The 114374-nt window shown below is 59.1% G+C and carries 107 protein-coding genes, 2 tRNA genes and 1 pseudogene (2 of these 110 cut by a window edge); 59 read left to right on the top strand and 51 right to left on the bottom strand.

Going from position 1 to position 114374, the window contains the following annotated elements; translation table 11 throughout:
* The 3 genes from emhB to ACYZT5_RS31490 all read left to right on the top strand — a co-directional run.
* Positions 1–2212, top strand: partial view of an efflux RND transporter permease subunit EmhB gene (emhB, locus tag ACYZT5_RS31500; RefSeq protein ID WP_462048779.1) — the 3' portion only. It extends 935 nt beyond the left edge of the window; 2212 of the gene's 3147 nt are visible here — the last part of the coding sequence; the start codon falls outside the window, past its left edge; it ends in the stop codon at positions 2210–2212.
* Positions 2212–3672: an efflux RND transporter outer membrane subunit EmhC gene (gene emhC, locus ACYZT5_RS31495; protein ID WP_462048778.1), complete on the top strand. Its 1461-nt coding sequence runs from the start codon at positions 2212–2214 to the stop codon at positions 3670–3672. Before emhB ends, emhC begins: the two co-directional genes overlap by 1 nt.
* Positions 3673–4108: 436 nt before the next feature.
* The gene (locus tag ACYZT5_RS31490) at positions 4109–5368 is read left to right on the top strand and encodes an OprD family porin (RefSeq protein ID WP_462048777.1); all 1260 of its coding nucleotides are present in this window, start codon (positions 4109–4111) and stop codon (positions 5366–5368) included.
* A gap of 148 nt (positions 5369–5516) precedes the next feature.
* On the opposite strand, the gene pcaC is transcribed toward ACYZT5_RS31490, so the two are convergent.
* The 11 genes from pcaC to pcaR all read right to left on the bottom strand — a co-directional run bounded on the left by pcaC (position 5517) and on the right by pcaR (position 16417).
* On the bottom strand, positions 5517–5909 hold the full coding sequence (gene pcaC, locus ACYZT5_RS31485; protein WP_008147336.1) for a 4-carboxymuconolactone decarboxylase: 393 nt from the start codon (positions 5907–5909) through the stop codon (positions 5517–5519).
* Positions 5910–5919: 10 nt separating this feature from the next.
* The gene (gene pcaD / locus ACYZT5_RS31480; protein ID WP_462048776.1) at positions 5920–6711 is read right to left on the bottom strand and encodes a 3-oxoadipate enol-lactonase; all 792 of its coding nucleotides are present in this window, start codon (positions 6709–6711) and stop codon (positions 5920–5922) included.
* A gap of 11 nt (positions 6712–6722) precedes the next feature.
* A complete protein-coding gene (locus ACYZT5_RS31475) occupies positions 6723–8087 on the bottom strand; it encodes a 3-carboxy-cis,cis-muconate cycloisomerase (RefSeq protein ID WP_462048775.1) in 1365 nt (454 codons plus the stop codon).
* Positions 8088–8132: 45 nt separating this feature from the next.
* Positions 8133–9437, bottom strand: a complete 1305-nt coding sequence (locus ACYZT5_RS31470; protein WP_462048774.1) for an MFS family transporter — start codon at positions 9435–9437, stop codon at positions 8133–8135.
* Between the two features lie 191 nt (positions 9438–9628).
* On the bottom strand, positions 9629–10195 hold the full coding sequence (pcaG, locus tag ACYZT5_RS31465) for a protocatechuate 3,4-dioxygenase subunit alpha (protein WP_462048773.1): 567 nt from the start codon (positions 10193–10195) through the stop codon (positions 9629–9631).
* A 1-nt stretch (position 10196) separates the two neighbouring features.
* A complete protein-coding gene (gene pcaH / locus ACYZT5_RS31460) occupies positions 10197–10901 on the bottom strand; it encodes a protocatechuate 3,4-dioxygenase subunit beta (RefSeq protein ID WP_462048772.1) in 705 nt (234 codons plus the stop codon).
* A gap of 54 nt (positions 10902–10955) precedes the next feature.
* Positions 10956–12161, bottom strand: coding sequence for a 3-oxoadipyl-CoA thiolase (pcaF, locus tag ACYZT5_RS31455; protein ID WP_185753200.1), 1206 nt, complete (start codon positions 12159–12161; stop codon positions 10956–10958).
* Positions 12158–12937, bottom strand: coding sequence for a CoA-transferase subunit beta (locus ACYZT5_RS31450; protein WP_462048771.1), 780 nt, complete (start codon positions 12935–12937; stop codon positions 12158–12160). Before ACYZT5_RS31450 ends, pcaF begins: the two co-directional genes overlap by 4 nt.
* Complete coding sequence (locus tag ACYZT5_RS31445; protein ID WP_007947285.1) at positions 12937–13794, bottom strand: CoA transferase subunit A; 858 nt, start codon at positions 13792–13794, stop codon at positions 12937–12939. The genes ACYZT5_RS31450 and ACYZT5_RS31445 overlap by 1 nt, the downstream gene beginning before the upstream one ends.
* A 293-nt stretch (positions 13795–14087) precedes the next feature.
* Entirely contained in the window at positions 14088–15434 is a 1347-nt protein-coding gene (locus tag ACYZT5_RS31440) for an aromatic acid/H+ symport family MFS transporter (RefSeq protein ID WP_462048770.1), read from the bottom strand.
* Between the two features lie 140 nt (positions 15435–15574).
* A complete protein-coding gene (gene pcaR, locus ACYZT5_RS31435; RefSeq protein ID WP_008147316.1) occupies positions 15575–16417 on the bottom strand; it encodes a pca regulon transcriptional regulator PcaR in 843 nt (280 codons plus the stop codon).
* Between the two features lie 691 nt (positions 16418–17108).
* On the opposite strand from pcaR, the gene ACYZT5_RS31430 reads away from it, so the two are divergent.
* Entirely contained in the window at positions 17109–17309 is a 201-nt protein-coding gene (locus ACYZT5_RS31430) for a hypothetical protein (protein WP_007935837.1), read from the top strand.
* A 376-nt stretch (positions 17310–17685) separates the two neighbouring features.
* The gene (locus tag ACYZT5_RS31425) at positions 17686–19161 is read left to right on the top strand and encodes an inorganic phosphate transporter (protein ID WP_462048769.1); all 1476 of its coding nucleotides are present in this window, start codon (positions 17686–17688) and stop codon (positions 19159–19161) included.
* 253 nt (positions 19162–19414) lie between these two features.
* Here the strand turns inward: ACYZT5_RS31425 and ccoM are convergent, their stop codons facing one another.
* From ccoM to ACYZT5_RS31410, 3 genes are all read right to left on the bottom strand, one after another.
* Positions 19415–19528, bottom strand: a complete 114-nt coding sequence (gene ccoM / locus ACYZT5_RS31420; protein WP_462048768.1) for a cytochrome c oxidase subunit CcoM — start codon at positions 19526–19528, stop codon at positions 19415–19417.
* A 144-nt stretch (positions 19529–19672) separates the two neighbouring features.
* Entirely contained in the window at positions 19673–19834 is a 162-nt protein-coding gene (locus tag ACYZT5_RS31415; RefSeq protein ID WP_007935839.1) for a hypothetical protein, read from the bottom strand.
* 100 nt (positions 19835–19934) lie between these two features.
* On the bottom strand, positions 19935–20276 hold the full coding sequence (locus ACYZT5_RS31410; RefSeq protein ID WP_462048767.1) for an aspartate-semialdehyde dehydrogenase: 342 nt from the start codon (positions 20274–20276) through the stop codon (positions 19935–19937).
* Between the two features lie 252 nt (positions 20277–20528).
* On the opposite strand from ACYZT5_RS31410, the gene rapA reads away from it, so the two are divergent.
* Positions 20529–23375: an RNA polymerase-associated protein RapA gene (rapA, locus tag ACYZT5_RS31405; protein ID WP_462048766.1), complete on the top strand. Its 2847-nt coding sequence runs from the start codon at positions 20529–20531 to the stop codon at positions 23373–23375.
* Between the two features lie 170 nt (positions 23376–23545).
* On the opposite strand, the gene ACYZT5_RS31400 is transcribed toward rapA, so the two are convergent.
* The gene (locus ACYZT5_RS31400) at positions 23546–24895 is read right to left on the bottom strand and encodes a spinster family MFS transporter (RefSeq protein WP_462048765.1); all 1350 of its coding nucleotides are present in this window, start codon (positions 24893–24895) and stop codon (positions 23546–23548) included.
* A 292-nt stretch (positions 24896–25187) separates the two neighbouring features.
* Here ACYZT5_RS31400 and ACYZT5_RS31395 point away from each other — a divergent pair, with 292 nt between their 5' ends.
* Complete coding sequence (locus ACYZT5_RS31395; RefSeq protein WP_462048764.1) at positions 25188–27470, top strand: putative bifunctional diguanylate cyclase/phosphodiesterase; 2283 nt, start codon at positions 25188–25190, stop codon at positions 27468–27470.
* Here the strand turns inward: ACYZT5_RS31395 and ACYZT5_RS31390 are convergent.
* A complete protein-coding gene (locus ACYZT5_RS31390; protein WP_462048763.1) occupies positions 27361–28257 on the bottom strand; it encodes an NAD(P)-dependent oxidoreductase in 897 nt (298 codons plus the stop codon). The genes ACYZT5_RS31395 and ACYZT5_RS31390 overlap by 110 nt on opposite strands.
* Positions 28258–28454: 197 nt before the next feature.
* Between ACYZT5_RS31390 and ACYZT5_RS31385 the strand changes: the two genes are divergently transcribed.
* Entirely contained in the window at positions 28455–30650 is a 2196-nt protein-coding gene (locus ACYZT5_RS31385; RefSeq protein WP_462048762.1) for a hypothetical protein, read from the top strand.
* A gap of 291 nt (positions 30651–30941) precedes the next feature.
* Here ACYZT5_RS31385 and ACYZT5_RS31380 read toward each other — a convergent pair whose 3' ends face one another.
* Positions 30942–31247 carry a DUF2288 domain-containing protein gene (locus ACYZT5_RS31380; RefSeq protein WP_033059033.1) on the bottom strand — a complete coding sequence of 102 codons (306 nt, stop codon included), beginning with the start codon at positions 31245–31247 and terminating at the stop codon, positions 30942–30944.
* Between the two features lie 341 nt (positions 31248–31588).
* Here ACYZT5_RS31380 and ACYZT5_RS31375 point away from each other — a divergent pair, with 341 nt between their 5' ends.
* The 9 genes from ACYZT5_RS31375 (at position 31589) to ACYZT5_RS31335 (ending at position 39316) form a co-directional block, all read left to right on the top strand.
* On the top strand, positions 31589–32716 hold the full coding sequence (locus ACYZT5_RS31375) for a branched-chain amino acid ABC transporter substrate-binding protein (protein ID WP_462048761.1): 1128 nt from the start codon (positions 31589–31591) through the stop codon (positions 32714–32716).
* A gap of 232 nt (positions 32717–32948) precedes the next feature.
* The gene (gene livH, locus ACYZT5_RS31370; protein WP_123366879.1) at positions 32949–33872 is read left to right on the top strand and encodes a high-affinity branched-chain amino acid ABC transporter permease LivH; all 924 of its coding nucleotides are present in this window, start codon (positions 32949–32951) and stop codon (positions 33870–33872) included.
* Positions 33869–35125: a high-affinity branched-chain amino acid ABC transporter permease LivM gene (locus tag ACYZT5_RS31365; RefSeq protein WP_462048760.1), complete on the top strand. Its 1257-nt coding sequence runs from the start codon at positions 33869–33871 to the stop codon at positions 35123–35125. The genes livH and ACYZT5_RS31365 overlap by 4 nt, the downstream gene beginning before the upstream one ends.
* Positions 35122–35889 carry a high-affinity branched-chain amino acid ABC transporter ATP-binding protein LivG gene (gene livG, locus ACYZT5_RS31360; protein ID WP_462048759.1) on the top strand — a complete coding sequence of 256 codons (768 nt, stop codon included), beginning with the start codon at positions 35122–35124 and terminating at the stop codon, positions 35887–35889. Before ACYZT5_RS31365 ends, livG begins: the two co-directional genes overlap by 4 nt.
* A complete protein-coding gene (locus tag ACYZT5_RS31355; protein ID WP_201114164.1) occupies positions 35890–36591 on the top strand; it encodes an ABC transporter ATP-binding protein in 702 nt (233 codons plus the stop codon).
* Between the two features lie 293 nt (positions 36592–36884).
* Entirely contained in the window at positions 36885–37190 is a 306-nt protein-coding gene (locus tag ACYZT5_RS31350) for a BufA1 family periplasmic bufferin-type metallophore (protein ID WP_462048758.1), read from the top strand.
* A 25-nt stretch (positions 37191–37215) separates the two neighbouring features.
* Positions 37216–38070 carry an MNIO family bufferin maturase gene (gene bufB / locus ACYZT5_RS31345; RefSeq protein WP_462048757.1) on the top strand — a complete coding sequence of 285 codons (855 nt, stop codon included), beginning with the start codon at positions 37216–37218 and terminating at the stop codon, positions 38068–38070.
* Positions 38067–38828: an HvfC/BufC N-terminal domain-containing protein gene (locus ACYZT5_RS31340; RefSeq protein ID WP_462048756.1), complete on the top strand. Its 762-nt coding sequence runs from the start codon at positions 38067–38069 to the stop codon at positions 38826–38828. Before bufB ends, ACYZT5_RS31340 begins: the two co-directional genes overlap by 4 nt.
* Positions 38825–39316, top strand: coding sequence for a DoxX family protein (locus tag ACYZT5_RS31335; RefSeq protein WP_462048755.1), 492 nt, complete (start codon positions 38825–38827; stop codon positions 39314–39316). The genes ACYZT5_RS31340 and ACYZT5_RS31335 overlap by 4 nt, the downstream gene beginning before the upstream one ends.
* Here the strand turns inward: ACYZT5_RS31335 and ACYZT5_RS31330 are convergent.
* On the bottom strand, positions 39307–40221 hold the full coding sequence (locus ACYZT5_RS31330) for a LysR family transcriptional regulator (protein ID WP_462048754.1): 915 nt from the start codon (positions 40219–40221) through the stop codon (positions 39307–39309). The genes ACYZT5_RS31335 and ACYZT5_RS31330 overlap by 10 nt on opposite strands.
* A gap of 105 nt (positions 40222–40326) precedes the next feature.
* On the opposite strand from ACYZT5_RS31330, the gene ACYZT5_RS31325 reads away from it, so the two are divergent.
* On the top strand, positions 40327–40926 hold the full coding sequence (locus ACYZT5_RS31325) for a short chain dehydrogenase (protein WP_462048753.1): 600 nt from the start codon (positions 40327–40329) through the stop codon (positions 40924–40926).
* A gap of 34 nt (positions 40927–40960) precedes the next feature.
* Here ACYZT5_RS31325 and ACYZT5_RS31320 read toward each other — a convergent pair whose 3' ends face one another.
* Positions 40961–41329, bottom strand: coding sequence for a hypothetical protein (locus ACYZT5_RS31320; protein ID WP_462048752.1), 369 nt, complete (start codon positions 41327–41329; stop codon positions 40961–40963).
* Positions 41330–41505: 176 nt separating this feature from the next.
* On the opposite strand from ACYZT5_RS31320, the gene ACYZT5_RS31315 reads away from it, so the two are divergent.
* Positions 41506–42171 (top strand): COG3650 family protein, encoded by a 666-nt coding sequence (locus ACYZT5_RS31315; RefSeq protein ID WP_462048751.1) that lies wholly within the window; start codon positions 41506–41508, stop codon positions 42169–42171.
* Positions 42172–42266: 95 nt separating this feature from the next.
* Positions 42267–43880 carry an NAD(P)/FAD-dependent oxidoreductase gene (locus ACYZT5_RS31310; protein ID WP_462048750.1) on the top strand — a complete coding sequence of 538 codons (1614 nt, stop codon included), beginning with the start codon at positions 42267–42269 and terminating at the stop codon, positions 43878–43880.
* Between the two features lie 122 nt (positions 43881–44002).
* On the opposite strand, the gene ACYZT5_RS31305 is transcribed toward ACYZT5_RS31310, so the two are convergent.
* Entirely contained in the window at positions 44003–45097 is a 1095-nt protein-coding gene (locus ACYZT5_RS31305; protein WP_462048749.1) for a PLP-dependent cysteine synthase family protein, read from the bottom strand.
* Positions 45098–45347: 250 nt separating this feature from the next.
* Here ACYZT5_RS31305 and nhaA point away from each other — a divergent pair, with 250 nt between their 5' ends.
* From nhaA to ACYZT5_RS31290, 3 genes are all read left to right on the top strand, one after another.
* Positions 45348–46535: a Na+/H+ antiporter NhaA gene (gene nhaA, locus ACYZT5_RS31300; protein WP_462048748.1), complete on the top strand. Its 1188-nt coding sequence runs from the start codon at positions 45348–45350 to the stop codon at positions 46533–46535.
* A 121-nt stretch (positions 46536–46656) separates the two neighbouring features.
* Positions 46657–47841: a colicin E3/pyocin S6 family cytotoxin gene (locus ACYZT5_RS31295; protein WP_462048747.1), complete on the top strand. Its 1185-nt coding sequence runs from the start codon at positions 46657–46659 to the stop codon at positions 47839–47841.
* Positions 47838–48068 (top strand): DUF7683 domain-containing protein, encoded by a 231-nt coding sequence (locus ACYZT5_RS31290; protein ID WP_462048746.1) that lies wholly within the window; start codon positions 47838–47840, stop codon positions 48066–48068. The genes ACYZT5_RS31295 and ACYZT5_RS31290 overlap by 4 nt, the downstream gene beginning before the upstream one ends.
* A gap of 84 nt (positions 48069–48152) precedes the next feature.
* Here ACYZT5_RS31290 and ACYZT5_RS31285 read toward each other — a convergent pair whose 3' ends face one another.
* Complete coding sequence (locus ACYZT5_RS31285; RefSeq protein WP_017336812.1) at positions 48153–48617, bottom strand: outer membrane lipoprotein; 465 nt, start codon at positions 48615–48617, stop codon at positions 48153–48155.
* A 169-nt stretch (positions 48618–48786) separates the two neighbouring features.
* On the opposite strand from ACYZT5_RS31285, the gene ACYZT5_RS31280 reads away from it, so the two are divergent.
* Positions 48787–49023 (top strand): hypothetical protein, encoded by a 237-nt coding sequence (locus tag ACYZT5_RS31280; RefSeq protein WP_462048745.1) that lies wholly within the window; start codon positions 48787–48789, stop codon positions 49021–49023.
* A gap of 5 nt (positions 49024–49028) precedes the next feature.
* Here the strand turns inward: ACYZT5_RS31280 and pdxH are convergent, their stop codons facing one another.
* From pdxH to dinG, 5 genes are all read right to left on the bottom strand, one after another.
* On the bottom strand, positions 49029–49676 hold the full coding sequence (gene pdxH, locus ACYZT5_RS31275) for a pyridoxamine 5'-phosphate oxidase (protein ID WP_462048744.1): 648 nt from the start codon (positions 49674–49676) through the stop codon (positions 49029–49031).
* A gap of 24 nt (positions 49677–49700) precedes the next feature.
* Positions 49701–50816: an OmpA family protein gene (locus ACYZT5_RS31270; protein WP_462048743.1), complete on the bottom strand. Its 1116-nt coding sequence runs from the start codon at positions 50814–50816 to the stop codon at positions 49701–49703.
* Between the two features lie 113 nt (positions 50817–50929).
* Positions 50930–52075 (bottom strand): serine hydrolase domain-containing protein, encoded by a 1146-nt coding sequence (locus ACYZT5_RS31265; protein ID WP_462048742.1) that lies wholly within the window; start codon positions 52073–52075, stop codon positions 50930–50932.
* Positions 52076–52300: 225 nt separating this feature from the next.
* Positions 52301–54823: a beta-galactosidase gene (locus tag ACYZT5_RS31260; protein ID WP_462048741.1), complete on the bottom strand. Its 2523-nt coding sequence runs from the start codon at positions 54821–54823 to the stop codon at positions 52301–52303.
* 96 nt (positions 54824–54919) lie between these two features.
* Entirely contained in the window at positions 54920–57064 is a 2145-nt protein-coding gene (gene dinG / locus ACYZT5_RS31255) for an ATP-dependent DNA helicase DinG (protein ID WP_462048740.1), read from the bottom strand.
* Positions 57065–57163: 99 nt separating this feature from the next.
* On the opposite strand from dinG, the gene ACYZT5_RS31250 reads away from it, so the two are divergent.
* A complete protein-coding gene (locus ACYZT5_RS31250) occupies positions 57164–57622 on the top strand; it encodes a CopD family protein (RefSeq protein ID WP_462048739.1) in 459 nt (152 codons plus the stop codon).
* 110 nt (positions 57623–57732) lie between these two features.
* Here the strand turns inward: ACYZT5_RS31250 and ACYZT5_RS31245 are convergent, their stop codons facing one another.
* The 4 genes and pseudogenes from ACYZT5_RS31245 to ACYZT5_RS31230 form a co-directional block, all read right to left on the bottom strand.
* Complete coding sequence (locus ACYZT5_RS31245) at positions 57733–58491, bottom strand: collagen-like protein (RefSeq protein WP_462048738.1); 759 nt, start codon at positions 58489–58491, stop codon at positions 57733–57735.
* Positions 58484–58762, bottom strand: a complete 279-nt coding sequence (locus tag ACYZT5_RS31240) for a DUF1145 domain-containing protein (protein ID WP_462048737.1) — start codon at positions 58760–58762, stop codon at positions 58484–58486. The genes ACYZT5_RS31245 and ACYZT5_RS31240 overlap by 8 nt, the downstream gene beginning before the upstream one ends.
* A gap of 176 nt (positions 58763–58938) precedes the next feature.
* Positions 58939–59313, bottom strand: a pseudogene (locus ACYZT5_RS31235) (OmpA family protein); the annotation flags it as partial.
* A gap of 90 nt (positions 59314–59403) precedes the next feature.
* A complete protein-coding gene (locus ACYZT5_RS31230; RefSeq protein WP_462048736.1) occupies positions 59404–60099 on the bottom strand; it encodes an OmpA family protein in 696 nt (231 codons plus the stop codon).
* Positions 60100–60290: 191 nt separating this feature from the next.
* Here ACYZT5_RS31230 and ACYZT5_RS31225 point away from each other — a divergent pair, with 191 nt between their 5' ends.
* The 4 genes from ACYZT5_RS31225 to ACYZT5_RS31210 are packed head-to-tail and all read left to right on the top strand — an operon-like array spanning position 60291 to position 62014.
* A complete protein-coding gene (locus ACYZT5_RS31225) occupies positions 60291–60788 on the top strand; it encodes a DUF6231 family protein (protein WP_462048735.1) in 498 nt (165 codons plus the stop codon).
* 4 nt (positions 60789–60792) lie between these two features.
* Positions 60793–61269 (top strand): YchJ family protein, encoded by a 477-nt coding sequence (locus ACYZT5_RS31220; RefSeq protein ID WP_462048734.1) that lies wholly within the window; start codon positions 60793–60795, stop codon positions 61267–61269.
* Between the two features lie 44 nt (positions 61270–61313).
* On the top strand, positions 61314–61808 hold the full coding sequence (locus ACYZT5_RS31215) for an LEA/WHy family protein (protein ID WP_462048733.1): 495 nt from the start codon (positions 61314–61316) through the stop codon (positions 61806–61808).
* On the top strand, positions 61805–62014 hold the full coding sequence (locus tag ACYZT5_RS31210) for an SEC-C metal-binding domain-containing protein (protein WP_007906737.1): 210 nt from the start codon (positions 61805–61807) through the stop codon (positions 62012–62014). The genes ACYZT5_RS31215 and ACYZT5_RS31210 overlap by 4 nt, the downstream gene beginning before the upstream one ends.
* A 103-nt stretch (positions 62015–62117) precedes the next feature.
* On the opposite strand, the gene ACYZT5_RS31205 is transcribed toward ACYZT5_RS31210, so the two are convergent.
* The gene (locus ACYZT5_RS31205; RefSeq protein WP_462052340.1) at positions 62118–62666 is read right to left on the bottom strand and encodes a cysteine hydrolase family protein; all 549 of its coding nucleotides are present in this window, start codon (positions 62664–62666) and stop codon (positions 62118–62120) included.
* Between the two features lie 146 nt (positions 62667–62812).
* On the opposite strand from ACYZT5_RS31205, the gene ACYZT5_RS31200 reads away from it, so the two are divergent.
* The 9 genes from ACYZT5_RS31200 to ACYZT5_RS31160 all read left to right on the top strand — a co-directional run bounded on the left by ACYZT5_RS31200 (position 62813) and on the right by ACYZT5_RS31160 (position 73465).
* The gene (locus ACYZT5_RS31200; RefSeq protein ID WP_462048732.1) at positions 62813–63457 is read left to right on the top strand and encodes a glutathione binding-like protein; all 645 of its coding nucleotides are present in this window, start codon (positions 62813–62815) and stop codon (positions 63455–63457) included.
* Between the two features lie 229 nt (positions 63458–63686).
* Complete coding sequence (locus tag ACYZT5_RS31195) at positions 63687–66137, top strand: penicillin acylase family protein (RefSeq protein ID WP_462048731.1); 2451 nt, start codon at positions 63687–63689, stop codon at positions 66135–66137.
* 202 nt (positions 66138–66339) lie between these two features.
* Complete coding sequence (locus ACYZT5_RS31190) at positions 66340–67374, top strand: ligase-associated DNA damage response exonuclease (RefSeq protein WP_462048730.1); 1035 nt, start codon at positions 66340–66342, stop codon at positions 67372–67374.
* Entirely contained in the window at positions 67371–69059 is a 1689-nt protein-coding gene (locus ACYZT5_RS31185; RefSeq protein ID WP_462048729.1) for an ATP-dependent DNA ligase, read from the top strand. Before ACYZT5_RS31190 ends, ACYZT5_RS31185 begins: the two co-directional genes overlap by 4 nt.
* A 205-nt stretch (positions 69060–69264) precedes the next feature.
* Positions 69265–70047 (top strand): transporter substrate-binding domain-containing protein, encoded by a 783-nt coding sequence (locus ACYZT5_RS31180; protein ID WP_462048728.1) that lies wholly within the window; start codon positions 69265–69267, stop codon positions 70045–70047.
* 56 nt (positions 70048–70103) lie between these two features.
* Positions 70104–70832: an ABC transporter permease gene (locus ACYZT5_RS31175; RefSeq protein ID WP_462048727.1), complete on the top strand. Its 729-nt coding sequence runs from the start codon at positions 70104–70106 to the stop codon at positions 70830–70832.
* Positions 70829–71539, top strand: coding sequence for an ABC transporter permease (locus ACYZT5_RS31170; RefSeq protein ID WP_462048726.1), 711 nt, complete (start codon positions 70829–70831; stop codon positions 71537–71539). Before ACYZT5_RS31175 ends, ACYZT5_RS31170 begins: the two co-directional genes overlap by 4 nt.
* A gap of 29 nt (positions 71540–71568) precedes the next feature.
* Entirely contained in the window at positions 71569–72687 is a 1119-nt protein-coding gene (locus tag ACYZT5_RS31165) for a succinylglutamate desuccinylase/aspartoacylase family protein (RefSeq protein ID WP_462048725.1), read from the top strand.
* Between the two features lie 13 nt (positions 72688–72700).
* The gene (locus ACYZT5_RS31160) at positions 72701–73465 is read left to right on the top strand and encodes an ABC transporter ATP-binding protein (protein ID WP_462048724.1); all 765 of its coding nucleotides are present in this window, start codon (positions 72701–72703) and stop codon (positions 73463–73465) included.
* 130 nt (positions 73466–73595) lie between these two features.
* Here the strand turns inward: ACYZT5_RS31160 and ACYZT5_RS31155 are convergent, their stop codons facing one another.
* Together ACYZT5_RS31155 and dcd are read right to left on the bottom strand one after the other, a co-directional pair.
* Positions 73596–73805, bottom strand: a complete 210-nt coding sequence (locus ACYZT5_RS31155) for a hypothetical protein (protein ID WP_008060697.1) — start codon at positions 73803–73805, stop codon at positions 73596–73598.
* 106 nt (positions 73806–73911) lie between these two features.
* Positions 73912–74478: a dCTP deaminase gene (gene dcd, locus ACYZT5_RS31150; protein ID WP_462024956.1), complete on the bottom strand. Its 567-nt coding sequence runs from the start codon at positions 74476–74478 to the stop codon at positions 73912–73914.
* A gap of 353 nt (positions 74479–74831) precedes the next feature.
* On the opposite strand from dcd, the gene ACYZT5_RS31145 reads away from it, so the two are divergent.
* Positions 74832–75041 carry a cold-shock protein gene (locus ACYZT5_RS31145; RefSeq protein ID WP_002554837.1) on the top strand — a complete coding sequence of 70 codons (210 nt, stop codon included), beginning with the start codon at positions 74832–74834 and terminating at the stop codon, positions 75039–75041.
* 110 nt (positions 75042–75151) lie between these two features.
* Here the strand turns inward: ACYZT5_RS31145 and ACYZT5_RS31140 are convergent, their stop codons facing one another.
* On the bottom strand, positions 75152–76159 hold the full coding sequence (locus ACYZT5_RS31140; protein WP_462048723.1) for a DUF481 domain-containing protein: 1008 nt from the start codon (positions 76157–76159) through the stop codon (positions 75152–75154).
* 163 nt (positions 76160–76322) lie between these two features.
* Here ACYZT5_RS31140 and ACYZT5_RS31135 point away from each other — a divergent pair, with 163 nt between their 5' ends.
* The 4 genes from ACYZT5_RS31135 (at position 76323) to ACYZT5_RS31120 (ending at position 81102) form a co-directional block, all read left to right on the top strand.
* Complete coding sequence (locus ACYZT5_RS31135) at positions 76323–76676, top strand: MGMT family protein (RefSeq protein WP_462048722.1); 354 nt, start codon at positions 76323–76325, stop codon at positions 76674–76676.
* 44 nt (positions 76677–76720) lie between these two features.
* The gene (locus tag ACYZT5_RS31130) at positions 76721–78286 is read left to right on the top strand and encodes an AmpG family muropeptide MFS transporter (protein WP_462048721.1); all 1566 of its coding nucleotides are present in this window, start codon (positions 76721–76723) and stop codon (positions 78284–78286) included.
* A 129-nt stretch (positions 78287–78415) separates the two neighbouring features.
* Complete coding sequence (locus ACYZT5_RS31125; RefSeq protein WP_462048720.1) at positions 78416–80131, top strand: proline--tRNA ligase; 1716 nt, start codon at positions 78416–78418, stop codon at positions 80129–80131.
* Positions 80132–80148: 17 nt separating this feature from the next.
* Complete coding sequence (locus tag ACYZT5_RS31120) at positions 80149–81102, top strand: hypothetical protein (protein WP_462048719.1); 954 nt, start codon at positions 80149–80151, stop codon at positions 81100–81102.
* A gap of 100 nt (positions 81103–81202) precedes the next feature.
* Here the strand turns inward: ACYZT5_RS31120 and dinB are convergent, their stop codons facing one another.
* Entirely contained in the window at positions 81203–82264 is a 1062-nt protein-coding gene (gene dinB, locus ACYZT5_RS31115; protein ID WP_462048718.1) for a DNA polymerase IV, read from the bottom strand.
* A gap of 301 nt (positions 82265–82565) precedes the next feature.
* On the opposite strand from dinB, the gene ACYZT5_RS31110 reads away from it, so the two are divergent.
* The 4 genes from ACYZT5_RS31110 (at position 82566) to ACYZT5_RS31095 (ending at position 87156) form a co-directional block, all read left to right on the top strand.
* A tRNA-Met gene (locus ACYZT5_RS31110) sits at positions 82566–82642 on the top strand.
* Positions 82643–82863: 221 nt separating this feature from the next.
* Positions 82864–82940 (top strand) — tRNA-Met (locus tag ACYZT5_RS31105).
* Between the two features lie 278 nt (positions 82941–83218).
* Positions 83219–85861, top strand: a complete 2643-nt coding sequence (gene mprF, locus ACYZT5_RS31100; protein ID WP_462048717.1) for a bifunctional lysylphosphatidylglycerol flippase/synthetase MprF — start codon at positions 83219–83221, stop codon at positions 85859–85861.
* A complete protein-coding gene (locus tag ACYZT5_RS31095) occupies positions 85861–87156 on the top strand; it encodes a virulence factor family protein (protein ID WP_462048716.1) in 1296 nt (431 codons plus the stop codon). The genes mprF and ACYZT5_RS31095 overlap by 1 nt, the downstream gene beginning before the upstream one ends.
* Before the next feature lie 789 nt (positions 87157–87945).
* Here the strand turns inward: ACYZT5_RS31095 and ACYZT5_RS31090 are convergent.
* Together ACYZT5_RS31090 and ACYZT5_RS31085 are read right to left on the bottom strand one after the other, a co-directional pair.
* Positions 87946–88644, bottom strand: a complete 699-nt coding sequence (locus ACYZT5_RS31090) for a hypothetical protein (RefSeq protein ID WP_462048715.1) — start codon at positions 88642–88644, stop codon at positions 87946–87948.
* A gap of 1 nt (position 88645) precedes the next feature.
* Positions 88646–89413 (bottom strand): MarR family transcriptional regulator, encoded by a 768-nt coding sequence (locus tag ACYZT5_RS31085; RefSeq protein ID WP_462048714.1) that lies wholly within the window; start codon positions 89411–89413, stop codon positions 88646–88648.
* Positions 89414–89989: 576 nt separating this feature from the next.
* Between ACYZT5_RS31085 and ACYZT5_RS31080 the strand changes: the two genes are divergently transcribed.
* A complete protein-coding gene (locus ACYZT5_RS31080) occupies positions 89990–90298 on the top strand; it encodes a DUF3077 domain-containing protein (RefSeq protein ID WP_462048712.1) in 309 nt (102 codons plus the stop codon).
* 92 nt (positions 90299–90390) lie between these two features.
* On the opposite strand, the gene ACYZT5_RS31075 is transcribed toward ACYZT5_RS31080, so the two are convergent.
* On the bottom strand, positions 90391–92292 hold the full coding sequence (locus tag ACYZT5_RS31075) for a potassium transporter Kup (RefSeq protein ID WP_462048711.1): 1902 nt from the start codon (positions 92290–92292) through the stop codon (positions 90391–90393).
* Between the two features lie 288 nt (positions 92293–92580).
* On the opposite strand from ACYZT5_RS31075, the gene rimO reads away from it, so the two are divergent.
* From rimO to tsaA, 6 genes are all read left to right on the top strand, one after another.
* Positions 92581–93918: a 30S ribosomal protein S12 methylthiotransferase RimO gene (rimO, locus tag ACYZT5_RS31070; protein WP_462048710.1), complete on the top strand. Its 1338-nt coding sequence runs from the start codon at positions 92581–92583 to the stop codon at positions 93916–93918.
* A 125-nt stretch (positions 93919–94043) separates the two neighbouring features.
* The gene (locus tag ACYZT5_RS31065) at positions 94044–94517 is read left to right on the top strand and encodes a GNAT family N-acetyltransferase (RefSeq protein WP_462048709.1); all 474 of its coding nucleotides are present in this window, start codon (positions 94044–94046) and stop codon (positions 94515–94517) included.
* A gap of 190 nt (positions 94518–94707) precedes the next feature.
* A complete protein-coding gene (locus ACYZT5_RS31060) occupies positions 94708–95418 on the top strand; it encodes an rRNA pseudouridine synthase (protein WP_462048708.1) in 711 nt (236 codons plus the stop codon).
* Positions 95419–95493: 75 nt separating this feature from the next.
* Positions 95494–95964: a YehS family protein gene (locus tag ACYZT5_RS31055; protein ID WP_282482044.1), complete on the top strand. Its 471-nt coding sequence runs from the start codon at positions 95494–95496 to the stop codon at positions 95962–95964.
* A 194-nt stretch (positions 95965–96158) separates the two neighbouring features.
* Positions 96159–96929, top strand: coding sequence for an SDR family oxidoreductase (locus tag ACYZT5_RS31050; protein WP_462048707.1), 771 nt, complete (start codon positions 96159–96161; stop codon positions 96927–96929).
* A gap of 167 nt (positions 96930–97096) precedes the next feature.
* Positions 97097–97807, top strand: coding sequence for a tRNA (N6-threonylcarbamoyladenosine(37)-N6)-methyltransferase TrmO (gene tsaA, locus ACYZT5_RS31045; RefSeq protein WP_462048706.1), 711 nt, complete (start codon positions 97097–97099; stop codon positions 97805–97807).
* A 98-nt stretch (positions 97808–97905) separates the two neighbouring features.
* On the opposite strand, the gene fpr is transcribed toward tsaA, so the two are convergent.
* Positions 97906–98685, bottom strand: a complete 780-nt coding sequence (fpr, locus tag ACYZT5_RS31040; RefSeq protein WP_003443014.1) for a ferredoxin-NADP reductase — start codon at positions 98683–98685, stop codon at positions 97906–97908.
* Between the two features lie 150 nt (positions 98686–98835).
* On the opposite strand from fpr, the gene ACYZT5_RS31035 reads away from it, so the two are divergent.
* Positions 98836–99762 (top strand): LysR family transcriptional regulator, encoded by a 927-nt coding sequence (locus ACYZT5_RS31035; RefSeq protein WP_008153977.1) that lies wholly within the window; start codon positions 98836–98838, stop codon positions 99760–99762.
* Here ACYZT5_RS31035 and ACYZT5_RS31030 read toward each other — a convergent pair.
* The 3 genes from ACYZT5_RS31030 to ACYZT5_RS31020 form a co-directional block, all read right to left on the bottom strand.
* On the bottom strand, positions 99759–100121 hold the full coding sequence (locus ACYZT5_RS31030; RefSeq protein ID WP_008153979.1) for a diacylglycerol kinase: 363 nt from the start codon (positions 100119–100121) through the stop codon (positions 99759–99761). The genes ACYZT5_RS31035 and ACYZT5_RS31030 overlap by 4 nt on opposite strands.
* Before the next feature lie 77 nt (positions 100122–100198).
* Complete coding sequence (erdR, locus tag ACYZT5_RS31025; protein ID WP_462048705.1) at positions 100199–100849, bottom strand: response regulator transcription factor ErdR; 651 nt, start codon at positions 100847–100849, stop codon at positions 100199–100201.
* Positions 100850–101059: 210 nt separating this feature from the next.
* Positions 101060–101818, bottom strand: a complete 759-nt coding sequence (locus ACYZT5_RS31020) for a tRNA-uridine aminocarboxypropyltransferase (RefSeq protein WP_462048704.1) — start codon at positions 101816–101818, stop codon at positions 101060–101062.
* A 189-nt stretch (positions 101819–102007) separates the two neighbouring features.
* Here ACYZT5_RS31020 and ACYZT5_RS31015 point away from each other — a divergent pair, with 189 nt between their 5' ends.
* A complete protein-coding gene (locus ACYZT5_RS31015; RefSeq protein WP_462038734.1) occupies positions 102008–102433 on the top strand; it encodes a PA3611 family quorum-sensing-regulated virulence factor in 426 nt (141 codons plus the stop codon).
* Here the strand turns inward: ACYZT5_RS31015 and ACYZT5_RS31010 are convergent, their stop codons facing one another.
* On the bottom strand, positions 102434–102628 hold the full coding sequence (locus tag ACYZT5_RS31010; protein WP_462033696.1) for a hypothetical protein: 195 nt from the start codon (positions 102626–102628) through the stop codon (positions 102434–102436).
* A 366-nt stretch (positions 102629–102994) separates the two neighbouring features.
* Between ACYZT5_RS31010 and ACYZT5_RS31005 the strand changes: the two genes are divergently transcribed.
* The gene (locus ACYZT5_RS31005) at positions 102995–104113 is read left to right on the top strand and encodes an LOG family protein (protein ID WP_462048703.1); all 1119 of its coding nucleotides are present in this window, start codon (positions 102995–102997) and stop codon (positions 104111–104113) included.
* A 44-nt stretch (positions 104114–104157) separates the two neighbouring features.
* Here ACYZT5_RS31005 and recX read toward each other — a convergent pair whose 3' ends face one another.
* From recX to ACYZT5_RS30975, 6 genes are all read right to left on the bottom strand, one after another.
* Positions 104158–104625, bottom strand: coding sequence for a recombination regulator RecX (recX, locus tag ACYZT5_RS31000; protein WP_462048702.1), 468 nt, complete (start codon positions 104623–104625; stop codon positions 104158–104160).
* 8 nt (positions 104626–104633) lie between these two features.
* Positions 104634–105686, bottom strand: a complete 1053-nt coding sequence (gene recA / locus ACYZT5_RS30995; RefSeq protein ID WP_007947175.1) for a recombinase RecA — start codon at positions 105684–105686, stop codon at positions 104634–104636.
* Between the two features lie 83 nt (positions 105687–105769).
* The gene (locus tag ACYZT5_RS30990; protein WP_462048701.1) at positions 105770–106270 is read right to left on the bottom strand and encodes a CinA family protein; all 501 of its coding nucleotides are present in this window, start codon (positions 106268–106270) and stop codon (positions 105770–105772) included.
* A 202-nt stretch (positions 106271–106472) separates the two neighbouring features.
* Complete coding sequence (locus ACYZT5_RS30985) at positions 106473–107036, bottom strand: glycoside hydrolase family 19 protein (protein WP_462048700.1); 564 nt, start codon at positions 107034–107036, stop codon at positions 106473–106475.
* Positions 107037–107297: 261 nt separating this feature from the next.
* Positions 107298–107645: a phage holin family protein gene (locus ACYZT5_RS30980; RefSeq protein WP_462048699.1), complete on the bottom strand. Its 348-nt coding sequence runs from the start codon at positions 107643–107645 to the stop codon at positions 107298–107300.
* 507 nt (positions 107646–108152) lie between these two features.
* Complete coding sequence (locus tag ACYZT5_RS30975; protein ID WP_282377059.1) at positions 108153–108887, bottom strand: LexA family transcriptional regulator; 735 nt, start codon at positions 108885–108887, stop codon at positions 108153–108155.
* A 211-nt stretch (positions 108888–109098) separates the two neighbouring features.
* On the opposite strand from ACYZT5_RS30975, the gene mutS reads away from it, so the two are divergent.
* Both mutS and fdxA read left to right on the top strand, forming a co-directional pair.
* A complete protein-coding gene (gene mutS, locus ACYZT5_RS30970; protein WP_462048698.1) occupies positions 109099–111678 on the top strand; it encodes a DNA mismatch repair protein MutS in 2580 nt (859 codons plus the stop codon).
* Between the two features lie 142 nt (positions 111679–111820).
* Positions 111821–112144, top strand: a complete 324-nt coding sequence (gene fdxA, locus ACYZT5_RS30965; protein ID WP_003222178.1) for a ferredoxin FdxA — start codon at positions 111821–111823, stop codon at positions 112142–112144.
* A gap of 482 nt (positions 112145–112626) precedes the next feature.
* Here the strand turns inward: fdxA and rpoS are convergent, their stop codons facing one another.
* Both rpoS and ACYZT5_RS30955 read right to left on the bottom strand, forming a co-directional pair.
* The gene (rpoS, locus tag ACYZT5_RS30960) at positions 112627–113634 is read right to left on the bottom strand and encodes an RNA polymerase sigma factor RpoS (protein WP_461951604.1); all 1008 of its coding nucleotides are present in this window, start codon (positions 113632–113634) and stop codon (positions 112627–112629) included.
* Between the two features lie 105 nt (positions 113635–113739).
* Positions 113740–114374, bottom strand: partial view of a peptidoglycan DD-metalloendopeptidase family protein gene (locus ACYZT5_RS30955; protein WP_462048697.1) — the 3' portion only. The gene runs 223 nt beyond the window's last position; only the last 635 of its 858 coding nucleotides appear in the window; the start codon falls outside the window, past its right edge; the stop codon is at positions 113740–113742.

Below are 114374 nucleotides of genomic sequence, written 5' to 3'. Positions count from 1 at the left end.
CCTCAAGCCGTTCTTCCCGGAAGGGATGGAAGTGGTATTCCCGTACGACACGACTCCGGTGGTGACCGAATCGATCAAGGGTGTGGTTGAAACCCTGGTCGAAGCGATCGTACTGGTGTTCCTGGTGATGTTCCTGTTCCTGCAAAACTTCCGTGCCACCGTCATCACCACGATGACTGTGCCAGTGGTATTGCTGGGTACCTTCGGGATCCTCGCGGCATTCGGTTTCAGCATCAACACCCTGACCATGTTCGGTATGGTGTTGGCCATCGGCTTGCTGGTGGACGATGCCATCGTCGTGGTGGAAAACGTCGAACGGGTGATGAGCGAAGAAGGCCTGTCACCCAAGGAAGCCACCAAGAAATCCATGGGGCAGATCCAGGGGGCACTGGTCGGTATCGCCCTGGTGCTCTCGGCGGTACTGCTGCCGATGGCGTTCTTCAGCGGTTCCACCGGTGTGATCTACAAGCAGTTCTCGATCACCATCGTCTCGGCCATGGCGCTTTCTGTGATGGTCGCCTTGATCTTCACCCCGGCGCTCTGCGCCACCATGCTCAAGGCGATTCCGAAAGGCGAGCACGGCACGCCGAAACGCGGCTTCTTTGGCTGGTTCAACCGCAGCTTCGACCGTGGCGTCAAAAGCTACGAGCGTGGCGTGGGCAATATGCTCACGAACAAGGCTCCGTACCTGCTGGCCTACGTCATCATCCTGGTCGGCATGATCTGGCTGTTCACCCGCATTCCAACGGCGTTCCTGCCGGAAGAAGACCAAGGCGTACTGTTTGCTCAGGTGCAGACCCCGGCCGGTTCCAGTGCTCAACGGACCCAGGTGGTGATCGACCAGATGCGTTCCTACCTGCTGGAGAAAGAATCCGGCGCCGTGGCCTCGGTCTTTACCGTGAACGGCTTCAACTTCGCCGGTCGCGGTCAAAGCTCGGGTCTGGCGTTCATCATGCTCAAGCCGTGGGATCAGCGGGATGCGGAAAACAGCGTGTTCAAACTCGCCGCCCGCGCCCAGCAGCACTTCTTCACCTTCCGCGACGCCATGGTGTTTGCCTTCGCACCACCGGCGGTCCTGGAATTGGGTAACGCCACCGGTTTCGACGTGTTCCTGCAGGACCGCGCCGGTATTGGTCACGCCAAGTTGATGGAGGCACGTAACCAGTTCCTCGGTATGGCCGCGCAGAGCAAAGTGCTCTATCAGGTACGTCCCAACGGTCTGAACGACGAACCGCAATACCAGCTGGAAATCGATGACGAGAAGGCCAGTGCCCTGGGCATCACCCTCACCGACATCAACAACACCCTGTCGATTGCCTTGGGCAGTAGCTACGTCAACGACTTCATCGACCGCGGTCGGGTGAAGAAGGTTTACGTGCAAGGCCAGCCGGGCGCGCGCATGAGTCCTGAAGACGTCAAGAAATGGTATGTGCGCAACAGCGCCGGCACCATGGTTCCGTTCTCGGCGTTCGCCAAGGGAGAGTGGATCTACGGCGCACCGAAGCTGTCGCGTTACAACGGCGTAGAAGCAATGGAAATCCTCGGTGCCCCGGCGCCCGGTTATTCCACCGGTGAAGCCATGGCCGAAGTCGAAGCCCTGGCCAAGAAACTGCCGGCCGGTGTCGGTATTTCCTGGACGGGTCTGTCATACGAGGAACGTCTGTCCGGTTCGCAAGCGCCAGCGCTGTACGCCCTGTCGCTGCTGATGGTATTCCTGTGTCTGGCGGCGCTGTATGAAAGCTGGTCGATCCCGATCGCGGTGATGTTGGTGGTGCCGCTGGGGATCATCGGTGCGCTGATGGCGACCAGCCTGCGCGGCCTGTCCAACGACGTGTACTTCCAGGTGGGCTTGTTGACGACCATCGGTCTGGCGGCGAAAAACGCCATTTTGATTGTCGAATTTGCCAAGGAACTGCATGAACAAGGGCGTAGCCTGCGCGATGCCGCGATCGAAGCCTGCCGGATGCGTTTGCGACCGATCATCATGACCTCGCTCGCCTTCGTCCTCGGTGTGGTACCACTGGCGATTTCCACGGGCGCCGGTTCAGGTAGCCAACATGCGATCGGTACCGGGGTAATTGGCGGTATGCTCACGGCCACGATCCTGGCGATCTTCTGGGTCCCACTGTTTTTCGTCACCGTGTCGGCCATAGGACAGCGCAAAACCGCTGACCAGGACGACGCTCTTGAACCTTCTAAAGAGGCTGGCTAATGAGCAAGTCGCTACTCTCCCTGGCTGTTGCCGCCTTCGTGCTCGGCGGCTGCTCGCTGATACCCGATTATCAGCAGCCTGAAGCACCGGTGGCGGGCCAGTATCCGCAAGGTCCGGCGTATTCGTCGGCCCAGGCGCCTGCCCAGGCTGCCGCCGAACAGGGCTGGAAGCAGTTTTTCCATGACCCGGCGCTGCAACAGCTGATCCAGGTCGCCCTGGAAAACAACCGTGATCTGCGTGTCGCGGCGCTGAACATCGACGCCTTCGCGGCTCAATACCGCATCCAGCGTGCCGATTTGTTCCCGGCGGTTTCGGCCAATGGCACCGGCAGCCGTCAGCGGGTCCCGGCACGCGCCTCGCAGACCGGCGAAGCGGGTATCACCAGTTCCTACTCGGCCACAGTGGGCATCAGCGCCTATGAACTCGACCTGTTCGGTCGGGTTCGCAGCCTGAGCGAAGAAGCGCTGCAGAAATACTTCGCCACTGAAGAAGCACGCCGCAGCACCCAGATCAGCCTGGTGGCCAGCGTGGCCAATGCCTACCTGACCTGGCAAGCCGACAAGGAGCTGCTGAAACTGACCCAGGACACCCTCGGTGCGTTCGAGGAGAGCTACAAGCTTACCGCCCGCAGCAACGAAGTGGGTGTTGCCTCGGCCCTGGACCTGGCCCAGTCGCGTACCTCGGTGGAAAACGCCCGCGCGCAACAGGCCAAGTACACCCGTCAAGTCGCCCAGGATGAAAACAGCCTGGTGCTGCTGCTTGGCACCGGTGTCCCGGCCAACCTGCAAGCGGCCAAGCCGCTGGCTGACGACCTGCTGAGCGACGTGCCAGCCGGTCTGCCATCGGACTTGCTGCAACGTCGTCCGGACATCCTCCAGGCCGAATACGACCTGAAAGCCGCCAACGCCAACATCGGCGCGGCACGGGCTGCGTTCTTCCCGAGCATCAGCCTGACGGCCAATGCCGGGACCTTGAGCCCGGACCTGTCCGGTCTGTTCAAAGGCGGTTCGGGCACCTGGTTGTTCCAGCCGCAGATCAACCTGCCGATCTTCAATGCCGGCAGCCTGCGCGCCAGCCTGGATTATTCAAAAATCCAGAAAGACATCGGCGTGGCGAACTACGAGAAGTCCATTCAAACGGCCTTCCAGGAAGTCGCCGACGGCCTGGCCGCGCGCCAGACCTACACCGATCAGTTGCAGGCCCAGCGTGATTTCGTCACCGCGAACCAGGATTACTACCGCCTGGCCGAGCGTCGCTACCGCATTGGTGTCGACAGCAACCTGACCTTCCTCGATGCCCAGCGTCAGCTGTTCAGTGCCCAACAAGTACTGATCACCGACCGTCTGGCGCAACTGGTCAGTGCCGTCAATCTGTACAAGGCACTGGGCGGTGGCTGGAACGAACAGACGGCGAAGAACGAGCCGTTGAAAGAAGAAGCGCCGAAGCTGAAGTTGTTCTGATAGCGCTGTAAAACAAGAAGCCCACCGATTGGTGGGCTTTTTGTTGTCTGCGGGAAAAGTAGGGTTGTCAGTTCTGGCCTCATCGCGGGCGAGCCCGCTCCCACAGTGTCCGTGTCGAACACAAACTTTGTGAACCCCGCTGAACCTGTGGGAGCGGGCTTGCCCGCGATGAGGCCGGCACAGACAACACAAAAACCGCCCCAATCTTACGTTCGATAATCGCCCAAAACCCGCTTTCCCCGATTGAACCATCTGGTACATTCCCCGCACCATTCGTGGCACAAGACCAATAACAACAGGTTCGACACCATGCCACCGCGCCCTGCCCTGTCCGGCTGATCCCGTTCGTTTTTGTCCTGATTTCAAATTTTTGTCTGCAACCCCAGGTTGCGGCAGCGCCCCGTTTCACGCCTAAAAATTAGAGAGACCCGAGCACATGACACCTTCCAGCACGCAGTACTTGTTCCCCAGCCTTATCGCCGTTGCACTGGCCAGTACGGCTCTGCCCGCCATGGCCGAGGAGGCAGGCTTTGTCGAAGGTGCCAAGGTCAACCTGAACCTGCGCAACTTCTACATCAACCGCAACTTCACCAACCCGACCAAAGCCCAGGGCAAGGCAGAAGAGTGGACGCAAAGCTTCATCCTCGACGCCAAGTCCGGGTTCACTCAGGGCACCGTCGGGTTCGGCATGGATGTGCTGGGGCTGTACTCGGTGAAGCTCGATGGCGGTAAAGGCACTGGCGGTACCCAATTGCTGCCGCTGGATCATGACGGTCGCCCGGCGGACAACTTCGGTCACACCAACGTGGCGTTCAAGGCCAAGCTGTCGCAGACCGAAGTAAAGGTGGGTGAATGGATGCCGGTGCTGCCGATCCTGCGTTCGGACGACGGTCGCTCCCTGCCGCAAACGTTCCGTGGTGGCCAGATCACCTCGAAGGAAATCAACGGCCTGACGCTCTACGGCGGCCAGTTCCGCGCCAACAGCCCGCGGGACGACAGCAGCATGAACGACATGTCGATGGTCGGCAAAACGGCGTTCACCTCGGACCGCTTCAACTTCCAGGGCGGTGAATACGTCTTCAACGACAAACATACCCAGATCGGCCTGTGGAACGCTGAGCTCAAGGACATCTATAGCCAGCAATACGTGAACCTGATTCACACACAGCCCATCGGGGACTGGACCCTCGGCGCCAACCTTGGATTCTTCTACGGCAAGGACGACGGCAGCGCCCGGGCCGGCGAGCTCGACAACAAAACCTGGTCGGGCCTGTTCTCGGCCAAATACGGCGGCAACACCTTCTATGTCGGCCTGCAAAAACTCACCGGCGACAACGCCTGGATGCGGGTCAACGGCACCAGCGGCGGCACCCTGGCCAACGACAGCTATAACTCAAGCTATGACAATGCCAAAGAAAAATCCTGGCAAGTGCGCCATGACTACAACTTCGCCGCCGTGGGCGTACCGGGCCTGACCCTGATGAACCGCTACATCAGTGGCGACAACGTCCACACCGGTACCATCACCGACGGCAAGGAATGGGGCCGCGAAAGTGAACTGGGCTACACCGTGCAAAGCGGAGCGCTCAAAGACCTGAACGTCAAATGGCGCAACTCGACCATTCGCCGCGACTTCAGCAACAACGAGTTCGATGAGAACCGGTTGATCGTCAGCTATCCGATCAGCTTGCTGTAAACATCTGTCGTCGCATTGATCGTTCCCACGCGCAGCAAAAGAATGCAGCCCGGGACGCTCCGCGTCCCATCAAGAGCCGAACGCGGAGCGTCCGGTGAGGCATTCCCACGCAGAGCGTGGGAACGATCAACACTGGAAATCCCGAAGATCACTCCCGCGATTCAACCCCCAACTCATCCCACACCGACTCCGCCAGGTGGAACGTCGCGTTCGCTGCCGGAATGCCGCAGTAGATCGCGCTCTGCATGATCACTTCCTTGATCTCGCCGCGGGTCACGCCGTTGTTGGCGGCGGCGCGCAAGTGCAGTTTGAGTTCTTCGTTGCGGTTCATGCCGATCAGCATGGCGATCGTGATCAGGCTGCGGGTATGGCGCGGCAGCCCCGGACGGGTCCAGATATCGCCCCAGGCATGGCGGGTGATCATTTCCTGAAACTCCGAGTTGAACTCGGTCAGCGCGTTCAGGCTGCGGTCGACATGGGCGTCGCCGAGCACCGCGCGACGGACTTTCAGGCCCTCGTCGTAACGTTGTTTCTCGTCCACAACAATCCCCTTAATGAGCTAACAGAAACGCCAGCACGCGGTCGCTGAAATCAGCACCGGCCTGAACGTTGGACAGGTGCGCGGCGTAGAACTCGGCGTACTCGGCGCCCTGCACGTGTTCCTGAATAAAGTGCCCACCGGACGGCGGCGTGACCGCGTCTTCGGTGCCGGCGATTACCAGCAGCGGCAGCTTGATCGAGGACAGTTGATCACGGAAGTCTGCATCGCGCACGGCGGCGCAATTAGCCGCATAACCTTCCGGCGAAGTGGCCGCGAGCATGTCGGTAATCTTCTTCGCGGCAGCAGGATTCGCTTCAGCAAAGTCAGGGGTGAACCAGCGTGCAATCGACGCATCACGCAACGCGACCATGGCCGCCGAACCGTCACGCAGCACGGTTTCGATACGCGGGTTCCATACCGACGGGTCGCCGATTTTCGCCGCGGTGTTGCACACCACCAGTTTGTTCAGCCGGTCGCCAGCGTTAATCCCCAGCCACTGGCCAATCAAACCGCCCATCGACAGACCGCAGAAATGCGCGCGCTCGATGTGCAATGCATCCAGCAGCGCCAGCACGTCGCGCCCCAGTTGCTCGATGCTGTACGGACTCGGCGTGACCAGCGATTTGCCGTGGCCACGGGTGTCGAAACGCAGCACCCTGAAATGCTCGGTGAACGCCGCAATCTGCGCGTCCCACATGTGCAGGTCGGTCCCCAGCGAGTTGGACAACACCAGCACCGGCGCATCCGCCGGGCCATCAAGTTGGTAATGCAGTTCGCCCTCGGCGAGTTGTACGAAAGCCACAGCAATCTCCTTCAGGCAGTCAACGCAGAATGTTCAGCCACCGCTCGCTCGACCCAGGTATGGGCCTGGCCGAGGTAATGGGCGGGGTCCAGCAGACGATCGAGTTCAGCATCCGACAGTTGGGCGGTCACTTGCGGCTCGTCGCCGAGTACCGCTCGCAGATGACGTTGTTCGGCCACTGCGCGCTTGCAGCATTGCTCCAGCAAATGGTGCGCCGTGTCGCGCCCCACTCGTTGAGCGAGGACGATGCTCACCGCTTCGGCGAGCACCAGGCCTTGGGTCAGATCGAGGTTGCGGGTCATGCGCTCCGCGTCCACTTCCAGTCCATCCGCCACCAGCAACGCTTGTTTCAGGCTGCCGGACACCAGGCAGCAAATCTCCGGCAGGGTTTCCCACTCGGCATGCCACAGGCCCAGGCTGCGCTCGTGTTCTTGAGGCATGGCGCTGAACAGGGTCGAGAGCAAACCCGGAACGCGCGTTGCAGCGCCGATCAGCACCGCCGCGCCTACCGGGTTGCGTTTGTGCGGCATGGTCGAAGATCCGCCCTTGCCCGGCGCCGAGGGTTCGAACACTTCAGCGGCTTCGGTCTGCATCAACAGGCTGATGTCGCGACCCAGTTTGCCGAGGCTGCCGGCGATCAATCCCAATACCGAGCCGAACTCCACCAAGCGATCTCGCTGGGTGTGCCAAGGCTGTTCCGGCAACGCCAGTTGCAACGCCTCGGCCAGTGCCTGGGCAATCGGCATCGCCTGCTCGCCAAGGGCCGCAAGGGTTCCGGAGGCGCCGCCGAATTGCAGCACCAGCAATCGCGGTTTGAGTTCTTGCAGACGTTGACGACTGCGAGTGACAGCGCCCAGCCAACCGGCGACTTTCATGCCGAGGGTGACTGGCGTCGCGTGTTGTAACCAGGTGCGCCCGGCCAGCGGTGTGGCGACGAAACGCAAGGCTTGGGTCGCGAGAATTTCGCCCAGTTGTGCCAGATCGCTTTCGATGAGTTCCAGCGCCCGGCGCAGTTGCAGCACCAAACCTGAATCCATCACGTCCTGGCTGGTCGCGCCCAGATGCACATAGCGCTCGGCTTCGGCATGGTTGGCCGCGATCTGTTTACCCAGCGCCTTGACCAACGGAATCGCCGAATTGCCGGCCGTGGCAATTGCCTCGCCGAGGGCGGCGAAGTCGTAATGCCCAGCCTGACAGGCCGCCTCAATAGGCGCGACAGCTGTTTGCGGAATCAGCCCGACCCGCGCCTCGGCCCGGGCCAGTGCCGCTTCGAAATCAAGCATCGCTTGAACCCGACCCTGATCGCAGAACACCTCACGCATATCGCGCGCAGTGAAATAGGCATCGAACAATTGATTGCCCGGTCGCTCGTTCATAAACAGTCCCTGGAAGCGTGGGCCGGTCAGGCCCACGGGTAAAGATCAAAGGTCGTGGTGCAAGTACTTCGCCTGTTTCGGCAAGCGCAGGCTGAACAGGAACGCCACCGCCATCATCACCGTCACGTACCAGTAGAAGGAATTTTCCATGCCCCCGGCTTTGAGGCTCAGGGCCACATATTCCGCCGAACCACCGAAGATTGCATTCGCCACCGCGTAAGCCAGGCCGACACCCAATGCACGCACCTCCGGCGGGAACATTTCAGCTTTTACCAGGCCACTGATGGAGGTATAAAAACTGACGATCGCCAGCGCCACGGTAATTAGCACGAAGGCCAGGAATGGACTGCTGACGCTTTTCAGGCTCAGCAGGATCGGCACGGTGAACAACGTCCCCAGAGCGCCGAACCAGAGCATCGAGTTACGTCGGCCGATCTTGTCGGCGAGCATGCCGAACAACGGCTGCATGCACATATAAAGGAACAGCGCACCGGTCATGATGTAGCTGGCGGTCTTGGCGGGCATGCCGGCGGTGTTCACCAGGTACTTCTGCATGTACGTGGTGAACGTATAGAAAATCAGCGAGCCACCGGCGGTGTAACCGAGCACGGTGATGAACGCAGTCTTGTGATCGCGGAACAGTGCGCGGATGCTGCCGGCGTCCTTGTTTTCGCGCATTTCCTTGCTGGTGGTTTCCTTGAGCGAACGGCGCAGGAACAGTGAAATCAGCGCCGCCAACGCACCGACGACAAACGGGATCCGCCAGCCATAGGCACGCAAATCATCCTCAGTGAGGAACTGTTGCAGGATCACCACCAACGACACCGCCAGCAGTTGCCCACCGATCAGCGTCACGTACTGGAACGAGGCGAAGAAACCGCGCTGGCCCTTGAGGGCGACTTCGCTCATGTAGGTCGCGGTGGTCCCGTACTCACCGCCCACCGACAGGCCCTGGATCAAGCGGGCGAACAACAGCATGATCGGCGCCCAGACACCGATGTCCTTGTAGGTCGGCAGGCAGGCGATGAGCAACGAACCGAAGCACATCATCAGAATCGAAATCATCATCGAATTCTTGCGCCCGTGCTTGTCCGCCACCCGGCCGAAGATCCAGCCCCCGATGGGCCGCATCAGGAACCCGGCGGCAAATACGCCAGCCGTGTTGACCAACTGCACCGTTGGGTTGTCGGACGGGAAAAAGGCTGGCGCGAAATAGATCGCGCAAAAGGCGTAGACGTAGAAGTCGAACCATTCGACGAGGTTGCCGGACGAAGCGCCAACAATCGCAAAGATGCGTTTGCTGCGCTCTTCACCGGTGTAGTGCGCGGGTGTAGCGGTTGAAGTTGTCATTGTTTTCACTCAATGGGGACTGTGAGAGTCTAGACACACTTTGCAACAGTCCCGTTCCGCAGATGCAGTCTTCACACCGATCGTTCCCACGGTCCCCGTGGGAATGCCGCCATGGACGCTCCGCGTCCACTGTGACGCAGAGCGTCACGGGATGCATTCCCACGCAGAGCGTGGGAACGATCAGGGTGGAGTCAATAATCGAAGAACACCGTCTCCGCATCGGTGCCCTGCAGAATCACATTCCACTGATAAACACCCGACGCATCAGCCTTGGCCAACAAGGTGCTGCGACGTTCAGCCGGCACACACTCAAGAAGCGGATCCGCCACGTTGGCCGGTTCGCCATCAAAGTAAATCCGCGTCAGCAAGTGCTTCACCAACCCGCGAGCAAACACCAGCACCACCAGATGTGGCGCCTGGGTCGTGCCTTTCAAGCCTTCGACCGTGCCCGGCTTGATGGTGGTGAAACGAAAGCGCCCTTGCGCATCCACCGGTACCCGGCCAAACCCTTCGAAGTTCGGGTCCAGGGGTTTGTCCTGATCGTCTTCGGGGTGGTCGTACTTGCCGGCGGCGTTGGCTTGCCAGACTTCCAGCATCGCGTCGTTGACGACGTCGCCGTTGCCATCGATGACTTGCCCGGTGATCGCCACGCGATCGCCCAGGGTTTGTTCGACGGTCAGGTCTTCGCGGTTCAGCCAGGTCAGGCCGATGTGGTAATACGGCCCGACGGTGTGGGACGTGGTCGCGTTCAGCGTCATCTTATTTCTCCATCGGCGTGGCTTCGCGGCCGCGCAAGACGATGTCCCAGCGATAACCGAGGGCATAGGAAGGGATGGTTTTTTCCAGATCGAAACTGGCGATCAAACGCTCTTTGGCGCTGGTATCCGATACGCAGTTGTAGATCGGGTCATAGGCCAGCAGCGGGTCACCCGGGAAATACATCTGAGTCACCAGGCGCGTCAGAATGCTCGGCCCGAACAGCGAAAAATGGATGTGCGCCGGGCGCCACGCGTTGTGGTGGTTGCCCCACGGGTAGGCGCCGGGCTTGATGGTCTGGAACTGGTACCAGCCATCGGCGTCGGTCACGGTGCGGCCGGTGCCGGTGAAATTCGGGTCCAGCGGCGCATCGTGCAGGTCGCGGTCATGGTTGTAGCGACCGGCAGCGTTGGCTTGCCAGATCTCCACGAGAATGCCCGGCACTGGCAATCCATCTTCATCCAGCACGCGGCCGTGAATGATGATGCGCTCACCCAGGGGCTCGCTCTTGTGCTGGGCGGTCAGGTCGTTGTCCTTCTCCTGCACACGCTCGGCGCCGATGGTCGGACCGGTAATTTCAGACAGCGAATGGGGCAAAAACACCAACGGCTTGGACGGCGAGCGACGGTTGGTGGATTGATAGGCCGGGTGCAGGTATTCCGGCTGGGTGCCCTCTTGCGGGCGGCGGTAACCAGGCTTGTCAGTCATGAAACATTCCTCAGTTCTTATTAGTCGACGCTTCTTTTTTCACAGCGAAGCGCGTCAGACCCGTTCGATCGCCAAGGCCAGACCCTGGCCCACGCCGACGCACATGGTCGCCAGACCTTTCTTGCCACCGGTCTTTTCCAGCTGATGCAGCGCGGTCAGTACCAGACGCGCACCGCTCATGCCCAACGGATGGCCCAAGGCAATGGCGCCACCGTTCGGGTTGACCTGGGCAGCGTCGTCCGCCAGTCCCAGTTCACGCAGCACCGCCAAACCCTGGCTGGCGAACGCTTCGTTGAGTTCGATCACGTCGAAATCGCTGACCGCCAGACCGAGACGTTCGGTCAATTTGCGCACTGCAGGCACCGGGCCGATGCCCATGACCCGTGGTGCGACACCGGCGCTGGACATGCCCAGCACTTTGGCGCGGGCGGTCAGACCGTGTTTCTTCACCGCGTCGCCGGAAGCCAGAATCAATGCCGCCGCACCGTCGTTCACACCGGAAGCATTGCCGGCGGTGACTGTTTTGTCGGGACCGTTGACCGGTTTGAGTTTGGCCAGTGTTTCCAGCGTGGTGTCGGCGCGAGGATGTTCATCCTGACTGACGACACTTTCACCCTTCTTGTGGGCAATGCGCACTTCAACGATTTCTTCCGCGAAAAATCCTGCAGCTTGCGCGGCTGCCGTCCGTTGCTGACTGCGCAGTGCGAAAGCGTCCTGATCGGCGCGGGAAACTTCGTAATCGTCGGCCACGTTATCGGCAGTCTGCGGCATCGCATCCACGCCGTATTGGGCTTTCATCAACGGGTTGATAAAACGCCAGCCGATGGTAGTGTCTTCCAGCTTCATGTTGCGCGAGAACGCCGCATCAGCCTTGCCCATCACGAACGGTGCGCGGGACATCGACTCGACGCCGCCAGCAATGGCCAGCTCCATCTCGCCACTGGCGATCGCCCGGAAAGCGGTGCCGATGGCATCCATACCCGAGGCGCAGAGGCGATTGAGGGTCACGCCCGGAATGGTTTCCGGCAGGCCCGCCAGCAGCAACGCCATGCGCGCTACGTTGCGGTTGTCTTCGCCGGCCTGGTTGGCGCAACCGAGGAACACCTCGTCCACCGCGTTCCAGTCGACCGACGGGTTGCGCTCCATCAGCGCCTTGATCGGCACGGCGGCCAGGTCGTCGGCGCGAACCGCCGACAGGCCACCGCCGAAACGGCCGATGGGGGTGCGAATCGCGTCGCAGATATAAACATCGCGCATCAGGCTTCTCCGGGTGCTTGGCCGTGGGCCGCGGCAGTGCGGGCTTCCAGATCCCTGAGCGCAGTCAGTTCGACCACCGTTGGCTCAGCGGTATTTTCAACCGTCTCGGCAAAACGAATCGCCCAACCGGTGGCGGCAGTCACCTGCTCCCGTGTCACGCCAGGGTGCAACGCGGTGACCACGAATTCATGGGTATCCGCTTCCGGCTCCATGATGCACAGGTCGGTAATAATGCCGACAGGTCCTGCGCCCGGCAGACCGAGACGCTTTCGCGAATCACCGCCCTCACCATGGCCAACCGAGGTAATGAAGTCGAGTTTATCGACAAAGGAACGCGCCGACTGCTTGAGGATGATCAACACGCTCTTGGCCGAACCAGCGATCTCCGGCGCGCCACCGGCACCCGGCAGGCGGACTTTCGGCTGATGGTAGTCGCCCACCACCGTGGTGTTGATGTTGCCGAAGCGGTCGACTTGCGCGGCGCCAAGGAAACCGACGTCGATGCGCCCGCCCTGCAACCAATAGCGAAAAATCTCACCGGTCGGGACGACGGTGTCGGCGGTTTCCGCCAACTCACCGTCACCGATAGACAGCGGCAGTACACTTGGCTTGGCACCAATCGGACCCGATTCGTAGATCAGGACGACGTCCGGCGAGGAAGTCAGACGCGCCAGGTTGGCGGCTTTCGACGGCAGGCCGATACCAACGAAGCACACCGAACCGTTTTTCAGACGGCGGGCAGCGGCGACGGTCATCATTTCATTGGTGGTGTAAGTCATTACTTCGCCTCCGAAGCAGCGGCCAGTTTGGCCTGGAACTCGCTGAAGTCAGCGCAGCCGTGGATGTACTCGTTGATCCACGCGGTGAAGGTTTCACGGTCGCGTGCAATCGGGTCCCAGGCCTGGTAGAAACGGTTATCACGCTCGTTGTAGCCGTGAGCGTAGGACGGATGCGCGCCGCCAGGGACGTGGCAGACCGCGCTCAACGCCCACGTTGGCAAAACACACGAGTTCATCGGTGCATTGAGGTCGTCGACGATTTCTTCGACGGTAACGATGCAGCGCTTGGCGGCCAACGCCGCTTCTTTCTGCACGCCGAGAATGCCCCAGAGCAGCACGTTGCCTTTGCGGTCGGCTTTCTGCGCGTGAATCACGGTGATGTCCGGGCGCACCGAAGGCACGGCCGCCAATACTTCGCCGGTGAATGGGCAGGTAACGGTTTTGATCAGCGGATTGACCTTCGGCAGGTCGGAACCGGCGTAGGCACGCAGCACCGCGAACGGTAGGCCAGATGCGCCAGCGACGTAGGCATTGGCCAGGTCGGCGTGGCTGTGTTCTTCGATTTCCAGCGCGTGTGGCCACTGCTTCTCGACTGCATCACGCAGGCGGTGCAGCGAACCGACGCCCGGGTTACCGCCCCAGGAGAAGATCAGCTTGCGAGCACAACCGGCGCCGATCAACTGGTCGTAGATCAGGTCAGGCGTCATCCGCACCAGAGTCAGGTCTTTCTTGCCCTGGCGAATGATTTCGTGACCCGCCGCCGTAGGGATCAGGTGAGTGAAGCCTTCGAGCGCGACGGTATCGCCGTCGTTAACGAATTGCTTCACCGCGTCGTGCAGCGAAAGGATTTCAGCCATGGGGCAGGCTCCCGTTTTGTTATGAACCGACAGTGGAAGAAAAAGGCGCGATGCGCAGCGCCGGAATGACTGAAGAGTAAGCCCCTGAAAAACGCCAAACAATCCGATAATCGACTGAGTGTTCGTTTATCGAACAGATTGTTGCCTTGCTACCGATCCGCTTTCTGCGCCAGATCGTTCCCACGCTCCGCGTGGGAATACCTCAAATGGACGCTCTGCGTCCGCTTTTGGGACGCAGAGCGTCCCGGGCTGCATTCCCACGCGGAGCGTGGGAACGATCACTTGAGGAACCGTCAGGTCGCATCCGCATGACTGACCATGCCCTTGATCACCACCGCCGTGGTCGCCAATGCCGCTGGAATCACCAGCGCTGTCAGCACCTGCTCGAAATTCCAGCCTAGGCCCAGCAGTGTCGCGCCCATCCAGGCACCGAGAATCGCGCCGAAGCGGCCAATCCCGAGCATCCACGACACCCCGGTCGCCCGCCCCTGGGTCGGATAAAACCGCGCCGCCAGTGAAGGCATCGCCGATTGCGCGCCGTTGACACACATCCCGGCCACCAGCACCAATGTCGCCAGCAGCGTGATGTTGCCCAGGCTTTGCCCTACCGCGTAGGCAAACACCCCGGCGAGTAGATAGAAAATGCCGATAACCTTGTGCGGATTGAACCGGTCCATCGCCCAGCCCACGCCCACCGCGCTCAATACCCCACCAAACTGGAACAACGCGCCAATAAACGCCGCTTGTTCCATACTCGCGCCACTGTCACGCATCAGCGTCGGCAGCCAACTGGTCAGCAGATAAACGATCACCAACCCCATGAAGTAGGTCAGCCACAGCAACAAGGTGCCGGTGCTGTAGGTGCCGGAGAAGATCACTGCGAAAACGTTGCGGGCCTTCACGGTTTTCTGTTCCGGCACGCTGAAGCTGGATGCCCGGGCGACGACGGTTGGATCGATGGGCGCCAGGGTCTTACGCACTTTGTCAGTGCCGCGATTGCGGACTACGAGGTAGCGCGCCGATTCCGGCAGCCAGAAAAACAAAACGACTGCGAGGATCAACGGCAGAATCCCGCCGATCAGCAGCAGGCTGTGCCAGCCAAAGGCCGGGATCAGCTTGGCGGAAATGAAACCGCCGCCAGCCATGCCGAGGTTGAAGCCGCAGAACATGCTGGTCACCAACAGGGATTTCTTACGCTCCGGGGTGTATTCGGACAGGAGCGTTGTGGCGTTCGGCATGCCGGCGCCAAGGCCCAGGCCGGTGAGGAAACGCAGCACCAGCAGCTGATCGACGTTGGTGCTGTAAGCCGAAGCCAGGCTGAAAGCGCCGAACAACAACACCGCGCCCACCAGTACGACTTTTCGCCCGAAGCGGTCAGCCAACGGGCCAGAACCCAATGCGCCGAAGACCATGCCGATCAGCGCAGCGCTCATCACCGGGCCAAGGCTGGCGCGGTCGATGCCCCAATCCTGAGACAGGGCGGGCGCGATGAAGCCCATGGCCGCCGTGTCGAGGCCATCGAGGAAAACAATCAGGAAACACAGGACTACCACTCGCCACTGGTAGCGCGAAATGGGTTGAGCATTGATGAAGGACTGCACGTCGAGGCAGTTTCCTACAGCAGACTGAGGCTGGTTCATTATTTTTATTCCACGCAAGAACGCAGTCGGACAGGAGCCAGCCAAGGCTGGCGCTGCCGCGACATTAGTGATCCAGGGGAAAGAGCGTCAATTCGATAAACTCGAGTCTGTGCGTTTATCGAACAGCTTAGGCGAATGGCTTACGCAAAGAGTTGTGCGCTGAGGTCGCGGCTCGCGCTAAGGAGGCCGGGCAGGAAACGTTGCTCCAGCTCATTACGACTGACTCGGCCGGCGTGGGTACTGACGTTCAGCGCCGCGACCACTTGACCGGAAGCGTCGTACACGGGAACGGCAATCGAGCGCAGGCCCTGTTCCAGTTCCTGATCGACGATGCACCAGCCTTGTTGCCGCACCTCTTGCAGGCATTCGAGCAACGCCTCGGGGGTGTGCAGGGTTCGGCTGGTCTTGGCTTGCAGCTCTGCATGATCGAGGTACTCGCGCAGTGACGTATCGTCCAGCGCCGCGAGAAGAATCCGACCCATTGAGGTGCAATAGGCGGGCAGACGTCCACCCACTGACAGGTCGACGGAAATCAATCGCTGGGTGGTGGCCGAACGAGCGATGTATAAGATGTCATCGCCTTCCAGAGTGGCCATGTTGCAGGCTTCGTGGAGTTGCTCGCTCATGCGGTCCAGGTAGGGCTGGGCGGAAACCGCCAGCGGAGTCGAAGACACATAGGCATGGCCGAGCGTCAGCACTTTGGGTAGCAGCGAATACGTGCGGCCGTCGGTGGTGGCGTAGCCGAGTTTGATCAGCGTGTGCAGGCAACGTCGCACAGCGGCGCGGGGAATTTCCGTGCGGTGGCTGATCTGGGCAATGGTGAGGTGACGTTTGCGTTCCTGGAACGCTTGCACCACGGCCAGGCCACGGGCGAGGGACGTCATGAAATCGGGGTCCCCAGTCAGTGCCTGGATCCGCTTGGCGGGCGAGGCAACGATCGGCGGCGCCACTGAAGCGAAGGAATTGCGCATTTGATCGTTCATATAAGGTCCTTTTTCCACACGGATCAGCGGCTATTACAAGCGGCAGCCGGCCTCTCACACAAGTCCGAGCCACCAAGACTGTTCGATTATCGAACCATCGACCGATAATCGCAATCGATTGTCACTTGGGCGGGCCAGCTGACTATTGAACGGGTTTGCACCACCTATTACCTATTTTTACACTGACTCGGACGCAGACTAAAAGCGCCGATGTAATTGCCCTAACTTGTTCGATTGAATGGCGTCAGAAAGACATCACTGTAAAGTCGGTGTCGCCGAACGACCTAGTTAGCCGTAAAAGTTGCGAGTACCAAAACAATCACACATCAAGACCCACTTTTAACTCTTTGGCGATAGTGTTCTTCGAATCGACCGCTATAATGCAATTCAGTGGCGACCGGTTTTTAATTGCCGATTCCACCACCCGGTAGCGCGATGTTCCATTGCCGCTGCCCGCAGCAAGCGCCCGACACTCATTTCATATGCTTCGCCAAAGCGTTCGCTGAAACAGGAAACTGATGCTACGTCAGCTGTTCATCTCTGGTGCCGTGGCCGCCTGCAACATGGAAGTATTGATTTCAATGCCGTAAAAACGATGCCTTCACCGGCCTTGTCCTTTCGGCGAGCGTGGTCAATACATTTGATGCAGCGCGTTTCACCAGAATTAATCTCAACTCAATCAGGTAGCACTGTGACGAAAGACGAACTGCGCGCGGAACTTGAGCGCCAGGAACAACGTTACAAGGAAGTTTACGGCGGGGAAGTCACCACCTACGCCGCTCAGCCCGAACCAGAGCGCAAACCCTGGCGTAAACGCGCCACCGTTCAGGATCAGGCGTTCACTCAGGAATTGCAGAAAATGGAAAAGGAACTCAAAGCCGAAGAGCCATAACCGCCTTGGCCTGAATTCTTTCAAGGGGCTGCGTCTACACCCGTTAAAAGCGGGATGTATCGATGATGCCTTTCGCGCCCGCTATGAGCGGGCAGCGGCCACCTCACCTACTGGATGAGGCAAATGGCTCATGCCTGGCCCTCTTTTCAGATATTTCACACAAGCGTCCAAACCTCTTGCCCTACGAGAGGAACCCTTGTGGCTGCGGCCTTTTCATAGAAATTCAATGACTTGCAAAACCCCGCAAAAACCTGGGGCTGAGGCTGTCGTCACAAACTAATTCGTTGAAGAATGTAACCGATGAGCACCTAGTGCATCGATTAGCAGTCTTTTCTGGCATAATCGCGCCCCCTTACGACCGGGTCAGAAAACCTTCATGATCGATTTATTCAGCGGACTGGATGCTTGGGTGCTTGTGAGCCTCTTGCTCGCCCTGGCCTTTGTCCTCGCCTTCGAGTTCATCAACGGCTTTCATGACACCGCTAACGCGGTGGCCACTGTTATCTACACCAAAGCCATGCCGCCTCATCTGGCGGTGTTCTTTTCCGGTGTGTTCAACTTTCTTGGCGTACTGCTGGGCGGTGTCGGCGTGGCGTATGCCATCGTCCACCTGCTGCCGGTAGAGCTGCTGATCAATGTGAACACCGGTCACGGGCTGGCCATGGTGTTCTCGCTGCTCGCCGCCGCCATCACCTGGAACCTGGGCACCTGGTACTTCGGTATCCCGGCTTCCAGCTCCCATACGCTGATCGGATCGATCCTCGGTGTCGGCCTTGCCAACGCCTTGATCAACGATATTCCGTTGGCTGATGGCGTGAACTGGCAAAAAGCGATCGATATCGGAGCGTCCCTGGTGTTCTCGCCAATGGCCGGTTTTATCGTTGCCGCTTTGGTCCTGATCGGACTGAAATGGTGGCGCCCACTGTCGAAGATGCACAAGACGCCGGACCAGCGCCGCAAGCTCGATGACAAGAAGCACCCACCGTTCTGGAACCGTCTGGTACTGGTGATCTCGGCCATGGCCGTGAGCTTCGTACACGGTTCCAACGATGGCCAGAAAGGTATCGGCCTGATCATGCTGGTGCTGATCGGTATTGTGCCGGCGCAGTTCGTACTCGACTTGAGCAGCACGACCTACCAGATCGAGCGGACCCGCGATGCGACCCTGCACCTGAGTCAGTTCTACAAGCGCAATGCCGAAACGCTGGGTGACTACCTGGCCCTGGGCAAAAGCGTGGAAGGCGATCTGCCGGAGAAATTCCGTTGCAACCCGCAACAGACCGAACCGACTATCGACGCTCTGCTCGGCACCCTTAAAGGTGTCGCCGACTACCACTCCCTGCCGTCGGAAAGCCGCATCGAAGTGCGCCGTTATCTGCTCTGCCTGGACGACACGGCGAAGAAAGTCGGCAAGCTGCCTAGCCTCAACGCCCGTGAAAAGGCTGACCTGGACAAGCTGCGCAAAGACCTGACCACCACCACCGAATACGCCCCGTTCTGGGTGATTCTGGCGGTCGCTCTGGCACTCGGCCTGGGCACCATGGTCGGTTGGAAACGCGTGGTTCTGACTATTGGCGAGAAGATCGGCAAGCAAGGCATGACCTACGCACAAGGCATGTCTGCACAAATCACCACCGCGTGCATGATCGGCCTGGCCAACGTCTTCAGCCTGCCGGTTTCCACCACCCACGTCCTGTCCTCGGGCGTGGCCGGCACCATGGTCGCCAATAAAAGCGGCCTGCAAGGTGGCACCGTCAAAACCATCCTGCTGGCCTGGGTCCTGACCCTGCCAGCCACAGTGGCCCTGTCGGCGGGCCTGTTCTGGCTGGCGTCGAAGGCACTGGGCAGCTGATAGACTGCTGCTAAAAAAGGCGCGTTCCGTGAGGTTCGCGCCTTTTTTATTGCTGCTGGAAAGTAGATCGTTCCCACGCTCTGCGTGGGAATGCCTCAAGGGACGCTCCGCGTTCCAGCTCTCGAAAGGGACGCCGAGCGTCCCGGGCTGCATTCCCACGCAGAGCGTGGGAACGATCAGGCAAATCGCAGGCAAAAAAAAGGCAACCGAAGTTGCCCAAAATGCCTTGCGTGCTCATTGCTTCCAGAAAGACCTACGGCTTGCGCTTATGCGAATCCTTCCAGATAAAAAATCCAAACCCTGCAAAAAACACAACCATGAGGCCGACTGTCAGCACTCCGGCGATCACCACGTTGTCGAAAAACATGACTGGCCTCCTGCAGTTGCCTTGTTGCGATAGGGCTAAGTTAACCAATCAGGCAGGAGAAAAAATTGACCGGGATCAATGTCGCCCGAGACTGGGCGTAAAGGAGGGGAAATAACTGACCTGCATCAACCGATGCAGGGTGTTTCAACGCTTTTTCGGTTTGTTCTTCGGCTTCTTCTTCGCTTTACCCAACGGCATGGCTTGCTCGAACGCCTGGCGTACTTCGTTCAGGCGCTTTTCATTAAGGTCATGAACCCGCTTGGCGCGTTCGGAGTTGAGGTCGATCAGCTTGTCATCTTGGCTCATGGTGCTCTGTGCATCGCTTGTAGTGAAATTCAGCTGCCGTATCGGCAGGCAAGGATGTACCAATAATGCGGTCTGATGGCAGCGCTGACCAGCCACCACCTCAAATCTGAATATCGACCCACAAACCCTGCCGAGGCTGATCTTCCATCAATGGCACCACCGGCACGGTATTGTCGGCGTTGAGCTCGTCACCGGGAATCGCCAAGTGCTCTTCGGGATCTTCATCAGCTTCACGGCGACGTCGGTCACGTTCCTGCTGCCGACGCTGCTCCTCGCGTAGCTGCAAGCCCGCCTCTTCAGGGTCGCGCTTTTGCAGGTCGATGGTGCTTTCGTTGGAGCTTTCCTGCACCGGCACCACAGGTGGAATATCCGGCCGCTGGCGAATTGGATCCTGCTGTGAGGTGATCGGCACGGCACTCAAGGGGAGCATCGGTGGCAGCATAATTATTAGTCTCCTGTCAGCAAGCTGTCGGCTGCGGGGATGGCGACTTGAGCCATCGGTCGCAAATTGTGACCCGGTTGGCACTGTAGGTGCTGCCACCAGCTGCGATCTTTCATCGGACAACACAGAACTCAAGCGTTCCCGAAGATCAAAAGATCGTCCGACGTCGCAGCGCCTACGCACGTAAACCTTTGGTCTGCAGGCCCGATTCCGTTAAGATAGCCCGCTTTTTCAAGGTGGGAGTCAGGCAGCATGGCGCAGCAGTATCAACCGGGGCAACGCTGGATCAGTGACAGCGAAGCCGAGCTGGGTTTAGGCACCGTTCTGGCACAGGACGGCCGCTTGTTGACCGTGCTCTACCCGGCCACTGGCGACACTCGCCAGTACGCGCTACGGAATGCGCCCCTCACCCGCGTGCGGTTTTCGCCGGGTGACTCGATCACTCACTTCGAAGGCTGGAAACTGACCGTACAAGAAGTCGACGACGTCGACGGCCTGCTGGTCTACCACGGCCTCAACGGGCAAAACGAAGTGGTGACCCTGCCGGAAACCCAACTGTCGAACTTCATTCAGTTCCGTCTGGCCAGCGATCGTTTGTTCGCCGGTCAAATTGACCCGTTGGCCTGGTTCTCCCTGCGTTACCACACCCTGGAACACACCAGCCGCCAATTGCAGTCCTCCCTTTGGGGTCTGGGTGGCGTGCGTGCGCAACCGATCGCGCACCAGTTGCACATCGCCCGTGAAGTCGCCGACCGCATCGCGCCGCGGGTTCTGCTGGCGGACGAAGTGGGCCTGGGTAAAACCATCGAAGCCGGTCTGATCATCCATCGCCAACTGCTCTCGGGCCGCGCCAACCGTGTGCTGATCCTGGTTCCGGAGAACCTTCAGCACCAGTGGCTGGTCGAGATGCGCCGCCGCTTCAACCTGCAAGTCGCGCTGTTTGACGAAGAACGTTTCATCGAAAGCGATGCCGCCAACCCGTTCGAAGACACCCAGCTCGCGCTGGTTGCACTCGAGTGGCTGGTGGAAGACGAAAAGGCCCAGGACGCGCTGTTCGCGGCAGGTTGGGACATGATGGTCGTCGACGAAGCCCACCACCTGGTGTGGCACGAAGACAAGGCCAGCCCCGAATACTCGCTGGTCGAGCAACTCGCCGAAGTCATTCCTGGCGTCCTGCTACTGACCGCGACCCCGGAACAACTGGGTCAGGACAGCCACTTCGCGCGTCTGCGCCTGCTTGACCCGAATCGTTTCCATGACCTGCACGCCTTCCGCGCCGAGAGCGAAAACTATCGCCCGGTGGCCGAAGCCGTCCAGGAGCTGCTGGACAAGGGGCGCCTGTCGCCCGAAGCGCACAAAACCATTCACGGTTTCCTCGGCAACGAAGGCGAAGCCCTGCTGACCGCCGTCAACGATGGCGACACCGAAGCCAGCGCCCGCCTGGTCCGCGAACTGCTCGACCGCCACGGCACCGGCCGCGTACTGTTTCGCAACACCCGCGCCGCCGTGCAGGGTTTCCCGGAGCGCAAACTGCACCCATACCCGCTGCCGTGCCCCGACGAATATCTCGAACTGCCATTGGGCGATCACGCCGAGCTGTACCCGGAAGTCAGCTTCCAGGCCCAGCCGGACGCCAACGAAGAAGAGCGCTGGTGGAAATTCGACCCGCGCGTCGAGTGGCTGATCGACACCCTGAAGATGCTCAAGCGCACCAAAGTGCTGGTGATCTGCGCCCACGCTGAAACCGCCATGGACCTGGAAGACGCCCTGCGTGTGCGTTCCGGCATCCCGGCCACGGTTTTCCACGAAGGCATGAACATCCTTGAGCGAGACCGCGCCGCCGCCTACTTCGCCGACGAAGAATTTGGCGCGCAGGTGCTGATCTGCTCGGAAATCGGCAGTGAAGGTCGCAACTTCCAGTTCTCGCACCACCTGGTGCTGTTCGATCTGCCATCGCACCCGGACCTGCTGGAACAGCGTATCGGTCGTCTGGACCGGATCGGTCAGAAGCACATCATCGAACTGCACGTGCCGTACCTGGAAACCAGCCCGCAAGAGCGGCTGTTCCAGTGGTACCACGAAGCATTGAACGCATTCCTCAATACCTGCCCGACCGGCAACGCCTTGCAGCATCAGTTCGGCCCGCGCCTGCTGCCGCTGCTGGAAAACGCCGACGACGGCGAGTGGCAAGCGCTGATCGACGAAGCCCGCGCCGAGCGCGAGCGTCTGGAAGCCGAGTTGCACACCGGCCGTGACCGCTTGCTGGAACTCAACTCCGGCGGCGCTGGCGAAGGTGATGCGCTGGTCGAGGACATCCTCGAGCAAGACGACCAGTTCGCCCTGCCGATCTACATGGAAACCCTGTTCGACGCGTTCGGCATCGACAGCGAAGATCACTCGGAAAACGCACTGATCCTCAAACCGAGCGAAAAAATGCTCGACGCCAGCTTCCCGCTGGGCGACGACGAAGGCGTGACCATCACTTACGACCGCAACCAGGCGCTGTCTCGCGAAGACATGCAGTTCATTACCTGGGAACACCCGATGGTTCAGGGCGGTATGGACCTGGTCTTGTCCGGTTCCATGGGCAACACCGCCGTGGCGCTGATCAAGAACAAGGCGCTGAAACCTGGCACCGTGTTGCTGGAACTGCTTTACGTCAGCGAAGTGGTTGCCCCGCGCTCGCTGCAACTGGGCCGTTACCTGCCGCCGGCCGCCCTGCGCTGCCTGCTCGATGCCAATGGCAACGACCTGTCGGCCCGGGTCTCGTTCGAAACCCTTAACGATCAGCTGGAAAGCGTACCGCGCGCCAGCGCCAACAAGTTCATCCAGGCCCAGCGCGATCAGCTGACGCCACGGATCAACGCCGGCGAAGAGAAGATCTTCCCGCGTCACGCCGAGCGCGTGGCTGAGGCGCAACGTCGTCTGGCCGCCGACACCGACGAAGAACTGGCGCGCCTGACCGCCTTGCAAGCGGTCAACCCGACCGTGCGCGACAGCGAACTGGTTGCCCTGCGCAAGCAACGCGAGCAAGGCCTGGCCATGCTCGATAAGGCTGCGCTGCGACTGGAAGCGATTCGGGTGTTGGTCGCGGGTTAACTTCCCTGCTCCACCCAGCTAAAACAAAAAGGCCCGCAGCGATGCGGGCCTTTTTTGTGTGCTGGAATGTTGTGGTGTTGCGGATGGCCTCATCGCGAGCAGGCTCGCTCCCACAGGGGGTTGTGAACGCCACAGAACCAGTGTGGGAGTGAGCCTGCTCGCGATGGCGGTTAAGCAGTCGCCACAGAAACCCTAGGCTCAACCACCGCCACCAACCCCTCCTTCATCCGCTTCGCATCCCGAACAAAACACCGCGAAGCCAGGAACAGAAACACCATGGTGAAAAACAGCGCCACCGGGATCAAATACATCGCGTCATGCAGTCCGACCGCCTTGAACGCCTCGGTCATCTGTTCAGCACCCGCCGAGAGCATCGCCGTGTGCGCAAAGTGGTCAGACAAGCCGCCCACCACCACCGGCCCCAAACCGCCACCCAGCAAATATAACCCGGCAAAGAACAGCGCCATGGCCGTGGCCCGCAAGCGTGGCTCGACTACATCCTGAATGGCGGTGTAAACGCAGGTGTAGAAGTTGTAGGCAAACAGCCAGCCCACACTGAACACCGCCACAAACACCCCGATCTCGATCCGCCCGGAATGCAGCGCCCAAGCGGTGCACAAGGTAGAGATGATCAAGCTGAATGCCGCAAACAGCAGACGACCATTGGCCACCCGCTGGTGAATCTTGTCAGCGACCCAACCGCCCAGGGTCAGGCCGAACAACCCGGTCACGCCGACGATCACCCCGGTCGCCACCGCCGCTTCCTGCAATGGCATCAGGAAATAACGCTGCAGCATCGGCACCAGAAACGAGTTGCACGCATACGTGGCAAAGTTGAAGCACAACCCTGCCATCACCAGCCACAGGAACGTCGGCACCGCCAGCACCCGACGGATCGGCCGGTCCACGCGTTCCTGCGAAACCTGCACGCTTTCCGCGGCGCCGCGTTTCGGTTCCTTGATGAAGAACATGAAGATCGCCAGGATCAGCCCCGGCACCGCCGCGATGAAGAACGGTGCGCGCCAGCTGTCGAAGGCCTTGACCATGGCGCCGATGGTGAAGAACGCCAGCAGCAACCCCAACGGCAAACCGAGCATGAAAATGCCCATCGCCCGCGCCCGGCGGTGGGCCGGGAACAGATCGCCGATCAGCGAGTTGGCGGCCGGTGCGTAACTGGCCTCACCGATACCGATGCCCATGCGCACGATCAGGAAACTCCAGAAACTCCCCACCAATCCGTTGACCGCTGTGAGCCCGCTCCATGCTGCCAGGCCCCAGCCCATCAATTTGCTGCGCGAACCGGTATCGGCCATCCGCCCCAAGGGCAGGCCGGCGATTGCATAGACGATCGTGAATGCGGTACCGATGATCCCCAGCTGAAAGTCGCTGAGGTGCCATTCCATGCGGATCGGCTCGATGATGATGGCCGGAATGGTGCGGTCGAAGAAGTTGAACAGGTTGGCGAGGAACAGCAGGAACAGAATGCGCCAGGCATTCGCCGCTTGGGTCGAGTTCTGCATGGGTCCGTCTCTTTTATTGTTATTGGGGCTTCACTGCCAGCGCATCCGAGCCCGGAACCTGCAATCTAGTCAGGCCCGCCAGAGCTGTCTGTCACTATTTGTAAAGCTGATAGCGCCCCATGTATTGAGGCACCTCCCATGCAACATTTTATTTCTAAACATTCAGCGACTCATTCCAAAATCATTCAAAGCAATGTGCCACTACCGCTTGCGGTCTGCGCATGACACCTATACTCCACTGCATTCGCCAAGTTCATGGCGTCGGCCAAAAAAGACAAATGCGGGGCGTACGATGGAGTGGCCTGCTTTATATTTCACGACCCAACTACCCGAGAGCGGGCAGCTCATACTCAATTGCGCCCATAACCCCTTTCTGGTGTTACTGGCCTATGTGGTCGCTTGTGCGGCCGGCTTCGCCACGCTGGACATAACCGAACGGGTTGGCCATGCAGAAAAATCCGCGTCCCAACGCCTCTGGTGCTGGGTCGGAGCCGGGTGTCTGGCGGGCGGTATCTGGGCCATGCACTTCATCAGCATGCTGGCGTTCCAGGCACCGATCGAAATCCATTACCAACTGCCCATCACCCTGATCTCGCTGTTGTTCGCGCTGACGGCCTCGTGGCTGGCGATGCACACCCTCAGTCATCCTCATCTGAATTTCTGGCAATACCTGCGGGCCGCGGTGTGGATCGGCCTGGGCATAGCGACCATGCACTACGTAGGCATGGCCGCCATGCGTTCGAATGCGACGGCCTATTACCAACCCTTCCTGTTCGCCCTCTCCATCGTGATCGCGATTAGCGCCAGCTTGGCCGCACTGTTGATTTCCAGTCACCTGCGCGAAGGCAGCGGTGTGCTTCATCAACTCCTCAAATACACCGCCAGCCTGGTGCTCGGGGCTGGCATCGTCAGCATGCACTTCACCGGCATGGCGGCACTCAGTCTGGTGCTGCCCGACAGTAGCCTCCAGCCGCTGCCCGGCGATAACAACCACCTGCAACTGGGGCTGACGGTGGCGGTGATAACGTTGCTGATCATCGGCAGCAGCATCAGCGCAGCACTCGCCGACAAGAAGCTGCAACACAAGGAGAGCGACTTGCAGCGGGTCAACACCCTGCTCAGTCAACTGGACCAGGCGCGAATGTCCTTGCAACTGGTTGCGCACTACGACGCGTTGACCAACTTGATCAACCGCCGCGGCTTCAACCAGATCTTCGCCGAAAAGCTGATCGACACAGCCAACGAAGGCGGCAAGCTGGCAGTGATGTTCCTCGACATCGATCACTTCAAGCGGATCAACGACAGCCTGGGTCATGACGCCGGCGACGAATTGCTCAAAGCCCTGGCCAGCCACATCAAGAGCTCGGTGCGCAGCCACGACGATGTGGTGGCGCGCTTCGGCGGGGACGAGTTCTGCATCCTCATCGACCTGCGAGACCCTGAAGAAGCGCGGCTCTTGGCTCAGCGCATCATGCTGAAAATGAAAGAGCCCATCGAGCTGGCCGGACGAAGCATGGTCATGACCACCAGCATCGGCATCAGCCTGTTCCCGCAAGACGGCAATACCTGCGAAGAGTTGTTGAAAAATGCCGACCTGGCGCTGTACCAGTCCAAGGACAGCGGTCGCAATGGCCTGAATTTTTTCAGTCCACACTTGAAAAGCCGTGCCACGCTGGAGCTGCAACTGGAAGAAGAACTGCGGCACGCCCTGCGCAAAGACGACGGGTTGATCCTGTATTACCAACCGATCTATGACCTGAAAGCTGGCCAAGTCACCAAACTCGAAGCGCTGATTCGCTGGCAGCACCCGGTTCACGGGTTGCTGGCACCCGATCGGTTCATTGCCATTGCCGAGGCCAACGGCCTGATCGCCGAACTGGATAACTGGGTGTTGCGCCAGGTATGCCAAGATCTTGGCGAGCTGTCCCGCCAGGGTTGCGAAGAACTCACGATCGCCATGAACTGCTCGCCCCTCAACCTTGCGCGCGAAGAGCTGGTCGAGGAAATCGAATACGCCCTGTGCGTCGCCGGGGTGGCGCCACAGCGACTGGAACTGGAAGTGACCGAAAACGCGCTGATGGGCAACCTCGCTAACACCCTGGTGTTGCTGCGGCAGATCTGTGCCCTCGGGGTCTCGCTGTCGATCGACGATTTCGGCACCGGTTATTCATCCCTGGCCTACCTCAAGCGCCTGCCGCTGAACACGCTGAAGATCGACCGTTCGTTCATCCAGGACATTCCCAAGGTCACCCAAGACATGGAAATCGTCCAGGCCATTATCGTCATGGCTCACACCCTGCATTTACAGGTTGTCACCGAAGGCGTGGAAACCTTCGAGCAATATGACTTTCTCGAACGCCAGGGCTGCGACTTTGTTCAGGGCCACCTGCTCAGCCGTCCGTTGCCACTGGCTGAGTTGCGTCCGGTGCTGAACGAAATCAACCAGCGTAAACACGCGCGCACCGTCAGCTCTCTAAGTCTGGCTCGCGGTACATCTGCACTAACGTTGACGGATCCTTTTCCAAAAAGCCCTGCCCCCCATGCAGGCGCATCAGTTGTGCGGCCAATCCGCTGATCGGTGTGGCCGAGCCTTGTTCGCGGGAAAATTTCACCGCAGCATCCAGATCCTTGAGCAGCGTGCGTACGTGCCACTTCACGGGCTCGAAACGGCTGTCGGCCATTTGTGGGGCGAGGATCTGCAAGGGTTTTGAATCGGCGAAACCGCCGGCCAGGGCCTCGGCGATCATGCCAGCATCGACCTGGGATCGTTCAGCCAAAGCCACCACTTCGGCGATCACCAGCGCATTGCAGGCGACAATCATCTGATTGCAAACCTTGGTCACCTGCCCTGCTCCGACCGCCCCCATGTGCGTCACGCGCTGGCCAACGGTCAACAACACCGGGCGCAAACGTTCAAGATCTGCCGTTCTGCCGCCAACCATGATCGCCAGGCTGCCAGCCTCAGCGCCAGCCACACCGCCAGACACCGGCGTATCCATCCAACTCATGCCGGTTGTATCGATAAGTTCTTTGGCCATTTCCCGAGTCGCCGTGGGTTCCAGACTGGAAAAGTCCACCAGCACTTGACCCTTTTTCGCCCCCTCGGCAATGCCAGTCGGACCAAAAACCACCTCACGAACCACCGACGTGTCCGCCAGGCACAACATCACCACGTCGGCGTGCTGACACAGTTGCGCAGGCGTGGCGACTTGCCGGGCGCCGGCCTCGACCAGCGGCGCGCACTTTGCCGGGTTGCGGTTCCACACGGTCAGCGGATAACCCGCGGCCAGCAGACGCCGACACATCGGCAAACCCATCAGGCCGATCCCGGCAAACCCGAGCGAAGGTAACGTTGCCATCATTTGGCCTCCTTTTGATTAAAGATCGTCGAATATTGGCCGATTCATCATGACTTAGGAAAGGATTCCCCCGAGCGATGCTTAGGCCAAGGCCCTGACGCTTGGGCCCAATACGCGCTGAAAAAAGACGCGAGATCCCATCCGTGATGGTTCGACGACAGCTTGTCGCCCAACCAACCAGCACAGGTACATGGCGCACAATGAATTCTAAAAACAATCCGGCCGCTGCGGTATCCGATCTGACGCTGAGCCCGGCGGCGAACAGCCCCGCACCGTCGAAGCCATTGACGCCATCGCGCCCGTTGGCGACTCAGCAATACCTGTACTTCACCGAAACCAATACCGACCGCATCCTCGATAATCTCGACGGCCTGCGCGACATGGTGTTCCCGCGCCCACCGCATCTGGAAGGCGACAGCGAACAGCACAGCGATCAGGAATTCCCGTCGGTGTGCCTGATCGGCTTGGGCCGCTGCGGTTCGAACATCGCGCTGGACGTCGCCGAGCTGGTGTACAACGCCCGCAAGTTCTACCTCAACGAATTCAATAACGAAGACCGCCTGTCGCCGGACAAGCGCTTCGCCGAAAAGGGCTACAGCCCGGCACAGTGGATTCGCAACAACCTGCGCCTGGGTCCGAACAAGGCCACCAAACCGGTGTTCCTGGTGGAACCGTTGGTCATGCTTGGCGACCTGGACAAAGACATCGCCGGTCGCATCCGTTTCTCGCGCAAGGGCGAAAAAAGCGGTTTCCTGCGCGACTACAGCAAAATGAAAATCATGGACTTGTCGGAAGTCCACGCCGGTGGCGCCGGTAACGCGCCGATCCTCGGTCAGTACTTGGCCAAGATCATCCTGAACAAGGACACCCAGCGTTTCTCCAGCCCTGACTGGAAGATGATTCACTCGTACCTGATCGACAGCTGCGGGATCAAGGCCAACCAGTCGCGCCTGTATTTCTCGATTTTCAGTGCCGGCGGCGGTACCGGTTCGGGCATGGCCTCGGAATTCGGCCTGGCCCAGCAGCACTCGTACATGAACAAGACGTTCGATACCAAACCGATGGACGAGCACGACGGCAAGAGTGGTCATTCCTTTGTCTTCGAGCCGATTTTCACCAGCGGTATCTGCGTGCTGCCGAACATTTCCGATCACCGCAGCGAAATGTCCGAGGCGCTGCACATCAACGCCGGTCGCCTGCTGTGCAAGTACCTGTCGGAAGAGTGGGACTTCTCCTACAACTTCGCCAATGAAGACAGCAGCGAAGCCAGTGTCATGGGCCGTATCCGTCCATGGAACGCCATGATGCTGATCTCCAACGACATCATGCGTTACGCCGAAGAAAGCGATGACGGCAACATTCAAAACATCGACGTCAACGCGATGGAAAAGCACGCTAACCAGTACATCTCACAGCAGATCTTCAACATTCTGACGGCTCAAGCGGTCACCACCGACTATGACCAGAACTATTTCCGTCGGGCCGGCATCGACATTGGCGAAACCATTCGCCTCGACGCCAACGACCTGTTCATGAGTCTGGCCGGCCCTGTAGCCATTGCCTACGCCGAGTCCGTGGTGCCGGAAACCCCGCCGCCGAGCAGCGACAAATTCAAGGTGTTCGAGAAAGAACCGCAGCGCCTGAACATCGACGACCTGTTCTTCCGCTCCATCGACTTGCCGCACTTCAACAAAGTGACCCAAGCGATCGAAGGCATCAGCCTGTTGCCGATCGAGTCCAAGCGCTATCGCGCCTCGCTGGAGCAATACAAGAATTCGGGCTACGACGCAGCCGCATTGCACGACCTGCACTTCTTCAAGAATTGCTCGTCGGTGGTCTCGATCGTTTCGTTGCCCAAAGACTACAAGTTGTCCTACATGGACCTGAACCGGTTGAAGACCCACCTCAACAGCCTGTTCCCCAACACCACGCTCAAGCGTTATGCGCTGGTCATCGGCGCCTCGGCCAACCTGTCGCTGACCACCCTGATCGCCAAGAGCCCGTGCCTGTCGGACGACTTCCTGACGCTGATCGTGGCCTTCATCAAGCGTTGCTTTGCGAAAAACCCGTACCGCTTCGATGACACCCTGGATAACTCGATCCTGGACTTCATCATTAACGAAGAGTTCGACGAAGGCCTGATCGACAACTTGCTCAACGAGTTCGAGAACCCGGCGAAGATCCTCGACACCAATTGGTACGCGATCAAACCCATGTACGAGAAGAAGTACCGCGAGCTGATCAACGACAAGGACAAGTTTGTCTCGATCAACGACATTCGTTTGTCGCGCGATTGCGTGAAAAAGGCGATCAAGTACTTGCGCGAGATCTACCGTCACCGGATTGGTAAGACCAAGGTTATTTCGCTGAATAACCATACCGGCAAGACCGCTTAACTCACCTACTGTCGATCGTTCCCACGCTCTGCGTGGGAATGCCTCAATGGACGCTCTGCGTCCGCTTTGGGACGCAGAGCGTCCCGGGCTGCATTCCCACGCAGAGCGTGGGAACGATCACATCCAGAAACAATTAAGCAGCCATCAGGCTGCTCACAAAACTGTTCCCGTTACGCGCACGTCACCCTCGCCAAGACCCTTCTGTGGCCTTTCTCTACGGCAACATGCCATCACGCTACTCGGCTACACACTTTTGCCCGACAAAGCCACGCACCAATCAAGTGCAAACCTTCAGCTCGTCGCCCTTTCCTGGATCAGAATCCACGGCGAAACGACCACTGCCCACAGCTCCGGATCGCGTTCGAAAAGATCCAGCGCCCGCGTTTCAGACAGCTTGGCGACTTTGTCGGCGGCCAGCCAGGCAGCCACTTTCTCGCCTTCATCGGTCGCCACCGCCTCCGCTGCGGCGATCAAATCCAGACCGGGGTCGACCCACAATAGGGCACCCTTGGCGAAGAACGGCTCCAGCTCCTTCCAGGTAATAGATGCGGTTTCACCAAGCAGCTTGGCATAGAGGGTGCTAGGTTCTTGAGTCATGGGTCCTGTCCGGAAAATAAATTGACGCAATCATAACGTCGGTGGTCTGGCAGAAAAACCCGGATGCAATTGAGTCACTGATTGAAAGGTGCAGGAAAGCCAAGGATTGCTGTTAATTCAGCCTGAACCCCCGCCGCAATTCTGTCTTTTTCTTTCAATAAAGCGACACCCTCAGGTTTTGCCCCCTGGCGCCAGCTTCCCAGGCTAACAATTGGCGCTCTACACTGTACCGGTACAGTTGCCGGGGGCATTTTCCGGAGGATATTCGAAGAGATATCTGACCCGGTTCTGCTGCTACGGCGCCAGGACTATAAAAACTACAACAGTAAGAGTGGAGCACTATGACTAAGGCTACTAAGCAGATTTCCAAACTGTTTGCCGCTATGGTTCTGGCCGGGGTTGCCAGCCATTCGTTCGCAGCTGACACCATCAAGATCGGCATCGCCGGCCCTAAAACCGGCCCTGTAGCCCAATACGGCGACATGCAATTCAGTGGCGCCAAAATGGCCATTGAACAGATCAACGCCAAAGGCGGCGTAGACGGCAAGAAACTCGAAGCCGTTGAATACGATGACGCCTGTGATCCAAAACAAGCGGTAGCGGTCGCGAACAAAGTCGTCAACGACGGCGTCAAGTTCGTGGTCGGTCACCTGTGCTCCAGCTCCACCCAACCGGCTTCGGACATTTACGAAGACGAAGGCGTGATCATGATCACCCCGGCTGCCACCAGCCCGGACATCACTTCCCGTGGTTACAAAATGGTGTTCCGCACCATCGGTCTGGACAGCGCCCAGGGCCCTGCCGCCGGTAACTACATTGCCGATCACGTAAAACCGAAAATCGTTGCGGTTCTGCACGACAAACAGCAATACGGTGAAGGCATCGCCACCGCCGTGAAGAAAACCCTGGAAGGCAAAGGCGTCAAGGTTGCAGTGTTCGAAGGCATCAACGCCGGCGACAAAGACTTCTCTTCGATGATCTCCAAGCTCAAGCAAGCCAACGTCGACTTCGTTTACTACGGCGGCTACCACCCAGAGCTGGGTCTGATCCTGCGCCAAGCCCAGGAAAAAGGCCTGAAAGCCAAGTTCATGGGTCCGGAAGGCGTGGGTAACGACTCCATTTCGCAGATCGCCAAAGACGCTTCCGAAGGCCTGCTGGTGACCCTGCCGAAATCCTTCGACCAGGATCCGGCCAACATCGCCCTGGCTGACGCGTTCAAAGCGAAGAAAGAAGACCCGAGCGGTCCGTTCGTGTTCCCGGCCTACTCGGCTGTGGAGGTGATCGCTGACGGCATCAAGGCTGCCAAGTCCGAAGACACCGCCAAAGTGGCTGCTGCCATCCACGCAGGTACCTTCAAGACGCCTACCGGCGACCTGAGCTTTGACGACAAGGGCGACCTGAAAGACTTCAAATTTGTGGTTTACGAGTGGCACTTCGGCAAACCAAAAACTGAAGCCAAACCTCAGTAAGGCGTTGCCTGACTGACTGCCAATAAAGCCCACGGCGTGCCGTGGGCTTTGTTTTACGAACGTATTGGGCCGCGCTGGCGTGATCCGCCAGTCTCCCCACCTGAAAATCTCAAAACCGTCATCAGCGGTTCGCTGGCAAACCTCGCGTTCGAAGTGGATGCAGATCCACGGGGCTCGAGCGGGAAAATGACTCCACCAGTGAAATGCGTATCAGGTTTTTAGGAGCGCTGTAATGCCTGACATCTATCACTTTTTCCAACAGCTGGTTAATGGTCTGACCATTGGCAGCACGTATGCCCTGATCGCCATCGGCTATACGATGGTTTACGGCATCATTGGAATGATCAACTTCGCCCACGGCGAGGTGTACATGATTGGTTCTTACGTGGCGTTCATCGCCATTGCGGGCCTGTCCATGATGGGACTCGACAGTGTTCCACTGTTGATGACCGCCGCTTTTCTCGCGACCATTGTCGTGACCAGTGCCTACGGTTACAGCATCGAACGGATCGCCTACCGCCCTCTGCGCGGCAGCAACCGTCTGATCCCGCTGATTTCCGCCATCGGCATGTCGATCTTCCTGCAGAACACGGTTCTGCTGGCGCAAGACTCCAAGGACAAATCCATCCCCAACCTGATCCCTGGTAACTTCTCCATCGGGCCAGGTGGCGCACAAGAAGTGCTGATTTCCTACATGCAAATCGTGGTGTTCGTGGTGACCCTGGTCGCCATGCTCGGCCTGACGCTGTTCATCTCACGCTCTCGCCTGGGTCGCGCCTGCCGTGCCTGTGCCGAAGACATCAAGATGGCCAACCTCTTGGGTATCAACACCAACAACATCATCGCCCTGACCTTCGTCATCGGTGCCGCACTGGCGGCTATCGCGGCCGTGCTGCTGAGCATGCAATACGGTGTGATCAACCCGAACGCCGGTTTCCTGGTCGGCCTCAAGGCCTTCACCGCAGCGGTACTGGGCGGTATCGGCAGCATCCCCGGAGCCATGCTCGGCGGGATCGTGCTTGGGGTGGCGGAAGCCTTTGGTGCCGATATCTTCGGCGACCAGTACAAGGACGTCGTGGCGTTCGGCTTATTGGTTCTGGTGTTGTTGTTCCGGCCAACCGGCCTGTTGGGCCGTCCGGAGGTTGAAAAAGTATGACTAGGAATCTTAAACAGGCGTTGTTCAGCGCCTTGCTGGTGTGGGCCGTCGCCTACCCGGTACTCGGTCTGAAACTGACCATTGTCGGCATCAACCTCGAAGTCCATGGCACCAGTACGACAACCTTGATCACCATCGCCGTGTGCTCGGTGCTGATGTTCCTGCGGGTGCTGTTCGACCAGCAGATCAGTGCAGCCTGGAAATCCTCGCCCAACCTGCCGGTGATGCCGGCCAAGGCCAGTACCTTCCTGACCCTGCCGACCACCCAGCGCTGGATCATCATCGCGTTGATCATCGGTGCCCTGGTCTGGCCGTTCTTCGGCTCTCGCGGCGCGGTGGATATCGCCACCCTGGTGCTGATCTACGTGATGCTTGGCCTGGGCCTGAACATCGTGGTCGGTCTGGCCGGTCTGCTCGACCTCGGTTACGTCGGCTTCTATGCCGTCGGCGCCTACAGCTATGCGCTGTTGTCGCATTACTACGGTTTGAGCTTCTGGATCTGCCTGCCGATCGCCGGCATGATGGCGGCCACCTTCGGCTTCCTGCTCGGCTTCCCGGTCCTGCGTCTGCGCGGTGACTACCTGGCAATCGTGACGTTGGGCTTCGGTGAAATCATCCGTCTGTTCCTGCGTAACCTGACCGGCCTCACGGGTGGCCCGAACGGCATCAGCAACATCGAGAAACCGACGTTCTTCGGCCTGACCTTCGAACGTAAAGCCGCTGAAGGCCTGCAGACCTTCCACGAGTACTTCGGCCTGGAATACAACTCGATCAACAAGGTGATCTTCCTTTACCTGGTTGCGCTGTTGCTGGCGCTGTTCGCGCTGTTCGTCATCAACCGCTTGCTGCGCATGCCCCTGGGCCGTGCCTGGGAAGCGCTGCGTGAAGACGAAATCGCCTGCCGTGCGCTGGGTTTGAACCCGACCATCATCAAACTCTCGGCCTTTACCCTCGGTGCCTGCTTCGCCGGTTTCGCGGGGAGCTTCTTCGCCGCGCGTCAGGGCCTGGTGACACCGGAGTCGTTCACCTTCATCGAGTCGGCGACCATTCTCGCCATCGTGGTGCTGGGTGGCATGGGCTCGCAACTGGGCGTCGTACTCGCCGCCACGGTGATGATCCTGTTGCCGGAAATGATGCGTGAGTTCAGTGAATACCGCATGTTGATGTTCGGCGCCTTGATGGTGCTGATGATGATCTGGCGTCCTCAAGGACTGCTGCCCATGCAACGTCCTCACATGGAGCTGCGCAAATGAGCCGCGAGATCCTTAAAGTCGAAAATCTGAGCATGCGCTTCGGCGGCTTGCTCGCGGTCAACGGCGTAGCCCTGAGCGTGAAAGAAAAACAGGTGGTGGCTCTGATCGGCCCCAACGGCGCCGGCAAGACCACCGTATTCAACTGCCTGACCGGTTTCTATAAACCGAGCGGCGGCAGCATCCTGCTGGACGGCGAGTCAATCGAAGGCCTGCCCGGCCACAAGATCGCCCTCAAAGGCGTGGTGCGCACCTTCCAGAACGTGCGGCTGTTCAAGGACATGACCGCGGTCGAGAACCTCTTGATCGCCCAACACCGTCATCTGAACACCAATTTCCTGGCCGGTCTGTTCAAGACCCCGGCGTTCCGCCGCAGCGAGCGCGAGGCCATGGAATTCGCCGAGTACTGGCTGGAAAAGGTCAATCTCAAGGCGTTCGCCAACCGGCCGGCCGGCACCCTGGCCTACGGTCAGCAACGTCGTCTGGAAATCGCTCGCTGCATGATGACCCGTCCGCGGATCCTCATGCTCGACGAACCGGCCGCCGGCCTGAACCCGAAGGAAACCGAAGACCTCAAAGCGCTGATCAGCATGCTGCGTGAAGAGCACAACGTCACCGTGCTGCTGATCGAACACGACATGAAACTGGTCATGAGCATTTCCGACCACATCGTCGTGATCAACCAGGGCACGCCTCTGGCCGACGGCACGCCGGAACAGATCCGCGACAATCCTGAAGTGATCAAAGCCTACCTGGGGGAAGCGTAAATGCTGCAATTCGAAAACGTTTCCACCTTCTACGGCAAGATCCAGGCCCTGCACAGCGTCAACGTGGAAATCCGTCAGGGCGAAATCGTCACCCTGATCGGCGCCAACGGCGCGGGCAAATCCACCCTGCTGATGACCCTCTGCGGCTCGCCTCAGGCCCACAGCGGCAGCATCCGCTACATGGGTGAAGAGCTCGTGGGGCAGACCTCGGCGCAGATCATGCGCAAGAGCATCGCCGTGGTTCCGGAAGGTCGTCGGGTGTTTGCCCGTCTGACCGTAGAAGAAAATCTCGCCATGGGCGGATTCTTCACCGACAAGGGCGATTATCAGGAGCAGATGGACAAAGTCCTCGGACTTTTCCCACGCCTGAAAGAACGCTTCGCCCAGCGCGGCGGCACCATGTCCGGCGGCGAACAGCAAATGCTCGCCATCGGCCGTGCGCTGATGAGCAAACCCAAGCTGCTGTTGCTCGACGAACCTTCGTTGGGCCTGGCACCGATCATCATCCAGCAGATCTTCGACATCATCGAGCAGCTGCGCAAGGATGGCGTGACGGTGTTCCTGGTGGAGCAAAACGCCAACCAGGCACTGAAAATTGCTGACCGCGCGTACGTTCTGGAGAACGGCCGGGTGGTGATGACAGGCACCGGTGAAGCGCTGCTGACTGATCCGAAAGTGCGTGAAGCGTACTTGGGTGGTTGAGTCTTTGCGGTAACAAAAAACGGCCTTCGGGCCGTTTTTTTTCGTTTTTACAATCAACGACGATGACCGATCGTTCCCACGCTCCGCGTGGTAATGCAGCCCGGGACGCTCCGCGTCCCAAACGGACGCAGAGCGTCCGGTGAGGCATTCCCACGCGGAGCGTGGGAACGATCAGTGTCGGTGTTTTTTTGAAGTTTTTTTGTTGGCGCTGTAACGCATCGCACTGACCTTTCTCTAGAGCCGTAAGCAAGCACAAACGCTTGCCAACCCAAGCTCATTTTCGGAGAAACATCATGACTGCTACCACCCGCACCCTGTCCGCCACCGCCCTGGTCCTGGCCCTCGGTTCTGCCCTGAGCATGGCCGCTGTCTCCACAGCCCAAGCCGCTGCCAGCGACATGGAAAAATGTTTCGGTGTTTCCCTCAAAGGCAAAAACGATTGCGCTGCGGGTGCTGGCACTACCTGCGCCGGCACTTCGAAATCCGACTTCCAGGCCAACGCCTGGAAACTGGTGCCTAACGGCACCTGCGCCACCACCGAAAGCAAGACCTCGCCGACCGGTTTCGGTCAGATGGAAGCCTTCAAAGCCAAAGCCTGATCTGAACCCCGCCTGAGTGTCGACCATGAACAATTCATCGTTCGGGCTCCCGCCCCGCGCCGGGCTGGGGCTCAAGACCGAGCACTTTCGTGAAGTGCTCGGTTCACAACCGGACATCGGCTTCTTCGAGGTCCACGCCGAAAACTACATGGTGGCCGGCGGCCCGTTTCATCATTATCTGGGGTTGATCCACGAGCAGTATCCGCTGTCGCTGCATGGCGTTGGCCTGTCGATCGGCGGCGAAGGCCCGCTGGACGTTCAGCACCTGCAACGGCTCGCCAACCTGATCGAGCGCTATCAACCCCACGCCTTTTCCGAACACCTGGCCTGGTCCAGCCATGGCCCGGTGTTTCTCAATGATCTGTTGCCTCTGGCCTATGACACGCCGACGCTGAACCGCGTCTGCGAACACATCGACCAGGTGCAGAACACCCTCAAACGCCCGATGTTGCTGGAGAACCCGGCGACCTATCTTGAGTTCCAGCGTTCGACCCTCGATGAAGCCGACTTCATCAGCGAAGTCATTCGCCGCACCGGCTGTGGATTACTGCTGGATGTGAACAACGTCTACGTGTCGAGCATCAATCATCGCCGCGACCCGTTGGCCTACATCGACGCCCTGCCCCTTCACGCTGTAGGCGAGATTCATCTGGCAGGGTTTGCCGAAGACACCGACACCCTCGGTGACCGTCTTCTGATAGACGATCACGGCGCCCCCATCGACAACGCGGTGTGGGCGCTGTACCTGCGAGTGCTGGAGCGGGTTGGCCCGATGGCGACACTGATCGAGCGCGACAATCAGTTGCCGGCCTTCACCGTGCTGCATGCCGAGGTGCGTCAGGCCGATGAGTTGTTGCTGTGCGCCGAGGTCCGGCCATGAGCACCCAAGCCGCTTTCGCTGCCGCCCTGCTCGATCCACAACGGGTCTGCCCCAAGAGGTTGTTCAGTGCAAACGGCGCAGACCCAACCAGCCGTTTCGCGGTGTATCGCAACAATGTGCAGAGCTCGCTTATCAACGCATTGGCAGACAGTTACCCGGTGGTTTTGCAATTGGTCGGCGATGACTTTTTCCGGGCGATGGCTGCGTTTTACGTGCAGAACCATCCGCCCCAAAGCCCGCTAATCAACGACTACGGCAACGCTATGGCGGCGTTCATCGAAGGCTTCGCACCCGCAGCAAGCGTGCCGTATCTGGCGGATGTCGCACGACTGGAACGCTTGCGGGTAATGGCCTATCACGCCGCCGATGCGCAGCCCTTGAGCCATGAACAGATCGCCGCCGCGTTGTCAGACCCGCAAGCCCTGAGCCAGCTGACCATCGAACTTCATCCCTCCCTGAACCTGCTGAATTCGGGCTTTGCCGTGGTCGCGATCTGGGCTGCCCATCAACGAGACGCAACGCTGGCAGGCATCGATCTGAACCAGGAGCAGCGCGCTTTGGTGTTGCGCCACGGACTGGAGGTTGAAGTCTTTGTCATTGATCACGGCGCCAGCGTCTTCATCCAGAACCTGCGAAACGGCCACACCCTGGCGCAGGCATTGGAGTCCACACCCACATTCGACCTCAACCAAACCCTGGCCGTGCTGATCAGCCACAACGCCATCATCCATTTACACCACAACAAGGTATCGCCATGAACACCCGGACTGAATCACTGAACCCCATCACCCGCGCCATCGCGCTGCTGAAAATGATTCCCCACAGCCTGATCGCCTTCATAGCGCGGTTCTCCATTGCTGCGGTGTTCTGGAAGTCCGGGCAAACCAAAGTTGAAGGCTTGGCCATTGACCTGTTCGACGGCACCTTCCAGTTCGGTGTGCCGCGTCTGGCGGACTCGACCATTCCGTTATTCCAGAGCGAATACCACGTGCCGTTGGTGTCTCCAGAAATTGCGGCACACATGGCGGCGTTCGCCGAGCATTTCTTCCCGATGCTGATCCTGATCGGCTTGGCCACGCGGTTTTCAGCACTGGCATTGCTGGGCATGACCTTGACCATTCAACTGTTCGTTTATCCGGATGCTTATCCAACCCACGGCACCTGGGCTGCTGTGCTGCTGTACTTGATGGCGACCGGGCCGGGCAAGTTGTCGATCGATCACCTGATCGCCAGCCGTTATCGTTGAAGCCGATCCAGCGCCTCGCCGCTGCGCTTGAACCAGCCGATCAGGTAATCCGCCAGCACTTGGGTGCGTTTCGGCAACCCTCCCTGATAGGGGTGAACCAGGTACATCGGCATGCGACGAGTCTGATATTCGCGCAGGAGCCAGCGCAAACGTCCGTCAGCCAATTCGGCTTGCAGTAGGTAGGACGGTAAACGCGCAATACCGGCGCCGGCCAACGCCGCTTTCTTCAACAAGCTGTAATGGTTGCTGGCGAACGGTCCCGAGACCCGCACCCGCAACAACTCGTGTTGCTGGTGATAGAGCCATTCTTCACGGCCGCTGTAATGGCTGTTGAGCAAGCAGCGATGTTCGGCCAGCGCCTGGGGCGTCAGCGGTTCGCCGTATTGTTCGAGATAGGCCGGACTGGCGCAGGTCATCTCGTGCCAGGCCAGCAGCGGGCGCGCGACCAGTCGTTGGTCATTGGCCACTTCGGATCGAATGGCCAGGTCAAACCCCTCCCGCGACAGATCGCGATAGTGGTTGCTGAGCTCCAGTTCGATCTGCACGTGCGGGTACTTGTGGGAAAAGTCCAGTAACAAGCCATCGAAGAAGGTTTCCCCCAGCGAGACTGGAACCGTCATACGCACCGGCCCGGCCATGTCGTCCTTCAAACGCGCCAAGGCCTGACGCGCCCTTTCCACTTGGACTACGAGCGCCTGGGCTTGTGGCAACAACGCCGCACCCGCCGCCGTCAGGCTCAAGCGGCGGGTGGTGCGTTGCAGCAGGACGACGGAAAACCGCGTTTCCAGTTGGCTGATGCGCTTGGACAACTGGCCCTTGCTGCACCCGAGTTGCTGCGCCGCCAGCGTGAAACTCCCCGCTTCAACCAATATCGCGAACGCCGCCAGATCATCCATTTCGCTCATGGATTGTTTCCATTTGAAAACCAAAGGTTGCCTATTAGTGCGCTTATCAATGGAAAAAACCACTCTAGACTGAGGCTTCGTTCAACTCACTTGAGGATCAGCAGCATGAAAATTCTTTTGATAGGCGCAGGCGGCACCATCGGTTCGGCGGTCGACAAGGAGCTGGCCGAGCGTCACGAGATCATCCGCATCGGCCGCAACAGCGGTGATTTCCATGTGGATATCAGCGACAGCGCCTCGATTCGCAAGCTGTTCGAACAGACCGGCAAGTTCGATGCTCTGGTCTGCGCCGCCGGCAACGTGACCTTCGCGCCCCTGGGCGAAATGACCGAAGAAAGCTTCGCGCTGGGCCTGAAAGACAAGCTGATGGGCCAGGTCAATCTGCTGCTGATCGGCCGCGAGTACGCCAACGACGGCGCCTCGTTCACCTTCACCACGGGCGTCCTCAGCCACGACCCGATTCGCAGCGGCGCATCGGCAGCGCTGGTCAATGGCGCCCTGGACAGCTTCGTCCGCGCCGCCGCCATCGAACTGCCTCGTGGTCTGCGCATCAATTCGGTGAGCCCGAACGTGCTGGTCGAAGCCATGGGCAAATACGCGCCGTACTTCCGCGGCTACAAGCCAGTTCCGGCAGCCGATGTGGCATTGGCCTACGCCAAAAGCGTGGAAGGCTTGCAAACAGGCCAGACATTCCACGTCGGCTGAGCAGACCAGTGTGCGGCGCTGTCTAAGCGTCGCATCAAGGTGTCGATCGCTCCAGTAAAGTAGGGATCAGATCGGCCGCTATCTCGCGCGGTACGGATATCAGCAGACCGGGGCCTTTGATCACTGATTGAATCGTCGCAGTCGACACCAGCATGCCGTTGACAGACAGCCGCAAACGCTGATGCATTTCCTGGCGTGTCACTTTCTCCAACCGGCGTTGCGCATCAGGGCTCAGCGTGACCTTGAGCCCTATGGATTGCGGATTCAGATCATCGGTCCGTTTAAGCTCCAGGTTCATTTCGGTAAAGTCCGACCCGGACGAAAAAGCGATGTCTGCTGCCAGACATTGCAACGTTTCCGTCATCCCTAACGCCGCAAAAAGCAGCTTCGCCGATCCTCTCATAACACCTCCTGCAACGAAAAAGCCGACAAGATTACGCCAAAATCCGTTTCACCCCGGTGCCTGAAGTAAAGCCGAATGTTACTTGCGCGACTTCAAGTTCCTGACAAGTCAAACGCATGGGTTGTGATGAACGGTCAGGCTGAGTAACGTGGCAGCACTTGTCTGGAGACTCAAAGATGCGTGTTGCCCGTTCCTTAGTTCTTGTTGCCCTGCTTCCGCTATTCGCCGCTTGCCAGTTGTTCGAAGGCCCGCGTGAAAGTGCCTCCCACGTGGGCGAGACCCGCATGCAGGGCCAGTTGACGGCGGCCGATGGCAAGCTGTTGTTCCAGCCGTGCAATGAGCAACGTAGTTACGTGGTCAACGACACCGGCGGCACCAGTGTCCTGCAAGAGGCCGCGACCCTGGCCGATGCCCAAGGCAAGCTGTTTGCCGACGTGCGTGGCCGGATTGTTGCCAGTGGTGCCGACAGCCGCCTCGATCTTGAGCAGCTGTACCGCGTCGAGCGCTCGGGCACCGCATGCAACGATCCGAATTTCAAACTGCTGATTCTGCGCGCCGCCGGCCATGGGCCGGAATGGAACGTGAAAGTCAGCGGCAAAGGCATGGTCATCGACCGCGCCGGTCAGCCACCGTTGGCCGTACCCTACGTTGAAGAACAACTGGGCGATGGCCGCTTCAATCTCAGCACTGAAGCCAATAACCAGCACATCGAATTGTGGGTCGCGCCGCAACGTTGCGTCGACAGCACCACCGGCAGCGTCCAGCACATGAGCGCCGAACTGCGCGTCGACGGCCAGGTTCAGCGTGGCTGCGGGTATTTCGGCGGATCGCGTAACGACTGATCGTTTTAGCCTCACGGGAATCATTCTTTGAGGCTTATAATCGCGGCCTTCAAACGCCTTGGCGCAGTTGTGCGCCCCGCGAACCGGATCCTGTCATGTTACGAATCACCGAACTCAAGCTGCCAATCGATCATCCCGATGAAGACCTGCGCCCTGCCATCGTGCAGCGTCTGGGCATCACCAGTGATGACCTGCTCGATTTCACCTTGTTCAAGCGCAGCTACGATGCGCGCAAAAAGTCCTCCGAGCTGTGCTTCATCTACACCATCGACCTTAACGTTCGCGATGAGGCGGCGGTGCTGCACACGTTCGCCGATGACCGTAACGTCAACGTCGCGCCGGATGTCAGCTACAAAGTGGTCGGCCAGGCGCCGGATGATCTAGAGCAACGTCCTGTCGTCGTGGGTTTCGGTCCGTGCGGGATTTTCGCCGGGCTGCTGCTGGCGCAAATGGGCTTCAAGCCGATCATCCTCGAGCGCGGCACCGAAGTGCGTCAGCGCACCAAGGACACTTGGGCGCTGTGGCGTAAAAGCGTGCTTAACCCGGAATCCAACGTGCAATTTGGCGAGGGCGGCGCGGGGACATTCTCCGACGGCAAGCTCTATAGCCAGATCAAAGACCCGAAATTCATCGGACGCAAAGTCCTGCATGAGTTCGTCAAGGCCGGTGCGCCGGAAGAAATCCTCTACGTCAGCAAACCGCACATCGGTACCTTCCGTCTGACCGGTGTTGTGGAGAACATGCGTGAGCAGATTCGCGCGTTGGGCGGCGAAGTGCGCTTCCAGCAGCGGGTGACAGACGTGTTGATCGAGGACGGCCAACTGGTCGGCGTCGAGCTCAATGGCGGCGAGCAGATCCATTCGAAACACGTGATTCTGGCCCTCGGTCACAGCGCCCGGGACACCTTCCGCATGCTGCATGGCCGTGGCGTGTTCATGGAAGCCAAGCCGTTTTCGGTGGGTTTCCGCATCGAACACCCGCAGTCGCTGATCGACCGCGCGCGTCTGGGCAAGTACGCCGGCCACCCGAAACTCGGGGCTGCCGACTACAAACTGGTGCACCACGCCAGCAACGGGCGTTCGGTCTACAGCTTTTGCATGTGCCCGGGCGGCACCGTAGTGGCGGCGACGTCCGAGCCGGGCCGTGTGGTCACCAACGGCATGAGCCAGTACTCGCGTAACGAGCGCAACGCCAACTCCGGGATCGTCGTCGGGATTACCCCGGAAGTCGATTACCCGGGCGGCCCGCTGGCGGGTATCGAGTTGCAGGAACGCCTGGAATCCCACGCCTTTGTACTGGGCGGCAGCAACTATGAAGCGCCGGCGCAACTGGTTGGCGACTTCATTGCCGGCAAGCCGTCCACCGAGTTGGGCAGCGTAGAACCGTCCTACAAACCGGGCGTTGCCTTGGGTGATTTGGCGTTGGCCTTGCCCCCGTTCGCCATCGAAGCCATTCGTGAAGCGTTGTCTGCGTTCGAGAAGCAGATTCGCGGTTACTCGCTGCACGACGCCGTGTTGACCGGGATCGAGACCCGGACGTCGTCGCCGCTGCGGATTACCCGTAACGAGTCGATGCAAAGCCTGAACGTGAAGGGCTTGTTCCCGGCGGGTGAAGGCGCGGGTTATGCGGGCGGGATTCTGTCGGCGGGTGTGGATGGGATTCGGATTGCCGAAGCCGTGGCCCGCGACATCCTTGGTCTCGAGGCCTGACACCGAGATGATCGTTCCCACGCTCCGCGTGGGAATGCCTCACCGGACGCTCTGCGTCCGCTTTTGGGACGCGGAGCGTCCCTGGCTGCATTCCCACGCGGAGCGTGGGAACGATCATCGGGTCAGATATTGGCGCGCAGCACGGTCGCTGGAAGCGGCTCGCCGCGCTCGACACTCGCCGCCACGGCACCCATCAAACCACTCAACTCATACCCCTGGGCCTTGAGCCAAGCCTGATCGTAATAGGTGGTGGCATAGCGTTCGCCGCCATCACACAGAATCGCCACGATCGACCCCGACTCCCCCGCCGCCGCCATCTGCTGGGCCGCCATCAAGGCGCCGATCAGGTTGGTCCCGCTCGACCCGCCAACATGACGACCTAAACGCTGCGCCAGGTAATGCATGGCCGCCAGTGACAGGGCGTCCGGCACTTTGATCATCGCATCGATCACCTTGGGCAGGAACGACGCTTCCACCCGCGGCCGGCCAATGCCTTCAATCCGCGACCCATGGTCCAGGCACAGGCTAGCGTCGCCGGTCTGGTAGTAATCGAAGAACACCGAACGCTCGGCGTCGGCACACAGCACGCGGGTGCAATGCTGGCGATAACGCACGTAACGGCCCAGCGTCGCGATGGTACCGCCGGTGCCGGGGCTGGAAATCAGCCAGCTCGGCTCGGGGTGCAGCTCGAAGCGCATTTGCTGGAAGATCGACTCGGCGATGTTGTTGTTCGCCCGCCAGTCGGTAGCGCGCTCGGCGTAGGTGAACTGGTCGATGAAATGCCCATCGTGTTCGCGAGCAAGACGTTCGGATTCGGCGTAAATCTGTGTCGGATCGTCGACCAGATGGCTTTTACCCCCGTAGAAGGCGATCTGCGCGATCTTCTCCTTGGAGGTACTCGCCGGCATCACCGCAATGAACGGCAAACCCAGCATACGGGCGAAGTACGCCTCGGAAATGGCCGTCGAACCACTGGACGCTTCAATCACCGGCGCACCGGGTTTAAGCCAGCCGTTACACAGCGCATACAAAAACAGCGAGCGCGCCAACCGATGCTTCAGGCTGCCGGTGGGATGGCTGGACTCATCCTTGAAATACAACTCGATGCCCGGAAAACCCGGCAGCGGCAAGGGGATCAGGTGGGTGTCGGCGCTGCGCTGGAAGTCGGCTTCGATGATCCGGATGGCTTCACGGGCCCACTGTCGGTTGTCGCTCATGGTGGTTTTCTCGTCGAATCGGGCAAGAGTCGGCCTTGTCGCAAGGCTCAGTCCTCAAGCTTAGGAAAAAACCTACATCACGCACAGATACAGCTGAGGTCCAATACGTTTGGCAACTGCTAGGCTCAGGTCCTTCCCGGCTGTTCGCGTTGTAACGGCATATAACAAAAAAGAATATAACTTTTGTTTTAACAACTAACGGTACGGGTTAGGGTGTGCCACCTTTTGAATTCATCGATGGAGAGCGGCCTTGCCTCTGCGTAGCACGTTCACGCGTTTCTTTCAGTTGGAAGCTGCCAGCGGTCTGTTATTGATCGCTGCCGCAGCCTTGGCGTTGATCATCAACAACTCCCCGCTGTCGTGGCTTTATAACGGCCTGCTGGACACCCCCGTGGTCGCTCAGATCGGCGCACTAAAAATCGCCAAGCCTTTGTTGCTGTGGATCAACGACGGCCTGATGGCCATGTTCTTCCTGCTGATCGGCCTGGAAGTGAAGCGCGAAGTCCTTGACGGTCAACTGTCGAAACCCTCGCAAATCGTCCTGCCCGGCGCGGCGGCGATTGGCGGCATGGTGATTCCGGCGCTGTTCTACTGGTTTTTGAACCGCGACAACCCGGCGGCCCTGGGTGGCTGGGCCATCCCGATGGCCACCGACATAGCCTTCGCCCTTGGCGTACTCGCCTTGCTCGGTAAACGCGTGCCGGTTTCGCTAAAACTGTTCCTGATGACCCTGGCGATCATCGACGACCTCGGCGCCATCATCGTCATTGCGATCTTCTATTCCGGGGCACTATCGACCCTGTCACTGGCGCTGGCCGCGGCGTGCATTGTGGCGCTAATCGCGATGAACCGGCTCGGCGTGGTAAAGCTCGGTCCGTACATGATCATCGGCCTGATCCTCTGGGTCTGCGTCCTCAAGAGCGGTGTCCACGCGACACTGGCCGGTGTGACCCTGGCCTTCTGTATTCCGTTGCGCACGAAAAACGCAGAACCTTCGCCACTGCTGACCCTCGAACACGCCCTGCACCCATGGGTCGCCTACGGCATCCTGCCGCTGTTCGCCTTCGCCAACGCCGGCCTGTCCCTGAGCGGCGTGACCATGGAAAGCTTCACCCACCACGTTCCCATGGGCATCGCGGTCGGCCTGCTGCTGGGCAAGACCCTCGGCGTCTTCGGCCTGACGTGGCTGGCGGTGAAAATCGGCATCGCCGCCCTGCCCCAAGGTGCCAATTGGGGCCAAGTGCTGGGTGTTGCGATCCTCTGTGGCATTGGTTTCACCATGAGCCTGTTTGTCGGCTCCCTGGCCTTTGTGCCCGGCGCCAGTGAATACGCCGGGATGGATCGGATGGGGATTTTGACCGGGTCGATATTGGCGGCGTTGATGGGTTATGCGGTGACGGCGGCGGCGAGTCGCAAGCGCACTGCGCTGCAATCCTGAGCGATAGAGAACACTCTTAGCGACATTCAGGATTCGTCCTACAGCCACGATTAGCCTCGTTCGTTAACGTCGCGCAGCCCCTTTTTTGAGGGCTGCCGACGTACGAACGCAAGGAAGATCAGTGGCTGGCAATAAGGACATTCCCCGGGTTCAGAACCCACCGTCAGGCGACGGGCATCACATCACTCACCGCTTCATGACGGCCACCGAACTGGCCGAGCGCAATGCCCGACAAAACGCTTACGACGCCATGCTTGCGAGGCAAGACGCTTTCGAACGGAGTCGTGAGGTCGTCGCCAAAAAGCACGAAGCCGTTCGCGCGGGGTGCGTCTTTGCCAAATCCTGCAAGCTGCCGGACGCCATCATCGACTACTCGAATCCTTCGGGAATGGTGCCCACCGACAGCCTCAAAGACTACGGGGAGGTCGCCTGGCTCGGTGCTCGCGAGGTAGACGATGCCGGACTGCTGAACCTGGAAACGATCAGTGGCAGCACCCTCTCGCTCGGCATCGGTCGAATTGCTCTTCGCGCCCCGACTCTCGCCGTTCCTGCCTCAGCACTTGGCGCTGCTGGAGCCGCCGCATTGGCCGGCGTGATCGCGCTGTTCTGGACGCCGAGCCTGGGCGACAGTGCGCTCTACACCGAAGACCAGTTGCGCGCCCTGAAACAGGCTCGAACCCGCGTTCGTCTAAGGGTCGAGCAACAGGCTGATGGCAGCTTCAAGGGATACGGTTTCTACACCGGCAAGAACCGCGATTGGGAAATGGTTGATGTCGTGCAGTTCAGTGTGCGCGGTAGCCAGCAGGTGGCGGATCTCGGGGATGGTATTGAGCTGATCTGGACGCCGGCTGTGGATGGGTCCGACATCCTCGGGATTCCCGCGCTGGAGGCTGCACCGCAAGCACCGCATATTTGGGTTTATCCGCCGACGAAAGCGGCTGACAGCATCATCGTGAATCCGGTTTACCCGCCTGAGTACAAGGATTTCATTCTGGTATTCCCTGCGGGTTCGGGGGTGTTGCCGGTTTATATTGTGGTTAGTGTTTCTAACCACAAATATTATCCGGCGCCAAATGGACTGACCGCTTTTCCCGATGCTACGAGAGCAACTCGTAAGACTCCGGTTAAAGGTGGCGGCGGCCTTAGAAAGCGCTGGAAAACCCCAAATGGGAAAATTTTTGAATGGGACTCACAGCATGGGGCTGTCGAGATGTACGACAAACGTGGCCGTCATCTCGGTGAATATGATCCGACTACTGGCGAGCAGACCAAACCAGCGGATAACACTAGGAAAGTAGAACCATGATTTACGTCATAGAGGCATTTGATAAAAAAACCGAACTCCTCGCATTCGAAGAAGAGCTGCCGAACGGCTACGATAAAGAACTGAAAGCAATTATGGGATGGACAGCGGATCAACAAGGCTGGGAGGGATACAACCTCACGACCGAGCAGCTTGATGCCTTGGAAGAAATACTCGGAAAGAAAATTTATAATTCAGCATTTCTTTTTCAACTCACCTGCAACGTCTAGAAACAGCTCCGTTTAATTCTCACTTCAAACAAAAAACCCCGACCAGCCACCTGATCGGGGTTTTGTTTTATTACCCGTTCCCGCTTAATGCGAAACGCGGCTAGTCCCATCAACAGTAGCAATCCGCACCCGCTCGCCAACACGGAATACTTCATTCTCCTGAACCTGTTGCACGTAGGCGCGCATGCTGCCGTCGTCTTCGCGAACAGTGATTTCCACGCCCTGGGCACGGGTCAGGCCTTCTTCGGTGGCCGAGCCGATCAGGCCGCCAGCGACGGCACCGATAACGGCAGCAACGATGCTGCCGCGACCGCCACCGATAGCGCTGCCGCCAACACCGCCAACCGCCGCACCGGCAAGGCCGCCGATCGGGGTTTTGGTGCCTTCGATTTTCACCGGTCGCAGCGATTCGATGGTGCCCATGCGAACCGTCTGCACCCGACGCGCTTCGTCACGGGAGTAGGAGTCACCGGTCAGGCTCGATTGGCAGCCAGTGAGCAACATCGCCATCGTGGAAAAGGAAGCAACCAGCAGAACAGACTTACGCATAGCATCAACTCCAAAGGACAGGTATTCATTAAACTCCGCAGCTTGACGCCTGTCACGGCCCGCCCGGATAAAATTTGGTTTGATTCAGGCCCGGTACAGGGCGCTACCACGAACTTGACACACAGTAGCGGCAAATTCCGGAATCTGCGCCAATAAACCAAGGATTTTCATGGATTACTTCATCATTGTCGTCGCCACCGTCGCCGGTCTGTACTTCCACTGGTGGTTATACGTGCGGATCAAATGCTGGATGGACCGCGATCTGGCGTTGGCTCTGGCGGGTAAAGACGAGCAGAAAAAGGCTTTCATGCTCCAGCAACTGGCGAACGCTCAAGCGCAGAAGATCAAGCGCCGAGACCTGCCCCAGTGGCTTGAAGCCGCTGCGGCAGGCTATCCCGATCGGTAGACTGTTCAGGGTGCCAGACGTTCAAGAATCCAGTTGGCGCCCTGCATACTGTAGTTGAGGCGATCGTGCAGACGGCTCGAACGGCCTTGCCAGAACTCGATGCGCTCCGGTAACAAGCGATAACCGCCCCAATGCTCAGGGCAATGAGGTTGCGTGTCGCTGAAACGTTGCTCGGTGTTCTTGAGCAACGCTTCCAGCTCAGCGCGATCGGCGATCACCCGGCTCTGAGGCGAAGCCCAGGCACCGAGACGGCTGCCCAGTGGACGGACCTGAAAATAGGCGTCGGACTCTTCCGGCGTGACTTTCACCACTCGCCCTTCGATGCGCACCTGGCGCTCAAGGGCCGGCCAGAAAAAGGTCATGGCCGCGAACGGGTTCGCGGCCAGATGCTGGCCCTTGGCGCTGTCGTAGTTGGTGAAGAAGGTGAAACCCTGCTCGTCCAGCCCCTTGAGCAGCAGTATGCGGCAATGCGGCCGACCGTCCTGATCGACGGTGGCCAGGGTCATGGCATTGGCCTCCACCGGTGGTTGCTCGGTTTTCACCGCGTCGGCAAACCACTGATGGAACAGCCCGAATGGCTCGGCCGGGGCTTGCGCCTCGGTCAGGCCATCACGGGTGTAGTCGCGACGCATATCAGCCAAGCCCTTGGTCATGGCACATTCCTTTTGGTTAACGAATTACTTCTTTGTAGCATCGGCGTCGGCGACTTTCTTGTCAGCCGCTGCGGCTTTGGCCGGAGTAGTCTTTTTCGCCGGAGTCGCGGTTTTAGCTGGCGCCTTCTTGGCGGCGGCTTTCTTGGCCGGGGCTTTTTTCGCGGCAGGTACATCAGCTTTCTTCGCGGCTGGCGCAGGGGTGACTGGTTTGACCACTGGCTTGACGTCCTGAGCAGCAAGCATCTTCACTGGCGCCGGGGCCGGCATGTTGTACTTGCTCAGCAATGCAACCATGGTGTTTTGCGGGGTCACCAACAGTTCCACTCGACGGTTCAAGGCACGGCCTTCAGTGCTGTCGTTGGCAGCACGAGGGGCTTCGCCACCCATACCGCGCAGCATCAGACGATCACGCTGCAGACCGCTGAGGCGGAAAATCGCCGCCACGGCCTGCGCACGCTCCTGGCTCAGTTTCACGTTGGCCGGTGCGGCGCCCGACGTATCACTGTGGCCGAGCACCAGCACGGCGGTCTTTGGATCAACTTCAAGGATTTTCGCGACGCGAGTGAACGGGCCAAGGGTCACCGGCAGCAGCATGGCCGGACGGTCAGGGTTGAACGAGCCCTCTACCGGTGCGGTAACCACCAAGACGTTGTCACGGCGCTCGAGTTGCAAATTGCTGTCCTTGATCGCTTCGCGCAGGCGCGGTTCGTAGTCGTCGAGCCAGGCCTGGGTGACTTTCGGATCGGGCATCGGCACGGCTTTGGCGGTGCTTTGCTCTTTGCCGCCGAACGGCCACCACCATTTGCCACCTGCATCGGCTTCAGCCTTGGCCACAGCGGCAGGTTTGGCTTCAGGTTTTACCTCTGGTTTTACTTCTGGCTTGGCCGGGGTCTTGTCGGCGGCATCATCGGAGCCGAACGGCCAATACCAGTGGCTGGAGCTTTCAGTCTTGGCTACCGGAGCCGTCGCGGCAGGCTTCAGGGGGGCCGGGGCCGAAGCCGGAGCAGGGCCTTTAGCGGCGACTTTGTCGGAGGAACCGAACGGCCACCAGCTGCTGCCATCCGAGTCATTTTGTGGAGTTTGTGCGCAACCGGTAATAGCGAAGCACAGGGCCAAAGCGAGGGTTTTATTGGAAGACATTGGATATCCACAAAATGAAATATTGAAGTATCAGGCCGGATTGACCCGGATAAACAGACGCTTGGAAACCATAAAGGCCTTTGGGTTCCGGCCCTGGAACCCCTGAGCGCGATTTACAGACAAGTGGCCAGTGCCCGCACAAGCTTTTGCGCGCGCGGATCCATCAAGACGTACGGCCCTAAGGTATTTGTCACAAAGCCGAAAGCCACATCGTGTTCCGGGTCAGCAAAGCCGGTGGAACCGCCGGCACCCGGATGACCGAACGCACGAGGGCCGAGGCCGTAGGTGGCGTTGGGAACGTCCGGTTGATCGAGCATGCAACCCAGGCCGAAACGGGTCCGGGTCAGTAAAGTCTTGTCCTCGCCGAGGCTGTGTTCGCGCGTCAGTTCGTCGAGCATTTCGCTTTCCAGCAAGCTGCCATCGAGCAGACCGGCATAGAACCCGGCCAGGCTGCGGGCATTGCCGTGGCCATTGGCGGCCGGCTGCTGCATGCGTCGCCACTCGGGTTTGTTGGTGCTGGTCATGATCGACGGCGGGTTAGTGAACGCCCTCGTGGTCATGGCCGTCGGCTCGCGCATAGTCACTTGCAGCAAGCGCTGGGCGGCGGCATCGCCGACATTGCCCTTGCCACGGGCGATGTGCGCCACGCGGTGAAACTCTTCGTCTGCCAGGCCGACGTGGAAATCCAGCCCCAAAGGCTTCGCGACCCGCGCCACGATGGACTCACCCGGCCCACGACCGTCGGCACGACGCAGCAACTCGCCGACCAGCCAGCCGTAGGTGATCGCGGCGTAACCGTGACCGACCCCCGGCGTCCACCACGGTTCTTCGGCGGCCAAGGCGTCAACCATGGTTTGCCAGTCGTAAAGGGCCTCCGGGGCCAGCAGCTCACGCAGCGCCGGAAGACCGGCCTGATGACAGAGCAATTGACGCAAGGTTACCGACTCTTTGCCTGCGGCGGCGAACTCCGGCCAGTAGCGAGCCACCGGGGCATCCAGTTGCAGTTTGCCTTCGGCCACCAGTTGCAGGGCGGTCACCGCGGTAAAGGTCTTGGTGCAGGAAAACAGGTTGGCGATGGTGTCGCTGTGCCAGGCTTCAGCGCCATCCTTATCGGCACTACCGGCCCAAAGATCGACCACGGTTTCACCGCCGAGCTGGATGCACAGCGCTGCGCCACGTTCCTGAGGATCGTCGAACAGCGCAGCGAAAGCTTCACGCACCGCTTCGAACTTCAGATCGTAATAACCCTGAATCTGCACCCGCAACTCCCCTGGATAATGTCTACAAAGTGGCCCGCATTGTTCCAGCCCTAGAAGGTTTTGGGAACTGTGGCGGGCCGGGCGGTCGGTCGCCCATAGAAGTGATCAGAAATTAATGGCGCCCTTGCGGACGCCTTCGCGGGCAAGCCTCGCTCCTACAGAATCTCCACACTCCCAGTAGGAGCGAGGCTTGCCCGCGAAGAACGATGACACGGTTTCAGCTATTTAATGCCCATTGCCGGAATGCCCACCTGCATGGCCAGCGCCCTGCCCTGCGCCTTTGCCAGCATCGCCTTTTTTGCCGCCCTCTGCTTCGTGACCGGCTTTATCCGCTTCAGCCTTGGCCTTCTCGGCTTCTTTACCGAGCTGATCGACGGTCTGCAAATTGCTCTTGCGTACGCTGTCGACGAACCCCTGGAACGGCAGATCGGTAATGCCCACCAGACCAAAGTGCCCGTTCTCGCCATCCAGCAGGCGACCGGTAACCGGTTGATCGAGGTATTGGAACCAGTGCACCCCGACGATCGACGGTTCGCTCATCGCCTGTTTGAGGAAATTGGCGTAAGCCGGCCCACGGTCCTCTTCCTTCGCCAATTGCGTCACGCCGCCCCAGAACGGGCCGCGATCCGCGGAGCCGAAGTTGAACTCGGTGATCAGCACCGGTTTGTCCAGGCTGCGCAGCTTGGCGAAGTCGTAACCGTCCTGCGGTTGCAGGGTGTACATGTTGAAGCTCAGCACGTCGCAATACTGGGCACAGGACTCAACCGCTTCCGGGGTGCTGATGGCAAACCGGCCGCCCAGCAACAGCTGATTCGGCGCGTGCCACTTGAGCGAGTCGGAGAGGGTCTTGAAGTACGTGTCGGCGAAGACCTTCTGGAAGTATTTGAAGTCGGCTTCGATTTCCGGGTGTTCGGCGCTTGGCAGCGGCGGCACGAAGCCCGGGTCTTCCATCAACTCCCAGGCCGGCAAATCAATGCCCCAGGCTTTGGAAAGGCCCGCCTGATTGCGATATTTATCCCGCAGTTGCTTGAGGAACGCACGTTTGGCCGGGACGTCGGTGGTCATCTTCAACGTGCCGTACGCCAAGGCGTAGCGGGCTTTCGGGTCATCGCCGGGACCGGCCCAGGCCAGCTCGTTATCGGCAAAGTAACCGATCAGCCACGGATCGTCGCGATGGTCGCGGGCGGCAATGGCCACGGCACGTTCGGTGGCCATGGCGAAACGCGGGTCAAACGGGTCGGGCATGCCGCCCCACCAGTCGGTGCCGGTGCTGATGCTGGCGTAATCGCCGACGATCGACAGCGGCAATGTGTACGGCACACGGTCAGCGTTGGCCAGCGCCGGGGCGCTCCAGTTGCCAATAGTGTTGAAGCCCCAGGCTTGCAGGCGATCAAGCGTGTGGCTGGCCCATTGTTTTTCATCGACAACCGCTTTGCAGGGTTCGGCGGGAGTTTTCTCAGCCGCTTTCGCGGCTGTCGCTTCAACTGCGCCGGTCTTGGCGGCTTCGGCGACACCGGATTCAGCGGTCGAAGGAGCAGCGGGTTGCTCAGCGGCCTTATCGGCCGTTGCCTCAACGGCGTCAGCCTTGGCGGCTTCGGCGACACCGGCCTTGGTGTCGCTGCCCAGTGCGCAAGGTTCGCCATACAAGCGCTGCAGGTTGGCACCATAGAAGTCGTACCAGCGACCGGCGTTATATCCACGGCCCTGATCGACACCGTTGCCACCGCGGTTGTCGCCTTCGCCATAGTGGCTGGCCAGCGGCTCGTCGGGTTTTGGCAGGGATTCGAACATCCATTCGCGACCGGCGATGTACGTCTGGTTGACGTCCGGGGTGACGGTGTTGACCCCGAGCGAATAAAACGGATGCCCTTCGGGGGTCACCAGGTACCAGCGACCGTCGCGCTTCTCAGTGCGGAAAAAGCCGCTGGCTTTGAATGCCGGGCCTTTGTTCCAGCCACCGAACGTGTCCAGGGCCGACTTCTCGCGCTCGGCCAGCCAGGTTTTCAGTTGCTGCTGTTCTTTGGCGGCTGCGCTTTTCAGTTGCTCGTCGCTGCTGACTTTCTCTGGCCATTTGGCCCGGGTTGACTGGCCGTAAGCGTCTACAAGGCCGCCAAAAGCCGCTTGGGTGACCGCATCGCCGTCCTGCACACCAAAGCGCTCAAGCAGAATACTTTGGGCAACTTTCGGCTGATCCATCGACAAGGTCACCGATACCACTTGGCTGCGCTCCAGCTCACCGACGCTACTGGCCAGCAATACGCGTTGCCCCTCAAACGTCATCGGCATCGGCGGGCCGGCTTTTAGCCCAAGGCTCAATGGCGAAAATGGCTGCAGCGGCACCAATAAAGTTTGCGCAGGGCCGGCCGGCAAGTCGACGCGGCTGACCAGTGTCTTGCCGTCGTTGCTCTGGATTTTCACGTACAGGGTCACGGCCCAGTTCATTGCGCTCTGAATCCGCAAACTCATGAAACCCGACTGCGACCAGTCCCAGGCGCCGGTCTGCGGGGACAGACGCAAGGTCGGTTGTGCCACCGGGTTGAACGTCACCCGACGCAACACTTCGCCCTCAGCTGTTTGCTCGGCGTTGGATTGCGGCAGGCTGGCGTCCTGAGTCGCCACCAGGACCACGTCGGCGGGGCGCACAAAGTTGAACAGCGTCTGTTGACCGGCAGGGGCTGCCAGCAAAGGGGCTGCGAACATCAGAGCGAAAACGGCAGGTAAAGAACGGCGCAGCGAACGGCGAATCATGAGAACGAAATTCTCCCTAACGACCCTCAATGGGCCAGTGGAAAAGCGATGGTTGAGAGATAGACAACGCGGTGGGCACATTTGCCCACCGGTGTATCAGGAAATTTCACGACGGAAGGGAGGCAACGCATTGAGGATTGCCTTGCCGTAACGCTGGGTGACCAGACGTCGATCGAGCAAGGTAATGGTGCCGCGGTCTTCTTCGGTGCGCAGCAAGCGACCGCAGGCCTGGACCAGCTTCAGCGAAGCATCCGGCACGGAGATTTCCATGAACGGATTGCCGCCCCGAGCCTCAATCCACTCAGCCAGGGCCGCTTCGACCGGATCGTCGGGCACCGAGAACGGAATCTTCGCGATGACCACGTGCTCGCAATACGCACCGGGCAAGTCGACCCCTTCGGCAAAACTCGCCAGGCCGAACAACACGCTGGAATCACCGCCATCGACCCGTGCCTTGTGCTTGTTCAGGGTTTCCTGTTTCGACAGGTTGCCTTGAATGAACACTTGCTTGCGCCAGTCGCGATCGAGACCGTCGAACACGTCCTGCATCTGTTTGCGCGAGGAGAACAGCACCAGGGTGCCGCGCGAACCTTCCACCAAGGCGGGCAAGTCGCGAATGATCGCTGCGGTGTGAGCCGGCGCATCACGCGGATCGGCCTTCAGGTCCGGCACTCGCAGCACGCCAGCGTCGGCATGATGAAACGGGCTCGGGACTACCGCGGTCACGGCTTTTTTCGGCAGACCGGCACGCATGCGGAAGCGGTCGAAGGTGCCGAGTGCCGTCAGGGTCGCCGACGTCACCAGCGCGCCGTAGGCCACGTTCCACAGGTTTCGACGAAGCATTTCCGCCGCGAGAATCGGGCTGGCGTTGACCTCGATGTCGAACAGCGAACCGCTTTCAGCCAGGGTCAGCCAGCGAGCCATGGGCGGGTTGTCTTCCGGGTCTTCAGCGGTGAACGCGCCCCACAATTCCCAGTTGCCCGAAGAACGGGACAACAGGCTGCCGAACAGCGGATACCACTCTTCGGCCTGATTGCTGGCGATGCCGATGTTGACCTCGCCGTCCATGCCTTCCTTGAGCAGTTCGGTCAGTCGGGTAAAGACATCGGTCAGACGGGCAAAGCCCTTCTTCAGCTCGATGCCCATTTCGCGCATGTGCTCGGGAATGACCCCGCCGACGAAGCGATGACGCGGCCGCTCGCGACCTTCGACGTCTTCGCCGGGCTTGAAATCGGCGACCTGCTCGCAGGCGGTGAACATGAATTGCTGCTGTGTCTTGATCTCGCGAGCGAGTTCCGGCACCTGTTCGATCAACTTGCCCAAGTCGCCCGGCAGCGGATGCTGGGCCAGCAACTTGGTGAGGTTCTTGGCGGTGGTTTCCAGCCAGTCTGCGGTGGAACGCAGGCGTGTGTAATGGGCGAAATGGCCGATGGCCTTGTCCGGCAGGTGGTGGCCTTCGTCGAACACGTAGATGGTGTCGCGCGGGTCCGGCAGCACGGCGCCGCCGCCTAGCGCCAGATCGGCCAGGACCATGTCGTGGTTGGTGACGATCACGTCGACCTTGCCCATGCCTTCGCGGGCCTTGTAGAAGGCGCACTGGCCGAAGTTCGGGCAATGACGGTTGGTGCACTGGCTGTGATCGGTGGTCAGACGCGCCCAATCGGCGTCTTCCAGGGCGGTGGACCAACTGTCGCGATCGCCGTCCCACTTATTGCCGGCGAGTTTCTCGATCATGCTGGTGAACAGCTTCTGACTCGCCTCATCGACCTCGATCTTGAAGCCTTCTTCTTCGAACAGCGAAGCGGTGGCGGTTTGCGCGTGACCTTCCTGAAGCAACATATCGAGCTTGGACAGGCACATGTAGCGCCCGCGCCCCTTGGCCAGGGCAAAGCTGAAATTCAGCCCGCTGTTGCGCATCAGGTCAGGCAAATCCTTGTAGACGATCTGCTCTTGCAGGGCCACGGTGGCCGTGGCAATCACCAGGCGCTTGCCGGCGGCCTTCGCAGTGGGGATTGCGGCCAGGCTGTAGGCCACGGTTTTACCGGTACCGGTGCCGGCTTCCACCGCGACAATCGCGGGGTCGCCACTGCGCCGGCCTTCGTCGTCGGTGTTGATGTCACCGAGGACCTTGGCAATTTCGGCGATCATCAGGCGTTGGCCGTAGCGCGGTTTGAGGCTCTTGGCTTCGAGAAAACGCGAGTAGGCGCCCTGGATCGTGGTTTTGAGTTCGGTGCTGATCATGGATTGTCGGGCGCAAAAAACGCTGGATAAATTTTCAGTGGTTCGGATCGGCCGCTATCATACCCCGCTAATTAATCCCGCGCAGAACGGAGTACCTCAATGACCGCCTTTAGCCTCGTTTATACCCTGCATGTACTGTCAGCCCTGGTGTGGGTTGGCGGCATGTTTTTCGCCTGGATGGTCCTGCGCCCGGCGGCGATGAAGGCTTTGGAAGGCCCTGCCCGTTTGAAGCTGTGGGTAGAAGTGTTTCAAGGTTTTTTCCACTGGGTCTGGGTCGCGGTGGTGCTTTTGCCGATTAGCGGTGTGGGCATGATTCAACTGCAGTACGCCGGTTTTGAAATGGCGCCGCGTTATGTACAGGTCATGATGGGCTTGTACGTGGTGATGACGGCGCTGTTTATCCGGATTCAGGCGTTGTTGTTGCCGGAGTTGCGCACGGCGGTGGCGGCGCAGGATTGGCCGACGGGGGCTGCGGTGCTGGGGAGGATTCGCAAGTGGGTGGGGATTAATCTGATTGTCGGGTTGGTGCTGGTGGCGATTGCTGCGGCGCGGCCGTGATCGTTCCCACGCTCTGCGTGGGAATGCCTCAAGGGACGCTCCGCGTCCAGTGACGCGGTGCGTCACGGGCTGTATTCCCACGCAGAGCGTGGGAACAATCAGTTAAAGGGTTACAACCGCTGCACGGTCACCGAACCCGCCGCACCGGCAGACCCCGGCTGACCGTCAGCGCCAGGACGCCCGCTCTTGCCGCCATCGGCCTTGTAGACGAAACAGCCCTTGGCCTTGCCACCCGCTCCCGGCTTGCCGCCAGGCCCGGCCACGCCACCGGCACCGCCGGCCACTTGGACCTTGATCTGTTCCACCGGATAATCACGCGGCACTTCCAGCCTTACCAGCGCACCCGGTGCTCCCGCCTGACCGTCGCTGCCATTACTGCCATCAGCACCGCGGCCGGCCTGACCCCAGGTACAACCCGGCGCCTGACCGTTGGCCCCATCGAGACCGACGAAACCCGGTGCGCCCGCGCCGCCGCGAGCGTCCACCAACAATAGTGGCGCGCTCAGTGCCTTGATCTGCAAACTCAGGTTACGCCCGGAGCGGGCCGCCTTGAGGTAAGTCCCCGGCGCGCCGCGAGCAGTGATCTGGCTGCCTTCGGACAACTGCGCACGACTGACCTTCAGCTCAAGCGGCTGTTCGCTGGGTACGATGGCGATCCGCGCTTCACGACCCAGACGCAATTCACCGACGGTGACCTCGGTCACATTCGAGGGAATCAACAACGTGCCGTAGTCGGCCACTTCCAGGCGTTCCAGCTGCAAGGTGCTGGTGGTGTTGGGCAAGCGCATCAAGGAGTTGCTTTCGACGCTCACTACCTGAGCGCAAGCCAATGGGCTGATGAGTGCGGCGAGCAGACAGAGTTTACGCATGAGAAGCCTTCGATACGGTGGGAGCCGGGATGGTTTGCAGGTGGAAAACGCCGAAAAATAGGATCTTCAGGCGATCACGCCAAGGGTGGGCGCGACCTCTGAGACTGCGGTAGCAGAACACCGCCTCCAGAAAATGGAGCAGCGCCAACAGGCTGCCGACCAGATCGACCAACAGATGCAGAGGATTGACAAACGGTATGAGCTGATTGACCAGCACCACCAGCCAGAACAGCAGGGTCAATAACTTCCCCAGCCCCCAAAACACGTTCATACGCTCACCCGTTGAGAATTATTCTTTGCGCGCACAGTACCGGCTTCCACGCGGGATAAGCCAGAGGGCAACGGAAAATTCTTCATGAAGGCCGCCGAATGGCCGCCGGACCGACTTCAACTGTCGCTCGACGGCTCTATTACGGGGCTCAGCGATTGATGTGGTTATAGGCGTCCGACTTCGGATTGCGCAGGTTCGGGTTTCACGCTGGCCGGGTACTGCGGCAATGGACAACCATGATGTTCGACAGGCGTATTGGCGGGCGTATCAGGGCAGCGATCACGTCGATCGAAGACCCCATCATCGTCTTCGTCGCCATCCTGGGCGTAACAAATCAAGCCACCGGTCACGATACCCAGCGCCGCTCCACCGGCCGCCCAACCGCTACTTTGGAGTGCGCCCAGACCGCCACCGACCAGTCCGCCAATAACGCTGCAGATTGGCCAGGTTCGTTGATTGAGGGGGGCGGTGCCATCGCTGTGAGTAGCGCAACCGGTCAACAGGCTGCCAAGCAGCACAACCGGCAAGACAGTCCGTGTGAGAACACTCATGGTGAAAGCTCCTGTGTGACCGGCCAATGCCGGTAACACAGGAGTAAAGACCTGCATCCGCGACTGCACAAGCCGCGGAGTACGGGGGGTTTAGCGGTTGATTTTGATTTCCGTGCGACGGTTCATCGAGCGGCCGTCAGCGGTTTTGTTATCGGCGACCGGCTGGCTTTCACCGGCACCGGTGACAGACACGAATTCGCTGCGGGGTACACCTTGGGAAATCAGGTATTCGACCACCGAGTGCGCACGACGATCCGACAGTTTCTGGTTGTAGGTATCACTGCCCACGCTGTCGGTGTGACCGGTTACGGTCAACTGGGCGGTGCTCGCTTCCTGCTTCAGGCGAGTGGCGATGGTGTTTAGTACTTCTTTATCGGAAGGGGTCAGTGTGGCTTTGTCGAACTGGAAGTGAACATCGCGAATGACGATGACTTCTTCTTTAACCACGGCCGCTTCTTCGACCACTGGCGCAGGCACCGGTGGAGGGCAGCCGTCGGCATCGACGCGTACGCCTCTAGGAGTTCCCGGGCACTTGTCGCGGCTATCCGGCACGCCATCGCCGTCTTCGTCGCCATCACCGTGAACCCAGCAATAGGCCGCAGCCGTGCCGCCGACGAGCAGCGCGCCATACCCCGCCCATGCCGAGCTCTCGGTCGCGCCGAGACCTGCACCCACGACACCACCGACCGCCGCACAGGTCGGCCAGTCGGTTTTCTGCAAACCTGCGCAACCAGTCAACACACTGGTTAGCAGAACCAAGGGTAATGCTGTGCGAACTATGCTCATCTAGTTTTCTCCTGAGGGGATCGGCTTAGAACCGATTCAGGTAGTAAAGACCCGAGTTTTAATCTCCGCCAGCAATAGGCCATTGCAGTTTTGTCCCGTGTTCACGGTAGATCGGCGCTTTTGCGACAAACCACCTCTAGGCCCGGTCTCTTGAGCAGGCTAGTCTTGGCAGCTCTGATTGAGGATCTTCGATGATTGCAGGTATTTCTTCGCGCACGCCCCAGCAGGCGTTGGCCGCTTTGCTTGATCGTTACGCCCCCGCGCGCCTGTTGCTGATTGGCGCCAGCGAGTTCCCCGCGCTTGAGGCATTCAAGCTGGCGCACCCGGACACCCGTGTTGCACACGCGGCACCCGGGGCGTTGCCGGCCGAATTGGCGGCGCGCCGGTTTGACTTGGCGCTGGTGGTCGATTGCCTCGAACATTTGCCCAAACGCGATGGCCTGAACCTGCTTGGCGGGATCCGTAACCTCAACGCCAGTCGCATCGCGGTGCTGGCGGACTTGCCGGCCAGCGGCTGGCAGGAGACCGATTTTTTCTCCTTGGCCCTGCAGGCCAGCGAACGCTTCCAGCGCGACGATCAAGTGCTGACCCTGTTCACCTATGATCTTCTTGACTACAAACAAGTACCCGACTGGCTCAACTCACGCTTTTGGGCCAATCCGGAAAACTTCGGGAAATATTGGTGGTAAAGCAATGAGTACATCCATTTGCCCCTGCGGCAGCGGCACCCTGCTTGATGCCTGCTGCGGTCATTATCATGCCGGCCATCCGGCGCCGTGTGCCGAAGCCTTGATGCGTTCGCGCTACAGCGCCTATGTATTGGGGCTGATCGATTACCTGGTGACCACCACCCTGCCCGCGCAACAGGCCAGCCTCGATCGACAGTCCATCAGCGACTGGAGCGCCCAAAGCACCTGGCTGGGCCTTGAAGTGGAAAGCTCGGAGGTCTTCGGCGGCCAGCCAGAACACGCCTTCGTGACCTTCACCGCGCGCTGGCACGATGGCAGCGGTGAACACAGCCACCGCGAGCGCTCGTCGTTCGTGCAGAATGCCGGCCACTGGTACTTCATTGACCCCACCGTACAACTCAAGGCCGGACGCAATGATGCGTGCCCTTGCGCCAGCGGACAGAAATTCAAGAAGTGTTGTTCGGGTTATTTCAGCAGTTGAGGTAATCGCAAGCGACTAGACTGGGCATCAAAGGGAGTCACTCCATGCTCAGTCAGCGGCGCGTCTTTCAAACCCTCACCTTGCTCCTGTTTCTGGGGCTCGGCAGCTGCGCGTCCTGGTTCGGCGACGACCTGCCGGAGCCGCAGGTGCATCTGGTCAAGGTCGAAGTGGTCCAGGCCAAACTGATGCAGCAACGATTCCTCCTGCACTTTCGCGTCGACAACCCCAACGACAGTGACCTGACGGTGCGGGGCATCGAGTACCGCATTCACTTGGGCGACATGCTGCTGACCGAAGGCGAGCACGAGCATTGGTTCACGGTCGGTCCCAAACGCAGTGCCTACTTTAAAGTGCCGATCCGCACCAATCTGTGGCCCAAGGTGCGGGATCTGGTGAAAATGCTGAAAAAACCCGACCAACCCATCCCCTATCGCCTGGAAGGTGAATTGGAAACCGGTTTATTCATCGCCCACTACGTGCACCTGGCGCGTAATGGCGTGATAATCCCCGCCGATTTAATTCCGGAGCAAAACCGATGACCCAGCAACCCCATGTCCATGGCCCTGACTGCAACCACGATCATGACCATCACGACCACCATGATCACGACCATGGCCATGTTCACGGCCCGAACTGCGGCCACGCCCACCAGGAACCGGTGCGCAATGCCCTGAAAGACGTCGGCCGCAACGACCCTTGCCCCTGCGGCAACGGCAAGAAATTCAAGAAGTGCCACGGCGCATAAAGCGTTGAAGCATTGCTTTGTAGGAGCGAGGCTTGCCCGCGAAGAACGATGACGCGGTTTGCCTGAATGACCGAGGCGTCCTTTTCGCGGGCAAGCCTCGCTCCTACAAAATCTGCGCAGAGCTTACGACCGTCGCATATTCCCCATGCAAATTCCCCAGCGACATCGCATGCACCTCCTCGGCTGAATGCGCATTGCCAAAATAATCCGCCTTGTCGAACGTAAAGCACGCATCCTCCGCCACCCACGCATCAAACCCAAGATTCCCGGCCGTTCGCGCCGTGGACTCCACCGAGTTGTGGGTTGCCACGCCGACAATGATCAACTGATCGATCCCAGCCTCGCGCAAACTCGCCTCCAACCCGGTCGAACAAAACGCATCCGGGACCTGTTTCTGAATCAGCTGCTCGCCGGTCTGTGGCTGGAACCGCTCCTGAAACTCCACCCCGGACTGCTCCGGCCAGAACACCGATTCCGGCGAACGGGACAGGTGCTGCACGTGAATCACCGGTCGCCCGGTTCGACGCCAATGCGTTAGCAAATCGAGGATTCGCTCCTCGGCCTGAGGATTATTTCGGCGACCCAGTTTGGGATGCAGGATGCCTTTTTGTTGATCGATGATGATCAACGCCGCGTTCGTTTTGAGCTCCATGCCGGTTTTTCTCATGCTGTGTCATTGAATTTCACGCACTTCAGCATCACCTCCTCTTACAGGCAAGCTATCGAACGCAAACAGGACGACCTGATGCCGGCGTTTGCTGTCCGCAAGTAACGACATCTCTTGATTTGGAGTACTCCATGATCGACCTGTATTACTGGACCACCCCCAACGGCCACAAAATCTCGATATTCCTGGAAGAAGCCGGCCTGCCGTACAACGTGTATCCGATCAACATCAGCCAGAACGAACAATTCCAGCCTCACTTTCTGAAAATCTCCCCGAACAACAGAATCCCGGCCATCGTCGATCAAGAGCCAGCAGATGGTGGCGAGCCGTTGTCGCTGTTCGAGTCAGGGGCGATTTTGCTGTACCTGGCAGAGAAAACCGGCAAATTCCTGCCCAAAGACCTGCGTGGGCGCCAACAAGCGCTGCAATGGTTGTTCTGGCAGATGGGCGGCCTGGGGCCGATGGCCGGGCAGAATCATCACTTCAGCCGGTTCGCCCCGGAGAAAATCCCCTACGCGATCAAGCGCTACATCGACGAGACCGCTCGCCTCTATGGCGTGCTCGACAAGCAGCTGGCCGATAAAGACTTCGTCGCTGGCAGCGAATACAGCATTGCCGACATGGCGATCTACCCGTGGATCGTTTCTCACAAGTGGCAGAGTCAGAACCTGGAAGACTTCCCCAACGTGCTGCGCTGGTTCAACCACATACAGAGCCGTCCGGCGACCGTAAAAGCCTATGCCCTGGCGGCAAAAATCAACCCACCCAAACCCTGAAAAACGACGCACTCCCCTGCCCATGATCGTTCCCACGCTCTGCGTGGGAATGCCTCAACGGACGCTCCGCGTCCGCTTTTGGGACGCAGAGCGTCCCGGGCTGCATTCCTTTGCTGCGCGTGGGAACGATCATCGTGAAGAAATAACCCCACCGCCGCTTGCGCGGCCACCTGCTGCTCACTAACGTAGCGCCTTTAATGACGCTACCCCCCCCCGCAGGAGCTTTGCCATGGCCTCGCCAGCCCTTACACATTTTCTTCCTCGGTTCGGCGTTGCCGCAGCAGTGGCCGGTGTTTTGAGCCTGACCGGTTGTCAGACCTGGAACACCCGGGACACCCTCCCGCCGACCACCGGCGTGCAGCCACTCAAGGGCCTGGCGCAGAACGTTTCGGTACGCCGCAATGCCATGGGCATGCCGTTGATCGAAAGCAACACCTTCCACGACGCGCTGTTCACCCTGGGTTACGTCCACGCCAGCGACCGCATCACGCAAATGGTCACCCTGCGCCTATTGGCTCAGGGCCGTTTGTCGGAGATGTCAGGTTCGGAGCTGCTGGACGCTGACCGCTACATGCGCGCCGTCAACCTGAAGAAAAGCGCCGGCGAGCTGTACAAAGCGTCATCGCCGCGCCTCAAACGCTTCTTCGAAGTCTATGCGCGCGGGGTCAACGCCTACTTGTTCCGCTACCGCGACAAGTTGCCAGCAGACCTCGCGGCCACTGGTTACAAGCCTGAATACTGGAAGCCGGAAGATTCAGCGCTGATTTTCTGCCTGCTGAACTTCAGCCAATCGGCCAACCTGCCCGAGGAAATTTCCTCACTGATGCTGGCTCAGACCGTCACCACCGACAAACTCGCATGGCTGACGCCGTCTGCCCCCGATGAAAAACTGCCGCTGGCCGAAGCTGAAAAGCTTCAGGGCATCAAGCTCAACGGGCAAATCCCGGGCCTGGCCGACATCAGTAAAGCCACGAGCCAACTGTCCGATCTGAACCTGCTGGGCGCCACCTCGTCGAATAACTGGGCGATCGGCCCGCAACGCAGCCGCAGCGGCAAAAGCCTGCTGGCCAGCGACAGCCATGGACCACTGGGCGTGCCTTCGTTGTTCAGTTACGTACAGATCCGCGCGCCGAAGTACCAGGCTTCTGGTGTGACGATTGCCGGCTTGCCAATGGTGCTCGGCGGTTTCAACGGCAAAGTGGCGTGGAGCATGACCACCGTCATGGGCGACAACCAGGACCTGTTCCTGGAAAAAATCAAACGCCAGGGCAACGGACTTTCCTACGAGGTTGGCGGCAAATGGCAGCCGGCGATCGTGCGTAACGAAACCTACTTCGTCAAAGGCCAGCGGCCGATTCGCGAAGTGGTGTACGAAACCCGTCACGGCCCGCTGCTCAATAGTGCCCAAGGCACGACGCTGGCCAATGGGCTCGGCCTGGCCTTGCAGACGCCAGACTTCACCGACGACAAGACACTGGACGCGTTTTTCGACCTGTCCCGTGCACAGAACGTCGAGAAAGCCTCCGACGCCAGCCGTGAAATCCGCGCCATTGCGCTGAACCTGGTATTTGCCGACGCCAGCAACATCGGCTGGCAAGTCACCGGTCGCTACCCGAACCGTCGCGAAGGCGAAGGCCTGCTGCCGTCGCCGGGCTGGGAAGGTCGTTACGATTGGGACGGTTACGCCGACCCGATGCTCCATCCCTATGATCAGGATCCGGCCCAAGGCTGGCTCGGCACAGCCAACCAGCGAGTCATTCCCCATGGCTACGGCATGCAACTGTCCAACTCCTGGTCAGCGCCGGAGCGTGGAGAACGCATGGCCGAACTGGCGGGTGTGGGCAAACATGACACGCGCAGCGTGATCGCCATGCAATACGATCAGACCACCACCTTCGCTGCCAAACTGAAGAAAATGTTTGAAGCACCGGGCATGTCCCAGCCGCTTAAACAGGCCATCGAAGCGTTGCCTGAGGCGGATCGCGGCAAAGCTCGCGAGGCGTATACCCGCCTGATGGCCTTCGACGGCAAACTCAGCCCGACCTCCGCCGATGCGGCGATTTATGAGCTGTTCCTGCAGCAAAGTACCCAACAGATTTTCCTCGATGAACTGGGTCCGCAAAGCAGCCCGGCGTGGAAAGCCTTTATCGCCAACGGTAAGGTGTCCTACGCGGCCCAGGCCGATCACCTGCTGGGGCGTGAGGACAGTCCGTTCTGGGATGACGCTCGCACACCGCAGAAAGAAGACAAACCGGCGATCCTCGCCCGCAGTCTGGCAGCGGCGATCAGCGCTGGCGACAGTCAGCTGGGCGGCGATCACAAAGCCTGGCAGTGGGGCAAACTGCACCGCTATGAATGGAAGAATGCCAGTGGCCAGACCGTGCGCGGTCCATTCGCGGCGGGTGGCGATCACACCACGCTCAATACCTCGGCGTTCGCCTGGGGTCAGGATTTCAACACGACCCTGGCGCCGGCCATGCGCTTTATCGTCGACTTCGGCCAGGCCGAACCGCTGATGGGCCAGAACGGTACTGGGCAATCCGGCAATCCGGCGAGTCCGAACTACCTCGACAGTATTGATCCTTGGCTCAAGGGGCAATACATGAGTTTGCCGATGCAGCCGCAGAACTTTGACAAGGTGTATGGGAAGACGCGGTTGACGCTGACACCTGGCAAATAACGCCCCTCCTTTGCTGATCGTTCCCACGCTCCGCGTGGGAATGCAGCCCGTGACGCTCCGCGTCACTGGACGCGGAGCGTCCCTTGAGGCATTACCACGCAGAGCGTGGGAACGATCATCTTCCAGCACCGCTAAAACTCAATAGAACTTCCAGCCTCGCGCAAACCTCATAGCTAACAAGTCCCCTCATTTTGGTAACAACATGGATCTTGTTATCGCACGTCCTGAAGGTTTGTACTGCCCCGCCGGCGATTTCTATATCGACCCGTGGCGGCCAGTCGAGCGTTCGGTCATCACTCATGCCCACGGCGACCATGCCAGAGGCGGCAACCAGCATTACCTGGCAGCCGCGCCCGGCGAAGGCATCCTGCGCGCTCGTCTGGGCGCAGACATCAACCTGCAAACCCTGCCTTACGGTCAACCGCTGACGCATCACGGCGTCACCCTGAGCTTTCACCCCGCCGGCCATGTACTTGGCTCAGCCCAAGTGCGTCTGGAATACGGTGGCGAAGTCTGGGTCGCCTCGGGCGATTACAAAATCGAGCCCGACGGCACCTGCACGCCGTTCGAACCCGTGCGCTGCGATACCTTCATCACTGAATCGACCTTCGGCCTGCCGATTTATCGCTGGCAACCCCAGGCGCAGGTCTTTGCCGAGATCAATCAGTGGTGGCAGGCCAATGCCGCCGCCGACAAAACCAGCGTGCTGTTCTGCTATTCCTTCGGCAAGGCCCAGCGCATTCTCCACGGCATCGACGCCAGCCTCGGCCCCATTCTGGTGCATGGCGCGGTGGAACCACTGAACCGGGTGTATCGCGAGAGCGGTATTTACTTACCGCCAACGATCTATGCCGGCGAGGTCAAAAAGAGCGATCCGATGATGCGCAAAGCCTTGGTCATCGCCCCACCTTCCGCTGGCGGCAGTACCTGGATGCGCCGATTCGGCGACTACAGCGACGGCTTCGCCAGCGGCTGGATGCGGTTGCGGGGTACACGGCGGCGGCGCGGCGTGGACCGTGGCTTCGTACTGTCTGACCACGCCGACTGGCCGGGCCTGCTCTGGGCCATCGAACAGACCGGTGCGGAACGGGTCCTGGTGACCCATGGTTCGGTGGGTGTACTGGTGCGCCATCTGCGCGAACAGGGTCTGGACGCCCAGAGTTTCAGCACCGAGTACGGCGACGATGAGGAAGAAAACGCAGCTGTCGAACCCGAGAACGCCGAGGTGCTGCCATGAAGGCCTTCGCCGAGTTATACGCCGAACTCGACGCCACAACATCGAGCAACGCCAAACTCGCGGCGATGCAAAACTACTTCGCCAAAGCCGCGCCGGAAGATGCCGCATGGGCTGTTTACTTTTTGTCCGGCGGACGACCTCGACAACTGGTGCCAGTGCGCATCCTGCGAGAGCTGGCGGTGGCGTCATCCGGCCTCTCGCCGTGGCTGTTTGAAGAGAGTTATCAGGCGGTCGGCGATCTGGCGGAAACCATTTCACTGGTATTGCCCGAAGCCCTTCACAGCTCCAACGATGGATTGGCGGTCTGGATTGAACACAAACTGCTGCCTCTGCGCGGTGAAACCCCGCAAATCCTCGCCGATCGACTGCCAGCCCTGTGGTCGCAACTGGACCGCCAGAGCCTGATGCTCTGCATCAAACTGATCACCGGCAGTTTCCGCGTCGGCGTATCCAAGTTGCTGGTAACCCGTGCCTTGGCGGCCATGGCCGGGCTCGACAGCAAACGAGTAGCCCAGCGACTGGTGGGTTACACCGACCTGTCCAACCGCCCGAGCGCGTCCGGTTATTTGATGCTGATCGCCGCTGAATCGTCTGACGAACATGCGCAACGCGGTGGTCAGCCCTACCCGTTTTTTCTCGCCCACGCGCTATCACAACCCGTTGAACAATTCGAAGCCCTGCTTGGCCCCGCCAGCCACTGGCAAGTGGAATGGAAGTGGGACGGCATCCGCGCGCAGGTAGTCAAACGCGACGGGCGACTGTGGATCTGGTCGCGAGGTGAAGAGCTGGTGACCGAGCGCTTCCCCGAACTCGATAGTCTGGTTCACTGCTTGCCCGATGGCACCGTGATTGACGGTGAAATCGTTGCTTGGAAAACCGCACAACCCACCACCGAGGACGCCTTCGACCCTCATTCCCCAGCCTCACCCGCGGTAAAACCTTTCGCTCTGCTGCAACAGCGGATCGGCCGTAAAACCCTGGACAAAAAAATTCTAGAAGAAGTGCCAGTGGTCGTCCTCGCCTACGACCTGCTGGAATGGCAGGGTGAAGACTGGCGCAATCAGACTCAGGCCACGCGTCGCACTCAGCTGGAACAGGTGGTGAAAACCTGCGCTAACCCGGCGCTGCTGCCCTCGCCTGTGCTCACTGGCGAAAACTGGTTCGACCTCGCCCGACAACGGGAAGCCTCCCGCAGTCTCGGTGTCGAAGGCATGATGCTCAAAGCTCGGGATGCGCTGTATGGCGTGGGGCGGACCAAGGACATGGGCGTCTGGTGGAAATGGAAAGTCGACCCGTTTATCGTTGACGCGGTGCTGATCTATGCGCAACGCGGGCATGGTCGCCGCGCCAGTCTCTACAGCGATTACACCTTCGCTGTGTGGGACGGGCCGCCTGAGGCGAGCGAACGCACACTGGTACCGTTCGCCAAGGCCTATTCAGGGCTGACCGACGAAGAAATGCGCCAGGTCGACAGCATCGTGCGCAAGACCACCGTAGAGAAATTCGGGCCGGTGAGCAGTGTGACGCCGAGTCTGGTGTTTGAACTGGGGTTTGAGGGCATCGCTCTGTCCAAACGATACAAGAGCGGGATTGCGGTGCGGTTTCCGAGGATGTTGCGTTGGCGGCAGGATAAGTCGGTTGAGGAGGCGGACAATCTTCGGACGTTGCAGGATTTACTCGGCTGACGATCCGGCTGCGCCCCACTTCAGTGCATAAAATTTTCGATGCCCGTTTTCGTGCACAATCGCATATTGCCACTTCTTGTATTACCTTTTAAAACACTTGTTCGGGACTCTGGTTCGGAAATTGCTACTTTCAGTACGTCTTACGCTTTCCAGTAACAATAATTCTGCGCCACAAGCGCTCATATTGGTTCTTAGGGATTGAATAATGAAAAAAGCATTGCTGACCCTTTCTGCACTGGCGTTGTGCATGGCAGCCGGTTCCGCGCTGGCCAAGGAATACAAAGAATTGCGTTTTGGCGTTGACCCTTCCTACGCTCCGTTTGAATCGAAAGCGGCTGACGGTAGCCTGGTAGGCTTCGACATCGATCTGGGTAACGCGATCTGCGCCGAGCTGAAGGTCAAGTGCAAATGGGTCGAAAGCGATTTCGACGGCATGATTCCGGGCCTGAAGGCCAATAAATTCGACGGTGTGATCTCTTCGATGACCGTCACCCCGGCCCGCGAAAAAGTCATCGACTTCTCCAGCGAGCTGTTCTCCGGTCCGACTTCCTTGGTATTCAAGAAGGGTTCCGGCCTGAGCGAAGATACTGCTTCGCTGAAGGGCAAAACCGTCGGTTACGAGCAAGGCACCATCCAGGAAGCCTATGCCAAAGCCGTGCTGGACAAGGCTGGCGTGAAAACCCAGGCCTACGCCAACCAGGACCAGGTCTATGCTGACCTGACCTCCGGTCGTCTGGACGCCTCGATTCAGGACATGCTGCAAGCCGAACTGGGCTTTTTGAAGTCGCCACAAGGTGCAGATTACGAAGTCAGCAAGCCAGTGGATGATCCTCTGCTGCCAGCCAAAACGGCTGTCGGTATCTCGAAAGGTAACAAAGACCTCAAGGCACTTTTGGATAAAGGTATCAAAGCGTTACACGACGATGGCACCTACGCCACCATTCAGAAGAAACACTTTGGCGATCTGAATCTGTACAGCGGCAAATAATGCCCGGCGCCCATCTCGCGATGGGCGCTTTTTTCATCCGATCAGGTTGCTGATTTATGTTCGAAAACCTACTACAAAACCTGGGGCTCTCAGCCTTCAGCCTCAAGGGCTTCGGTCCGTTGCTGATGGAAGGCACCTGGATGACCATCAAATTATCGGTGTTGTCGCTGTTGGTGGCCGTTTTGCTCGGCTTGCTCGGCGCCAGTGCCAAGCTGTCAAAAGTCAAACTGGTGCGCGTCCCGGCTCAGCTCTACACAACGCTGATTCGCGGCGTGCCGGACCTTGTGCTGATGCTGTTGATTTTCTACAGCCTGCAAACCTGGTTGACGTCGTTCACCGATTTCATGGAATGGGAATATATCGAGATCAACCCGTTCAGCGCCGGGGTCATCACCCTGGGCTTCATTTATGGCGCGTATTTCACCGAAACCTTCCGTGGCGCGATTCTCGCGGTGCCACGGGGCCAGGTCGAAGCCGCCACCGCTTATGGACTCAAACGCGGCCAGCGTTTTCGTATCGTGGTGTTCCCGCAGATGATGCGTTTTGCCCTGCCGGGTATCGGTAACAACTGGATGGTGATGCTCAAGGCCACCGCACTGGTCTCGATCATCGGCCTTGCCGACCTGGTCAAGGCTGCGCAGGATGCCGGCAAAAGCACCTACCAGTTGTTCTACTTCCTGGTCCTTGCAGCGCTGATTTACCTGCTGATCACCAGCGCGTCCAACGTCGTCCTGCGCTGGCTCGAACGCCGCTACGCCGCCGGCTCCCGGGAGGCCGTACGATGATCGAACTCTTGCAGGAATACTGGAAACCCTTCCTTTATACCGACGGCTACAACATTACCGGCCTGGCCATGACCATGTGGCTGCTCAGTGCGTCGATCTTCATCGGTTTTCTGGTGTCGATTCCGCTCTCCATCGCCCGGGTTTCGCCGCACTTCTACATCCGCTGGCCAGTGCAGTTCTACACCTACCTGTTCCGCGGTACGCCGCTCTATATCCAGCTGCTGATTTGCTACACCGGTATCTACAGCCTGGCCGCCGTACGCGCTCAACCGGTGCTGGACAGCTTCTTTCGCGACGCGATGAACTGCACCATCCTGGCCTTCGCCCTGAACACTTGCGCCTACACCACGGAGATTTTCGCCGGGGCAATTCGCAGCATGGCTCATGGTGAAGTCGAAGCGGCCAAGGCTTACGGTCTGACAGGCTGGAAGCTTTATGCCTACGTGATCATGCCCTCGGCCCTGCGTCGTTCGTTGCCTTATTACAGCAACGAAGTGATTCTGATGCTGCACTCGACGACCGTGGCGTTCACCGCGACCATCCCGGACATATTGAAAGTCGCGCGGGATGCCAACTCGGCGACCTTCCTGACCTTCCAGTCGTTCGGCATCGCCGCGCTGATCTACCTGACCGTTACCTTTGCGCTGGTCGGCCTGTTCCGCCTCGCCGAACGCCGATGGCTGGCCTTCCTCGGGCCGACCCACTAGGACCCGCTTTCAGGAATAAAGAGACGAACATGCGCCACCAGATTCATGACCTGCTGGCCCCACTGCCGGGGACCGCACGACAGATTCACAGCTTTCACTTCGGCCCATCGTCGGCCAAAGGCAAGATCTACATCCAGTCGTCCCTGCATGCCGACGAAATGCCGGGCATGCTGGTGGCCTGGCACCTCAAGCAGCGTCTGGCGGAGCTGGAAGCCACCGGCCGTTTGCGCAGCGAAATCGTGCTGGTGCCGATAGCCAACCCGGTCGGCCTCGAACAAGTGCTGATGGATGTGCCGCTGGGCCGTTACGAACTGGAAAGCGGGCAGAACTTCAATCGCTGGTTCGTCGATTTGAGCGAAGCCGTCGGCAACGAGATCGAAGGCCAACTCGGCGACGATCCGCAGCTCAACCTCGAACTGATTCGCAGCTGCCTGCGCAATACCCTCGCTCAGCAAACTGCCAGCACGCAACTGCAATCCCAGCGCCTGATCCTGCAACGGCTGGCTTGCGATGCCGACATGGTGCTGGACCTGCATTGCGATTTCGAAGCGGTCGCCCACCTTTACACCACGCCCGAAGCCTGGCCGCAGGTCGAGCCGCTGGCGCGGTACATCGGGGCCGAAGCCAGTCTGCTGGCCACCGATTCTGGCGGTCAGTCGTTCGATGAATGCTTCACCCTGCTCTGGTGGCAGTTGAAGGAGCGCTTCGGCGAACACTTCGACATTCCGCTGGGCAGTTTTTCGGTCACCGTTGAATTGCGCGGTCAGGGCGACGTCAATCACCCGTTGGCCAGCCTCGATTGCCAGGCGCTGGTCAATTACCTGATTCACTTCGGCGCCATTGCTGGCGAACCCGCTCCGCTGCCCGAACTGCCCTACCCGGCCACGCCGCTGGCTGGCGTAGAACCGGTGGCAACACCGGTCGGCGGGCTGCTGGTGTTCACCGCACTGCCGGGGGAATACCTCGAAGCCGGGCAACTGATCGCCGAAATCATCGACCCGATCAATGATCGCGTCACCCCCGTTCATTGCACTTCCGCCGGGCTTATGTACGCCCGCTCGCTGCGACGCATGGCCACTGCCGGCATGGTGATCGCCCACGTTGCGGGCACCGAAGCCTATCGCAGCGGCTACCTACTTTCGCCTTGAGGATGCATGCCCCATGTACAAACTGACCATTGAAGGCCTGCATAAAAGCTATGGCGATCATGAAGTACTCAAAGGCGTTTCGCTCAAGGCCAACACCGGCGACGTCATCAGCCTGATCGGCGCCAGCGGCTCGGGCAAAAGTACCTTCCTGCGTTGCATCAACTTTCTCGAACAACCCAACGACGGCGCCATGAGCCTGGACGGCCAGAATATCCGCATGATCAAGGATCGCCACGGCATGCACGTGGCCGACGCCGATGAACTGCAACGGATTCGCACCCGCCTGGCCATGGTGTTCCAGCACTTCAACTTGTGGAGCCACATGACGGTGCTGGAAAACATCACCATGGCGCCGCGCCGGGTGTTGGGTTGCAGTAAGAAAGAGGCCGAAGACCGTGCCCACCGTTACCTCGACAAAGTCGGGCTGGCGGCGCGGGTGGCCGATCAGTACCCGGCGTTCCTGTCCGGCGGTCAGCAGCAACGGGTCGCCATTGCCCGCGCATTGGCCATGGAACCGGAAGTCATGCTGTTCGACGAACCGACCTCAGCGCTCGACCCGGAACTGGTGGGCGAAGTGCTCAAAGTGATCCAGGGCCTGGCCGAAGAAGGCCGGACCATGATCATGGTCACCCACGAAATGAGCTTCGCCCGCAAAGTATCGAGTCAGGTGTTGTTCCTGCACCAAGGGTTGGTGGAGGAAGAAGGCGCACCGAACGACGTACTGGGCAATCCGAAAAGTGAGCGGCTGAAGCAGTTTTTGAGCGGCAATCTCAAGTAAACCTAAAACTCTGTAGGAGCGAAGCTTGCTCGCGAAGGCGGTGTGTCAGCCAACATTATCCTTGCCTGACACATCGCCTTCGCGAGCAAGCTTCGCTCCTACACGCCATTCGTTTTTCGGCAGGCGGCCATCACGCAACGGGCGCGGGAGGCGGCTCATCCGGCAGGGTGGGCTCACCGGGCTCGGTAGGTTGTTCGTTGGGCGTATCGGGATCAGGCTGACCGGGGATGCCCCCTGCCATGCTGACGGGTGGGTGTGCCAACAAGGACCAGGCCAAAACGCCAACCTGATTGGGCTCAAGCCTTGCCAGTTCGGCACTTATTCGCGGATCGATCTTCATAAAGCACTCCTGAGCGATGGCCCCGTCCGCGTTGCGCGAACCGGGCAGTACACCCAATAGAGTGTCTACCCGCTCAAGAATTCCCACGACTTGCCAGACGAACGGATCAGGTGCGTGGCAGGGTGACGCCGCGCTGGCCCTGATACTTGCCGCCACGGTCCTTGTAGGACACTTCGCACTCTTCGTCGGATTCGAAAAACAGCATCTGAGCCACACCTTCGTTGGCGTAGATTTTTGCCGGCAACGTGGTGGTATTAGAGAATTCCAGGGTCACGTGGCCTTCCCACTCAGGCTCAAGCGGCGTCACGTTGACGATAATGCCGCAACGAGCGTAGGTGCTTTTACCCAGGCAGATAGTCAGCACATTGCGCGGAATACGAAAGAATTCCACGGTACGCGCCAAGGCAAAGGAGTTCGGCGGGATGATGCAGACATCGCTCTTGACGTCGACGAAGCTCTTCTCGTCGAAGTTCTTCGGATCAACGGTCGCCGAATTGATGTTGGTGAACACTTTGAATTCATCGGCGCAGCGTACGTCGTAGCCATAGCTCGACACGCCGTAGGAAATCACTCGCTCGGCGCCTTCGCCGCGCATCTGGCGCTCTACGAAGGGCTCGATCATGCCGTGCTCTTGCGCCATGCGGCGAATCCACTTGTCCGATTTGATGCTCATGGCGGGTGTCCTGAATAGCGAGGTGGAAAAATCTGTCCGGCATCTTACCGGGCGCGCGCTTCGGGTTCAAAGTCCGAGGCACAATTCTCGCCAATCCCCCGTGAAATCCGGCCCTTCGCCGCAATCGGGTGCACCGTCAGTCATGAAAACAGAGAAACCTTCGCAGGAAGCATTGGCACGTTCCGGAAAAAGGGTTAAGGTGGCGCCACTGTGCTGCTTGTGTCACTGAGAATCTCTACACGATATGTTGAATTTCGATCCAACCATCTACAAGAATTTTTCCTGCTCTTTGCACTCAGTCTCGGCCAGGGTTCTTCCTGCGTCGCAGTTATCTTTGTTCAAGGAGTTACACCATGTCTAATCGCCAAACTGGTACCGTTAAGTGGTTCAACGATGAAAAAGGCTTCGGCTTCATCACTCCACAATCCGGTGACGACCTGTTCGTTCACTTCAAAGCTATCCAATCCGACGGCTTCAAAAGCCTGAAAGAAGGCCAACAGGTTTCTTTCATCGCTACCCGCGGTCAGAAAGGCATGCAAGCTGAAGAAGTTCAAGTTATCTAACTTGTACTTGCTTTAGTAAAAAGCCCCGCCCTCAAAAGCGGGGCTTTTTTGTGCCTGTCTGTTTTGCAGGCAAAAAAAATCGCAGCCCATGGCTGCGATATTTTTTCGCCTTACCAGGCCACGCCAAACCCCGCGGTGTAGCGGGTCTTGTCCAGATCGGCATCGTCGGTACCGCTGATAATGTCTCGCTCGGCCTTCAGGTTAAGCGACGCCCATTCGGTCACCTTGTAGCGCAAGCCCATTTCGGCATCAAGCGCGTAATCCGCCACGCCCGACAACGGCTTACCCACTTCGCCATTCGTGAAGAACTCCACCTTCTTGCCGATCAGGTAGCGGTTGTAATCCCATTTCATCGCCAGGGAATAGAAGTTTTCTTTGCTGCCGTCGGCGAACTCATAGTCCGTGCGGTTGACCAGCGAGCCCAGGGAGAATGCGCCCAACTCGTTGTCCCAGAATTGGTAACCAGGGCCGGTACCGACTGTTCGCTGGCGGGCCAGGTCTTCGACCTTGTCGCGCTTATAGACAGCGCGCCCTTGCCAGAACCATTTTTCGGTCAGGAAGCGGTCGAGCGAGTATTCGCCCCGCAGGTTGTCCGTGGTGACTACGTCATCCTGGAACTCGCGGTTGTACTCGCCTTCCGCCGTGTGCCGCCACCGGCCATGGCGCGCAGTGGTTTTGAAGTCGATGTCGTAGTCATCGGTGTCTTTTTCTGCCCGCTGATAATCAAGCGCCGCGTCGACATTCCCCTTCCACACCAGATCCTCGACCACCGGTTTTGGCTTGAGAATCTGCTGGATACTGGCCAGTTCGACGGTCTTGGGAGCGTCGCCATTGGCCAAGGTGACCTTGCCGTCATCTGCCGCATGCAGCGCCTTGGCCTTTTCGCCGGTGTAGGCATCCTGTTTGACCAGCAACTGCTGATCACTTTCCAGGGTCTTAACCTGCTTCCAGTCGATTGGGACGGCACCGGCGTATTCGGTCTGGATCAACAGCTTGCCGCCATCGAAAACGGTGATCTTGCCGCTCAGCTTGTCACCGTTCTTCAACCAGACGGTATCGGCGAGCAAGGGCGTGGAGGCACTGGCGACAGCGAGGCACAGCAGAGTTCTGGACAACATAAGCAAATACAGGCTCAAGTTTGCGAAAAAAAGTCGGCATTATCCGTATGAATAAGACCCTAGCAAGCACTGACCCGACTATTTCTATTGAGTTCATTTCTCAATGGGTGATCCAGGATTTACTCTACAGACGGTAAGGTGAATTTTTTCAGGAACTGCGGACGTGACCGACTCAACCACTGAAACCGATAGCCCAGCGCAAATCCGACGCACGGCGCTCTACCTGACTCTGGCCCAAGTCCCCGAGGGCAAAGTCGTGAGTTACGGGCAGCTTGCCGAGCTGGCGGGATTGGGTCGCGCCGCCCGCTTCGTCGGGCGGACACTGAGCCAACTGCCGGGTGACAGCAAATTACCCTGGCACCGCGTGCTCGGTGCCGGCGGGCGTATCAGCCTGCCTGTGGGCAGCCCATCGGGGGATGAACAACGCGCGCGTTTGCGCATGGAGGGCATCAGTATCCTGAATAATCGTGTTGATATTCAGCGCCATGGCTGGCGCCCGGTAGAGCACAGCGGTTAGAGTGCGCGCTTTGTTTCCGTATTTCTTGAGGCAGACTTCAGCCCATGCCCCGTAAAACCTGGCGCGCCGCGCTCGCCGCCTATGCCAGCCCCTCGACGCTCGTACTGTTGCTGCTTGGTTTCGCCGCCGGCCTGCCCTACATGCTGGTGTTTTCGACACTTTCGGTCTGGCTGCGCGAAGCCGGCGTGGCTCGCGAAACCATCGGCTATGCAAGCCTGATCGGCCTGGCCTATGCCTTTAAGTGGGTCTGGTCACCGCTGCTCGACCAATGGCGCCTGCCATTGCTCGGCAAGCTCGGTCGACGACGTTCCTGGCTGGTGCTTTCCCAGGCGCTGGTCATCCTCGGTCTGTTCGGGATGGGCTTCTGCGACCCGCAAAAACATTTGTCCTGGCTGATCGCCATTGCAGTGGTCGTCGCCTTCGCCTCGGCGACGCAAGACATCGCGATCGACGCCTATCGCCTGGAAATCGCCGAAGACAGTCGCCAGGCCGCGCTTGCCGCCAGTTATATGTCCGGTTATCGCATCGCAGCGTTGCTGGCCACCGCCGGCGCCCTGTTCTTTGCCGAAGGCTTCGGTTCCACCGGTTTCAACTACCAGCATTCAGCATGGGCCGGCACTTACGTGCTGTTCGGCGCCCTGATGGTTCCGGCACTGCTGACCTCCCTCTTCATGCGCGAACCGCCGGTGCCCCTGCGCACGCAACTTCAGGCCGGGCGCTACAGCTTTGTGCATCAACTGGCGTCGGTGTTTGTGTTGATCGTGCTGCTGATTTCCGTGCCGGCCATGTTCACCCAGTTGTACAACACCGATTTCGCCAGCGTGCTGTTCGACGGGGTGAGCCTGCTCGACCTGCTGCTCGAAGACCGCGCGTTCCTGCGGGCAATCCTCTACACCACGCTCACGGCTATCTGCCTGTCGGCCATAGGCCGCCGCGGCTTGGCGCCAGTGCTGACGCCGGTCAACGATTTCATTCTGCGTTACCGCTGGCAGGCTTTGCTGCTGCTTGGCCTGATCGCCACCTATCGGATGTCCGATACGGTCATGGGCGTGATGGCCAATGTGTTCTACATCGACCAGGGCTTCACCAAGGATCAGATTGCCAGCGTTAGCAAGATCTTTGGCCTGATCATGACCCTGGTCGGTGCCGGCATGGGCGGCTTGCTGATCGTGCGCTTCGGCATCTTGCCGATCCTGTTCATCGGCGGCATTGCGTCGGCCGGCACCAACCTGCTGTTCCTGATGCTCGCCGACATGGGCGCCAACCTGAACATGCTGATCCTCACCATTTCCCTGGATAACTTCAGTTCGGGCCTGGCGACCTCGGCGTTTGTCGCCTACCTGTCGAGCCTGACCAACTTGAAGTTCTCTGCGACCCAGTACGCCCTGCTCAGCTCGATCATGCTCTTGCTGCCACGCCTGATCGGCGGCTACTCGGGGGTCATGGTGGAGAAATTCGGCTATCACAACTTCTTCCTGATCACTGCCCTGCTGGGCGTACCGACGCTGCTGTTGATCGCGTTGCACTGGTTCCAGGAGAGCCGCCGCGAAGGTCCGACACCAACGCCAACGCCAGAACCGGTTCCGACCCAGGTCGCGGAAGAATCGTAGGAAGCATCGCAGAGGGCGCGTGATTCCCGCCCTCCTGCCACACCGCCGACCGCACGCCTGTACGCCAGCAGATCTCGCCCGTACAATGCTCCGTCATTTCTCGTCATCAGCAACCGACAACGGCCAACCATGCGCACCAGTCAATTTTTGCTCGCCACACAGAAAGAAACGCCTTCCGACGCGGTCGTGATCAGCCATCAGCTGATGCTGCGCGCCGGCATGATCCGCAAACTCGCCTCGGGCCTGTACACCTGGCTGCCGATGGGCTTGCGAGTGATGCGCAAGGTTGAAGCCGTCGTTCGTGAAGAAATGAACGCCGCTGGCTCTCTCGAAGTGTTGATGCCGAGCACCCAACCGGCTGAGCTGTGGCAGGAATCCGGTCGCTGGGAAGAATACGGCCCTGAATTGTTGCGCTTCAAGGATCGCCACGGTCGCGACTTCTGTGCCGGTCCGACTCACGAAGAAGTCATCACCGACCTGATGCGCAACGAGTTGAGCAGCTACAAACAGCTGCCGATCAACCTGTACCAGATCCAGACCAAATTCCGTGACGAAATTCGTCCACGCTTCGGTTTGATGCGCGGTCGCGAATTCATCATGAAGGACGCCTACTCCTTCCACGCTGACCAGCCATCGCTGCAGGTCACCTACGACCGCATGCACCAGGCGTATTGCAACGTGTTCACCCGTCTGGGCCTGAAGTTCCGCCCGGTTGAAGCCGACAACGGCTCGATCGGTGGCGCCGGCTCCCACGAGTTCCACGTACTGGCCGAATCCGGCGAAGACGACATCGTCTTCAGCAACGGCTCCGACTACGCCGCGAACATCGAGAAAGCAGAAGCCGTGCCGCGCGAAGCTTCCCGCGCCGCACCGACCGAAGCGCTGCGCCTGGTCGACACGCCGAACGCCAAGACCATCGCGCAATTGGTCGAAGGCTTCAACCTGCCGATCGAAAAGACCATCAAGACCCTGGTGGTTCACGCTGAAGAGCAAGGCAAGCTGATTGCCCTGATCATCCGTGGCGACCACGAGCTCAACGAAATCAAGGCCGCCAACCAGCCAGGCGTTGCCAGCCCGCTGGTCATGGCGTCCGAAGCCGAACTGCGCGACGCCATTGGCGCTGGCGCCGGTTCCCTCGGCCCGTTGAACCTGCCACTGCCAATCATCATCGACCGCTCTGTCGAGCTGATGAGCGACTTCGGTATCGGCGCGAACATCGACGACAAGCACTACTTCGGCGTGAACTGGGAGCGCGATCTGCCAGTTCCGACCGTTGCTGACCTGCGCAACGTCGTCGCTGGCGACCCAAGCCCTGACGGCAAAGGCACACTGGAAATCAAGCGCGGCATCGAAGTCGGGCACATCTTCCAGCTGGGCAACAAGTACAGCAAAGCGATGAAGTGCGAAGTGCTGGGCGAGAATGGCAAGCCGGTCACTCTGGAAATGGGTTGCTACGGCATCGGCGTTTCCCGCGTGGTGGCTGCAGCGATCGAGCAGAACAACGACGCAAACGGCATCATCTGGAGCGACACGCTGGCGCCGTTCCAGATCGCTCTGGTACCGCTGCGCTACGAAACCGAACAGGTTCGCGAAGCCACCGACAAGCTGTATGCAGAACTGACTGCAGCCGGCTTCGAAGTATTGCTGGACGACCGCGACAAAAAAACCAGCCCGGGCATCAAGTTCGCGGACATGGAGCTGATCGGCATTCCTCACCGGATCGTGGTCAGTGACCGCGGCCTCGCCGAAGGCAATCTGGAATACAAGAGCCGTACCGAACCCGAAGCGCAAGCGCTGCCGGTCGCTGACGTGCTGTCCTTCCTCCAGGCCCGTATCCGCCGCTGACACCAGATAGAGAAGTCATGTTCAAGCGAAACACCTTAGGCCTCGGTGGTGCCGCCCTGTGCGGCACCCTGCTGGTCAGCGGCTGTGCCAATCACATGTCGCAACGCAGCGAGCACGAGGAACGTGTCGAGCGCAAATTGCTCGATCACAGCCTGCAGATCGATGTCGGCGAGCCAAAGGTGCTTGAGCTGCCGCAGCGTCGGGTGAAGATCCACGAGCAGAAGACTTTCGAAGTCACCGAATTCGAAGTCACACGCCACTACGATCGCTACACGCCTTACCAACCCTGGCGGGAGGCTTACGAGATCCCGCTGGGTGCGGTGGCCGTGGTGGCCGGTGTCGGTGCGAACGTGGTCAACGTGTTCGCTCTCGGTAACCTGCCGGACAGCGTGACGAAAGATTGGTTGAGCTACGGTTTCGCCGGGCTCAACCCGTTCATGAACGTGCAGTCTCATGGTCGCGCGCAGCAGAACCTGGCGGGAATCGACGAGGTCCAGCTCGACAAGCGCACCGAATACTCGAGCCTGCCATGGAGCGAGCGTCCGGTTGAGGTCAAGGCCGGCAAGGAAACGTTCGAGCTGAGCACCGACAAAAACGGCGTATTGCGCGTGAACCTGCTGGACAGCCCTTTCGCCGAACATGACATCAATCATCTGAGCCGACTGCTGATCAGTGTCGAAGATGCCCAAGACGATGTGCACACCGATTCGTCCCTGGCGGTCAGTAGTTCCTTGCGTGGCAAGCTGCTCGAAGCTCACGGGCTGATTTACGACGACCTCGAAGACGACGAAGTGAGCCAGTGGGTACACCGGGTCAAACGTCTGTCGGAACTGGGCCTGGAAGAAGAAGCCACCGAGCTGGAACAGAGCCTGATCGAACTGACGCGCAACGATCCTGAGTTGCAGACCGAATTCCTCAAGTCGTTGACCAAGGATGCCGGGCGACTGGTAGCGGATCCGGGACCGAATTAAGGCCTAAAAGCTTCGCGGGCAAGCCTCGCTCCTACAGGTATCGCATATTCCTGTAGGAGCGAGGCTTGCCCGCGAAGAGGCCCTTACATTCACCACAGATCTACCGCTCAAACAACTCCATCTGCTCAAACCCACCGCGCAAATCCTCCAGCCGCACTCCAATTCCCAGCAACCGCACCGGTTTCCCGCCGCGATTGAACGCCTGGGTCAGCAATAACTGATAGCTCCCCAAATCCCGCCCTGCCCCGGCCTGCTCCAGAGTGGTCTGGGTGAAGTCATGGAATTTCACTTTGACGAACGGCTTGCCCGGCCGATAGCTGCTGTCGATCCGCGCCATGCGGCCGGCGAGGGTTTCCAGCAACTGGGGTAATTTATCAAGGCAGCTCACCAGATCCGGCAGGTCCACGTCGTAGGTGTTTTCGACACTGATCGACTGCCGGCGACTGTCGTTGTGCACCAACCGGTCATCGATCCCACGAGCCAGGCTCCAGAGTCGCTCGCCGAAGCTGCCAAATTCCCGCACAAGCGCCAACTTGTCCCATTCGCGCAGATGCGAGCAATCAACAATGCCCAGCTTGCCCAGTTTGTCTGCGGTCACTTTGCCAACGCCGTGCAGCTTGCTCACCGGCAAGCCACTGACAAAATCCTCGACCTGATCCGGCGTGATGACGAACAAGCCGTTGGGCTTCTTCCAGTCGCTGGCTATCTTGGCCAGAAACTTGTTCGGCGCTACGCCCGCCGAAACGGTGATGTGCAGTTGATTAGAGACACGACGGCGAATGTCTTGGGCGATCCGCGTGGCGCTGCCGCCGAAATGCGCGCACTCCGACACGTCGAGGTAGGCCTCATCCAGCGAAAGCGGCTCGATCAAGTCGGTGTAATCGCGAAATATTGTGTGAATTTCCTTCGAGGCCTCTCTATAGGCCTCCATGCGCGGCTTGACGATGGTCAGGTCGGGGCACAGCTTCAAGGCATGTCCGGAAGACATGGCCGAGCGCACCCCATACGCCCGCGCTTCATAATTGCAGGTGGCGATCACACCACGTCGATCCGCCGAACCACCCACCGCCAGAGGCTTACCGGCCAGGCGCGGGTCGTCACGCATCTCGATGGCGGCGTAGAAGCAGTCACAATCGACGTGGATGATTTTTCGCTGCGTCATATAAAAGCAGTGTTCATGGTGAAGAAATGGAGTCTTGGCGAGTCAGATCGGCAGTATCTCACTGACACCTGTATATAGCACCAGTACTCCGAATGTTCTTTTTCACTCGTAGGAAAAGTGCCGGATGAATTTAATTTTTCAATCGAAAAGCTTCGCCCGATAGAGCTGAAAGCCTTGCCACACTAGCCTTTCAGCCGATCACACGGCCCTCTTTTCAAGCTAAGCGATTGAACGGGAAGAGGTTTTTTCTGGATTGAAGGTTGACAGCCCGCCGATCCTCTGTAGAATGCCGACACACAGACGCGGGATGGAGCAGTCTGGTAGCTCGTCGGGCTCATAACCCGAAGGTCGTCGGTTCAAATCCGGCTCCCGCAACCAAACATCAAAAAAGGCTACTCGAAAGAGTGGCCTTTTTTGTGCGCGCTTGTTTTGCACAGATGAAGTGCTTACACCTGCACGGCGCAGAAATGAGAAATCGTTCTGATTCCGAAGCTTAGGTCTCCCTCACGACCGTCCGCCGTTCATTTATACTTATTTGACCCTATTCAGGATTAACGGTTGACACTCCGGCGTTCGCCTGTAGAATGCCGCCACACAGACGCGGGATGGAGCAGTCTGGTAGCTCGTCGGGCTCATAACCCGAAGGTCGTCGGTTCAAATCCGGCTCCCGCAACCAAACATCAAAAAAGGCTACTCGAAAGAGTGGCCTTTTTTGTATCTGTTGAAAAAGTCCTTTCGCAACAATGATCTGCCACTGTGTAGTGAGCCGTTCGGGATCACCCATACGCTGAGCCCAGACTATGCTGAACCGCAGACAAAACCCTCTACGACTGATGACGTACCATCGCCGATACCCGGTGAGAGGCGTTAATATTTGTGATTATTTTTTTCTACAGGGATTGGTAACTTGGCTGGATACCCCCATCCTGTCGCGCACAATCCAAGAGGTGATTGATGCGCGCCAACTCGTCTGATCCACAAGACACCGTCACAGCGACACAACCGATCAAGGCCGAGCGTCTGCGCTTGCTTGATCGAATCAGCAAATACCGCCAGCCCATCGGCCTGGCAGTCACTTTGCTGTTGTTCGCTATCGCGCTGATTGCCTGTCGCCACCTGCTGAGCGAACTCGATCTGTACGCTCTGCACGACTCGATTCTCGACGTTCCGAAACCGGCATTATTGGGCGCGCTGGGCGCGACCGTGATCGGCTTCATCATTCTGCTGGGCTACGAATGGTCGGCCAGCCGCTACGCGGGCGTGGAACTGGCGCCGCGAATCCTGGCCCTGGGCGGGTTCACCGCATTCGCCATCGGCAATGCCATCGGCCTTTCGATGCTCTCGGGAGGCTCGGTTCGTTACCGTTTATATGCACGTCATGGCCTGGGAGCGTCTGAAGTCGCCCACATGACGCTGTTCGCCAGCCTCTCGCTCGGCTGCGCCCTACCCCCCCTGGCCGCACTCGCCACCCTCAGCAACCTGCCGGCGGCCTCTACCGCCCTGAGTCTGTCCGAGACGTTACTCGGCGCGATTGCGTTGGCCGTACTGCTGCTGTTCACGGTGCTGGCCATCGGCATCTACCGCCGCCGCCTGCCAGAACAGCCTTATCCAGACAACTTGCTGGTCAAGGTTGGGCGCCGCACCTTGCGCCTGCCGGGCCGTCGCCTGACGTTCCTGCAACTGATCATCACGGCCCTGGACGTCGCCGCCGCGGCAACCGTGCTCTATCTGCTGCTGCCTGAAGCCCCGCCTTTCGGCGCGTTCCTGCTGGTGTACCTGCTGGCCCTGGCCGCCGGCGTGCTCAGCCACGTTCCCGGCGGGGTCGGGGTGTTCGAAGCGATTCTGCTGGCCGCGTTCTCCGACACACTCGGCGCCGCGCCACTTGCTGCCGCCCTGCTGCTCTATCGCCTGATCTACGTAGTGCTGCCGTTGCTGGTGGCCTGCGTATTCCTGCTGATCAACGAAGGTCAGCGCCTGTTTCAATCGCGTCAGTCCTTGAGGGTTGCGTCCGGCCTGGCCGCGCCGATTCTAGCGGTGCTGGTATTTCTGTCCGGCGTGGTGCTGTTGTTCTCCGGTGCCACCCCGGAAATCGACACACGCCTGGAACACATCGGTTTTCTGATCCCGCATCGATTGGTCGACGCCTCACACTTCGGTGCCAGCCTGATCGGTGTGCTTTGCTTGCTGCTGGCTCAAGGGCTGCGCCGCCGACTGTCGGCCGCCTGGATGTTGACCACCATATTGTTGCTGGTCGGTGCCCTGCTCTCCCTGCTCAAGGGCTTTGACTGGGAAGAAGCCTGCCTGCTGGCCCTGACTGCGAGCCTGTTGGGGGTTTTCCGCAGCTCGTTCTATCGCCCCAGCCGTCTGACCGAAGTACCGTTCTCGCCGCTGTATCTGGTGTCCAGCCTGTGCGTACTCGGTGCGTCGATCTGGCTGTTGCTGTTCGCCTATCAGGACGTCCCGTACAGCCACCAACTCTGGTGGCAGTTCACCCTCGACGCCGATGCCCCGCGTGGCTTGCGCTCGCTGCTCGGTGCCGCAGTTCTGCTGGTGGTGGTGTCGCTGACCTGGCTGCTGCGCACCGCGCGCCCGGTGATCCATCTGCCGACACCGGATGAACTGGATCGCGCGGTAAAGATCCTCATGGCTTCGTCCCAACCCGACGGCGGCCTCGCGCTGACCGGTGACAAAGCGTTGCTGTTCCACCCCAACGACGAGGCGTTCCTGATGTACGCTCGCCGTGGTCGCAGCCTGGTGGCCTTGTATGACCCGATCGGCCCGACCCAGCAACGGGCGGAAATGATCTGGCAGTTCCGCGACCTCTGCGACATCCACCACGCCCGCCCAGTGTTCTATCAAGTGCGCGCCGAGAACCTGCCGTACTACATGGACATCGGCCTGACCGCGATCAAGCTCGGCGAAGAAGCCCGGGTCGATCTGCTTCGCTTTGATCTCGAAGCCAAGGGCAAAGAGATGAAAGACCTGCGTTACACCTGGAACCGTGGCACTCGCGATGGCTTGTCTCTGGAGATCTTTGATCCGGGGCAAGCGCCGATGGATGAGCTCAAGGTGATTTCCGATGCCTGGCTGACCGGAAAAAACGTGCGTGAGAAAGGTTTCTCCCTCGGCCGTTTCAGCGATGACTACATCAAGCATTTCCGAGTCGCCGTGATTCGTTTCGAAGGGCGCCCGGTGGCGTTCGCCAACCTGCTCGAGACCTACGGTCATGACCTGGCCAGCCTCGATCTGATGCGCGCGCACCCGGACGCCCCCAAGCTGACCATGGAGTTCATGATGGTCGGCCTGATTCAACATTATAAAAATCATGGATATGCGCGCTTCAGCCTGGGCATGGTGCCGTTGTCGGGGTTGCAACCCCGACGTGGTGCACCACTGACCCAGCGTCTGGGCTCGATGGTTTTCCGCCGTGGTGAGCAGCTCTACAACTTCCAAGGTTTGCGCCGCTTCAAAGACAAATTCCAGCCTGACTGGGAACCCCGTTATATGGCCGTGCCCGCCGGACTTGATCCGCTGGTTGCCCTGGCCGACACTGCTGCCCTGATTGCGGGCGGCTTGACTGGATTGGTGAAACGCTGATGATTCAACGCTCCTTGCGGTACGTACTGGCCACACTGGTAGTGCTGGCCCTGATTCTCGGTGGCGGTTACTGGTACCTGAAACGCCCGGCACCCGAACCGACCCTCGAACAGCTGACGCCGGCCGATGGCGCCGTGATGACCCGTGTCATTCCCGGTAACACGCCACGCGCCCAGGTGCTGGTGGCGGTCAATGAAGACCAGAAGCTCAGCGATAAACAATTAATAACCCTGAGCCGCACCGGCTCGGCGCAGATTATTCAGGTGATCCTGCCCAAAGACTGCCTGCTGCAAAGTCGCGCCCTGCAATCGGCCCTGAGAGAGCTCAAAGGCCCGGCGACCCTGGTCAGCGGTATCGGCCCTGGCGCCGTGCTGGCGTGGCGCTGGTTGTCCGAGCAAAAGAGCGACAAGGCCCAGGCCGTCTCGGTGGACCTGGCCCTGGAAAAACCCGGCTGCACTCACCTGCTGCCCAAAAACGCCGCTCACGGCCACTGGCTGGTGGCCTGGAACGACAACCCGGACGACACCAGCGCCGGCTTCGTGCGCGACCAACCCAACGCCGAAACCAGCATCAGCGACTACGACATCAACCTGCCGCAAGTGCTGAACAACGAACTGCGCAAGATCCTCGTTGGCGGCGATAAAGCCGCCGGCGGTCTGCAGATCCCGGTGGTCGAAGTGCCCGCCGGTCAAGCCAAGGACACCGTGACCCTGTTCCTGTCCGGTGACGGCGGCTGGCGCGACCTGGACCGCGACGTAGCGGGCGAGATGGCGAAGATCGGCTACCCGGTGGTCGGCATCGACACCTTGCGTTACTACTGGCAGCACAAGAGCCCTGAGCAAAGCGCTCTGGACCTGGCCGAACTGATGCAGCACTACCGTCAGAAATGGGGCACCAAGCGCTTCATCCTGACGGGCTACTCGTTCGGCGCCGACGTATTGCCGGCGATTTACAACCGTTTGGAAGCATCGGAACAGCAACGCGTCGACGCAATCATCCTGTTGGCTTTCGCCCGTACCGGCAGCTTCGAAATCGAAGTCGAAGGCTGGCTCGGCAACGCTGGCAAAGAAGCCGCCACCGGCCCGGAAATGGCCAAGCTGCCGCCGGAGAAAGTGGTGTGCATCTACGGTGAAGAAGAAGTCGACGAAAGCGGCTGCACCGACAAGACTGCGGTGGGCGAAGCGATGAAACTGCCAGGCGGTCATCACTTCGACGAGAACTACCCGGCCCTGGCCCAGCGCCTGGTGGATGTGATCGAGAAGCGTCAAGCGAAGGAGACGGCGGTTCAGGAATGATCTGAGTTCCGCTGACAAAAAAGCCCCCGCAGTCTCAAGGTTGCGGGGGCTTTTTTACATGTACAAACATAAAGCGCTACCAGCTAGCCGGACTTCATGTCGATGTTCTGTGCTTCCAAGGCTAAAGCTGAACATCTATCCACGTTACGTCATCTTCAACAGCGATAAAGTCGCTATCCGGTGCTGCCAGCAAGCTGCTTTGCTGCGACTCCGTTAACTCCGCCCAGAAGCCATCGGTTACGAACACCAGTCGCTCACCGACGGCCAATGGGTGAAAAACAAAGTCAGGGTCCGGGGCACGATTAACCTTCAGGCATCGGGTTACCCAGTTTCGAGCCGGATCTTGCGCCAGCTCATGGTGCGAACGGTCTCGTCTCCAATTGGCCTTGCAGTGGGGCGGCGTAATCCACTCGATCGTGCCTGCCGGTGTCACTACACCACACGAACAGTCACCCTCATACGCAAGCGTGAGCTTCCCATGAGCAGCGAAACCGATCAGGTAACACGTGGTCCCTGTCTGGTTCGCAAACAAAGCGGGGTGAAGCTCGGCCAGCACTGAACTAAGTACTTGCTCAACTGCTCCGTGCCCAGTGATATCTCCCCCCTGATCTATGTGTTTCGGGTAGGCCGCTAAAACACCTTTTACGAAGCATTCAGCCAGTTGGCCGCTGCCGGGCTTCGACGTACCGTCCGTGATGACGAACAGCCCTCTGTCGCCGTCGCAGAGAGCTCCAGCACAGTCATGATTGGCTTTCCTAGTCCGCCCTATTACTGATCTGGTGTCGTATCTCATGCGTTGCCCAGGTCCTTCATGCGCATGTGAATGATTCGCCCTCTTCCCGGATTAGCCTGCACCGAGCCCGAGCTTTCAATCACGTAGTCGATACCACTGAGCACCGTGAGTTCTCGAATTCCAGTCGTGATGAATTCCTTGAGCTCAGACTCGGCTTCGCGAACCTCCTCCAAAAGCTCTGTACGACCATCAATCAAGATGATGATGTCTTCGACGTCTTTGTGGTAGGGGTCGCCCTCACCGCGACCGCTAAAGGCCTCTAGTTTCGTCGCAAGAAAGTAAGTCGGTTTAAATATCTGAATTACGTTACCGCTGGGCAACGTAAATTTATCAGCCCTCGCCAGCCCCTCCACGAACCAACGGTTGGCATATCCGAGAACAGCGGGGTCAGAAGGCATCACGTCAACGACGACGTCGTTGAAGCGGAAACGACAGTTGACCTCATCCTCACCGGTGATCTTGAAGTTCTTAGCCGCCAGCCGTTCTGTGAGGTGTTGCCAGGCGCTAATGCCTGCCAGCTCGATCACCAAATCAACATCATCGGTGAAACGAATGTCGTCCAGCACAGCAGCATCAGTGACCAACATGGCTGTGGTGCAACCGCCGACAAAGGCAACCTCAGCGAGAAACGCCTCACCCAAGCCATCTGCAACAAATTCTATGAGCTCATAGTTGTGATCAGCGTTTGATGACATGTTATTTCAGCCCCATCCCTGCTTTTAGAATGTTAACCGCCACACCACACTCTCGTGGGCCACCAAGACGGATCGCATCAACAAGCGCAAGATAATGATAAAGGGTTCTGTCCCTCTTCACCGCTTCCGGCACCGTCTTGTAGAGCGGCACTATCGCCTGACCACGCTCAGTTCCGAGTGCATCAGGCCAAACCGGAATCAACCCGCCAGCGCTCTTGATGCTTTTGGACAGCGCTGGCGCTGCGAAGCCTGTTGGAATACCGCGAACCATCGCGCCCGGCCTCACGGGAAAAAAGTATTTCAGAGCGTGCTCGGTGATTTTCAGCAGCTCTCGCCGATTAACTTTCGGAAGCCCGGTGTCGTAGTCATTGGTGAGCATTCCGGACTCACGACACCTTGCTATAGAGTTTGAAACCTCGCTTTTGCTTAGCCCAAGAGACGCAGACAACGCACGCAACGAGTAACCTTCACTCCAACTCGCCAGCGGCGGAGAAGATACAGGCTCCGACCACCCTTCCCACCCATCCTCATAGCCCAACGGTGAGTCGAACTCCTGGCGGTGGAATACAGTTTCTTCACCATCAGCGGGGTAGATGACTAGCGGCTGCCCCACTCGCCCCCCTGCCGTCATTCGATTTATCTGCTGGGGCTTCAACAATTCCTCAACCATGTTCGAATTCGACTCAGATTCCATCGTCCCCAAAAGATTTTCTTCTTGGGCATGCAGGCTGGCCATCTTGAACAAAAGCAAAATATCTTGACTCTTCATGAGGCTAGAAACTCCAAGTGTCCACATTCCATAAAACGTGGACACTTGTCTCATTGGAAATATCGAGCCGTCAAGCCCTTACGATATTTATCAGGTTTCACTGGGAAGCCTGCAGATCGTCTGCCAATTCGCGAACAGGTGGGATAGTGACAACTCCGTTTTCATTGATCTGCTCAACAATGCAAAAATCCAGCGACTAATAAAATCGCTCGTCACGTTTAGTTTCGTTTACTTAAGGTGTCGCAATATCGGATGACGCCCGCAGACCTTGTAGGCAAACTCCGAATCTCGCGTTTGGGCACTTTGCCGCCTTGTTGCGCTTTTCTTCGACGGGATACTCTCCGGACGTCGCTGACCATTCAGCGATCGGGCTTGGAAACCCGACGAGCGAATAGCAACAACGTGCCCAACATGACCGCAGACGTTTACGGCTGCAATCCTGTGTCATGGCGGCTGTGCGTGGGACGTCTTCGGACGTGCCGGTTTCCTAAGCTCCCGGTTTTCCAACCTGCGCACAGCTGCCACCCATTCGCTTGGAAACGAACGCGGCGGCTCCTCAAGTTTAGGAGTTACACCATGAGCAAAACAGATTCGCCCGCCCCCTCAGAACTGAAAACCATCGGCCTCACCCCCTTCATCTACTGCTCAAATCAGGCGCTGTTCCGTGTCAGTCGAGATGTTCCCCTCGGTGATGCGCTAGCCATGGCCTCTGATTTTCTGTTCCTTGCCAAGGAGCTGACTAAAGATGCTGCCTACGCCCGAGACACCGACCGACACGCCTGGGCCGCGCATTATCTGACGGCAATGAGTAAGGCAGTGATAGATGATGTGGTGAAGGTGCTGACGCCGCCACCTGCTCGGACAAAGGCCGAATCTAAAAAATAGCGGCCTGAGCGCAATTAAAGGCACCGAGACACCAGACATAAAAAAACCCCCGCTACCACACTGGCAACGGGGGCTTTTTGATGGGGTGGGGCTTACATCTCCACCTGAGTCCCCAACTCAATCACCCGGTTCAGCGGCAGATTGAAGAAGCGCAAATTACCGTTGGCGTTCTGCAACATGAAGGCGAACAGCGCCTCACGCCAGCGTGCCATGCCTTCAAGCTTGGAAGCGATGACCGTCTCGCGGCTCAGGAAGTAGGTGGTGCGCATCGGGCTGAAGTCCAGATCATCGAGATGACACAGCTTCAACGCTTGCGGCACATCCGGCTCGTCGACGAAGCCAAAGTGCAGGATCACCCGGAAGAAACCTTCGCCGTGGGATTCAACCTCGAAACGCCGTTGCGCAGGCACCCGCGGGATGTCTTCGTACACCACCGTCAGCAACACCACTTGGTCGTGCAGCACCTGGTTATGCAGCAGGTTGTGCAACAGCGCATGAGGCACGGCATCCGGCCGCGCGGTCAGGAATACGGCGGTGCCCTGGACGCGATGCGGCGGTTGCACGCGAATACTGCCGATGAAGATCGGTAGCGGTAATCCACCTTCGTCGAGACGATCGACCAGCAGTTGCTTGCCGCGCTTCCAGGTGGTCATCAGCACAAACAGCACGATACCGGCAATCACCGGGAACGCCCCGCCCTGAATGATTTTCGGCACGTTGGCAGCGAAGTACAGACCGTCCACCAACAGGAAACCGAGCAACAGCGGAACCGCGAGGACCGGAGGCCATTTCCACAGCAGCAATATCACCGCCGACACCAGGATGGTGGTCATCAGCATCGTGCCCGTCACGGCCACACCGTAGGCCGAGGCCAGGGCACCGGAGGATTCGAAGCCCAGCACCAACAGGATTACGCCGACCATCAGCGCCCAGTTCACCGCGCCAATGTAGATCTGGCCTTGTTCGGCGCTGGAGGTGTGCCGAATGTGCATGCGCGGAATGTAGCCGAGCTGAATCGCCTGACGCGTCAGGGAGAACGCACCGGAAATCACCGCCTGGGAGGCAATCACGGTGGCCATTGTCGACAAGCCGACCAATGGAATCAGCGCCCAGCTCGGTGCCAACAGGTAGAACGGGTTACGAGCGGCTTCCGGATCACCGAGCAGCAGCGCACCCTGGCCGAAGTAGTTCAGCACCAGCGCCGGCAGCACCAGAATGAACCATGCACGGGCAATCGGCTTGCGACCGAAGTGACCCATGTCGGCGTACAGCGCTTCGGCACCGGTCAGTGCGAGGACCACGGCGCCGAGAATAGTCACACCCATACCTGGATGCGCGACAAAGAAACGCACGCCCCACACCGGGTTCATCGCTTGCAACACTTCCGGGTGCTGCATGATGCCGTAGACACCCAACGCCCCCAGCACCACGAACCAGGTGACCATGATCGGCCCGAACAGAATGCCGATCCGCGCGGTGCCGTGACTCTGAATCAGGAACAGCGCCACCAGCACGATCAACGACAGCGGCACCACCCAATGGTCGATGCCCTCGAATGCCAGCCCCAGGCCTTCAATGGCCGAGAGAACGGAAATCGCCGGCGTGATCATGCTGTCGCCGTAAAACAGCGCCGCACCAATCAGCCCGCAGACCACCAGCAACCCCCTCAACTTGGGATGCCCCGCCGCAGCCCGCCGAGCCAGTGCAGTCAAGGCCATGATTCCGCCTTCGCCCTGGTTGTCGGCGCGCAGTACGAACATCATGTACTTGATCGACACAACCCAGATCAGCGACCAGAAGATCAGCGCCAGAATCCCCAGCACCCCGTCATGATTGACGGGCACGCCATAGCCACCGGAAAACACTTCTTTGAGGGTGTACAGCGGGCTCGTGCCGATATCGCCATAAACTACCCCGACCGCCGCGACCAGCATGCCGATCGGCTTCGCTGCCGAATGCTCGGCGCCTGCCGCCTGACTACTTGCCTGACCCATCCACCACTCCTACTACCCAGACCGGACTTCTTTGGAAGAAGCACTATGCTTTGCCGTGCAGCATGCGCTGTTTTACTTATGGTTACAGACGTTTTGTTGACTGTAAAAATTCGGTAAAGCGTAACGGCGCGAAGCATAGCGCAGCACTCGTCGTATTTCCCTGCATAAAGCTGGTCAAGTGCGCCTCCCATCGCTAGAATTGCGCACTTTTTGATCAGAGGCGTGCCAAACGCCCGTCTGTCGCCTTGCCGTCTTCGGCTGGAGGCGTCACAAATACCGAGGTTAGACATGTCCACCACTCCTGCGCCGGCCAATCCAAAGGTTGGCTTCGTATCCCTGGGTTGCCCCAAAGCACTGGTCGACTCCGAGCGCATCCTTACCCAGCTGCGTATGGAAGGCTATGACGTTGTGTCCACTTATCAGGACGCCGACGTCGTGGTGGTCAACACCTGCGGCTTCATCGACTCGGCCAAGGCTGAATCTTTGGAAGTGATCGGCGAAGCCATCAAGGAAAACGGCAAGGTCATCGTGACCGGCTGCATGGGTGTCGAAGAAGGCAACATTCGTAACGTGCACCCAAGCGTGCTGGCCGTGACCGGTCCGCAGCAGTACGAGCAAGTGGTCAACGCCGTGCACGACGCCGTGCCGCCGCGTCAGGATCACAACCCGCTGATCGACCTGGTGCCGCCGCAAGGGATCAAACTGACCCCGCGCCACTACGCCTACCTGAAGATTTCCGAAGGCTGCAACCACAGCTGCAGCTTCTGCATCATCCCGTCGATGCGCGGCAAACTGGTCAGCCGCCCGGTCGGTGACGTACTCGACGAAGCTCAGCGCCTGGTCAAGGCCGGCGTCAAAGAGCTGTTGGTGATCTCCCAGGACACCAGCGCCTACGGCGTCGACGTGAAATATCGCACCGGTTTCTGGAACGGCGCGCCGGTGAAAACCCGCATGACCGAACTCTGCGAAGCCCTGAGCACCCTCGGCGTCTGGGTGCGTCTGCACTATGTTTACCCGTACCCACACGTCGACGAGCTGATTCCGCTGATGGCCGCCGGGAAAATCCTGCCGTACCTGGACATCCCGTTCCAGCACGCCAGCCCGAAAGTCCTGAAAGCCATGAAACGCCCGGCCTTCGAAGACAAGACCCTGGCCCGAATCAAGAACTGGCGCGAAATCTGTCCGGACCTGATCATCCGTTCGACCTTCATCGTCGGCTTCCCCGGCGAAACCGAAGAAGACTTCCAGTACCTGCTGAACTGGCTGACCGAAGCCCAGCTCGACCGCGTCGGCTGCTTCCAGTACTCGCCGGTTGATGGCGCACCCGCCAATGACCTGGACCTGGACATCGTTCCGGACGACGTCAAACAAGACCGCTGGGATCGCTTCATGGCGCACCAGCAAGCCATCAGTTCGGCTCGTCTGCAAATGCGCGTTGGCCGTGAAATCGAAGTGCTGGTGGACGAAGTCGACGAGCAAGGCGCAGTCGGCCGATGCTTCTTCGATGCCCCGGAAATCGACGGCAACGTGTTCATCGACAACGGCAGCAACCTGAAACCAGGCGATAAAGTCTGGTGCAAAGTGACCGACGCCGACGAATACGACCTGTGGGCTGAACAGATCTAAACGCAAAAAATACGAAAAGCCCCGCTCTCTTGACGAGATGCGGGGCTTTTTTACGTCTATCGTTTTGTGAAGAAAGGATTCTCGACATTCACAGAAACGGCTATTAAAAAAAGGAGCAGCCGGCCATGCGCCAACATTCGGTCATCCACACGCCGAAACAGAGCGACTACGAAGAACTCACTCAGCTCTGGGAAGCCTCGGTCCGCGCCACCCATGACTTTCTGCCGGACAGCTACATCGAATTGCTGAAGAACCTGGTGCTGACCCGTTACCTCGACGCGGTGATGCTGATCTGCACCAAAGACCCGCGCCAGCGCATTACCGGGTTCGCCGGGGTCGCGGCGGGCAAGATCGAAATGCTCTTCATTGACCCGGCTCACCGTGGCCAGGGCCTGGGCAAGCAGTTGCTACGCTATGCCATGGAACACCTGAATGCCGATGAACTGGACGTCAACGAACAGAACCCGCAAGCCCTGGGTTTCTACTTCAAACAGGGCTTCGAGGTGATCGGTCGCTCCGAGCATGACGGCATGGGCCAGCCATATCCGCTGCTGCACATGCGCTTGCGCCAAAACCAGCAGCACTCGCGGCATGGCTGACGAGACTCGGGACAACTGTGGGAGCGAGCCTGCTCGTGAAAGCGGTGTGTCATTCAACAGATAAATTGACTGATCCACCGCTTTCGCGAGCAGGCTCGCTCCCACAAAAAGCTGTACAGCACAAATGGAGCCGGGATTAACCGGCGCCAGGCAGGTACAATGCCCACCCCTTTTTTGTTACGGCCCTGTCATGACTGACCCGATTCGTCTCTCCAAACGCCTCATCGAACTCGTCGGCTGTTCCCGTCGGGAGGCTGAGCTGTTCATCGAGGGCGGCTGGGTCTCCGTGGACGGCGAAGTCATCGACGAGCCGCAGTTCAAGGTCGACACGCAAAAAGTCGAGCTTGATCCAGAAGCCAAGGCCACTGCGCCGGAGCCGGTGACCCTCCTGCTGAACGTGCCTGTGGGCATGGATACGGAAACGGCCATGGCGACGATCAGCGCCGAGACCCTGAGCGAAGAACACCGCTTCAGCAAACGTCCGCTCAAGGGCCACTTCCTGCGCCTGACCGCCAGCACCGACCTGCAGGCCAATGCCAGCGGTCTGCTGGTGTTCACCCAGGACTGGAAGATCCTGCGCAAACTCACCGCCGACTCCGCCAAGATCGAGCAAGAGTATGTGGTCGAAGTTGAGGGCGAGATGGTGGCGCACGGTCTTAACCGCCTGAACCACGGCCTGACCTACAAGGGCAAGGAACTGCCGCCGGTCAAGGCCAGCTGGCAGAACGAAAACCGTCTGCGCTTTGCGATGAAGAACCCGCAACCGGGCGTGATCGCCCTGTTCTGCCAGGCCGTAGGCCTGAAGGTCGTCGCCATCCGCCGCATCCGCATTGGCGGCGTGTCCATCGGTAAAGTGCCGTTGGGGCAATGGCGCTACCTGTCCGGCAAAGAGAAGTTCTAATACTTTTCACGCCGCCACACTTTTCGGCGCCGCTGTGTATGCGGCGCCCACTGCTGAATATCAGGATTGCACACCATGATTCATAACGACGTACTGCGCAGCGTGCGCTACATGCTCGACATCAGCGACAAGAAAGTCATCGAGATCATCAAACTCGGCGGCATGAACGTGACCCTGGAAGACCTGGTGACGTACCTCGATAAGAAAGAGGAAGACGAGGAAGGCTTCGTACGCTGCCCGGACGAAGTCATGGCGCATTTCCTCGACGGCCTGGTGACCTTCAAGCGCGGCAAGGACGAAAGCCGTCCGCCGCAACCGATCGAAGTACCGGTGACCAACAACATCATCCTGAAAAAGCTGCGTGTGGCCTTCGAACTGAAAGAAGACGACATGCACGCGATTCTCAAGGCGTCCGAGTTCCCGGTGTCCAAGCCTGAGCTGAGCGCGCTGTTCCGCAAGTTCGGCCATACCAACTACCGTCCGTGCGGCGACCAGTTGCTGCGCAACTTCCTCAAGGGCCTGACCCTGCGCGTGCGCCCGCAGTAAATCGCCCACGAACCTGTAGGAGCACAGCTTGCTGGCGAAGGCGATCTCGAAAACGCCATCGCCAGCAAGCTGTGCTCCTACAGGGGCGGCGGCAGTTCAAGTCTGTATAGACCCTCATTCCTCGCAAAAATAGTGGCTCCGCTTCTGGCGGCTGACGACTAGGGTGTATTGACCCTCAGCTCTCAGGATTCGCCATGCACCCGTACTTTTCCCTGCAAGGCCGCACCGCTCTGGTGACCGGCGGCACCCGTGGTATCGGCAAAATGATCGCCAAGGCTTATGTCGAGGCTGGCGCCACTGTGTACGTCTGCGCCCGGGATGCCGAGGCCTGCCAGAAAACCGCCGAGGAGCTGAGTGCGCTCGGTCGCTGCCACGGGGTGGCGGCCAACCTGGCCACCGAAGAAGGCGTGCTGCAACTGGCTACGCGCCTAAGTGAACAGATCGATCACCTGGACATTCTGGTGAACAACGCCGGCACTACCTGGGGAGCGCCGCTGGAAAGCTACCCGATCAAGGGCTGGGAAAAGGTCATGCAGCTCAACGTGACCTCGGTGTTCAACTGCATCCAGCAGTTTTTGCCGCTGTTACGCAAGGCAGGAACTGACGCCAATCCGGCGCGGATCATTAACATCGGTTCAGTGGCCGGGATTTCGTCCTTCGGCGAACAGGCTTATGCCTACGGGCCGAGTAAAGCTGCCCTACATCAACTGTCACGGATTCTCGCGCGGGAGCTGGTGAGCCAGCACATCAACGTCAACGTCATCGCGCCGGGGCGATTTCCGAGCAAGATGACTCAGCACATCGGCAATGATGAACAGGCGCTGGCCGACGACACGGCGTTGATTCCGATGAAACGCTGGGGCAGGGAGGAAGAGATGGCGGCGCTGGCGATCAGTCTGGCGAGTACGGCTGGGGCTTACATGACCGGGAATATTATTCCTTTGGATGGTGGGTTCAGCCTCTGACCTCCTCCCAATGATCGTTCCCACGCTCTGCGTGGGAATGCCTCAATGGACGCTCTGCGTCCGCTTTGGGACGCGGAGCGTCCCGGGCTGCATTCCCACGCGGAGCGTGGGAACGATCATTGCGTGGGTTATCATGCCCGCCCCTAATCCCGCCTCGACCCCAAACCATGACTTACAGCGTTTCCCCCATCGGCTTCGTGCGCTCCTGCTTCAAGGAGAAGTTCGCCATCCCGCGCCAGCCGCAACTGGCCCCGGCCGCTCGCGGCGTGCTGGAACTGGTGGCGCCGTTCGACCAGGGTGACGCCGTGCAAGGTCTGGAGCAGGTCAGCCATGTCTGGCTGCTGTTCCTGTTTCACCAGGCCCTGGAAGAAAAACCACGCCTGAAAGTCCGCCCTCCTCGCCTTGGCGGTAACAAATCCATGGGTGTGTTCGCCACCCGCGCGACGCATCGACCTAATGGCATCGGCCAGTCAGTGGTCAAACTGGACAAGGTTGAAGCCAATCGGCTGTGGATATCCGGAATCGACCTGCTGGACGGCACGCCGATTCTCGACATCAAACCCTACGTGCCTTACGCCGACATCATCGATACGGCCTCCAACAGCATCGCCAGCGCTGCGCCGCAGCTGATTCCCGTGCAGTGGACAGATTCAGCGCTGCAACAGGCTCACGGCCATGCTCAGCGCCTTGAAGAACCGCTGGTGGAGCTGATCGAGCAATGCCTGGCACAAGACCCACGTCCGGCGTACCAGATTCCTACACCCGAACGGGAATACGGCGCACAGTTCTGGGATCTGGATGTGCGTTGGCATTACCCCGAGGCGGGTGTGATCCGCGTCCTTGAAGTTATTCCCGCCTCCAACCTGCATCGGGCATAAAAAAGCCCCCATTGCCTGCACAGGCAATGGGGGCTGATCGTTCCTACGCTCTGCGTGGGAATGCATCCAGTGACGCTCTGCGTCACCCAAACAACGTCTTACTTCTCGACGAACGCACGCTCGATCAGGTAATCACCCGGCTCGCGCATCCGCGGTGAAACTTTCAGGCCGAAGCTGTTCAACACTTCGCTGGTCTCGTCGAGCATGCTCGGGCTGCCGCACAGCATGGCGCGGTCGTCCTGCGGGTTGATCGGTGGCAGACCGATGTCGCTGAACAGCTTGCCGCTGCGCATCAGGTCGGTCAGGCGACCTTCGTTCTCGAACGGCTCACGGGTCACGGTCGGGTAGTAGATCAACTTGTCACGCAAGGCTTCGCCGAAGAACTCATTCTGCGGCAAATGCTCGGTGATGAACTCGCGGTAAGCGACTTCGTTGACGTAACGCACGCCGTGGCACAGGATCACTTTTTCGAAACGCTCGTAGGTTTCCGGGTCCTGGATGACGCTCATGAACGGCGCCAGACCGGTACCGGTGCTGAGCAGGTACAAATGTTTGCCAGGCTTCAAGTCATCCAGCACCAGCGTGCCGGTAGGCTTTTTGCTGATGATGATCTCGTCGCCTTCCTTCAGGTGCTGCAGCTGGGAAGTCAGCGGGCCATCAGGCACCTTGATGCTGAAGAACTCGAGATGCTCTTCCCAGTTCGGGCTGGCAATCGAGTAAGCGCGCATAAGCGGGCGGCCGTTGGGCTGTTGCAGGCCGATCATCACGAACTGACCGTTCTCGAAGCGCAGGCCCGGATCGCGGGTGCACTTGAAGCTGAACAGAGTGTCGTTCCAGTGATGAACACTGAGGACACGCTCGTGGTTCATGTTGCTCATGTACGTGGGACTCCTGGAGATTTTGTCTGCGCATGCTCTGCGCCTGCTCAGCGAAAAATGAGCTGCTGTGCGCAATTGCATCGCATTCTAATGGCAGCCACAATATCTGTTAACTGGATTATTAAGATAAGGGTTATCGGTTATATCGATATGCGATTTACTCTCCGTCAACTTCAAGTATTCGTCGCCGTCGCCCAGCAGGAAAGCGTATCCCGTGCCGCGGGTCTGCTCAACCTATCGCAGTCGGCGGCAAGCACCTCGATCACCGAGCTAGAACGTCAGTCCAGCTGCCAGCTGTTCGACCGCGCCGGCAAACGGCTGAGCCTCAACGCTCTCGGCAAACAGCTGTTGCCGCAAGCGGTGGCGCTGCTCGATCAGTCCAAGGAAATCGAAGACTTGCTCAATGGCAAGTCGGGATTCGGCTCTCTGGCGGTCGGCGCGACCCTGACCATCGGCAATTACCTGGCCACCTTGCTGATCGGCAGCTTCATGCAGCGCCATCCGGAAAGCCAGGTGAAGCTGCACGTGCAGAACACTGCCAACATTGTGCAGCAGGTTGCCCACTATGAAATTGATCTGGGTCTAATCGAAGGCGACTGCAGCCATCCGGACATCGAAGTGCAGAGCTGGGTCGAGGATGAGCTGGTGGTGTTCTGCGCGCCCCAGCATCCACTGGCCAAGCGCGGCACGGCGACGATGGAAGAGCTGACCCACGAAGCCTGGATTCTGCGTGAACAGGGTTCTGGCACGCGACTGACCTTTGACCAAGCCATGCGTCACCATCGCAGCTCGCTGAATATCCGACTGGAGCTCGAACACACCGAAGCGATCAAGCGTGCTGTGGAGTCCGGGTTGGGGATTGGTTGCATTTCTCGCCTGGCACTGCGCGATGCATTCCGCCGTGGCAGCCTGGTGCCCGTGGAGACGCCCGATCTGGATCTGGCGCGGCAATTCTATTTCATCTGGCACAAACAGAAATATCAGACGTCGGCGATGCGCGAATTCCTCGACCTGTGCCGCGCTTTCACTGCCGGGGTTCAGCGCAGCGACGAGATTGTGCTGCCCACCATCGCTTAAAGCAGAATCACCGCCCACACCAGCGCGATCATGCTCAACGCCACTAACTGAGCGGCGCTGCCCATGTCCTTGGCGTTCTTGGACAGCGGATGCAATTCAAGGGAAATGCGGTCGATGGCCGCTTCCACTGCCGAATTGAGCAATTCGACGATCAATGCCAGCAGACACACAGCAATCAGCAACGCCTGCTCGACGCGACTGACGTTCAGGAAGAACGACAGCGGGATCAATATGACGTTGAGCAACACCAGCTGCCGAAAGGCCGCTTCGCCGGTGAAGGCTGCGCGCAGGCCGTCCAGGGAATAACCGGAGGCGTTAAGGATGCGTTTTAGGCCGGTTTGGCCTTTGAAAGGTGACATAGAGTAGGCAACTGACCTAAAAATGAAGTGGGAAAGCTAGATGAAGCTTGGTCAAAAAAGCGTGAACGGGTAGCGCTTTAGTGGCTCGAAATTGACTCAAGTTGTTGCAGGAGCAACGCCGCCTGAGTCCGGGTCCGCACATTCAGCTTGCGAAAAATCGCTGTCACGTGGGCCTTGATCGTCGCTTCGGAAACGCTCAGCTCGTAGGCAATCTGCTTATTCAGCAAGCCCTCACAGACCATGGTCAGGACACGAAACTGCTGGGGCGTCAGGCTGGCAAGGCCTTCACTGGCTGCCTTGGCTTCGGCGGAAACGCTGACCGCCTCGAACGCCTGGGGCGGCCAGAATACATCACCCTCGAGCACCGCGCGTACGGCTTTCTGGATGACGTTCAGATCACTGGACTTGGGGATGAAGCCGCTGGCGCCGAACTCACGGGACTTCACCATAATCGAAGCTTCTTCCTGGGCCGACACCATGACCACCGGAATCTGCGGATACTGACCGCGCAGCAGCACCAACCCAGAAAAACCGTAGGCCCCCGGCATGTTGAGGTCCAGCAGCACTAAATCCCAGTCGGACTTCTCGTCCAGACGGGTTTCCAACTCGGCAATGCTCGCCACTTCCACCAGACGGACTTCGGGGCCCAGACCCAGAGTCAACGCTTGATGCAGGGCGCTACGAAAAAGAGGGTGGTCATCAGCAATCAGGATTTCGTATGTGGCCATTTTTCAAATGATCCTGTTTTTCAAACAACTCGAGGTGCAGCCACGGAGCTGCACCAACAGGGCACGTTCAACGCCAATCACGTGGCTGTTCACGTAAAGAATACGGCGTTTCAAACTTTGGCCGCGCCCTAATCGGCGCCAAGCATGCCCAGCGAAGCCGGGGTGGTCAAGGTGCATGGCCAGTACAGTTCTTTACAGTATGGGCAACAATCAGCACATGACAGCGGCGCCGTTTTGCACAAAAGGCATCAGCTCGGCGTGTGCCGGTGTTGATACGTCCATTTCAAGCTGTTGTTTGGCATCGAGGTAATGCTGGCTGAACACGTCGAAATAAGCGTCCAGCGCCGACGCTGCCTCGGTATCCCCCGCAAGATCGAGACACAACGCCGCCACCTCGGCCGTGCACAAATGCTCGCTGCGGGTCGACCTGCGCAACCGGTACCGTGACAGCTTCTCGGGCAACAGGCTCAGGATCGGAAGCCGATCAAAGTAGGGGCTTTTGCGGAAAATCTTCCGCGCTTCTGTCCAGGTGGCATCCAGCAGGATAAACAGCGGACGCTTCGAACTATCGGCATCGACGCTGTTTGTTACACGCTCGGGTTCGACGTACTCACCCGGAAACACCAGATAGGGTTGCCATTGCGGGTCGGCCAGCAGCGCCAGCAGTTGCTCATCAACCTCCGTACGCGACCAGATGAACGCATGGTTGTCGCGCACCACATCGGCGATCAGCCAACCGGTGTTGCTCGGCTTGAACACTTCCTTGTTGGTCATGATCAGGCACACGCCAGAGCGGGTCTCGACCTGCGGGCGCCAGGCGCACAGGCAGTGGCTCTCGATCACGCGGCAGGCTCGGCAACGCGGCGCCCTCCAGCCTCGGGCCTGAATCGGCTTGATACCCTCTTCCTCTCGCTCATCGCGCAAGCGGGCTACTGCGTTTGCAGCAAAGCGTGGGGTTGCAGGGTTCATCGCAGGCAACGCCGGCGGGGGAAGAAAATCGACACGAAAAACACTCGGCAAGGCAGAAAGTGGCGGCAGTTTATCAGAGCAGCCGGCGCAAGCCTGTACCGTCCAGGCCTCGTCCCCTATAATTCGCCGCCACTGAACGCACAGTCATGTGACGGGTCGAACCACCAGTCACTGAACCAGGAGAGTTTCATGCTGCGCCTTATCGTTCCCACCGCTGCCATTTTGCTGGCGTCGTCTTTCAGCGCTCAGGCTGCTTCCTTGAGTGAGCAGAATCTCAACCGAGAGCTGCGAAACGTCGCCACACAAAGCAGTGCTGGCACTCCACGGGCGATCAACGAAGACATTCTTGATCAGGGCTACACCGTCGAAGGCAACACGCTGATCAATCATCTGAGCGTACAAAGCAGCCACGCCAACAAGATGCGTGCCGACCCGAAAGCCGTGTATTTCCAGCTGGGCGCCTCTGTGTGCAACAACCCATCGTTCCGCAAACTGATGGCCAAGGGTGCGGTCATGCGTTACGACTTCACTGAGGTGAAGACCAACCGCTCAGTCGGCTCCGCCAGCTATCAGGAATCGGATTGCCCGAAAGCGGCCCCGGCCAAGAAGAAATAATTATCGGGAATTGGCGCGCCGCTGTTCATCCTCGGCGCGCAGTTCTGCCAACAGCGCCTGCAAGTAACGCGAGCGTCGGTCGGCGCCCTCCAGACGCCGGCAGCACTCCTCTTCGAGACTCAAATGATTGGTCTCGGCCGATGACTTCAGTAATCGATACAGTTGCGTATCGATCTCCAGAATGACTCTGGCCATAGCTTCCTGCCTCCTTGCACCTCGCCCTTGCTTGAGCGATAAAATCCTTGAACCGCTTGTACCGTACGCCCTGCCTTTGACGCAAAGTTGTCGTGTCATGCCTGTAATTTAGTAAATCAGACTATCGGACACGCGGACTGCGTTCAGACGAGCGGTGAAAGCACCTTGCAAATCGCCAATAAGCGGTTGCCAGGAAAGACTTTGCGGCGCAATGATCAAGTCAGCGAAAATCTCTGCGAGGGTCTAGATTCATAGTGTTCACGTTCACTTTTCAGGGCAGGAAAGGGGCTGCCCATTGCACGTCTTGTTGTGCGAATGTTTCCTTCATCCAAGGGAAAAACAGAGCCTGTATGGAAGGAGAAGTTGATGCCTTACCAACCGAATGACCTCCTGAGCCGTCATTTTGAAGAAAGCGGCCACGACCTCATCAGCAAGGTCGAAGAGCAACTCAACCTGGTTTCACCCAATAGCCCGAACATCCCGATCTACCGCGACATGATCCTGACCGTGCTACGCATGGCCCAGGAAGATCACAACCGCTGGAATGCCAAGATCACCCTGCAAGCCCTACGCGAACTGGAACATGCCTTCCGCGTGCTGGAACAGTTCAGGGGGCGCCGCAAGGTCACCGTTTTTGGCTCGGCCCGAACACCGATAGAACATCCTTTATACGGTCTGGCCCGGGAGCTTGGCGCCGCACTGGCGCGCTCAGACCTGATGGTCATCACCGGTGCCGGTGGGGGCATCATGGCGGCGGCCCACGAAGGTGCCGGCCTGGCACACAGCCTGGGATTCAATATCACCCTGCCCTTCGAGCAGCATGCCAATCCCACCGTGAATGGCACCACCAACCTGCTACCCTTCCACTTCTTCTTTACCCGCAAGCTGTTCTTCGTCAAGGAAGCCGATGCGCTGGTCCTGTGCCCTGGCGGTTTCGGTACCCTGGATGAAGCGCTGGAAGTACTGACTCTGATCCAGACCGGTAAAAGCCCGCTGGTGCCCGTGATACTGCTGGACGCTCCCGGCGGCAAGTTCTGGCAAGGCGCGTTGGACTTCATTCACCATCAACTGGAGGAAAATCGCTACATCCTGCCGACCGATATGAAGCTCGTGAGCCTGGTCTACAGCGCGGAAGAGGCTGTGGAGCAGATCAACCAGTTCTACAGCAACTTCCACTCCAGCCGCTGGCTCAAGCATCAGTTCGTGATTCGCATGAATCACAAACTAAGCGACCAGGCGCTCGAACACATGCAGGAGGCATTTGCCGACCTGTGTCTGAGCGATCATTTCCATCAACATGCCTACAGCGGTGAGGAACACGACGAACCGCAGTTCAGCCACCTGGCGCGACTGGCCTTCACCTTCAATGCCCGTGATCATGGTCGGCTGCGGGAACTGGTGGATTACATCAACCTGCCGGAAAACTGGACGCAGTCCAAACCCCAGGAGCAACAGCGCACACGGGAACCGTCCAAGGTTACGTAGGCAAAAAAAAAACGGCCCGCTATCGAAATAGCGAGCCGTTTCAGTCAATCGTCCATCCCTCGGCCGCTGAACAAGCGGCTGATCATTTCCATGGAGTATCCCCGATAACTCAGGAACCTGCCCTGCTTGGCACGTTCCCGGGCGTCTATCGGTAAATGCCCGGAAAACTTTCGCCGCCAGGTGTCCTCCAGTTGTTCCTGCCAGCTGATACCGCTCTCGCGTAAAGCGAGTTCGATGTCGGTACGTTGCAGGCCGCGCTGGCTCAACTCTTCACGGATACGCAAAGGGCCATAACCGGAACGGGCACGATAGGAAACAAAGCTTTCGAGATAACGGGACTCGGACAGCAGGCCTTCTTCCGTCAAACGGTCGAGTGCCGTGTCGATCATTTCAGGGAGGGCGCCGCGTTGACGCAGTTTACGCGTCAACTCGACTCGACCGTGCTCGCGTCGCGCGAGCAGGTCCATTGCGGTTCGCCGCACCGCGACGAGTGTATCGAGTACGGCGGTCATCGGATCAATCAGATATCAGCGTCAGCCAGGTCATCAGCAGTCTCTTTGACTGGCGATGCTTTGACGTCCGGTGCTGGAGTCAGCAGCTTGTCGCGCAGCTGCTTCTCAAGGGTCGCTGCGATTTCCGGGTTGTCCGCCAGGAATTTGGCCGAGTTGGCTTTACCCTGACCGATCTTGGTGCCGTTGTAGGCATACCAGGCACCGGACTTCTCAACGAAACCGTGCAGAACACCCAGGTCGATCATCTCACCGTTGAGGTAGATGCCCTTGCCGTAAAGAATCTGGAACTCGGCCTGACGGAACGGCGAAGCGACCTTGTTCTTCACAACCTTGACGCGGGTTTCGCTACCAACGACTTCATCACCTTCTTTCACCGCGCCGGTACGGCGGATGTCCAGACGAACCGAAGCGTAGAACTTCAGCGCGTTACCACCGGTGGTGGTTTCCGGGCTGCCGAACATCACGCCGATTTTCATACGGATCTGGTTGATGAAGATAACCAGGCAGTTGGCGTTCTTGATGTTACCGGTGATTTTACGCAGCGCCTGGGACATCAGACGGGCTTGCAGGCCCACGTGCATGTCACCCATTTCGCCTTCGATTTCAGCTTTTGGAACCAGAGCCGCCACGGAGTCGACGATGATCACGTCAACCGCGTTGGAACGCACCAGCATGTCGGTGATTTCCAGGGCCTGCTCGCCGGTATCCGGCTGCGAAACCAGCAGGTCGTCGACGTTGACGCCCAGTTTTCCGGCGTATTCAGGGTCGAGGGCGTGTTCGGCATCGACGAATGCACAGGTCGCGCCGGCTTTTTGAGCCTGGGCGATCACCGACAGTGTCAGCGTGGTTTTACCGGAGGATTCAGGACCGTAGATTTCAACGATACGGCCTTTTGGCAGACCGCCAATGCCGAGCGCGATATCCAGACCCAGAGAGCCAGTGGAGATAGCCGGGATCGCCTGACGGTCCTGATCGCCCATACGCATTACGGCACCCTTGCCGAATTGACGTTCGATCTGACCCAGGGCCGCAGCCAAGGCTTTCTTCTTGTTGTCGTCCATTAAAGTCCTCACGTAATCAATAAGGCCTGACGGCCAACACCTGTATAAGTAGCCAGTATTATTCCACAGCGTTTCAGGATCGCCTACCCCTGATTTGAGATTTCTCCAGCGGTATGGCGCAGCAGCCCCTCTAGCGCGGCCTTCACCGTTTGTCGGCGGACCTCGTCACGGTTACCGGGAAAGTGCTGCACCTCGCTGAACACCTGCTCGCCAACGCCCCAGGCCAGCCACACGGTGCCCACCGGCTTGCTCGGCGAACCGCCATCCGGCCCCGCCACACCGCTGACCGCCACGGCAAATAGCGCCCGGCTTTTTTCCTGCGCGCCTCGGACCATGGCCTCGACCACCTCGCGACTGACCGCCCCCACCGTCGAAAACAACTCGACCGGGACATTCAATTGCTCGGCTTTCTGGCGATTGGAGTAGGTGACATAACCGGCCTCGAACCATGCCGAACTCCCCGGAATCCGGGTGATCGCCTCGCTGATCCCGCCGCCGGTACAGGACTCGGCGGCGGTGACGTGGGCATTGAGAACCTGCAAGCGCCTGCCAAGTTCAGCGGCCAGTTGGGTGATTTCTTTCACGGTCATCTCCTGAGCAAGCGGAATGAGAACTACCGTACACGAGCCAATAACGCTTGCAAGGCGCAGGATCGATCAAAATGTTAGCGAGAGAGGGCTCTGATATAAGCCTGACAGGCCTGCAAGGCAATCAACCCGCGGTCGCCAGGTGTTCCGCCCGTTGCCGGCAATACAACAACACCTTTCGCTCGGTAAGACGCTGGAGTCAAACCGAAGGCTGGCATAACTCCGCCCTCGCCCGTGCCCAGAGCTGCAAACGGTTTTGCAGCCCGTTCAGACTGCCGTTGATCCGACGGGTGATGCTGTTGAACTGGCCACGGTCGGCCAGTTCGTTGAGTCCGTTTTGCTTCCAGAACCAGGCAGCTGATTCGGCTGCCCACTGCGGTTTTTCGAGTAACTCGGGTTGATTCAGAAGTCGCTCATCGCCAAATAGCGCCAAGCTGCATTGTCGGTAGTTGTTGCGACCAGTGACCTGAATTAGGCCGCGGCCGCGAAATTGTTGACCGTCGCCGTCGGGCGCTGACGTATTACCCAAATGAGCGGCCAGGGCACCGGTATCGTATTTGCTCAAATACTGCTCGTTGCCCAGTTCACGCAAATACTGCAATTGCCCGGACTCATGACCGACTTGCGCCAGGAAGGCAGCGATGCGCTTGGGAGTATTGATGCCGTAGTCAGCCATGGCGGTGTTGAGAGCGGAAATGAAAACACCCACTTGGGTGCGGGCGTTCGGCATAACGTTCTGTAGCTGTTGTCGTGTAATGGTCATGATGCCCCCTGAAACTGGCGAGAGTCCTTCTGCCATTTGTAGGTAGCAGCGTGCGAACAACACGTTGCTGTAGATAAAGCTAATTGAATAACGTTAATTAACTCAAACCAATTTACTTCCTTAGTTGAATCAGGCTTTCACCGGACAATAAAACCTGCTGTCGGCGGGTTTTAGTGAAAGTTACTCCCCATGAAAAACCCGCATCCTTGCGGGTCGGATGCCGGTCGGCACCGCTGCTCGCCATTCCATTGGACTTTGTGTTCAGTGATCCTGGCGGGTATCTCGCGGGGGCACTTCGCAAACGCCAATCCGCTTGGCCGCCCAGCGCTCATAAAGGCCGATGGCGACGTCCGCCCCCGCCATCGCCGTAAGGCAACCGAACGCGCAAGCCGTCCAGATCGACACGCCGGCGGCATACAGCAGCATGATTGCCGAGACCCCGCAGACCATGCAGGCCCCGGACCGCAAGGCCAGACGCCGCAGCAATGACCAGCCGCGAGCGCCCTCCTTGTCCGCGCGCCACATTTCGCCGGACACCCCACCCACCAGGGCCAGGACGATGACCAGCCAGATCGGCACGTCCAGCAACGCTTGTTGCTCGTTTGTCATGTCACGCCTCCTGGGGATGATTGATGAGTGATGTGTGTGTGTCTTTCAAACGGTGTCTCTTGAGGTGCCTGACGGTAGGTAGGCATTCCAAAAAGCCCGGCGTGCCGGGCTTTTCAGTAATGCGGTCCTTCGCGTTGACCTTTCGGCGCTACTGGCGCGGTACGGATCGATTCAAATTGTTTTTCCGACCGCGGTCCCTGCCCGCCGGATAACTGTTTGTGGTGCTTTACGCTGCACACCCGGGTCAGTTGCCAACCCTCTGAACCGTTTAGGCCGGTTCATCGCTGCCTTTTTGGTGGAACGAAAGAGCTTCGTTTCGAGCCGCTTTGTTGAGCGGCTTGAGACAAAGAATATGCATGGATGCATATACAGTCAATGCGTAAATGCATTTATTTATACACAGCAAATGCATTGGCGCATGAACGCCCCGTAGGCAATGGCGCTGGCGGTGTTCGGCAGGCGAAAAAAAACCCGCTCGGTGGCGGGTTTTATCTGACAGCGTTGAGGTTAGCGGGCGTACATGCCCCACCAGAAGACGTGACCGAGGATGACAATCTGCTCTTCCTGGATTTCCTGGAAGGTGTAGTCCTCGTCCGGATGTTCATCGCGATTGAAGCTGCGCAGGCGTATCCCGGTAGGCAGGCGATAAAGCTGTTTCACCCGCAACTGGCCGTTATGGTTGATGGCATAAAGGTCGCCATCGACGATATCGCCGATCCCGCACTTGCCAGCATTCACGCCGACGGTGGCGCCATCGCGCAGTACCGGCAACATACTGTTGCCGCGCACCGTTACGCATTTGGCCTGGTCGAACTGAACGCCGTTGTGGCGCAGACTCCGCTTGCCGAAGCGCAGGCTAGAGCGCTCGCTCTCTTCGATGACAAATCTTCCTGAACCTGCGGCCAATTCAACCTCGCGAAGAAAGGGGACCGACACCTCGTCGTCATCGACAGGCGTATCGTCGTCCCACAGACTTATATCCTTGAGTTCCGAATGCAATTGATCGCGCCCGGTGTTGGCTGCCGGCGCGACATCCGCACGGCCCCGCAACTGGTCGGTGCTCACGGCGAAGTACTCGGCGATCTTCGAGATGTGTTTATCCGAGGGATCGACGATCTTCCCGCTGAGAATCCGCGAGAGAGTGGATTGAGGCACGCCGGTGCGACGGTGAAGCTCCGTGGGGGAGATCCCGTGCTGATCGAGCAGTGCTCTTAAGACGGTAGAAACGTTGCGTTTTTGCATAACGCGCATAGTGCTTGTTCTTTTTGCGGAAGACAAATGCCAAACTGCATAAATAGCGCATAAACCATGCATACACAGAAGAAATGTATCGCAGGGCTTTCATGCCTGCGTCGGGTGGACCGCCCATGTTAACCTTGCGCCCATCGCGGAAAAGCCGGGCCGATGCCCCTCCTTTGCCCTACACCTTTCAACGAATTTGCCTGATTATCCGATGAATAAAGCACTCTCCGATCTGTCCTCCCACACGCCAATGATGCAGCAATACTGGCGCCTGAAGAACCAGCACCCTGACCAGCTGATGTTCTACCGCATGGGCGATTTCTACGAGATCTTCTACGAAGATGCGAAGAAAGCCGCCAAGTTGCTGGACATCACCCTGACTGCCCGCGGGCAGTCGGCGGGCCAGGCGATTCCGATGTGTGGGATTCCTTACCACGCCGCGGAAGGCTACCTGGCGAAACTGGTGAAGCTCGGCGAGTCGGTGGTGATCTGTGAGCAGGTCGGCGACCCGGCCACCAGCAAAGGGCCAGTGGATCGTCAGGTGGTGCGAATCATCACGCCCGGTACGGTCAGTGACGAAGCGCTGCTGGATGAGCGTCGGGATAACCTGATTGCAGCCGTACTGGGTGACGAGCGTCTGTTCGGTCTCGCCGTGCTGGACATCACCAGCGGCAACTTCACCGTGCTGGAAATCAAGGGCTGGGAGAATCTGCTGGCAGAACTGGAGCGGGTCAATCCGGTGGAGCTGATGATTCCGGATGACTGGCCCAAAGACCTGCCGGCGGAGAAACGTCGCGGGGTTCGTCGCCGTGCGCCGTGGGATTTCGAGCGCGATTCGGCGCTGAAAAGTCTTTGCCAGCAATTTTCCACCCAGGACCTGAAAGGTTTCGGCTGCGAGAACCTGACCCTGGCCATCGGCGCTGCTGGTTGCCTGCTCAGCTACGCCAAGGAAACCCAACGCACCGCCCTGCCCCATTTGCGCAGCCTGCGGCATGAACGCCTGGACGACACCGTGGTGCTGGACGGCGCGAGCCGCCGCAACCTCGAACTGGACACCAACCTGGCGGGCGGTCGCGATAACACGCTGCAATCGGTGGTCGATCGTTGCCAGACGGCCATGGGCAGCCGTCTGCTGACCCGCTGGCTGAACCGCCCGCTGCGGGATCTGACCGTATTGCTGGCACGCCAGACCTCCATCACCTGCCTGCTCGACGGTTACCGCTTCGAGAAACTGCAACCGCAGCTCAAGGAAATCGGCGACATCGAGCGGATCCTGGCGCGGATCGGCCTGCGCAATGCCCGTCCTCGTGACCTGGCTCGCCTACGCGATGCGCTCGGTGCATTGCCTGAGTTACAAGTGGCGATGACTGAGCTGGAAGCTCCGCACATCATTCAACTGGCGAAGACCACCAGCACCTACCCGGAGCTGGCGGCACTGCTGGAAAAAGCCATCATCGACAACCCGCCCGCAGTGATCCGGGACGGCGGCGTGTTGAAAACCGGTTACGACAGCGAACTCGATGATCTGCAATCGCTCAGCGAAAACGCCGGGCAGTTCCTGATCGACCTCGAAGCCCGGGAGAAGGCCCGCACCGGCCTGTCTCATCTGAAAGTCGGTTACAACCGCATTCATGGCTACTTCATCGAGTTGCCAAGCAAGCAGGCTGAGTCGGCGCCGGCAGACTATATCCGCCGCCAGACGCTGAAAGGTGCCGAGCGCTTCATTACGCCAGAGCTGAAGGCGTTCGAAGACAAGGCCCTGTCGGCGAAGAGCCGCGCCCTGGCTCGCGAGAAGATGCTCTACGAAGCACTGCTCGAAGATTTGATCGCCCAGTTGCCACCGTTGCAGGACACCGCAGCGGCACTGGCCGAGCTGGACGTGCTGAGCAACCTTGCCGAACGTGCTTTGAACCTCGACCTGAACTGCCCGCGCTTCGTCGACGAGCCGTGCATGCGCATTAGCCAGGGTCGTCACCCGGTGGTCGAACAAGTACTGACCACACCGTTCGTGGCCAACGACCTGAGCCTCGACGACAACACCCGCATGCTGGTGATCACCGGTCCGAACATGGGCGGTAAATCCACCTACATGCGCCAGACCGCTTTGATCGTGTTGCTGGCGCACATCGGCAGCTTCGTGCCAGCGGCCAGTTGCGAGTTGTCGCTGGTGGACCGGATCTTTACCCGGATCGGTTCCAGCGATGACCTTGCTGGCGGGCGCTCGACCTTCATGGTCGAAATGAGTGAAACCGCGAACATCTTGCACAACGCCACCGAGCGCAGCCTGGTGCTGATGGACGAAGTCGGGCGCGGCACCAGCACCTTCGACGGTCTGTCGCTGGCGTGGGCTGCGGCCGAACGCCTGGCACATCTGCGGGCTTATACGCTGTTTGCCACCCACTACTTTGAGCTGACCGTGTTGCCGGAAGCTCAGCCGTTGGTGGCCAACGTGCACCTTAATGCCACTGAGCACAATGAGCGGATCGTATTCCTGCACCACGTGCTGCCCGGACCTGCAAGCCAGAGCTATGGCCTTGCGGTTGCACAGTTGGCCGGTGTGCCGAGCGAAGTCATTGTGCGCGCTCGCGAACACCTGGGCCGGCTGGAAGCGACCGCACTGCCTCATGAAGTCCCCAAGACTGCCAAAGGTAAACCGGCTGCGCCGCAGCAGAGCGATATGTTCGCCAGCCTGCCGCATCCGGTACTGGATGATCTGGCCAAACTTGATCTGGACGACATGACCCCGCGTCGTGCGCTTGAAATGCTCTATACACTTAAGACACGGATCTAACGCACTTGCCTGCAAGCTGTTAGAATCTCGCGCGGTTTGGGATGCTGCTGGCTCATAGCCTGGCCAGCAGACTATCGCTCCCAAACCTGGCGACCCCAACGTGAAGGGGCTCCGCTGCCGCCGCCTGAGGAGAAAATTAGAAATGACCTTCGTCGTCACCGACAACTGCATCAAGTGCAAGTACACCGACTGCGTAGAAGTCTGTCCGGTGGACTGCTTTTACGAAGGCCCGAACTTCCTGGTGATTCACCCGGATGAGTGCATCGACTGCGCACTGTGCGAACCAGAATGCCCTGCCGTGGCCATCTTCTCCGAAGATGAAGTCCCGGAAGACATGCAGGAATTTATTCAGTTGAACGTTGAGCTGGCGGAAATCTGGCCCAACATCACCGAGAAGAAAGAATCGTTGCCCGATGCCGAAGAGTGGGATGGCGTCAAAGGCAAGATCAAAGACCTCGAACGCTGATTACTCCCGCGTTCTCGAAAAGGCCCCTGCGGGCCTTTTTGCTTTTCTGCAGGCAAAAAAAAGGGGCGGTTTGACCCGCCCACATTTTTTCCCTATTCCCTGTATTCCTTTTCATCGTCCTGATGAATCGCTTCCTGCGATGTCCTTTCCCCTCATCCTTGAAGGGCGTGTCTGTCCGTCGACACAGTTCAGATACTAGTGCGTTCCCTACCAAGAGCAATGGCCCCGGATAGCCAAATCTGCCTGTCACAGGCTATTCATCTAAAAATATAGTCATATAAATCAACTAGTTAATCTTCTCGTACGTAAGAATATGTACGACTACTACTCATGGAATTAGCGAAAACTTACGAAAGAGTAAGCAAACACTTACAGCGAGAGACTACAAACCAGAGGTGATTACGAGGGAACTCACAACCTGTCTCTCAAACAATAAAAAACCCCGACCAGTCGGGGCTTCTTAATGCCAGCTAGCAAATTGCTTATTGAAACAGCGACTCGCTCGACAGGCCATTCTTCTCGAGAATCTCCCGAAGACGCTTCAGGCCTTCAACCTGAATCTGTCTGACCCGTTCCCGGGTCAGGCCAATTTCCAGGCCTACATCTTCAAGTGTGCTGCTCTCGTGACCGCGCAGGCCGAAGCGGCGTATCACCACTTCACGTTGCTTGTCGGTCAACTCCGAGAGCCATTGATCGATGCTCTGAGACAGGTCGTCATCCTGCAACAGCTCACATGGATCGGTTGGACGGTCATCGGTAAGGGTGTCCAGCAGGGTTTTATCCGAATCCGGACCCAGTGAGACGTCGACCGAAGAAACCCGCTCGTTCAGGCCGAGCATGCGCTTGACCTCTCCCACTGGTTTTTCCAGCAGGTTGGCGATTTCTTCGGGTGAGGGTTCGTGATCGAGTTTTTGCGTCAGCTCCCGTGCAGCCCGCAGGTACACGTTGAGCTCTTTGACCACATGAATCGGCAACCGGATGGTCCGGGTCTGATTCATGATCGCGCGCTCGATGGTCTGACGAATCCACCAGGTCGCGTAGGTCGAAAAGCGGAAGCCACGTTCGGGGTCGAACTTCTCTACTGCCCGGATAAGCCCGAGGTTGCCCTCTTCGATCAGGTCCAACAGCGACAGACCACGATTGACGTAACGCCGGGCGATTTTCACCACCAGCCGCAGGTTACTTTCAATCATGCGTTTACGCCCGGCCGGATCTCCACTTTGCGACAAGCGCGCAAAATGAACTTCTTCTTCGGGGGACAGCAGAGGGGAAAAACCAATCTCATTGAGGTACAGCTGCGTGGCATCGAGTGCCCGCGTGTAGTCAATGTACTTGTGTTGCTTTAACGCGGCGGAGTGTTTGGATTTGGCACGAACGGAAGGTGGAGCAGCCCCTTCATCATTCGACATCGAATCCGTACCGATGCCGGTCTCCATCAGGAGAACCTCATCGTCGATGTCAAACTCCGGCACTTCTTTACTGAGAGCCATTGTTATAGTCCTTTGGTGAGTTCGACCTCAGGCTCAAGCGGCGCCTTTATCCTTGGCAACGCTGGAGCCTGTTCCCTCTACGCGACGGAACAGGCTGGAAAGCGATCAACGACGCGGCAGGAATTGCAGCGGATCTACTGGTTTACCTTGTCGGCGAATCTCAAAATGCAGTTTCACCCGGTCTGTACCCGTTGACCCCATTTCGGCAATTGTCTGTCCGACCTTGACCTGCTGCCCCTCCCGAACCAACAGCCTGCGGTTATGTCCGTAGGCACTGACGTAGGTATCGCTGTGTTTGATGATGACTAATTCGCCGTAGCCCCTTAAGCCACTCCCGGCGTATACCACCGTCCCATCAGACGCAGCTAAAACAGGCTGTCCCAAATCCCCGGCGATATCAATTCCTTTATTCAAACTGCCGTTTGAAGAGAATTTGCCAATCAGAATGCCATTAGATGGCCATCCCCAGCCGGTCGGGGCCGGGCCTGCCGGAGGCAATGGAGCGAGTGCCGGCTTGTTCGCGACAGACGGTGCAACCACTGCTGTGCTCGTGGTTGCGCCATTCGCCTGGCGCCGGATAACCGTGGTTTTCAGCGACGAAGAAGGCGTTGAATCCGTGGAGCTGACCACCGGCGTCGGCGTTGAACCAGTGCGACCGTCAAAGCGAATCGTCTGACCCGGATGGATCGTGTAAGGCGTAGGAATGTTGTTGCGTGCCGCGAGGGCCTTGTAGTCCCAGC

This window comes from Pseudomonas sp. LB3P14, assembly GCF_054898045.1.
Note: the sequence above shows the minus strand (reverse complement) of the source record. Positions and strands in the feature narration are given on the sequence as shown.

Coding starts and splice junctions, on each gene's coding strand:
- emhC (WP_462048778.1), top strand. CDS start 2,212: ATGAGCAAGTCGCTACTCTCCCTGGCTGTTGCCGCCTTCGTGCTCGGC.
- ACYZT5_RS31490 (WP_462048777.1), top strand. CDS start 4,109: ATGACACCTTCCAGCACGCAGTACTTGTTCCCCAGCCTTATCGCCGTT.
- ACYZT5_RS31475 (WP_462048775.1), bottom strand. CDS start 8,087: ATGAACGAGCGACCGGGCAATCAATTGTTCGATGCCTATTTCACTGCG.
- ACYZT5_RS31470 (WP_462048774.1), bottom strand. CDS start 9,437: ATGACAACTTCAACCGCTACACCCGCGCACTACACCGGTGAAGAGCGC.
- pcaG (WP_462048773.1), bottom strand. CDS start 10,195: ATGACGCTGAACGCGACCACGTCCCACACCGTCGGGCCGTATTACCAC.
- pcaH (WP_462048772.1), bottom strand. CDS start 10,901: ATGACTGACAAGCCTGGTTACCGCCGCCCGCAAGAGGGCACCCAGCCG.
- ACYZT5_RS31450 (WP_462048771.1), bottom strand. CDS start 12,937: ATGACTTACACCACCAATGAAATGATGACCGTCGCCGCTGCCCGCCGT.
- ACYZT5_RS31445 (WP_007947285.1), bottom strand. CDS start 13,794: ATGGCTGAAATCCTTTCGCTGCACGACGCGGTGAAGCAATTCGTTAAC.
- ACYZT5_RS31440 (WP_462048770.1), bottom strand. CDS start 15,434: ATGAACCAGCCTCAGTCTGCTGTAGGAAACTGCCTCGACGTGCAGTCC.
- pcaR (WP_008147316.1), bottom strand. CDS start 16,417: ATGAACGATCAAATGCGCAATTCCTTCGCTTCAGTGGCGCCGCCGATC.
- ACYZT5_RS31425 (WP_462048769.1), top strand. CDS start 17,686: ATGATCGATTTATTCAGCGGACTGGATGCTTGGGTGCTTGTGAGCCTC.
- ccoM (WP_462048768.1), bottom strand. CDS start 19,528: ATGTTTTTCGACAACGTGGTGATCGCCGGAGTGCTGACAGTCGGCCTC.
- ACYZT5_RS31415 (WP_007935839.1), bottom strand. CDS start 19,834: ATGAGCCAAGATGACAAGCTGATCGACCTCAACTCCGAACGCGCCAAG.
- ACYZT5_RS31410 (WP_462048767.1), bottom strand. CDS start 20,276: ATGCTGCCACCGATGCTCCCCTTGAGTGCCGTGCCGATCACCTCACAG.
- rapA (WP_462048766.1), top strand. CDS start 20,529: ATGGCGCAGCAGTATCAACCGGGGCAACGCTGGATCAGTGACAGCGAA.
- ACYZT5_RS31400 (WP_462048765.1), bottom strand. CDS start 24,895: ATGCAGAACTCGACCCAAGCGGCGAATGCCTGGCGCATTCTGTTCCTG.
- ACYZT5_RS31395 (WP_462048764.1), top strand. CDS start 25,188: ATGGAGTGGCCTGCTTTATATTTCACGACCCAACTACCCGAGAGCGGG.
- ACYZT5_RS31390 (WP_462048763.1), bottom strand. CDS start 28,257: ATGATGGCAACGTTACCTTCGCTCGGGTTTGCCGGGATCGGCCTGATG.
- ACYZT5_RS31385 (WP_462048762.1), top strand. CDS start 28,455: ATGAATTCTAAAAACAATCCGGCCGCTGCGGTATCCGATCTGACGCTG.
- ACYZT5_RS31380 (WP_033059033.1), bottom strand. CDS start 31,247: ATGACTCAAGAACCTAGCACCCTCTATGCCAAGCTGCTTGGTGAAACC.
- ACYZT5_RS31375 (WP_462048761.1), top strand. CDS start 31,589: ATGACTAAGGCTACTAAGCAGATTTCCAAACTGTTTGCCGCTATGGTT.
- livH (WP_123366879.1), top strand. CDS start 32,949: ATGCCTGACATCTATCACTTTTTCCAACAGCTGGTTAATGGTCTGACC.
- ACYZT5_RS31365 (WP_462048760.1), top strand. CDS start 33,869: ATGACTAGGAATCTTAAACAGGCGTTGTTCAGCGCCTTGCTGGTGTGG.
- livG (WP_462048759.1), top strand. CDS start 35,122: ATGAGCCGCGAGATCCTTAAAGTCGAAAATCTGAGCATGCGCTTCGGC.
- ACYZT5_RS31355 (WP_201114164.1), top strand. CDS start 35,890: ATGCTGCAATTCGAAAACGTTTCCACCTTCTACGGCAAGATCCAGGCC.
- ACYZT5_RS31350 (WP_462048758.1), top strand. CDS start 36,885: ATGACTGCTACCACCCGCACCCTGTCCGCCACCGCCCTGGTCCTGGCC.
- bufB (WP_462048757.1), top strand. CDS start 37,216: ATGAACAATTCATCGTTCGGGCTCCCGCCCCGCGCCGGGCTGGGGCTC.
- ACYZT5_RS31340 (WP_462048756.1), top strand. CDS start 38,067: ATGAGCACCCAAGCCGCTTTCGCTGCCGCCCTGCTCGATCCACAACGG.
- ACYZT5_RS31335 (WP_462048755.1), top strand. CDS start 38,825: ATGAACACCCGGACTGAATCACTGAACCCCATCACCCGCGCCATCGCG.
- ACYZT5_RS31330 (WP_462048754.1), bottom strand. CDS start 40,221: ATGAGCGAAATGGATGATCTGGCGGCGTTCGCGATATTGGTTGAAGCG.
- ACYZT5_RS31325 (WP_462048753.1), top strand. CDS start 40,327: ATGAAAATTCTTTTGATAGGCGCAGGCGGCACCATCGGTTCGGCGGTC.
- ACYZT5_RS31320 (WP_462048752.1), bottom strand. CDS start 41,329: ATGAGAGGATCGGCGAAGCTGCTTTTTGCGGCGTTAGGGATGACGGAA.
- ACYZT5_RS31315 (WP_462048751.1), top strand. CDS start 41,506: ATGCGTGTTGCCCGTTCCTTAGTTCTTGTTGCCCTGCTTCCGCTATTC.
- ACYZT5_RS31310 (WP_462048750.1), top strand. CDS start 42,267: ATGTTACGAATCACCGAACTCAAGCTGCCAATCGATCATCCCGATGAA.
- ACYZT5_RS31305 (WP_462048749.1), bottom strand. CDS start 45,097: ATGAGCGACAACCGACAGTGGGCCCGTGAAGCCATCCGGATCATCGAA.
- ACYZT5_RS31290 (WP_462048746.1), top strand. CDS start 47,838: ATGATTTACGTCATAGAGGCATTTGATAAAAAAACCGAACTCCTCGCA.
- ACYZT5_RS31285 (WP_017336812.1), bottom strand. CDS start 48,617: ATGCGTAAGTCTGTTCTGCTGGTTGCTTCCTTTTCCACGATGGCGATG.
- ACYZT5_RS31280 (WP_462048745.1), top strand. CDS start 48,787: ATGGATTACTTCATCATTGTCGTCGCCACCGTCGCCGGTCTGTACTTC.
- pdxH (WP_462048744.1), bottom strand. CDS start 49,676: ATGACCAAGGGCTTGGCTGATATGCGTCGCGACTACACCCGTGATGGC.
- ACYZT5_RS31270 (WP_462048743.1), bottom strand. CDS start 50,816: ATGTCTTCCAATAAAACCCTCGCTTTGGCCCTGTGCTTCGCTATTACC.
- ACYZT5_RS31260 (WP_462048741.1), bottom strand. CDS start 54,823: ATGATTCGCCGTTCGCTGCGCCGTTCTTTACCTGCCGTTTTCGCTCTG.
- dinG (WP_462048740.1), bottom strand. CDS start 57,064: ATGATCAGCACCGAACTCAAAACCACGATCCAGGGCGCCTACTCGCGT.
- ACYZT5_RS31250 (WP_462048739.1), top strand. CDS start 57,164: ATGACCGCCTTTAGCCTCGTTTATACCCTGCATGTACTGTCAGCCCTG.
- ACYZT5_RS31245 (WP_462048738.1), bottom strand. CDS start 58,491: ATGCGTAAACTCTGTCTGCTCGCCGCACTCATCAGCCCATTGGCTTGC.
- ACYZT5_RS31240 (WP_462048737.1), bottom strand. CDS start 58,762: ATGAACGTGTTTTGGGGGCTGGGGAAGTTATTGACCCTGCTGTTCTGG.
- ACYZT5_RS31230 (WP_462048736.1), bottom strand. CDS start 60,099: ATGAGCATAGTTCGCACAGCATTACCCTTGGTTCTGCTAACCAGTGTG.
- ACYZT5_RS31225 (WP_462048735.1), top strand. CDS start 60,291: ATGATTGCAGGTATTTCTTCGCGCACGCCCCAGCAGGCGTTGGCCGCT.
- ACYZT5_RS31220 (WP_462048734.1), top strand. CDS start 60,793: ATGAGTACATCCATTTGCCCCTGCGGCAGCGGCACCCTGCTTGATGCC.
- ACYZT5_RS31215 (WP_462048733.1), top strand. CDS start 61,314: ATGCTCAGTCAGCGGCGCGTCTTTCAAACCCTCACCTTGCTCCTGTTT.
- ACYZT5_RS31210 (WP_007906737.1), top strand. CDS start 61,805: ATGACCCAGCAACCCCATGTCCATGGCCCTGACTGCAACCACGATCAT.
- ACYZT5_RS31205 (WP_462052340.1), bottom strand. CDS start 62,666: ATGGAGCTCAAAACGAACGCGGCGTTGATCATCATCGATCAACAAAAA.
- ACYZT5_RS31200 (WP_462048732.1), top strand. CDS start 62,813: ATGATCGACCTGTATTACTGGACCACCCCCAACGGCCACAAAATCTCG.
- ACYZT5_RS31195 (WP_462048731.1), top strand. CDS start 63,687: ATGGCCTCGCCAGCCCTTACACATTTTCTTCCTCGGTTCGGCGTTGCC.
- ACYZT5_RS31190 (WP_462048730.1), top strand. CDS start 66,340: ATGGATCTTGTTATCGCACGTCCTGAAGGTTTGTACTGCCCCGCCGGC.
- ACYZT5_RS31185 (WP_462048729.1), top strand. CDS start 67,371: ATGAAGGCCTTCGCCGAGTTATACGCCGAACTCGACGCCACAACATCG.
- ACYZT5_RS31180 (WP_462048728.1), top strand. CDS start 69,265: ATGAAAAAAGCATTGCTGACCCTTTCTGCACTGGCGTTGTGCATGGCA.
- ACYZT5_RS31175 (WP_462048727.1), top strand. CDS start 70,104: ATGTTCGAAAACCTACTACAAAACCTGGGGCTCTCAGCCTTCAGCCTC.
- ACYZT5_RS31170 (WP_462048726.1), top strand. CDS start 70,829: ATGATCGAACTCTTGCAGGAATACTGGAAACCCTTCCTTTATACCGAC.
- ACYZT5_RS31165 (WP_462048725.1), top strand. CDS start 71,569: ATGCGCCACCAGATTCATGACCTGCTGGCCCCACTGCCGGGGACCGCA.
- ACYZT5_RS31160 (WP_462048724.1), top strand. CDS start 72,701: ATGTACAAACTGACCATTGAAGGCCTGCATAAAAGCTATGGCGATCAT.
- ACYZT5_RS31155 (WP_008060697.1), bottom strand. CDS start 73,805: ATGAAGATCGATCCGCGAATAAGTGCCGAACTGGCAAGGCTTGAGCCC.
- dcd (WP_462024956.1), bottom strand. CDS start 74,478: ATGAGCATCAAATCGGACAAGTGGATTCGCCGCATGGCGCAAGAGCAC.
- ACYZT5_RS31145 (WP_002554837.1), top strand. CDS start 74,832: ATGTCTAATCGCCAAACTGGTACCGTTAAGTGGTTCAACGATGAAAAA.
- ACYZT5_RS31140 (WP_462048723.1), bottom strand. CDS start 76,159: ATGTTGTCCAGAACTCTGCTGTGCCTCGCTGTCGCCAGTGCCTCCACG.
- ACYZT5_RS31130 (WP_462048721.1), top strand. CDS start 76,721: ATGCCCCGTAAAACCTGGCGCGCCGCGCTCGCCGCCTATGCCAGCCCC.
- ACYZT5_RS31125 (WP_462048720.1), top strand. CDS start 78,416: ATGCGCACCAGTCAATTTTTGCTCGCCACACAGAAAGAAACGCCTTCC.
- ACYZT5_RS31120 (WP_462048719.1), top strand. CDS start 80,149: ATGTTCAAGCGAAACACCTTAGGCCTCGGTGGTGCCGCCCTGTGCGGC.
- dinB (WP_462048718.1), bottom strand. CDS start 82,264: ATGACGCAGCGAAAAATCATCCACGTCGATTGTGACTGCTTCTACGCC.
- mprF (WP_462048717.1), top strand. CDS start 83,219: ATGCGCGCCAACTCGTCTGATCCACAAGACACCGTCACAGCGACACAA.
- ACYZT5_RS31095 (WP_462048716.1), top strand. CDS start 85,861: ATGATTCAACGCTCCTTGCGGTACGTACTGGCCACACTGGTAGTGCTG.
- ACYZT5_RS31090 (WP_462048715.1), bottom strand. CDS start 88,644: ATGTCATCAAACGCTGATCACAACTATGAGCTCATAGAATTTGTTGCA.
- ACYZT5_RS31085 (WP_462048714.1), bottom strand. CDS start 89,413: ATGAAGAGTCAAGATATTTTGCTTTTGTTCAAGATGGCCAGCCTGCAT.
- ACYZT5_RS31080 (WP_462048712.1), top strand. CDS start 89,990: ATGAGCAAAACAGATTCGCCCGCCCCCTCAGAACTGAAAACCATCGGC.
- ACYZT5_RS31075 (WP_462048711.1), bottom strand. CDS start 92,292: ATGGGTCAGGCAAGTAGTCAGGCGGCAGGCGCCGAGCATTCGGCAGCG.
- rimO (WP_462048710.1), top strand. CDS start 92,581: ATGTCCACCACTCCTGCGCCGGCCAATCCAAAGGTTGGCTTCGTATCC.
- ACYZT5_RS31065 (WP_462048709.1), top strand. CDS start 94,044: ATGCGCCAACATTCGGTCATCCACACGCCGAAACAGAGCGACTACGAA.
- ACYZT5_RS31060 (WP_462048708.1), top strand. CDS start 94,708: ATGACTGACCCGATTCGTCTCTCCAAACGCCTCATCGAACTCGTCGGC.
- ACYZT5_RS31055 (WP_282482044.1), top strand. CDS start 95,494: ATGATTCATAACGACGTACTGCGCAGCGTGCGCTACATGCTCGACATC.
- ACYZT5_RS31050 (WP_462048707.1), top strand. CDS start 96,159: ATGCACCCGTACTTTTCCCTGCAAGGCCGCACCGCTCTGGTGACCGGC.
- tsaA (WP_462048706.1), top strand. CDS start 97,097: ATGACTTACAGCGTTTCCCCCATCGGCTTCGTGCGCTCCTGCTTCAAG.
- fpr (WP_003443014.1), bottom strand. CDS start 98,685: ATGAGCAACATGAACCACGAGCGTGTCCTCAGTGTTCATCACTGGAAC.
- ACYZT5_RS31035 (WP_008153977.1), top strand. CDS start 98,836: ATGCGATTTACTCTCCGTCAACTTCAAGTATTCGTCGCCGTCGCCCAG.
- ACYZT5_RS31030 (WP_008153979.1), bottom strand. CDS start 100,121: ATGTCACCTTTCAAAGGCCAAACCGGCCTAAAACGCATCCTTAACGCC.
- erdR (WP_462048705.1), bottom strand. CDS start 100,849: ATGGCCACATACGAAATCCTGATTGCTGATGACCACCCTCTTTTTCGT.
- ACYZT5_RS31020 (WP_462048704.1), bottom strand. CDS start 101,818: ATGAACCCTGCAACCCCACGCTTTGCTGCAAACGCAGTAGCCCGCTTG.
- ACYZT5_RS31015 (WP_462038734.1), top strand. CDS start 102,008: ATGCTGCGCCTTATCGTTCCCACCGCTGCCATTTTGCTGGCGTCGTCT.
- ACYZT5_RS31010 (WP_462033696.1), bottom strand. CDS start 102,628: ATGGCCAGAGTCATTCTGGAGATCGATACGCAACTGTATCGATTACTG.
- ACYZT5_RS31005 (WP_462048703.1), top strand. CDS start 102,995: ATGCCTTACCAACCGAATGACCTCCTGAGCCGTCATTTTGAAGAAAGC.
- recX (WP_462048702.1), bottom strand. CDS start 104,625: ATGACCGCCGTACTCGATACACTCGTCGCGGTGCGGCGAACCGCAATG.
- recA (WP_007947175.1), bottom strand. CDS start 105,686: ATGGACGACAACAAGAAGAAAGCCTTGGCTGCGGCCCTGGGTCAGATC.
- ACYZT5_RS30985 (WP_462048700.1), bottom strand. CDS start 107,036: ATGACCATTACACGACAACAGCTACAGAACGTTATGCCGAACGCCCGC.
- ACYZT5_RS30980 (WP_462048699.1), bottom strand. CDS start 107,645: ATGACAAACGAGCAACAAGCGTTGCTGGACGTGCCGATCTGGCTGGTC.
- ACYZT5_RS30975 (WP_282377059.1), bottom strand. CDS start 108,887: ATGCAAAAACGCAACGTTTCTACCGTCTTAAGAGCACTGCTCGATCAG.
- mutS (WP_462048698.1), top strand. CDS start 109,099: ATGAATAAAGCACTCTCCGATCTGTCCTCCCACACGCCAATGATGCAG.
- fdxA (WP_003222178.1), top strand. CDS start 111,821: ATGACCTTCGTCGTCACCGACAACTGCATCAAGTGCAAGTACACCGAC.
- rpoS (WP_461951604.1), bottom strand. CDS start 113,634: ATGGCTCTCAGTAAAGAAGTGCCGGAGTTTGACATCGACGATGAGGTT.